General features: G+C 43.2%; 109 protein-coding genes, 3 tRNA genes and 1 pseudogene (1 of these 113 running past the window's edge). 69 read left to right on the top strand and 44 right to left on the bottom strand.

Annotation, left to right across the window (positions count from 1 at the left end; all coding sequences use genetic code 11):
- A protein-coding gene (gene nifJ, locus ACQY3M_RS00565; protein WP_428065201.1) for a pyruvate:ferredoxin (flavodoxin) oxidoreductase crosses the window boundary here: on the bottom strand, positions 1-2,560 show its 5' portion. Its footprint begins 983 nt before the window's first position; the window shows 2,560 of its 3,543 coding nt (coding positions 1-2,560); it begins with the start codon at positions 2,558-2,560; the stop codon falls past the left edge of the window.
- A gap of 447 nt (positions 2,561-3,007) precedes the next feature.
- On the opposite strand from nifJ, the gene ACQY3M_RS00560 reads away from it, so the two are divergent.
- Positions 3,008-4,138 carry a hypothetical protein gene (locus ACQY3M_RS00560; protein ID WP_428065199.1) on the top strand — a complete coding sequence of 377 codons (1,131 nt, stop codon included), beginning with the start codon at positions 3,008-3,010 and terminating at the stop codon, positions 4,136-4,138.
- A 67-nt stretch (positions 4,139-4,205) separates the two neighbouring features.
- On the opposite strand, the gene ACQY3M_RS00555 is transcribed toward ACQY3M_RS00560, so the two are convergent.
- Positions 4,206-4,751 (bottom strand): nitroreductase family protein, encoded by a 546-nt coding sequence (locus ACQY3M_RS00555; protein ID WP_428065197.1) that lies wholly within the window; start codon positions 4,749-4,751, stop codon positions 4,206-4,208.
- Positions 4,752-4,861: 110 nt separating this feature from the next.
- On the opposite strand from ACQY3M_RS00555, the gene ACQY3M_RS00550 reads away from it, so the two are divergent.
- From ACQY3M_RS00550 to ACQY3M_RS00520, 7 genes are all read left to right on the top strand, one after another.
- On the top strand, positions 4,862-5,836 hold the full coding sequence (locus ACQY3M_RS00550; protein WP_428065195.1) for a class II fructose-bisphosphate aldolase: 975 nt from the start codon (positions 4,862-4,864) through the stop codon (positions 5,834-5,836).
- 166 nt (positions 5,837-6,002) lie between these two features.
- Complete coding sequence (locus tag ACQY3M_RS00545; protein ID WP_428065193.1) at positions 6,003-7,004, top strand: hypothetical protein; 1,002 nt, start codon at positions 6,003-6,005, stop codon at positions 7,002-7,004.
- A 221-nt stretch (positions 7,005-7,225) separates the two neighbouring features.
- Positions 7,226-8,239, top strand: coding sequence for a type I glyceraldehyde-3-phosphate dehydrogenase (gene gap / locus ACQY3M_RS00540; RefSeq protein ID WP_428065191.1), 1,014 nt, complete (start codon positions 7,226-7,228; stop codon positions 8,237-8,239).
- Between the two features lie 81 nt (positions 8,240-8,320).
- On the top strand, positions 8,321-9,523 hold the full coding sequence (locus tag ACQY3M_RS00535) for a phosphoglycerate kinase (RefSeq protein ID WP_428065189.1): 1,203 nt from the start codon (positions 8,321-8,323) through the stop codon (positions 9,521-9,523).
- A gap of 19 nt (positions 9,524-9,542) precedes the next feature.
- Complete coding sequence (gene secG, locus ACQY3M_RS00530; RefSeq protein ID WP_428065187.1) at positions 9,543-9,851, top strand: preprotein translocase subunit SecG; 309 nt, start codon at positions 9,543-9,545, stop codon at positions 9,849-9,851.
- Between the two features lie 138 nt (positions 9,852-9,989).
- Positions 9,990-10,955, top strand: a complete 966-nt coding sequence (locus ACQY3M_RS00525) for a hypothetical protein (protein ID WP_428065185.1) — start codon at positions 9,990-9,992, stop codon at positions 10,953-10,955.
- A 355-nt stretch (positions 10,956-11,310) separates the two neighbouring features.
- Positions 11,311-12,069 carry a hypothetical protein gene (locus tag ACQY3M_RS00520; protein WP_428065183.1) on the top strand — a complete coding sequence of 253 codons (759 nt, stop codon included), beginning with the start codon at positions 11,311-11,313 and terminating at the stop codon, positions 12,067-12,069.
- A gap of 98 nt (positions 12,070-12,167) precedes the next feature.
- On the opposite strand, the gene ACQY3M_RS00515 is transcribed toward ACQY3M_RS00520, so the two are convergent.
- On the bottom strand, positions 12,168-13,031 hold the full coding sequence (locus ACQY3M_RS00515; protein WP_428065181.1) for a M15 family metallopeptidase: 864 nt from the start codon (positions 13,029-13,031) through the stop codon (positions 12,168-12,170).
- 116 nt (positions 13,032-13,147) lie between these two features.
- On the opposite strand from ACQY3M_RS00515, the gene ACQY3M_RS00510 reads away from it, so the two are divergent.
- The 7 genes from ACQY3M_RS00510 to ACQY3M_RS00480 all read left to right on the top strand — a co-directional run bounded on the left by ACQY3M_RS00510 (position 13,148) and on the right by ACQY3M_RS00480 (position 18,457).
- Entirely contained in the window at positions 13,148-14,776 is a 1,629-nt protein-coding gene (locus ACQY3M_RS00510) for a class I adenylate-forming enzyme family protein (RefSeq protein WP_428065179.1), read from the top strand.
- Positions 14,773-16,278, top strand: coding sequence for a CCA tRNA nucleotidyltransferase (locus ACQY3M_RS00505; protein WP_428065177.1), 1,506 nt, complete (start codon positions 14,773-14,775; stop codon positions 16,276-16,278). The genes ACQY3M_RS00510 and ACQY3M_RS00505 overlap by 4 nt, the downstream gene beginning before the upstream one ends.
- Before the next feature lie 60 nt (positions 16,279-16,338).
- Positions 16,339-16,409: transfer RNA gene (locus ACQY3M_RS00500), tRNA-Gly, on the top strand.
- Positions 16,410-16,423: 14 nt separating this feature from the next.
- The gene (locus tag ACQY3M_RS00495) at positions 16,424-17,026 is read left to right on the top strand and encodes a hypothetical protein (RefSeq protein ID WP_428065175.1); all 603 of its coding nucleotides are present in this window, start codon (positions 16,424-16,426) and stop codon (positions 17,024-17,026) included.
- Between the two features lie 412 nt (positions 17,027-17,438).
- The gene (locus ACQY3M_RS00490) at positions 17,439-17,738 is read left to right on the top strand and encodes a histone H1-like repetitive region-containing protein (RefSeq protein ID WP_428065173.1); all 300 of its coding nucleotides are present in this window, start codon (positions 17,439-17,441) and stop codon (positions 17,736-17,738) included.
- Positions 17,739-17,858: 120 nt separating this feature from the next.
- A complete protein-coding gene (locus ACQY3M_RS00485; protein WP_428065171.1) occupies positions 17,859-18,152 on the top strand; it encodes a hypothetical protein in 294 nt (97 codons plus the stop codon).
- Positions 18,153-18,181: 29 nt separating this feature from the next.
- Positions 18,182-18,457 (top strand): hypothetical protein, encoded by a 276-nt coding sequence (locus ACQY3M_RS00480; protein WP_428065169.1) that lies wholly within the window; start codon positions 18,182-18,184, stop codon positions 18,455-18,457.
- A 285-nt stretch (positions 18,458-18,742) separates the two neighbouring features.
- Here ACQY3M_RS00480 and rplS read toward each other — a convergent pair.
- The 7 genes and pseudogenes from rplS to fmt form a co-directional block, all read right to left on the bottom strand.
- Positions 18,743-19,072, bottom strand: a pseudogene (gene rplS / locus ACQY3M_RS00475) (50S ribosomal protein L19); the annotation flags it as partial.
- A 4-nt stretch (positions 19,073-19,076) separates the two neighbouring features.
- A complete protein-coding gene (gene trmD / locus ACQY3M_RS00470) occupies positions 19,077-19,814 on the bottom strand; it encodes a tRNA (guanosine(37)-N1)-methyltransferase TrmD (protein WP_428065167.1) in 738 nt (245 codons plus the stop codon).
- On the bottom strand, positions 19,814-20,044 hold the full coding sequence (locus ACQY3M_RS00465) for a KH domain-containing protein (protein WP_428065165.1): 231 nt from the start codon (positions 20,042-20,044) through the stop codon (positions 19,814-19,816). The genes trmD and ACQY3M_RS00465 overlap by 1 nt, the downstream gene beginning before the upstream one ends.
- 29 nt (positions 20,045-20,073) lie before the next feature.
- Entirely contained in the window at positions 20,074-20,316 is a 243-nt protein-coding gene (gene rpsP, locus ACQY3M_RS00460; RefSeq protein WP_428065163.1) for a 30S ribosomal protein S16, read from the bottom strand.
- 64 nt (positions 20,317-20,380) lie between these two features.
- The gene (gene rpe, locus ACQY3M_RS00455; RefSeq protein ID WP_428065161.1) at positions 20,381-21,079 is read right to left on the bottom strand and encodes a ribulose-phosphate 3-epimerase; all 699 of its coding nucleotides are present in this window, start codon (positions 21,077-21,079) and stop codon (positions 20,381-20,383) included.
- Complete coding sequence (locus ACQY3M_RS00450) at positions 21,076-22,083, bottom strand: PASTA domain-containing protein (protein ID WP_428065159.1); 1,008 nt, start codon at positions 22,081-22,083, stop codon at positions 21,076-21,078. Before ACQY3M_RS00450 ends, rpe begins: the two co-directional genes overlap by 4 nt.
- A 3-nt stretch (positions 22,084-22,086) precedes the next feature.
- Positions 22,087-23,025 carry a methionyl-tRNA formyltransferase gene (fmt, locus tag ACQY3M_RS00445; protein WP_428065157.1) on the bottom strand — a complete coding sequence of 313 codons (939 nt, stop codon included), beginning with the start codon at positions 23,023-23,025 and terminating at the stop codon, positions 22,087-22,089.
- Between the two features lie 244 nt (positions 23,026-23,269).
- Here fmt and ACQY3M_RS00440 point away from each other — a divergent pair, with 244 nt between their 5' ends.
- Positions 23,270-24,037, top strand: a complete 768-nt coding sequence (locus ACQY3M_RS00440) for a hypothetical protein (RefSeq protein WP_428065155.1) — start codon at positions 23,270-23,272, stop codon at positions 24,035-24,037.
- A 70-nt stretch (positions 24,038-24,107) separates the two neighbouring features.
- On the opposite strand, the gene ACQY3M_RS00435 is transcribed toward ACQY3M_RS00440, so the two are convergent.
- Positions 24,108-24,596: a flavin reductase family protein gene (locus tag ACQY3M_RS00435; protein ID WP_428065153.1), complete on the bottom strand. Its 489-nt coding sequence runs from the start codon at positions 24,594-24,596 to the stop codon at positions 24,108-24,110.
- Positions 24,597-24,629: 33 nt separating this feature from the next.
- The gene (locus tag ACQY3M_RS00430; protein ID WP_428065151.1) at positions 24,630-25,532 is read right to left on the bottom strand and encodes a class I SAM-dependent methyltransferase; all 903 of its coding nucleotides are present in this window, start codon (positions 25,530-25,532) and stop codon (positions 24,630-24,632) included.
- A gap of 41 nt (positions 25,533-25,573) precedes the next feature.
- Between ACQY3M_RS00430 and ACQY3M_RS00425 the strand changes: the two genes are divergently transcribed.
- The 3 genes from ACQY3M_RS00425 (at position 25,574) to ACQY3M_RS00415 (ending at position 27,658) form a co-directional block, all read left to right on the top strand.
- Positions 25,574-26,320 carry an SDR family NAD(P)-dependent oxidoreductase gene (locus tag ACQY3M_RS00425; protein ID WP_428065149.1) on the top strand — a complete coding sequence of 249 codons (747 nt, stop codon included), beginning with the start codon at positions 25,574-25,576 and terminating at the stop codon, positions 26,318-26,320.
- Between the two features lie 96 nt (positions 26,321-26,416).
- Complete coding sequence (locus ACQY3M_RS00420) at positions 26,417-26,974, top strand: STM3941 family protein (RefSeq protein ID WP_428065147.1); 558 nt, start codon at positions 26,417-26,419, stop codon at positions 26,972-26,974.
- Positions 26,975-27,658, top strand: a complete 684-nt coding sequence (locus tag ACQY3M_RS00415; RefSeq protein WP_428065145.1) for a nucleotidyltransferase domain-containing protein — start codon at positions 26,975-26,977, stop codon at positions 27,656-27,658. It begins immediately after the preceding gene.
- Positions 27,659-27,758: 100 nt separating this feature from the next.
- Here the strand turns inward: ACQY3M_RS00415 and ACQY3M_RS00410 are convergent, their stop codons facing one another.
- A complete protein-coding gene (locus tag ACQY3M_RS00410; protein ID WP_428065143.1) occupies positions 27,759-28,364 on the bottom strand; it encodes a porin family protein in 606 nt (201 codons plus the stop codon).
- A gap of 230 nt (positions 28,365-28,594) precedes the next feature.
- Positions 28,595-28,954, bottom strand: coding sequence for a winged helix-turn-helix transcriptional regulator (locus tag ACQY3M_RS00405; RefSeq protein WP_428065141.1), 360 nt, complete (start codon positions 28,952-28,954; stop codon positions 28,595-28,597).
- Positions 28,955-29,061: 107 nt separating this feature from the next.
- Between ACQY3M_RS00405 and ACQY3M_RS00400 the strand changes: the two genes are divergently transcribed.
- Positions 29,062-29,853, top strand: a complete 792-nt coding sequence (locus tag ACQY3M_RS00400; RefSeq protein ID WP_428065139.1) for an MBL fold metallo-hydrolase — start codon at positions 29,062-29,064, stop codon at positions 29,851-29,853.
- Between the two features lie 441 nt (positions 29,854-30,294).
- Here the strand turns inward: ACQY3M_RS00400 and ACQY3M_RS00395 are convergent, their stop codons facing one another.
- The 3 genes from ACQY3M_RS00395 to ACQY3M_RS00385 all read right to left on the bottom strand — a co-directional run bounded on the left by ACQY3M_RS00395 (position 30,295) and on the right by ACQY3M_RS00385 (position 32,220).
- Positions 30,295-30,858 carry a GrpB family protein gene (locus ACQY3M_RS00395; RefSeq protein ID WP_428065137.1) on the bottom strand — a complete coding sequence of 188 codons (564 nt, stop codon included), beginning with the start codon at positions 30,856-30,858 and terminating at the stop codon, positions 30,295-30,297.
- A gap of 578 nt (positions 30,859-31,436) precedes the next feature.
- A tRNA-Ser gene (locus tag ACQY3M_RS00390) sits at positions 31,437-31,521 on the bottom strand.
- Positions 31,522-31,581: 60 nt separating this feature from the next.
- On the bottom strand, positions 31,582-32,220 hold the full coding sequence (locus ACQY3M_RS00385; RefSeq protein ID WP_428065135.1) for a pimeloyl-ACP methyl esterase BioG family protein: 639 nt from the start codon (positions 32,218-32,220) through the stop codon (positions 31,582-31,584).
- 99 nt (positions 32,221-32,319) lie between these two features.
- Between ACQY3M_RS00385 and ACQY3M_RS00380 the strand changes: the two genes are divergently transcribed.
- Positions 32,320-33,618 (top strand): MFS transporter, encoded by a 1,299-nt coding sequence (locus ACQY3M_RS00380; RefSeq protein WP_428065133.1) that lies wholly within the window; start codon positions 32,320-32,322, stop codon positions 33,616-33,618.
- Here the strand turns inward: ACQY3M_RS00380 and ACQY3M_RS00375 are convergent.
- Positions 33,612-34,337 carry a DUF5131 family protein gene (locus ACQY3M_RS00375; protein ID WP_428065756.1) on the bottom strand — a complete coding sequence of 242 codons (726 nt, stop codon included), beginning with the start codon at positions 34,335-34,337 and terminating at the stop codon, positions 33,612-33,614. The two genes, ACQY3M_RS00380 and ACQY3M_RS00375, sit on opposite strands and share 7 nt — an antisense overlap.
- A gap of 132 nt (positions 34,338-34,469) precedes the next feature.
- Between ACQY3M_RS00375 and ACQY3M_RS00370 the strand changes: the two genes are divergently transcribed.
- The 3 genes from ACQY3M_RS00370 to ACQY3M_RS00360 are packed head-to-tail and all read left to right on the top strand — an operon-like array spanning position 34,470 to position 37,571.
- A complete protein-coding gene (locus ACQY3M_RS00370) occupies positions 34,470-35,675 on the top strand; it encodes a pyridoxal phosphate-dependent aminotransferase (protein ID WP_428065131.1) in 1,206 nt (401 codons plus the stop codon).
- Positions 35,676-35,677: 2 nt separating this feature from the next.
- Entirely contained in the window at positions 35,678-37,300 is a 1,623-nt protein-coding gene (pckA, locus tag ACQY3M_RS00365; RefSeq protein WP_428065129.1) for a phosphoenolpyruvate carboxykinase (ATP), read from the top strand.
- A gap of 16 nt (positions 37,301-37,316) precedes the next feature.
- On the top strand, positions 37,317-37,571 hold the full coding sequence (locus ACQY3M_RS00360) for an SWIB/MDM2 domain-containing protein (protein ID WP_428065127.1): 255 nt from the start codon (positions 37,317-37,319) through the stop codon (positions 37,569-37,571).
- A gap of 303 nt (positions 37,572-37,874) precedes the next feature.
- On the opposite strand, the gene ACQY3M_RS00355 is transcribed toward ACQY3M_RS00360, so the two are convergent.
- Positions 37,875-38,204, bottom strand: coding sequence for a hypothetical protein (locus ACQY3M_RS00355; protein ID WP_428065125.1), 330 nt, complete (start codon positions 38,202-38,204; stop codon positions 37,875-37,877).
- Between the two features lie 180 nt (positions 38,205-38,384).
- On the opposite strand from ACQY3M_RS00355, the gene ACQY3M_RS00350 reads away from it, so the two are divergent.
- From ACQY3M_RS00350 to ACQY3M_RS00285, 14 genes are all read left to right on the top strand, one after another.
- Positions 38,385-40,139, top strand: a complete 1,755-nt coding sequence (locus ACQY3M_RS00350) for a 1-deoxy-D-xylulose-5-phosphate synthase (protein ID WP_428065123.1) — start codon at positions 38,385-38,387, stop codon at positions 40,137-40,139.
- Between the two features lie 370 nt (positions 40,140-40,509).
- Positions 40,510-41,463, top strand: coding sequence for a glycosyltransferase family 8 protein (locus ACQY3M_RS00345; protein WP_428065121.1), 954 nt, complete (start codon positions 40,510-40,512; stop codon positions 41,461-41,463).
- 13 nt (positions 41,464-41,476) lie between these two features.
- Positions 41,477-42,433 carry a glycosyltransferase family 8 protein gene (locus ACQY3M_RS00340; protein ID WP_428065119.1) on the top strand — a complete coding sequence of 319 codons (957 nt, stop codon included), beginning with the start codon at positions 41,477-41,479 and terminating at the stop codon, positions 42,431-42,433.
- A 6-nt stretch (positions 42,434-42,439) separates the two neighbouring features.
- Positions 42,440-42,886 (top strand): hypothetical protein, encoded by a 447-nt coding sequence (locus tag ACQY3M_RS00335; RefSeq protein WP_428065117.1) that lies wholly within the window; start codon positions 42,440-42,442, stop codon positions 42,884-42,886.
- 147 nt (positions 42,887-43,033) lie between these two features.
- Positions 43,034-44,161 (top strand): polysaccharide pyruvyl transferase family protein, encoded by a 1,128-nt coding sequence (locus ACQY3M_RS00330; protein ID WP_428065115.1) that lies wholly within the window; start codon positions 43,034-43,036, stop codon positions 44,159-44,161.
- Between the two features lie 111 nt (positions 44,162-44,272).
- Positions 44,273-44,974: an iron-sulfur cluster assembly scaffold protein gene (locus tag ACQY3M_RS00325; RefSeq protein ID WP_428065113.1), complete on the top strand. Its 702-nt coding sequence runs from the start codon at positions 44,273-44,275 to the stop codon at positions 44,972-44,974.
- A gap of 20 nt (positions 44,975-44,994) precedes the next feature.
- A complete protein-coding gene (locus tag ACQY3M_RS00320) occupies positions 44,995-45,993 on the top strand; it encodes a GGGtGRT protein (protein ID WP_428065111.1) in 999 nt (332 codons plus the stop codon).
- Positions 45,994-46,554: 561 nt separating this feature from the next.
- Complete coding sequence (locus ACQY3M_RS00315) at positions 46,555-52,644, top strand: hypothetical protein (protein WP_428065110.1); 6,090 nt, start codon at positions 46,555-46,557, stop codon at positions 52,642-52,644.
- Positions 52,645-52,800: 156 nt separating this feature from the next.
- On the top strand, positions 52,801-54,513 hold the full coding sequence (locus tag ACQY3M_RS00310; RefSeq protein ID WP_428065108.1) for a solute:sodium symporter family transporter: 1,713 nt from the start codon (positions 52,801-52,803) through the stop codon (positions 54,511-54,513).
- A 58-nt stretch (positions 54,514-54,571) separates the two neighbouring features.
- Positions 54,572-55,729 (top strand): galactokinase, encoded by a 1,158-nt coding sequence (locus tag ACQY3M_RS00305; protein WP_428065106.1) that lies wholly within the window; start codon positions 54,572-54,574, stop codon positions 55,727-55,729.
- Positions 55,730-55,758: 29 nt separating this feature from the next.
- Complete coding sequence (gene galE, locus ACQY3M_RS00300) at positions 55,759-56,733, top strand: UDP-glucose 4-epimerase GalE (RefSeq protein WP_428065104.1); 975 nt, start codon at positions 55,759-55,761, stop codon at positions 56,731-56,733.
- Positions 56,734-56,747: 14 nt separating this feature from the next.
- On the top strand, positions 56,748-58,259 hold the full coding sequence (locus tag ACQY3M_RS00295; RefSeq protein WP_428065102.1) for a UDP-glucose--hexose-1-phosphate uridylyltransferase: 1,512 nt from the start codon (positions 56,748-56,750) through the stop codon (positions 58,257-58,259).
- Between the two features lie 92 nt (positions 58,260-58,351).
- Positions 58,352-60,190, top strand: coding sequence for a translational GTPase TypA (gene typA, locus ACQY3M_RS00290; RefSeq protein ID WP_428065100.1), 1,839 nt, complete (start codon positions 58,352-58,354; stop codon positions 60,188-60,190).
- A gap of 29 nt (positions 60,191-60,219) precedes the next feature.
- The gene (locus ACQY3M_RS00285; RefSeq protein ID WP_428065098.1) at positions 60,220-62,070 is read left to right on the top strand and encodes an ATP-binding cassette domain-containing protein; all 1,851 of its coding nucleotides are present in this window, start codon (positions 60,220-60,222) and stop codon (positions 62,068-62,070) included.
- 207 nt (positions 62,071-62,277) lie between these two features.
- Here ACQY3M_RS00285 and ACQY3M_RS00280 read toward each other — a convergent pair whose 3' ends face one another.
- The 3 genes from ACQY3M_RS00280 to ACQY3M_RS00270 all read right to left on the bottom strand — a co-directional run bounded on the left by ACQY3M_RS00280 (position 62,278) and on the right by ACQY3M_RS00270 (position 64,915).
- A complete protein-coding gene (locus ACQY3M_RS00280; RefSeq protein WP_428065096.1) occupies positions 62,278-62,871 on the bottom strand; it encodes a nitroreductase family protein in 594 nt (197 codons plus the stop codon).
- A gap of 68 nt (positions 62,872-62,939) precedes the next feature.
- Complete coding sequence (locus tag ACQY3M_RS00275; RefSeq protein WP_428065094.1) at positions 62,940-64,484, bottom strand: M20/M25/M40 family metallo-hydrolase; 1,545 nt, start codon at positions 64,482-64,484, stop codon at positions 62,940-62,942.
- A complete protein-coding gene (locus tag ACQY3M_RS00270; protein WP_428065092.1) occupies positions 64,481-64,915 on the bottom strand; it encodes a DUF192 domain-containing protein in 435 nt (144 codons plus the stop codon). Before ACQY3M_RS00270 ends, ACQY3M_RS00275 begins: the two co-directional genes overlap by 4 nt.
- Positions 64,916-64,966: 51 nt before the next feature.
- Between ACQY3M_RS00270 and ACQY3M_RS00265 the strand changes: the two genes are divergently transcribed.
- From ACQY3M_RS00265 to ACQY3M_RS00245, 5 genes are all read left to right on the top strand, one after another.
- The gene (locus ACQY3M_RS00265) at positions 64,967-65,929 is read left to right on the top strand and encodes an ABC transporter ATP-binding protein (RefSeq protein WP_428065090.1); all 963 of its coding nucleotides are present in this window, start codon (positions 64,967-64,969) and stop codon (positions 65,927-65,929) included.
- The gene (locus tag ACQY3M_RS00260) at positions 65,922-66,695 is read left to right on the top strand and encodes an ABC transporter ATP-binding protein (protein ID WP_428065088.1); all 774 of its coding nucleotides are present in this window, start codon (positions 65,922-65,924) and stop codon (positions 66,693-66,695) included. Before ACQY3M_RS00265 ends, ACQY3M_RS00260 begins: the two co-directional genes overlap by 8 nt.
- Positions 66,696-66,713: 18 nt before the next feature.
- Positions 66,714-67,739 (top strand): ABC transporter permease, encoded by a 1,026-nt coding sequence (locus ACQY3M_RS00255; RefSeq protein ID WP_428065086.1) that lies wholly within the window; start codon positions 66,714-66,716, stop codon positions 67,737-67,739.
- Entirely contained in the window at positions 67,736-68,614 is an 879-nt protein-coding gene (locus tag ACQY3M_RS00250; protein WP_428065084.1) for an ABC transporter permease, read from the top strand. Before ACQY3M_RS00255 ends, ACQY3M_RS00250 begins: the two co-directional genes overlap by 4 nt.
- A 118-nt stretch (positions 68,615-68,732) precedes the next feature.
- A complete protein-coding gene (locus ACQY3M_RS00245; protein ID WP_428065082.1) occupies positions 68,733-69,380 on the top strand; it encodes a TraR/DksA family transcriptional regulator in 648 nt (215 codons plus the stop codon).
- A gap of 124 nt (positions 69,381-69,504) precedes the next feature.
- Here ACQY3M_RS00245 and ACQY3M_RS00240 read toward each other — a convergent pair whose 3' ends face one another.
- A complete protein-coding gene (locus ACQY3M_RS00240; protein ID WP_428065080.1) occupies positions 69,505-70,713 on the bottom strand; it encodes a hypothetical protein in 1,209 nt (402 codons plus the stop codon).
- The gene (locus ACQY3M_RS00235; RefSeq protein ID WP_428065078.1) at positions 70,706-71,659 is read right to left on the bottom strand and encodes a hypothetical protein; all 954 of its coding nucleotides are present in this window, start codon (positions 71,657-71,659) and stop codon (positions 70,706-70,708) included. The genes ACQY3M_RS00240 and ACQY3M_RS00235 overlap by 8 nt, the downstream gene beginning before the upstream one ends.
- Positions 71,660-71,802: 143 nt before the next feature.
- Between ACQY3M_RS00235 and ACQY3M_RS00230 the strand changes: the two genes are divergently transcribed.
- The 5 genes from ACQY3M_RS00230 to ACQY3M_RS00210 all read left to right on the top strand — a co-directional run bounded on the left by ACQY3M_RS00230 (position 71,803) and on the right by ACQY3M_RS00210 (position 78,162).
- Positions 71,803-72,468: a class I SAM-dependent methyltransferase gene (locus ACQY3M_RS00230; protein WP_428065076.1), complete on the top strand. Its 666-nt coding sequence runs from the start codon at positions 71,803-71,805 to the stop codon at positions 72,466-72,468.
- Positions 72,469-72,483: 15 nt separating this feature from the next.
- Positions 72,484-73,677, top strand: a complete 1,194-nt coding sequence (locus ACQY3M_RS00225) for an MFS transporter (RefSeq protein ID WP_428065074.1) — start codon at positions 72,484-72,486, stop codon at positions 73,675-73,677.
- 73 nt (positions 73,678-73,750) lie between these two features.
- A complete protein-coding gene (locus ACQY3M_RS00220; RefSeq protein ID WP_428065072.1) occupies positions 73,751-75,007 on the top strand; it encodes a TrkH family potassium uptake protein in 1,257 nt (418 codons plus the stop codon).
- A 47-nt stretch (positions 75,008-75,054) separates the two neighbouring features.
- Positions 75,055-76,380, top strand: a complete 1,326-nt coding sequence (locus ACQY3M_RS00215; RefSeq protein WP_428065070.1) for an MFS transporter — start codon at positions 75,055-75,057, stop codon at positions 76,378-76,380.
- A 126-nt stretch (positions 76,381-76,506) separates the two neighbouring features.
- Positions 76,507-78,162, top strand: a complete 1,656-nt coding sequence (locus tag ACQY3M_RS00210) for a hypothetical protein (protein ID WP_428065068.1) — start codon at positions 76,507-76,509, stop codon at positions 78,160-78,162.
- 11 nt (positions 78,163-78,173) lie between these two features.
- Here the strand turns inward: ACQY3M_RS00210 and ACQY3M_RS00205 are convergent, their stop codons facing one another.
- Both ACQY3M_RS00205 and ACQY3M_RS00200 read right to left on the bottom strand, forming a co-directional pair.
- Positions 78,174-79,181, bottom strand: coding sequence for an ankyrin repeat domain-containing protein (locus ACQY3M_RS00205; protein ID WP_428065066.1), 1,008 nt, complete (start codon positions 79,179-79,181; stop codon positions 78,174-78,176).
- 17 nt (positions 79,182-79,198) lie between these two features.
- Positions 79,199-79,654 (bottom strand): C-GCAxxG-C-C family protein, encoded by a 456-nt coding sequence (locus tag ACQY3M_RS00200; protein ID WP_428065064.1) that lies wholly within the window; start codon positions 79,652-79,654, stop codon positions 79,199-79,201.
- Positions 79,655-79,680: 26 nt separating this feature from the next.
- Between ACQY3M_RS00200 and ACQY3M_RS00195 the strand changes: the two genes are divergently transcribed.
- On the top strand, positions 79,681-80,331 hold the full coding sequence (locus tag ACQY3M_RS00195; protein ID WP_428065062.1) for an HAD family hydrolase: 651 nt from the start codon (positions 79,681-79,683) through the stop codon (positions 80,329-80,331).
- A 13-nt stretch (positions 80,332-80,344) separates the two neighbouring features.
- Entirely contained in the window at positions 80,345-80,719 is a 375-nt protein-coding gene (locus ACQY3M_RS00190) for a DUF805 domain-containing protein (protein WP_428065060.1), read from the top strand.
- Positions 80,720-80,792: 73 nt separating this feature from the next.
- Here ACQY3M_RS00190 and ACQY3M_RS00185 read toward each other — a convergent pair whose 3' ends face one another.
- Positions 80,793-81,620 (bottom strand): alpha/beta hydrolase, encoded by an 828-nt coding sequence (locus ACQY3M_RS00185; RefSeq protein ID WP_428065058.1) that lies wholly within the window; start codon positions 81,618-81,620, stop codon positions 80,793-80,795.
- A 51-nt stretch (positions 81,621-81,671) separates the two neighbouring features.
- On the opposite strand from ACQY3M_RS00185, the gene ACQY3M_RS00180 reads away from it, so the two are divergent.
- The 3 genes from ACQY3M_RS00180 (at position 81,672) to ACQY3M_RS00170 (ending at position 84,459) form a co-directional block, all read left to right on the top strand.
- A complete protein-coding gene (locus tag ACQY3M_RS00180) occupies positions 81,672-82,904 on the top strand; it encodes a CinA family nicotinamide mononucleotide deamidase-related protein (RefSeq protein ID WP_428065056.1) in 1,233 nt (410 codons plus the stop codon).
- A gap of 66 nt (positions 82,905-82,970) precedes the next feature.
- Positions 82,971-83,047, top strand: a tRNA-Val gene (locus tag ACQY3M_RS00175).
- 608 nt (positions 83,048-83,655) lie between these two features.
- Positions 83,656-84,459 carry a hypothetical protein gene (locus ACQY3M_RS00170; RefSeq protein ID WP_428065054.1) on the top strand — a complete coding sequence of 268 codons (804 nt, stop codon included), beginning with the start codon at positions 83,656-83,658 and terminating at the stop codon, positions 84,457-84,459.
- A 53-nt stretch (positions 84,460-84,512) separates the two neighbouring features.
- On the opposite strand, the gene ACQY3M_RS00165 is transcribed toward ACQY3M_RS00170, so the two are convergent.
- The gene (locus ACQY3M_RS00165) at positions 84,513-86,135 is read right to left on the bottom strand and encodes a recombinase family protein (protein ID WP_428065052.1); all 1,623 of its coding nucleotides are present in this window, start codon (positions 86,133-86,135) and stop codon (positions 84,513-84,515) included.
- A gap of 64 nt (positions 86,136-86,199) precedes the next feature.
- Here ACQY3M_RS00165 and ACQY3M_RS00160 point away from each other — a divergent pair, with 64 nt between their 5' ends.
- Positions 86,200-86,616 (top strand): DUF4160 domain-containing protein, encoded by a 417-nt coding sequence (locus tag ACQY3M_RS00160; protein WP_428065050.1) that lies wholly within the window; start codon positions 86,200-86,202, stop codon positions 86,614-86,616.
- 53 nt (positions 86,617-86,669) lie between these two features.
- Here ACQY3M_RS00160 and ACQY3M_RS00155 read toward each other — a convergent pair whose 3' ends face one another.
- On the bottom strand, positions 86,670-87,113 hold the full coding sequence (locus ACQY3M_RS00155; protein WP_428065048.1) for a DUF2924 domain-containing protein: 444 nt from the start codon (positions 87,111-87,113) through the stop codon (positions 86,670-86,672).
- Positions 87,114-87,309: 196 nt separating this feature from the next.
- Positions 87,310-87,618, bottom strand: a complete 309-nt coding sequence (locus ACQY3M_RS00150) for a DUF2924 domain-containing protein (RefSeq protein WP_428065046.1) — start codon at positions 87,616-87,618, stop codon at positions 87,310-87,312.
- 442 nt (positions 87,619-88,060) lie between these two features.
- On the opposite strand from ACQY3M_RS00150, the gene ACQY3M_RS00145 reads away from it, so the two are divergent.
- Genes ACQY3M_RS00145 through ACQY3M_RS00120 form a run of 6 tightly spaced genes read left to right on the top strand, consistent with a single transcriptional unit; the run spans position 88,061 to position 90,892 of the window.
- A complete protein-coding gene (locus tag ACQY3M_RS00145) occupies positions 88,061-88,270 on the top strand; it encodes a hypothetical protein (RefSeq protein WP_428065044.1) in 210 nt (69 codons plus the stop codon).
- Positions 88,271-88,295: 25 nt separating this feature from the next.
- Entirely contained in the window at positions 88,296-88,502 is a 207-nt protein-coding gene (locus ACQY3M_RS00140; RefSeq protein ID WP_428065042.1) for a hypothetical protein, read from the top strand.
- 14 nt (positions 88,503-88,516) lie between these two features.
- On the top strand, positions 88,517-88,753 hold the full coding sequence (locus tag ACQY3M_RS00135; protein ID WP_428065040.1) for a hypothetical protein: 237 nt from the start codon (positions 88,517-88,519) through the stop codon (positions 88,751-88,753).
- A complete protein-coding gene (locus ACQY3M_RS00130; RefSeq protein WP_428065038.1) occupies positions 88,750-89,457 on the top strand; it encodes a hypothetical protein in 708 nt (235 codons plus the stop codon). Before ACQY3M_RS00135 ends, ACQY3M_RS00130 begins: the two co-directional genes overlap by 4 nt.
- On the top strand, positions 89,454-90,431 hold the full coding sequence (locus ACQY3M_RS00125; RefSeq protein WP_428065036.1) for a hypothetical protein: 978 nt from the start codon (positions 89,454-89,456) through the stop codon (positions 90,429-90,431). Before ACQY3M_RS00130 ends, ACQY3M_RS00125 begins: the two co-directional genes overlap by 4 nt.
- A 5-nt stretch (positions 90,432-90,436) precedes the next feature.
- Positions 90,437-90,892 (top strand): thermonuclease family protein, encoded by a 456-nt coding sequence (locus tag ACQY3M_RS00120; RefSeq protein WP_428065034.1) that lies wholly within the window; start codon positions 90,437-90,439, stop codon positions 90,890-90,892.
- Positions 90,893-90,958: 66 nt separating this feature from the next.
- Here the strand turns inward: ACQY3M_RS00120 and ACQY3M_RS00115 are convergent, their stop codons facing one another.
- On the bottom strand, positions 90,959-92,017 hold the full coding sequence (locus ACQY3M_RS00115; RefSeq protein ID WP_428065032.1) for a DUF5681 domain-containing protein: 1,059 nt from the start codon (positions 92,015-92,017) through the stop codon (positions 90,959-90,961).
- A gap of 193 nt (positions 92,018-92,210) precedes the next feature.
- Here ACQY3M_RS00115 and ACQY3M_RS00110 point away from each other — a divergent pair, with 193 nt between their 5' ends.
- Positions 92,211-92,795: a LexA family protein gene (locus ACQY3M_RS00110; RefSeq protein ID WP_428065030.1), complete on the top strand. Its 585-nt coding sequence runs from the start codon at positions 92,211-92,213 to the stop codon at positions 92,793-92,795.
- A gap of 9 nt (positions 92,796-92,804) precedes the next feature.
- Positions 92,805-93,641, top strand: coding sequence for a BRO-N domain-containing protein (locus ACQY3M_RS00105; protein WP_428065028.1), 837 nt, complete (start codon positions 92,805-92,807; stop codon positions 93,639-93,641).
- A gap of 116 nt (positions 93,642-93,757) precedes the next feature.
- Here ACQY3M_RS00105 and ACQY3M_RS00100 read toward each other — a convergent pair whose 3' ends face one another.
- The 3 genes from ACQY3M_RS00100 to ACQY3M_RS00090 form a co-directional block, all read right to left on the bottom strand.
- On the bottom strand, positions 93,758-95,575 hold the full coding sequence (locus ACQY3M_RS00100) for a P-loop ATPase, Sll1717 family (RefSeq protein ID WP_428065026.1): 1,818 nt from the start codon (positions 95,573-95,575) through the stop codon (positions 93,758-93,760).
- Positions 95,576-96,074: 499 nt separating this feature from the next.
- Positions 96,075-97,310, bottom strand: coding sequence for an MBL fold metallo-hydrolase (locus tag ACQY3M_RS00095; protein WP_428065024.1), 1,236 nt, complete (start codon positions 97,308-97,310; stop codon positions 96,075-96,077).
- A gap of 1 nt (position 97,311) precedes the next feature.
- Entirely contained in the window at positions 97,312-98,016 is a 705-nt protein-coding gene (locus tag ACQY3M_RS00090) for a hypothetical protein (RefSeq protein ID WP_428065022.1), read from the bottom strand.
- 313 nt (positions 98,017-98,329) lie between these two features.
- Here ACQY3M_RS00090 and ACQY3M_RS00085 point away from each other — a divergent pair, with 313 nt between their 5' ends.
- Positions 98,330-99,694 carry an aldehyde dehydrogenase gene (locus ACQY3M_RS00085; protein WP_428065020.1) on the top strand — a complete coding sequence of 455 codons (1,365 nt, stop codon included), beginning with the start codon at positions 98,330-98,332 and terminating at the stop codon, positions 99,692-99,694.
- Between the two features lie 77 nt (positions 99,695-99,771).
- Here the strand turns inward: ACQY3M_RS00085 and ACQY3M_RS00080 are convergent, their stop codons facing one another.
- From ACQY3M_RS00080 to ACQY3M_RS00070, 3 genes are all read right to left on the bottom strand, one after another.
- Complete coding sequence (locus tag ACQY3M_RS00080; protein ID WP_428065018.1) at positions 99,772-100,698, bottom strand: helix-turn-helix transcriptional regulator; 927 nt, start codon at positions 100,696-100,698, stop codon at positions 99,772-99,774.
- Positions 100,699-100,727: 29 nt separating this feature from the next.
- On the bottom strand, positions 100,728-101,912 hold the full coding sequence (locus tag ACQY3M_RS00075) for an RtcB family protein (RefSeq protein ID WP_428065016.1): 1,185 nt from the start codon (positions 101,910-101,912) through the stop codon (positions 100,728-100,730).
- Between the two features lie 257 nt (positions 101,913-102,169).
- On the bottom strand, positions 102,170-102,502 hold the full coding sequence (locus tag ACQY3M_RS00070) for a hypothetical protein (RefSeq protein ID WP_428065014.1): 333 nt from the start codon (positions 102,500-102,502) through the stop codon (positions 102,170-102,172).
- A gap of 278 nt (positions 102,503-102,780) precedes the next feature.
- On the opposite strand from ACQY3M_RS00070, the gene ACQY3M_RS00065 reads away from it, so the two are divergent.
- From ACQY3M_RS00065 to ACQY3M_RS00055, 3 genes are all read left to right on the top strand, one after another.
- Positions 102,781-103,545 carry a nucleotidyltransferase domain-containing protein gene (locus tag ACQY3M_RS00065; RefSeq protein ID WP_428065012.1) on the top strand — a complete coding sequence of 255 codons (765 nt, stop codon included), beginning with the start codon at positions 102,781-102,783 and terminating at the stop codon, positions 103,543-103,545.
- A gap of 15 nt (positions 103,546-103,560) precedes the next feature.
- Positions 103,561-104,415, top strand: coding sequence for a hypothetical protein (locus tag ACQY3M_RS00060; protein WP_428065010.1), 855 nt, complete (start codon positions 103,561-103,563; stop codon positions 104,413-104,415).
- Between the two features lie 122 nt (positions 104,416-104,537).
- Entirely contained in the window at positions 104,538-105,125 is a 588-nt protein-coding gene (locus ACQY3M_RS00055; RefSeq protein ID WP_428065008.1) for a hydrolase, read from the top strand.
- A 198-nt stretch (positions 105,126-105,323) separates the two neighbouring features.
- Here ACQY3M_RS00055 and ACQY3M_RS00050 read toward each other — a convergent pair whose 3' ends face one another.
- Positions 105,324-106,502: a dicarboxylate/amino acid:cation symporter gene (locus ACQY3M_RS00050; RefSeq protein ID WP_428065006.1), complete on the bottom strand. Its 1,179-nt coding sequence runs from the start codon at positions 106,500-106,502 to the stop codon at positions 105,324-105,326.
- A gap of 91 nt (positions 106,503-106,593) precedes the next feature.
- Between ACQY3M_RS00050 and ACQY3M_RS00045 the strand changes: the two genes are divergently transcribed.
- Positions 106,594-107,442 (top strand): RDD family protein, encoded by an 849-nt coding sequence (locus ACQY3M_RS00045; protein WP_428065004.1) that lies wholly within the window; start codon positions 106,594-106,596, stop codon positions 107,440-107,442.
- Between the two features lie 63 nt (positions 107,443-107,505).
- On the opposite strand, the gene ACQY3M_RS00040 is transcribed toward ACQY3M_RS00045, so the two are convergent.
- Positions 107,506-107,982 carry a PaaI family thioesterase gene (locus ACQY3M_RS00040; protein WP_428065002.1) on the bottom strand — a complete coding sequence of 159 codons (477 nt, stop codon included), beginning with the start codon at positions 107,980-107,982 and terminating at the stop codon, positions 107,506-107,508.
- Between the two features lie 49 nt (positions 107,983-108,031).
- Between ACQY3M_RS00040 and ACQY3M_RS00035 the strand changes: the two genes are divergently transcribed.
- Together ACQY3M_RS00035 and ACQY3M_RS00030 are read left to right on the top strand one after the other, a co-directional pair.
- Entirely contained in the window at positions 108,032-108,664 is a 633-nt protein-coding gene (locus tag ACQY3M_RS00035) for a CYTH domain-containing protein (protein WP_428065000.1), read from the top strand.
- A 62-nt stretch (positions 108,665-108,726) separates the two neighbouring features.
- A complete protein-coding gene (locus ACQY3M_RS00030; protein ID WP_428064998.1) occupies positions 108,727-108,900 on the top strand; it encodes an indolepyruvate ferredoxin oxidoreductase subunit alpha in 174 nt (57 codons plus the stop codon).
- An 81-nt stretch (positions 108,901-108,981) separates the two neighbouring features.
- Here the strand turns inward: ACQY3M_RS00030 and ACQY3M_RS00025 are convergent, their stop codons facing one another.
- The 5 genes from ACQY3M_RS00025 to ACQY3M_RS00005 all read right to left on the bottom strand — a co-directional run.
- Positions 108,982-109,131 carry a hypothetical protein gene (locus ACQY3M_RS00025; protein WP_428064996.1) on the bottom strand — a complete coding sequence of 50 codons (150 nt, stop codon included), beginning with the start codon at positions 109,129-109,131 and terminating at the stop codon, positions 108,982-108,984.
- 17 nt (positions 109,132-109,148) lie between these two features.
- Positions 109,149-110,591 carry an FGGY family carbohydrate kinase gene (locus ACQY3M_RS00020; RefSeq protein WP_428064994.1) on the bottom strand — a complete coding sequence of 481 codons (1,443 nt, stop codon included), beginning with the start codon at positions 110,589-110,591 and terminating at the stop codon, positions 109,149-109,151.
- Positions 110,592-110,603: 12 nt separating this feature from the next.
- The gene (locus ACQY3M_RS00015; RefSeq protein ID WP_428064992.1) at positions 110,604-112,565 is read right to left on the bottom strand and encodes an LTA synthase family protein; all 1,962 of its coding nucleotides are present in this window, start codon (positions 112,563-112,565) and stop codon (positions 110,604-110,606) included.
- Position 112,566: 1 nt separating this feature from the next.
- The gene (locus ACQY3M_RS00010; RefSeq protein WP_428064990.1) at positions 112,567-113,757 is read right to left on the bottom strand and encodes a RecB family exonuclease; all 1,191 of its coding nucleotides are present in this window, start codon (positions 113,755-113,757) and stop codon (positions 112,567-112,569) included.
- Positions 113,758-113,875: 118 nt separating this feature from the next.
- A partial coding sequence (locus ACQY3M_RS00005) for an anion permease (protein WP_428064988.1) occupies positions 113,876-114,668 on the bottom strand: 793 nt, incomplete at its 5' end.

Raw genomic sequence — 114,668 nt, 5'->3', positions numbered from 1 at the left:
CGTAAATTGAGGAGCAGCCCGTAGCGTTGGCTATCGCCAAGTGATCGCCGTGGAGCTGGGTCAACAATTTAACGTAAGGCGTTTCGCCGCAGCCCGCGCACGCACCGGAGAACTCAAACAAAGGCTTCTGCATTTGGGAACCTTTTACGCTCTCTTTCTTCGTCTTGACGTCGGCCTGTTTCAAAGCGAGGAAATATTTAAAGTTCTCGCTTTCCGTCGCTCTCAAAGGAAGCTGTTCAACCATATTGATGGCTTTCTTGTTGGCGTCGGTCTTATTCTTGGCGGGGCAGTTTACCACGCAGGCTCCGCAGCCGGTGCAGTCTTCCACGGCCACCTGTACGGTGAATTTAAGGCCGGCCAAATCGGCTTTGCCGTCGGCAGACTTAAAGGTCGCGGGTGCGTCTTTCATATCCTCGGCTTTATAGGCCTTTATGCGGATAGCGGCGTGTGGGCAGACCAAGGAGCAGATACCGCACTGTATGCAGGTATCGGGGTCCCACGCCGGGCACATAATAGCGATATTGCGTTTTTCGTACTGGGTGGTGCCGGTAGGGAATATGCCGCCTACGGGCATCTTGGAGGTCGGCAATTCGTCGCCGTTGTTGGAAATTATCTTGCCCAATACGTCTTTTACGAATTCGGGCGCGTGGGCCGGTACCGGCGGTTTCATTTCCAATGTGGAAGTAACGTGATCGGGATATTTAATCTCGTGTAAACCGTCAAGGGCGGCGTCCACCGCGGCGTAGTTCTTGTTGACTACTTCCTCGCCTTTCTTGGAGTAGGTCTTCTTGATGGCCTGTTTGATGGCGTCAATGGCGGCGTCTTTTTCTATTACGCCCGCTATGCCGAAGAACGCCGTCTGCATTATCGTGTTGGTTCTGGAGCCCATGCCCGTCTTTAAAGCGATGTGGGAAGCGTCAATAGAATAGAATTTAAGTTTCTTGTCTATTATCTGCTTCTGCACTTCTTTGGGGAGTTTATCCCAAACTTCTTCTTTGGAATACGGAGCGTTCAAGAGGAAGGTGGAGCCTTCTTTGGCTTTGCCCAAAATGTCGTATCTTTCCAAGAATGAGAACATATGGCAGGCGATAAAATCGGCGTGCTCGATAAGGTAAGGCGCGCGGATATATTTCTTGCCGAAGCGGATATGGGAAGTCGTCATAGAGCCCGATTTCTTGGAGTCATAGACGAAGTAACCCTGCGCGAAGTTATCCGTTTTTTCGCTGATGATCTTCATCGTGTTTTTGTTGGCGCCTACGGTACCGTCGGAACCCAAGCCGTAGAACAAGGCATTGAAAGTTGCGGTTTCGGAGGAATCTCTCTTCAAAACCGGGGTCTTGAGGGATTTGCCGCCCAAGTCGTCTTCTATGCCTACGATGAAACCGGTTACCGGTTCTTTGGCGTCTAGGTTGTCAAACGCGGCCTTTACCATGGCGGGGGTAAACTCTTTGGAGCCGATACCATATCTTCCGCCGATGATGAGGGGGGTAGTTTCAAATTTGGCTTTCGCTTCGTTGGTTAAGAAAGCGGAGCAAACGTCCTGGAACAAAGGCTCGCCGAGTGAACCGGGTTCTTTGGTTCTGTCAAAAACAGCGATTTTCTTTACGGTCTTGGGGAACGCGTTGATGAAATCCGCCGCGCTGAAGGGCCTAAAGAGTTTCACTTTAAGTACGCCCACTTTTTCGCCTTTCATGCGTTCTACCGCGGTCTGGGCGACGTCCGCGCCGGAGGCCATAATAACGACGACTTTCTCCGCATCTTCCGCGCCGACATATTCAAAAAGGTCGTATTTTCTGCCGGTAAGCTGGGCGAATTTGTCCATATATTTCTTTACTATGGCGGGTGTGTTCAAATAGAATTTGTTTACGGCTTCCCTTCCCTGGAAATAAACGTCGGGGTTTTGGGCGGTGCCGCGAATGGTGGGTGATTCGGGGTTCATGGCGTTCTCGCGGTGTTTGGCTACGAGTTTATCGTCAATCATTTCCTTCATCGTTTCTTTGGAGATTACGTCCACCATATTAAGTTCGTGAGAAGTTCTAAAACCGTCAAAGAAATGCAGGAACGGCACTCTGGCTTCCAAAGTGGCCGCTTGGGATATTAAAGCGAAGTCCATCGCTTCCTGCGCGTTGGCGCTGGCGAGCATAGCCCAGCCGGTCTGGCGTACGGCCATAACGTCGCTGTGGTCGCCGAAAATGGATAAAGCGTGGGTAGCCAAAGCTCTGGCCGACACGTGAAATACCGTCGGGGTGAGCTCGCCCGCTATTTTGAACATATTGGGGATCATCAGCAAGAGCCCCTGCGAAGCGGTGAAGGTCGTCGTAAGAGCGCCGGCCGCCAAAGCGCCGTGCACCGCGCCAGAGGCGCCGCCTTCGGACTGCATTTCGCTTACTACGGGTACATTACCCCAGATATTTGTTTCGCCTTTGGCGGATTTTGCGTCGCAAATCTCGCCCATAGTGGAAGAAGGCGTAATAGGATAAATTGCTATTACTTCGTTGGTTGCGTGGGCGACATGCGATACCGCGGTATTGCCGTCCATCGCCGTTAATTTCTTGGACATTTACATTCTCCTCAGTTAAGTAAAGCGCGCGTATGCCTGCGCATATCCGCGCTGACTTGTACATTGTATAACTTTATTGAGGCCAGGGCAACAATTATAATGTTTATACATTTTACCCCTTTTATGTCCAGTTTATATGCAGCCGTTTTGCGGCTGCTGTAACCTTTTGGGGGGTATTGTCAATCTTGAGATTATTGCCTTACAATGCCATGTCATATAATTTCTTGTGGAAAATAAGAGCATTAGCCTTTAATCGTCTTTTTCTGCGGCTAATAAGCCTGGCTTTTTTGTCCTTTTGGCGGTTTTTACTCGTTTTTTATTTGCACTTTCGGTTTTTTTTATTAAAATATATCCATGACAATCAACCGTAAACTATGGAAGTATCGTCCCCTTTGTGTCGCTCAGGAGATGTTGAGATATTGCTGGCATAAAACTTTAGGCAGTTTTATGCATAGCCCTTACTGTGTGTGGTATTCCTTTGATAAGCCTTGCCCCAACTGCAAGAAAGAATATCTGCCTATCGATAAAGATTGGCACAAACTGCCCCGCCCTTTGTATCTGCACGAGCATGTTTTTTACAATATAGACAATGCTTTGTCCGCAAATAAAAACGTAAAAGGGCTCGCTTTGATATTTTTTATGGGTATAGGCGACTATTTATATACAACGCCTATGCTTGCGGCTTTGAAAGAAAAATATCCTCAGCTTAAATTTTACGGTTACGTATCCAAAAATATCGATAGGAACAATTCCCCGATAGTGGGAACAATGCTGCAAACCAATCCCGCGTTTGAAAAGGTTTTCTATTTCGACGGATACCGCAATCCCTTTATTTGGAAAAATTACAATTACGAAGACGCTTTTAAAGATATTCCGGAAGATTTCCTGGTCTTGCCCGTTTATTACGAATATGACGTAAAAGTGGCGCATAGGGTAAACAGTCTGTTTAAGACTTTCCAGCTTGCTATGCCTTCTAAAAAAGAAACGCCCCGCCCTGTATTTTACTTTTCCGCGGAGCCTTCAGAAGAAGTCCGTAAAACTTTTGAGGAAATTTCTAAACTGGCCAAAAAGAGAAAGGGGATAGTTTTTCTCCAGCTCGATTCGCGCGGATCAGCCTATACCTATCCGTATCAGGACGATCTTATCCGCCGTCTGCTTAGGGACGAGTATTTGGTGCTTTCCGTAACTAAATCGGCCGTTGTGGACGAATATTTTAAGATAATTGACATTAAAAAGTTTTCCTTCAACGAGTCCTGCCACCTGCTTTCTTTGCTCTCCAAGGAATATAAGACGTATATAATAGCGCTCAACTCTGTTTTCTGGGCGGCGTCCGCAGGGTTGGATATCCCCAATTTGGGTTTGCAGCATTGGGTGGACAAGAAGGTGCATAATTTATGGTATCCGAATATAACGGTGGTAACCGATTATATATATAAGAAACTTCCGAAGAACAAAATGATAATGGCCTGCGAAGGCGATTATTTGCGCCACAATAAAAAAATAATCGATTACAAGTCCGAGTTTGTTTATAAATGTTTCAATAAAATGCTGGAGAAACTTGAAGGCAAACACGCTTAGAGTCCCCACAAATTTAACGGCCGCCCTCAAAACAGGGCGGCCGCTCGTTTTTGTCGGCTTGAAGAAATCAATATTTGTTATAGGATAAAATATCTTCCAGCGGTTTTCTCGGCCTTGGTGCGGGTGCTTCGTCTGGGTAGCCGATTAGGAGGAGTATTTCGCATTTGACGTCGAAGGGCAGTTTAAGGAACTTCTTTGCCTTTTTCGGATTAAACCAACCCACCCAGCAGGAACCGAGGCCCAAATCCTGCGCCTTTAAAACAAAATGCTCCGCCGCTATGCCTTGGTCTACCAGATAATATTTCGTGCCGCTTACCATTTGCCCCATTCTGGTTGTTATGCTTCCGCCCGCTTTGGCGCATACCGCCACAATGGCGGGTGCTTTAAGGGCCATATCTCGGCAGGTGGCATATACCCCGGTAAATACGGTATTGCAGAAATCTTCCTTAAGTTTCTTATCGTCTATGACGACATATTTGCACGGCTGGCTGTTGCAGGCGCTCGGCGCGAGCCTGGCGGCTTGGGCGCATTGTTGTAAAAGTTCTCTAGGTACGGGCGAATTTTTAAATTTGCGTATGCTTCTTCTGTTAAGTATTATTTCGTCTAAAGTCATAAAACCTCTGTATTATCGGGCGTAAATTCGCGGCATAGAACGCCGTGTTTACTTTATTTTAACAAAATTAGTACAATAAAATTGAAATAAAACTTATGGAGGCATTTTTTATGACGGTTTCTTATAAAGAACTGGGCTTCGTGAACACGAAAGACATGTTCGCCAAAGCCATGAAAGAAGGTTATGCCGTACCCGCTTACAACTTTAACAATATGGAGCAGCTTCAGGCGATAATCACGGCCTGCACGGAATCGCGCTCGCCGGTAATTTTACAGGTATCCAAAGGCGCCAGAAACTATGCCGACGCCACCTTGCTCCGCTGGATGGGCCGCGGCGCCATCGAAATGATGAAGAAGATGGGCCAGCCGGTACCTGTCGCCCTCCATTTGGACCACGGCGATACTTTTGAACTGTGCAAAGATTGTATCGACTCCGGTTTCTCGTCCGTAATGATAGACGGTTCCCATCTCCCTTACGAAGAAAATGTCGCTTTAACCAAAAAAGTGGTGGATTATGCCCATCAGTTTGACGTAACGGTGGAAGGCGAACTGGGCGTATTGGCCGGTATAGAAGATGAGGTCTCCGCGGAGAAACACACTTATACCGATCCCGCTCAGGTAGAGGACTTCGTAAAGAGAACGGGCGTGGATTCCTTGGCTATATCAATCGGTACGAGCCACGGCGCTTACAAATTTAAAGTGAAACCCGGCGAAAGCGTACCGCCTTTGAGATTTGATATTTTGGCGGAAGTAGAAAAACGCTTACCCGGTTTCCCTATCGTACTGCACGGTGCTTCCAGCGTAGACCAGAAAGCCGTTGAAACGATAAACAAATACGGCGGCAAACTTGAAAACGCCGTAGGCGTACCTGAAGAGCAGCTTAGAAAAGCGGCCAAGAGCGCGGTATGCAAGATTAACGTTGATTCCGACGGCAGATTGGTAATGACCGCGGCTATCAGGAAAGTCTTTGCCGAAAAACCGGCCGAGTTTGATCCTCGCAAATACTTGGGCCCCGCCAGAACCGACCTTATCGCTATGTATAAAGAGAAGAACGAGAAGGTTTTAGGTTCCGCCGGCAGGTATTAATCCTTTAATTGACAAAGAGCCGCCCTTCGGGGCGGCTTTTTTTCTGCTTTTATCCTGGGTGAAGCGGAGATGGGTCTAAGGTCCTAATTGGGGAAGGGACCTTTTTCTCTTGTAATGAGGGGGGGAGAATAACTATAATTTAGATATATTAGCAAGGAGATATATAATGTCAATAAAAAAATTACTAGTCTTTACGTTTTTATTAGGGATCGGCAGCGCGGCTTATTGTGCCGACTTCTCGTCGTTTATGGCGAATGAGGAGCTGAACAAAGAAATAGAAAGCCGTATAAACGCTGCAGCGGAACAGGGGAGTTATAAGTATAACTATTCTCCGATGGTTTTTAAGGTTACCACTACATATAAAAGAGATTTGTTTATAGAAGACTATGATGCCGATGGCGCCCCTTATAGAATAAGTTTAAATTATAAGCAAGACGGTCTTTGGGGCGAAGGTGCGGGCTTCTATGAGGCGCATTGTTATGGCACTCTTATGAATAAAGATTACTTGCTTACTCATGAGAAATGTTTGAGAGTTGACAGAATGGAATATATAGGGGACGACGCCCCCGGCGCTTTGGTGGAATTTACCCCGCTTAGCGTGGAACTGGAGCTTAACGGGAGATCGCTGGAATTCGACGCGCGTGAAATATCCAAAGTATTTATTGATTACAAAAGCGGTGCCGCTTTGATAAAAATAAGCAATTTGTGTTTGCAGGAAAAAGGCACTACGGCCGATAATGTTTGTGTCAGATTGTGGGAGTGGGCCGTAAGCTCAGATAAAGTTACTTTTGGAGTGAAGGATAATTACGGAACGGTAATACTTTCCAATATCGATCCGAAAGACAATGTCGAGGAATCGTTTTTAAAGAGAGTATTTTTCTCGCCGGTAGGCGGAGAGCAAACCATAAGTTCGGTAAAAGACGGGTTCATAACGGTAAACGGCAAAGCCAGGAGAAGTTACTTTGGCGAGCCTTTGTTTCACCGTGCGTCTTCAGACAAGAATATTCTTGTGGGAATAAAAACGGTAAGCGACGATCAAATAATCACCTATACCAAGACTAATAAGTATGCTTTATTCTCTTCCGAATTTACCAAGCTGATGCAAGAAAATGTGGAAACAAAAGGGATAAAACTTACCAAAGACTTGAACGGCAATACCTCTTTATAATTTAAGAATCCAAATAAAAACCCCGGCGAAACAGGCCGGGGTTTTTTTATCGCTTGCTTTTAATATTTGGCGGATAAAAGCATTTTTTAAGTTCCGCAAATAAAAGGGGGGATATTAGTAAAGTTCTAAAAAGGCAAGGGTATGGGGTTGTATTTCAAAAGGTGTAAAAAAATAGTATCATATATGTGAAATAAAAAATCCAATTGGAGGAAAGTTATAATATGTCAATAAAAGTTGGTATCAACGGCTTTGGCCGCATTGGCCGCTTTGTTTTTAGAGCAGCCGTAAAACGCAATGATATTGAAATCGTAGCTATTAACGACCTTGCTCCCGTCGACTATTTGGCTTATATGCTCAAATACGACACTATGCACGGCAGATTTGACGGAACGATTGAAGCTGACGTAGAAAACAGCACTTTGATCGTAAACGGGAAGAAAATCCGCGTAACCGCGGAGAAAGATCCCGCCAATCTTAAATGGAACGAAGTCGGCGCGGAATATATCGTAGAATCTACGGGCCTTTTCTTGACGGAAGAGAAAGCCTCCGCCCACATTAAAGCCGGCGCCAAATATGTAGTAATGTCCGCTCCTTCCAAGGACGCTACCCCGATGTTCGTAGTCGGCGTAAACGAAAAGACTTATGTCCCGGGCACGAAATTCGTATCCAACGCTTCCTGCACGACCAACTGCTTGGCCCCTATCGCCAAAGTATTGCATGACAAATGGGGTATCACCGACGGTTTAATGACCACTGTACACTCCACCACCGCCACCCAGAAAACGGTTGACGGTCCTTCGATGAAGGACTGGAGAGGCGGCAGAGCCGCTTCCGGCAACATCATACCGTCCTCCACCGGCGCCGCTAAAGCCGTGGGTAAGGTAATTCCCTCGTTAAACGGCAAATTGACCGGTATGTCAATGAGAGTTCCGACCTTGGATGTATCCGTGGTAGACCTTACGGTAAACTTGGCCAAGCCGGCCAGCTATGCGGAAATCTGCAAAGCGATGAAAGACGCTTCCGAAGGCGAACTTAAAGGCGTATTGGGCTATACCGAAGACGCCGTAGTATCCTCCGACTTCTTGGGCTGCCCGCTTACGTCTATCTTCGACGCTAAAGCCGGCATCGCGTTGACCGATACTTTCGTTAAAGTAATTTCTTGGTACGACAACGAAATCGGTTATTCCCACAAAGTGTTGGACTTGATTGCCTATATGGCTTCCGTAAACAAATAAGTTTGCAAAAAGGGCGAGGCAGAGAGCTGTCCCGCCCGTCAGATTTGAAATAATATTTAAATAGATCCGGGGAAACAAAAAATGAACCTTAATGATATCGTAAAAATACAGGACGTAAATTTAGACAATAAGACCGTTGTCGTCAGAGTGGATTACAATGTCCCTTTAAAAGACGGAAAAGTAGATAATCCCAAACGCATTACGGCTACGGAAAAAACGATAAAATATCTTTTAGGGAAAGGCTGCAAATTGGTGTTGATAGCCCACTTAGGCAGACCGAAGGGAAAAGTAGTGCCGGAATTTTCTTTGGCGCCGGTAGCCCCGGAAGTTGAAAAAATTATGGGCGTGAAAGTTCATTTCGCGTCCGATTGCGTCGGCGAAGTCGCCGAAGAAGCGGTAAAGAACGCCAAGAACGGCGAGATCGTATTGCTTGAGAACCTCCGCTTCCACCCCGAAGAGGAAAAGAACGATAAAGAATTTGCCAAGAAACTCGCTAAACTCGGCGATTTCTTCGTGCAGGAGGCCTTCGGCACGGTACACCGCGCGCACGCCTCCACCAGCGCCATAACCGAGTTCCTGCCCAGTGCGGCCGGCTTCTTGATTCAGAAAGAAGTTGAATTTTTAGGCGGCGCCTTAGAAAATCCCGCCCGCCCGTTTGCTGCAATAATTGGCGGAGCGAAAGTATCAGATAAAATAATGGTGCTTAACAATTTGCTCGATAAAGTAGACGTTTTGATAGTCGGCGGCGGTATGGCTTATACTTTCAATACCGCTTTGGGATATAATGTATCCAACTCCCTGTTGGAAGCCGACAAGATAGAAGAAGCCAAGAGCATTATGGCTAAAGCGAAAGAAAAAGGCGTAAAACTTTTGCTGCCCGTGGATAATATTGCTGCCAAGGAATTTGCCGAGGGCGTAGAAACTGTGGTAACCGACAGCCCGAATATACCTGAAGGTTTTATGGGTTTGGATATCGGCCCCAAGAGTATTAAACTTTTTGAAGATGCTTTGAGCGAATGCAAGACGATATTCTGGAACGGCCCCGTAGGCGTATTTGAAATGCCGACATACGCCAAAGGAAGTTTCGCGATAGCGGAAACCTTGGTCAAATTGACGGAAAAAGGCGCCATAACGATAATCGGCGGCGGCGACAGCTTGAACGTATTAAAGAAAGCGAAGATATCCTCTTCCAAGGTATCTCATGCTTCTACGGGCGGCGGCGCGAGCATGGAATTTGTGGAAGGCAAGGAATTGCCGGGCCTTACGGCATTGCTGAAAAAATAATTAGGAGAGAATATATAACATGTACACGATAGCTTTAGTATTGCAATGGGTAGCGTGCATATTGCTTATAATGCTGATATTGATGCAAAGCGGGAAGGGTTCCGCGGCCGGGATATTCGGCAGCTCAAACAGCGACAGCGTATTCGCGGGACCTACTGCCACGACGTTTATAACGAAACTTACCGCAGCGGTTGCATTGGTGATAATGATAACCTCGATATTTTTAACGGTGAATGTATCCAAACGCGGTATGAGTTCGGTAGTAGACAATGTGCAGATACCGGCAAGCGCGCCTGCGGCGCCGGCCGATACGACGCAGAGCAATTAAATTTAAGCCCCGTCTAAAGACGGGGCTTTTTAGTATAGGACTAAAGACCCATTTGCCGTTGGGGCCAAAGTCTCTTGCAGGTAAAAGAATAGTTTTTTAGAATTTATGTAAGGAAGTTTAAATTTAACGGAGGAAACAATGTTGAAAAAGCTTTTAGTCGCAATAATTTCAATGAATATATGCTTTTCCGGCTTGGCATACGCCCAGTATCAACCGGAAGAGGAATTGACCGCTGAAGAAGTGGAAATCTATATGAAGAGTATAGAAAAGAGAGAAGAGGGGTTGCCAAAAGGGGTTGTTATAGGCGGCGGTGCGGCGGCTTTGCTTACTTTGGCTTATTCTATTAGAAAGATAGTTAAAAATCCCGAATTAAGTATGTTTTATGTAGCTTCGCAAGATCCTAAGGCTTACCAGACTCTTATGAATGCGGCGGAAAAAAGAGCGGTAACTGCTACTCAGAAACAAGCTATTAAATCAATGGCGGCCAAAGAAACTGCGGAAATGGCTAAGTGGAATGCGGCGATGCGTCATAGCGGAAGGATAAAAGCCATTAGCAGAGCTAATTATTGGAAAGCAGTGAGTGCTACGATGGCCGGCAATTGGACTGCTGCCAACAAAGCGATTGGCCAAATGAACAGAGCCAAAAGACTTTTGGCAATGCCGGCCTCGGCTCAAAGCTCTAATGTCTTATCCAGAATGAGAAATAATAAAGTTTTGGTAAGAGCGAAAAAGGCCGGGAAATGGGGTATAGTATTGGCTGTTATAGGATATACCTTTTTACATGATAATACCAAAGAGGAAACCGCGATAAGCAATAATCGTGCGGTTTTGGAGCGCGAAATCAGGAAAATGATGGAAAGCGATATTGACGCACTTGCTTTGTATGTCTATGGCTTACCTGAAGATCAGCAGAGAATAGCTTACGGCATTTTGGCCGAGAACCCTGAAATTTTCGCAATTGTAAAACAACAGGTGGAAGAGGCTTTCTCAACGGAGAATGTTGATGCTTTCATCGAAACCGATAATGCCATGAGAGAAGCCGAATATAAAGACAGTTTAAGAGCGGTAGAAGATTTTACTCCTTCTTGGACTTGGGGCGAGTAAGAAATCGTTTAAAATAGTATTTGATAAAAAGCGGGCGCAAAATAAGGCGCCCGCTTTTTTATTGTTGAAGATAGAGAGGGATTTATTTCCCTATGTTTTTATTGGGGGAGAAAAATAACTTTTTAGCCAATTGCGTAAGATTGTGGATATAGGTCTAAAGACCTAGAATAGTCTGGGGCTGAGGACTCTTGCCGTTAGGGGGAGCCTTTCATAAAATAAGATAAAGGATATTGCAGAGAGTCGAGGTGCCGATATGTTGAAGAGATTATTGTCATTATTTATTGCGTTAAATATATTTTGTATCTCTTTTCCCGCGGAGTTATTTGCGCGAGAACGGACAATAAGCGAAACTGACGTGGAAGTTTTACTTGCTCAGCTGCCCGATGATTTGCAGCCAGAAGAAGGCTACCCGCTGGGGGCTACGGCTGTTAGTCTGCTGATAGGCGGATATGTATATCTTGTGGTTGACGATTATATCTTTGAAAGACGTATGCTCAAGAAGGAAGAGGCTATCGTAAAATGGCTGAGGCACAAAATGCCAAGCAAAGAGCGGCGGCGTTTCGTTAACAGCCATTTTTCGGATATTAAGAAATATATAATTTATAAAAGCCAACCCAAAGAGGTGCGGCGCGCTTTTGTAGATAAAATAAGAAGCGCGCGCTACGCCAAAAAAGGAATGGGTGCATTATTATTTGTAGCCGCGGCAATAGGGATAGAATATCTTGTTGCTTCTAATAACGAGCCTCCATATCAAACGCCGGTATCGGCCGACAGGGTGGAAATAAAACGTATTTTGACCAATACCGCTCATGAACATCCGGAGGCTTTCGCTTTGTCGGCATATTTGATGCCGTACAGGAAACTTGTCTGCTCAATAATATCTGAGGACGAGAATTTATACAAACTTCTTAAAGAACAGGTGGAATTTGCAATTTCCAAAGAAAATAGGGAATTTACCGGTTATCTTTTAAAAGCGGCGCAGGAAGAGGAACGAGAAGAAAAAGAAAAATCTTTAAAGCAGGATTTGAAAATCGGAGACGAATGGTTTAAAAATAATTGGGAGAGTAAATACAATTTTTCCAATTTCCAAACAAAGCCGGTGTACGAACAATAATCTGGCGAAAATTTTAACAATAAAAAGCGGCCGTTTTAAATGGCCGCTTTTTTGTTTGTGTTTTAAATCGCAATAAAATACTTACCGGAACTTTTTGATTAAAAGTCCAAATCTACTATCGGGTAATTTTTTGCGTTTTTGTAATTGAAGTGCCACCATTCTTTGCGTATAGTTGTAAAGCCGGCTTTTCTCATAACTTTCTGAAGGGCGGAACGGTTTCTTATGGCTTCTTGGGGAATACCCTCTTTGGCATAGGCGTAGGCATTTTCTGAGAAGTCGTCAAAAGGTGTAGGTGTTTGCAGGGGGTATCCTTGATAATCGCAAGGGCCTAAGTCCACGGCGGTACCCCTGTTATGGTTGGATCCGGTTTTCGGGTTCGCGACTTGTCCGGGTACGGGGTGAATATCCCACAAAGCCTGCTGTGCGGAAAGGGGCCTATAACAGTCATATAAACACAAATAAAAGGGGCGTTCTTCCTGCGCGGCGTATTGCGCGGCTTTAACTAAAGCATCTGCGGTGTCTTTTTGGAGATAGCATTTGTCCGAAGAGTAAAGCTTCTTGCCGGAAAAATTATTTTCCGTAGCGTAACGAATATCCAAAAATAGTTTTACCGGTAAAGTTTCTATATTTATTAAGCCCTTTTCTTTAAAGATTTGATCTCTTCTTTCTTGGGCCAATCTTATTTGTTCAGCTTTTGCGCGAGCCTGCTCTTGGGCTAAGCGTTCTTGCTCCTGTTTTATTCTCAGTTCTTCTTCCTGCTGCGGCGTCATACGTTTTGTCGCGATTGGAGTAAGCCGATTTAAATCTTTTGTATATTTTTTCGGCTTTAGGTTTGCAAAGAAATCCGACAACCTGGCCGGGGCCGAACCCGCCGGTTTAAGAGTTGTATATTCTTGAGTCAGATACATCGCGACGATATACGCCGCTATAAAAAGCAGAAGGGAGAGGATATACTTTTTCATAATTACATAAATGATAATATTTTTATTATTTTAAGACAAGGTTTTTGCTTCCCGTCGTTAAAGTTAAAGGGCAGTGTCAATTTGTAAGAATTAAGCGTAAATAGTAAAATATAAATATGGAAATCAATTCAACAGATCTGTATACCGCGCTTACTTCAAGCGCATACAAAAGACCTGAGGCTACCGCTATAGTATATAACGGCAAGCATTGGTCTTACCACGAGCTCCTTATGAAGGTAGACCGTACTGCCGATATGTTTTGGGAACACGGCATAAGAAAGAACGATAAAGTAGCCGTAGCGATGCGCAACTCCGTGGAAGTCGTAATTACCAATTATGCGCTTTTCAAAATAGGCGCGGTAAGCGTACCGATAAACTTTATGGTTTCCAAGGCGGAGGAGCTGAAGTTCATTTTATCTGATTCACGCGCCAAAGCGGTGGTTACGCAGGCGGAGTTCCTGCGCCATTATGCCCCGATAAAAAAGGATATTCCGGAACTTAAATATATATTTTCTGTTGATGAGATTCAATCAAGCGTAGCCAAACTTGAAGATAAGGATATAAAATTGTTTTGGCCGGCGGTGGAAAGCAGTCGCTTTAACCCGCAGACATTAAGCGTGCGGCCCTTTTATGAAGATTTGGCGATGATTTTATATACCTCCGGCACGACGGGCCTTCCCAAAGGCGTTATGCTGACGCATAAGAATATAATGTCGGACGTATATTCAACGGTGCTTTCCTTTAAAATAACGGAAGACGATGTATTCTTGTGTATTTTGCCGCTTTTCCATACTTTGGCTTGGACGGCCAATATAGTGCTGCCGCTGACCTTGGGGCTTAAAGTGGTGGTGATGGCCAATATTACGCCCGCTTCCGCTTGGCTGCATCTTATGGGCAAAGAACGCGTGACTTTAATGATAGCCGTTCCGCAGCTTTACAGCGTTTTGGCCAAGGAAGCTAAAGGCTTGAAAAAACTCTATCTGCAATATTGGGCCTTTAGAAAAGTACGTTTTTGCATATCGGGGGCGGCGCCTCTTAATAAAGAAACGCAGGCCCATTTTGAAAAGCAACTTGATCTTCCGATATTGGAAGGCTACGGCTTGACGGAAACCAGCCCGATAGTCAGTGTAAACACTGAGCATAACAGAAAGGCGGGCTCCATAGGTATAAATCTTCCTTACGTGAAGATCAGAATAACCGATGACGACGGCAACGAATTGCCCAGAAATACGGAAGGCGAGATATGCGTAAAGGGCGACAATGTTTTCCACGGATATTATAATAACCCGCAGGCCTCCGCTGACGCTTTTGATAAAGACGGTTGGTTTAAGACCGGCGACATCGGCGTGATAGACAATGAAGGTTTCCTGTTTATACGTGACAGGAAGAAAGATATGATAATTATCAAAGGCCTGAAGGTATTTTCCGCGCAGGTAGAACATGTAATAAATGAATATCCCGGCATAGAGGAATGCGCGGTTGTCGGCGTACCCGATGGACACGGCGGGGAATTTATCAAACTGTACGCGGTCAAGAAAAAGGGCCTTGAATTTAACGAAGCGGACTTTAGGAAGTTCTTAAGGAACAGCTTGGACAACTATAAGCGCCCCAGGGACGTCGAATTTATGGAAGAACTGCCTAAAAACTCGCTTAGGAAAATATTGAAGAAAGACCTCCGCCGCATGGCAGTAGAGAAGTTAAAACAACAGGAAGAGACATCTCGTTCCTCCGCAGGCATAGAATGAGTAATTTAGATAAAATTATAAAAGAAAGCGTCCCCGACGGTTATTATGTCGGGGGCGCTCTTCGTGACGCTTTAATGCGCAGATATTCCGGCGACATAGATTTGGCTATGCCAAGGGAAAAAGTAAAACCATGTGCCTTGAAATTAGCCTCCAAATTAAAAGCTACGGCTTTTGAAATGGATAAAGAATTTGGCGTTTGGCGCGTAAGCGCTAAAAACGGCCTTCAGATAGATTTATGCGCGTTTGTCGGTCAAGAGATTAAAACGGATTTAAAACGGCGCGATTTTACCGTAAACGCGCTCGCTTATCCGGTAAACTCTCCCATAAAAATATCTCTGAAGAAAGAAGGAAAAAAGATTTTTATTAAACTTTCTTCTCTCAAAAAAGACGGTATTATAGATTTAAACGGCGGTATCGCCGATATTAAGAATAAAGTTGTCCGTGCCAACGGGCCTAAGATATTTCAAGAAGATCCTTTAAGATTACTAAGAGCTTTCAGAACGGCCTGTGAATTGAATTTTAAAATAGAGGATAAAACTTTTTCTTTGATAAAAAAGTATTCGGCTTTGGCGTTTAAGCCCGCGGGTGAGCGTATACAAGAAGAACTGCGCCGCATATTTATCGCGCCTAATACCGCCGCTGTTTTGCGGAAAATGGACGAAAGCGGTGTTTTATGTTCTCTGATACCGGAACTCGCGAAGCAAAAAAGTTGCGCTTTGTGCTATTACGGGGATGGGGGAGTATTTACCCATACGATGAAGGTGGTGGAACGCATTGAGTTTCTGCTTAACAATTTAAAAAGAGCTTTCCCTAAATACCACACTAAGCTGAAAGCCTACGCGCGGGATATTTCCCTTTATAAAATGGCTGCCTTGCTGCACGATATAGCCAAGCCCGCCACCGCCAAGGAGATAAACGGACGTCTGAGATTTTTCCACCACGAAGAGCGTGGCAGCGAAATGGCGGAGAAGCTGCTAAAGAAATTAAAATTTTCTTCCGACAATCAAAAGCTTATATGCAAGATGATATATTATCATCTTCGCCCCAGCAATCTCGCCAGCAACGAAATCGTAACAGATAAAGGGATATATAAATTCTTTAAGGAATTGGGCCAAGCCGGTATTCCGATGTTGCTTCTGTGCTGGGCAGATTACACAAGCTACGTAAATCCGCGACAGATACCCACCCTGATGAAGAAATCCGTCTTGCCTGTTATGACTATGGAGGAAGCCAAGAAAAAAGAGAACGTCGGCAAAACTCTGCGGCATATGCAAATGCTCAATTTCCTGTTTGGCAAGTATTTTAACGAAGAAAAGCGCTTTACCGCACCCGTACGTCTTATAGACGGCCGCGATATAATGAAAACGCTTAAAATCGCGCCTGGCCCTAAAGTGGGCGAAATAATGGAACAGGTGATATTGGAGCAGGTTGAAGGCAAAATAAAGACTAAAGAAGACGCTCTGCGATTTATTCTCGAAAATAAAAGCAGGCTTCTCGGATAGCGATGCAATAAAGTTGCCGAAAGGCATTTTATTTTAGTAAAATAAAAGTGTTGAGTTTGTGCGGGCGTGGTTCAATGGTAGAACGGAAGCTTCCCAAGCTTTAGACGAGGGTTCGATTCCCTTCGCCCGCTTTTAAGAGGTCCTTATGTCCGAAGAAATTCAAGACAACAGCAAAAAAACTTCAAAAGAGATTTGGTTATTTTTAATATTTGTAGATATCGTAGCATTGTGCGTTTTCGGATTTTTTATATATAGAGCTTTCTTTAATGGTTTTGATTTTGCATCTTTAATGCCGCAAAGTGCGGTACAGGAAGAAGAATTTGCGGAGTTCTCCGCGGAGGATAATTTGTCGGTGGAAGATATAAACCTTCCGCAGGAGGGGGAAACTCCCTCGGTGAAAGAGGAAGAACCGAAAGCCGATGATAAGGCCAATGAACCGACCGCGAAAGAAGAAAAACCTGTCGCCGAAGTAAAACCCGAGCCCAAAAGGCAGAGTGTATTTATATCCGGTACGGGCAAAACGAGAAAGGTAACATTCAAATATTACGGCGATGCCAATAAAGTTTCTATAATATCAGGTTTTACGATGCGCAAACCTATCGCTCTTAAAAAGAGCGGTGGCGTGTGGTCGACTACATTGATAATATATCCCGGTGAATACAGATATTTATATATAGTCGACGGTAAAGAAATGCCAGATCCTAACGCGGAGCAGGAAGACGGACGTTCCGTATTGATAGTTAAATAATATTTTAATTGCCAAAAAGCGGCACACCCGAAAGTGCGCCGCTTTTTTTTATGTTAAATGTAAATCCGCATTTTGGTATGCATAAAGATGAAAATGGGCGTATAAAAATATTTTTAAAAGACGATTGTTTATGTAAAGATTAAATAAAATGTTTTCGCAAAAATGAAAAAAGATGATCCTTCTTAAATTAAAAAAATTATTTTAAATAAAAGAAAAATAAAATATTTGGAAATATGGAAAAAATTTAAAAAAAAGTTAAATTCTCAGACGAGAAAAATAAAAAATGTATAGGCGGTTAAGGACTTGATTTTTTTTAAAAAATTTTATCCATTTTTTACAAAAAAGTTGAAAATATTTTTGTTTTGTAGTATTATTTCATTGAAGTTATATCCTTATATTCAGGAGAAATAAAATGCCTGTAAAGAAGAAAGTAGCAGCCAAAAAACCGGCGGCTAAAAAAGTGGCCGTAAAGAAAGCGACGGTAAAGAAAGCTGCGGTAAAGAAGCCGGCGGCTAAGAAAGCCGCTGTGAAGAAAGTCGCGGTAAAGAAACCTGCGGCTAAGAAAGCTTGTGCAAAGAAGTCTTGCTGCGGCAAGAAGGCTTGCGCCAAGAAACCGGCGGCCAAAAAAGTTGCCGTAAAGAAAGCGGCGGTAAAGAAACCAGCCGCCAAGAAATGTGTAAAGAAAGCGGTTAAAAAGGCTTCAAAAAAATAACTTTTTAACAACTTGAAGGGCGTACTCTTAACGAGTGCGCCCTTTTTAATTGGTGTAGAAAAATATAAAATAATAGGGATATTTCTATCGGATTTGACTATGCATCGAACAATATTATTTATGCTTTTTTTAATATGCGGCAACTTTATATGTGCCCAGGCCACGCTGGAGGGGGCGAAAGCGCGAAACAGAGCGGAGCTCCAGCGCGTAGTGCAACGTCAAAACGAAAGAGCGTTAAAAGAAGAATTGCGTAAAGCCTACCTTAAAAATAAAAATGTCTCAAAATCAAAAGCGCCCGTTTGGGATTTTAAAGCTACATACGAGCGCAGTTTAAATTATGAATATTCTCTCCTCTTGCCTGTTAAATCATCTAAAGTGGAGTTAAATATACCCGCCATAAGAATGGGCGGATAAAAATATCCAGGCCAGAATACAAGCTGCTATTGAAAGAGAGAAATATCGCTTATGATTTTGAGTTTTCTCTGTCGCAGTCTTCTATCCTTATTATGGAAACGGAAAACAAAAAGCTCCCTGAAGATGACTCCGACAAGAATAAGAAGAATGTCGAGATAGCCCTCCTGCAAATAACGAAAGCGGCCTCAAACGGGAAGTATTATCTGATTGTTAGAATAAAACAAATCCCCGAAGATATTTCCCCCGATGAATACGACAGCTATCCTTTCATTCACACTTTTACCGTGGGACAGGTTGGCAAATAATCTGTTATATTCTGCGCTGTGCTTTATAAATCTTTTTACTCCGATTGCTTTCTGAAATCGAAAAATTTATTTTTGTAATAGTATAAACCTTGAAAAGGGGCTGTTGTTTAGTTTGATATTATTCTGTGAAGCAAAAAAGAACCCCGGCAATTTATTTTGCCGGGGTTGTTTGTGTAAATGCTTTTATTTCGTTTCGGCCGCTACTTCTTCGGTTTTGGCGGGGGCAACGTTTTCCTCAGTTACGGTCTCTTTTACCGTTTGGGAACCCGGCACCACTTTGGCCTTTTCCTGCAGTCTGGCCGCTTTACCGGAAAGTTTCTTCAAGTAGTTGAGTTTAGCTCTTCTTACTTTGCCGACTTTCAATACTTCTATTTTTTCAATTCTCGGGGAATGCAAGGGGAAAATGCGCTCCACCCCTACGCCGAAGGATACTTTCCTTACGGTGAAGCTTTCGCTTATCCCTTTGCCTCTTCTGGCTATTACTACGCCGTCAAAAAGCTGAATCCTTTCATTATCGCCTTCTACTACTTTTACCGATACTCTTACCGTATCGCCCGCTTTGAAGGAAGGCAGGTCTTTTTTTAATTGCGCTGCGGCAATTTCGTTCATATTCATACTTCTATTTTCTCCTCTTGAGTCTTTTTTTCTTTTCTTCGCTTGTTTTGAGAGGTCTATTATCAAGCAAGTCGGGCCTTAATTTCTTCGTGATTTTTAAAGCCTCGTTTAACTTCCACTCTTCAATCTCTTTATGGTTCCCGCTTAACAACACGGCGGGCACTTTTCTTCTGCGCCATACTTCCGGCCTGGTATACTGCGGCGCTTCCAAGAGGTTATCCTCAAAGCTCTCCTTCGCCGTTACGTCCTGCTTGGCGAAAGTGCCGGGCTGAAGTCTGGTCAAAGCGTCTATCATCACGCATGCGGCCAATTCGCCGCCGGTAAGGATAAAATCGCCCAAAGAGATTTCCAAGTCTATTTCGGGGTAGATCCTCGCGTCTACGCCCTCGTAATGCCCGCATAAGAATATTAGGTGCTTTTCTTTCGCCAGCTCTTTTGCCAGCTTTTGGTTAAACACTTTACCGCGCGGGCTTGTCATAACAACTAAAGGCTTTTTCCCTTTCAAGGGTGATTGCTTCTTTAATTGTTTTATGGCCTGATAGAGCGGTTCGGCTTTCATTAACATTCCGGCCCCGCCGCCGTATGGCCTGTCATCAACAGTTTTATGTTTATCTTTTGTGAAGACCCTCGGGTTCAAATACCCTATTTCAATTATCCCCTTGTTCCTTGTTCTGCCCATTATACTGCTTGAGAGATAAGGTTCCATAACTTCGGGAAACAAGGTTATAATATCAATTTTCATCAGTCTTCCAGTTTTAGGGATACCTTCTTGTTGGCTTTGGCCGCCGCGGCGCTTAGTACAGTCCTCACCGCTTTGATTATACACCCGTCTTTCCCTATCACTTTGCCTTTGTCGCAAGGATCGACTTTTGCCGTAAGATAAACATTATTTTGTTCTTCTTTGGCTTCCACCACGACGCTCTCTTTCTTCGTCGCCAGTGAAGTCAGCAGGAATATTGCCATTTCTTTCATAAGAACACCTTTTTGTTAAAGGCAGGCAATTATTTGCTTGCTTTTTTGATTAAAGAGGCCACAGTCTTAGACGGTATCGCGCCGACTTTTACCCAATGGTTTACTCTTTCAAGGTCAAGCTTAATCTGCTCTGTTTCTTTTACGCAGGGATTATAAGTCCCGAGTACTTCTTTAGCCTGGGAACCTACCGCGCTTCTCTTTTCCGCAGCTACAATCCTGTATTGCGGCTGAGTGCGTTTGCCGGTTCTCTGGAGTCTGATTACTACTGCCATTTTCTTCTCCTTTTATTTGCCGTTTCCATGAAGGACTCGGCAAATTTAGTTTTGTTTAAAATCTTTATCTAAGCTCTGTCGCTTGGCGTATCTGCGCGATAGCTTGTTTTATGTCGCTCTGCCCAAATACAGCGTTACCCGCTACCAAAGCGTCCGCGCCGGCTTCTACCGCTTTAGCGGCGGTATCTTTATTTATGCCGCCGTCAACTTCCAGCCAGATTCCGCGTCCGCTTGTTTTTATTATTTCCCGTATATCCGATATTTGCTTAGGGCTTGAGGCCAAAAAAGCCTGCCCGCCAAAACCGGGATATACGCTCATTACCAATATCAAATCTATCAAATCGACATAAGGGGCTATATCGCAAGGCTTGGTATCGGGTTTTATCGATATGCCGCAGGATAAACCTTTGTCTTTTATTCCTTCAAGCAATTTCCTTATATCGCCTTTGCTTTCTATATGCAAAGTCAAAGAGCTGGCGCCAGCTTTTATAAACGGCTCTATGAAATCCGCTGGCTTTTCCACCATCAGGTGTACGTCTTGCGCTAAAGTTGTAAAGCCGTCTATCGCTTTTACCGTCGCGGGCCCGAAACTTAAATTCGGCACAAAGTGCCCGTCCATTATGTCTATATGGAGCCAATCCGCTCCGCCCAGCTGCGCCTGTTTTACCTGCTCGCCCAAAATAAGCTGATTTGCCGATAATATCGAAGGCGCTATAACAGTGTTATCTTGGGGCCAATCGGCGCGCGCGGGCAGTTTTATCATTTCATTTCCTTTTCGCGTACTAATACGCCGTCAACATATATCCTGAACTTGGCGTCGCCGCCGTAAGGAACCGTCAGGTCTATCTTGGAGCCGGGCTGCCTATATTCGTTCAACACTTCCCGCTCGCCGATTGAGTCTATCAAAACTATCTTAACCCTGTTCTGGTTTTTGCCTTGCGGCAATTCGTAATAGATACGGTGCGTTTTTTCGTCGTCGGATACGGGGCGTGTGCTTACCGTTATTTCTATCGACGATTTAGGCGTAATTTCCGTATCGGGCGAAGGGTACTGCCTTATTATAGTGCTGTTGGGGAACATGGAGTTCTTGTCCTCGGTAAGTTGTATTTCTATATTGTTTTCCGAGGCCCAGCGATTTGCTTCCTGCAGTTTTTTCTGTCTGAAGTCAGGCATTAAAATTTGTGAGGATAAAGGTTTGCCGCTTGATATTACCAAATCTATCGGTTGGCCTTTGCTTACCAGTTCGCCCGCCGCAGGCGTTTGGCTGACTACGTAGCCCTTCTCCACCGTTAGGGAAGAGGCTGTCTGCTTAAGACCTACGGTAAGATGGCTTTGCCTTAACATAAGTTCGGCGTTCCTTTGCAATACGCCAGTAACATCGGGTACTTCGATATTCTCGCTGCCTTGGCTGAGCCATACTCTTACGACTTTGCCTTCCCTTACTATCGTTCCCGCGGGGGGGAGTTGCCTTATTACCGAACCGGAGGGTATTTCCGGCTGGAACTCTTCACCCGCCTTAAATATTGCCAAATTGGCGTTGGCTAAAATGTCTATGGCCGTATCTACTGGTTTTTTTGATAAATCGGGAACGGTGGTTTCTTCCCTGCTGTGTACTATGGCCGAAAAAGCCCAGTCAAACGAGAAAAATCCTACAATCGCCAAAAATACGCCTATTATGCACAGTACCGCCAAAGCCTTGAAAACGGATGCGAATACTATCGGTTTATCGTCTAGAAAATCATCTCTTAATTCTTTGTCTTTTTTCATAGTTTACTCAAAAAAGAATTCCCCGGCAGTCATCTTCCTGCCGTTTATGTAAGCTCCTGCCGTCATTATGTTTTTGCCGGCCGGACGCAGCGTTTTTATCATTATAACGCCCTCTCTACATTTTACAAAAAAGCCTTTGTTCCTTTCAATTAAAGTTATCTGCCCGCCGGCCATATCCGATTTCTGCTCGGAAAGTTCAGTTTCTATCAGTTGGATAATTTGGCCGTCTTTAGTTAAGGCTTTTGCGTAGGCAGGCATAGCCGCGGCCAAACCGCGGACGATATTATGTATTTCCTCGGCCGTCATATCCTTAAACGAAACTACGGTCTTGCTTTTATCTATTGAGGGAGCCAAAGAAATATCACCTTGCTGAGGAATTTTTTTTATCTCGCCCTTCTCTATATCCGCGATGACTTGCTTCAAAGCCGTTTTACCCAGATCTATCAGCTTCGGGAACAGAGTTTTAGCGTCGTCCGTTGGAAGTATTTCGCAAGGTAAAGCCGCGGCCATAGGGCCGCTATCCAAACCTTCTTCTATCCAAAAGGCGCTTACGCCCGTTTTCTTTTCGCCATTGAATAAGGCGTATTGCACCGGCGCGGCTCCTCGATAGGCGGGCAAAAGCGAAAAATGGATATTTAAGAGCCCCAATTTTGTCGACTCCAAAGCGGGCTTCCTAAAAATTTTGCCATAGGCTACTACTATGCCGATATCCGCGCCCATTGACTTTATATAGTCGACATTGTCTTTGAGTTTCTCCGGCGATATTACGTTAAGCCCTAAGGAAAGAGCCTTTTCTTTTACCGGGCAAGGTTTTAATTTTAATCCTCTGCCGAAAGGCTTATCGGGCTGAGTTACGACCAAGACGACTTCCGTCTTTTCGTTTAATAATTCCAAAAAAGGTACGGCGACGTCCGGCGTGCCGAAGAATATTGTCTTTAACATATATATATTTTAACATTTTGCAAGTATAAAGGTCGATAGACTTAAAAAATAATTTATCCTCTTATAAAATGGAACTGCTATGTATGTAATTTCTATCCAAAAAATCATATATTTTTGTGGAATTAGGCCAAAAGACCTATAAAAAAGATGGGACTAAAGTCCCTTGTGGGCCAAGAACACTCGTGGTACAATTAAAAATATAGTTGTTCGTTTTTATATTATACTGTTGTAAGGAGTCGTAAATATGAAATATTGTATCTCGTTTGCTATTTTATGTTTATTGTTTTCACCGTTGAGCGCTCAGAACAATAAGGTTGATCCGATGGGTAAATTTTCTTTCAGCGGGGGGGAATTCCAGATAGAAGATTTTTCCTCTTCCGAAAAAGGCGTTGAATTGCTAAAAATTTTGGAAACTAAATTTTTAGATTCTCAATACCAGTCGCAAAACCGAGATATGACGCCAGAAAGCGCCAGCAGAGTTGCCGTTTTTTTAAAACGTTATGACGCCAAAGTTAAAGCTGCTGCGGAAAATAGCGAATATCAACGAAAACTTGCCAAACTTAAAAAAGCGCCTATGAAGTATAACAAATTGGAGCTGGACAGCGGTTACGGTACCAGTACCCAAGTGGAAGAATTCCATAAACATTTAGTGGCTTTACGCAATAAATATTCGGAAAGGAGCAAATCTTTAAGGCTTATAGTCCCCAATGATGCTTTCCCAGAAAAGTATCAAAGTATATATTACGACGAATATCACTCCGAAATGCTGTTGCGGGAGTATTATCGCTATTCCTCTCAGTGCCTTTACAATACGCTGGATTTGAATACTTGTTCTTATATAGCTTCCGCCCGCGCAGATAATATGTTGAATATAGCGCAAGCATCTCTAGAGGTGGAAGATATGCCCGTGTTTTACGCGGCTATGGACGAATTATCCACAATTCTAAGTGAAACTGTTAAGAAAAACACTTTGCGCTTTTTATTCGGCAATGCGGTAAAGTTGGGAATTTAATATTTTTGCCAAACGATAGAAACGGGCCGTCTTTAAAGGCGGCCCGTATTTTTTTGCGGATATCTCTAATTTACTTTTCCGTAGTATTTACTATTTCGGCAAAGTATACGGTATGGAAGTCATTGTCGCCGTACCAGCGTTCTTTTGTAATTTCGTCCAACTCCGAAGGTTTCATATCGGTTTTATATAGCACCATACATTCGTAATGCGTACCTTTGCAGTCGAGAGTGGGGGTATTGATTTCCTTGCTGGGTACGGTTTTTAACCCCAAAAATTCCATTTTATCCATTTCCCGCCCGGACTTGGTGCCGCATAGCGCCAAAGCTTCTGACATATCCTCATGCGGGATAGCTACTGTAAACTCGTTGGAATTGTTTATTAGTTCATGGGTGAAACGGGTTTTCCTTACAAGAGCTATAAATACGGGTTTGCCCCAAATATTGCCTATTGCGCCCCAGGCGATGGTCATAATGTTTGTCTGCCCCGCGTCTTGAGATATTAAAAACGCGCCTTTGGACAAGGCTGTTAGGTCGTTTTTTGCATTATCATTATATTTCATAAAAAGCCCCCCTTGTTGGTAACTATAATTATACTATTTGTTCTTTACGGCGGCGCAAAGAACCTCTTTTTCGCCTTTTATCGCCGCGCCGGCTTTTTGGATAGGGTGCAGCAGTATTCCAATGAATTGAAAAAACGGATTTAATTTCCTTTTGCATATTGACGCCGCAGCATTAGAGGATAGTGGCATGCTCTGCTGCCAAATTTTAAAATCCATATTAGTTTTTGACAATAGAAGGCTCAAGGCGGATTTATCATAGTGGGTAAGGTGATATGGAGGATTATATCCGCTGTAATGATTGCGCAGAAGGGGAATGGAATACAAGGCGTTTATATTCGGGACTTCTATGTATATAAATCCTTTTTCCGTAAGTTTTCCTGATAAGCCGATTAGGAAATCCAGCGGCTTAAAAATGTGCTCTATTACGTGTCTTAAGAGTATTAAGTCGTATTTTTCCCCGCTATTAAGAAGCTGGGGGGTGGTAATATATTTTATGTGTCTAAAAGGTGGTTCTTCCAATCTTGATGGTTTATCCGCCATAAAGTCGCAGGCGGTTATTTCGGCTTGGGGGAAAAGAATTGAGGACATTGCCGCATATCTGCCGTTGACCGTACCGAAGTCCAAAATCGAGCGGGGGCGCAGATTTGTCTTTTTGATAAAATTTTTCAAAGTCTTTTTCGCGGAAATATCCTTTAATAAATCTATAAAATAATTGGATTTTAAATCAAAATTCTGATTGTTTTCCCGTTCAGAATATAATTCGCTTATGGTTTGAGGTGCCGGATAAGGAGATGTATAGTAAGAACCGCAATCTTTGCATTTAAGCAGATTAAATTGGCCGTGTAAACCCTCCAAGTTCCTTATTTTGAAAAGATTTTCCAGCTTTCGCCCGGAACATATATCGCATTGTTCTTTATTTTCGTATTGAACTGTCATGATTACCCCGTTAGAAGATATAATAAATTATAATAAATACTATGGAGAAAAAGAACATTTTTATAATAGGCGGGACTTCCGGCATAGGCAGAGCTTTGGCCGAGTATTATTTGGATTTGGGTTGTGTTGTCGGGGTAAGCGGGCGGCGTCAAGCTCTTTTGGATGAACTCAAACGGGTAAATCCCACAAGGGTTTTTACCTATGCTTCCGATATCAAGGCGCTTGCCTGCGCGGATTTGATAAAAAGCGTACACGAAGATATGGGTAAAATAGACATAATAATAATTTGCAGCGGAATAGGGGAGATAAACGCTTCTTTAAATGCCGGGCCAGAACTTGATACCGTAAAGACAAATGTTTTGGGCTTTACCGACGCGGCCATCGCGGCGTATAATTATTTTGAAAGAAATTTGCCCAAGTACGGCGGGCAAGGCGCGCTTGCCGGGATATCCAGCATCGCCTCTTTCAGGGGGTCGGATTTGGCACCATCTTATTATGCCAGCAAGGCTTATGTAAGTAACTATCTTGAGGGGCTTAGGAAGAAAGCCCTTAAGAACAAACTTAATTTGAAAGTCTGCACAATAATACCGGGTTTTGTCGATACGGCCATGGCCAAAGGCGTCGGCGGCAAGGAGGGGTTGTTTTGGGTTGCCCCTGCTGATAAGGCAGCGCGGCAAATAGCCCGCGCCATAGCCAAGAACAATGCTGTAACCTATATAACAAAGCGTTGGCGGCTGATAGCGTGGATTTTAAAAGTGCTTCCCGACTTTGTTTACAATAAAATATAACTAAACGACAGTGCTGATATTTCCTCGCTTTAGCGCATATGGCGTATGGCAATATAATATCAACGGAAGTTATAAATATCGGGATACGAGGGTAAAATGGATAAAATCGGAGCGGTTAAAGAATTTAAAATACACTATACGAAAAAGACTTTAATTCTTATCTTTTTTGCCATTCTTTTTTTTACTTGTGCTGGTCTGTTTTTTATTTTTAACGCGGAGATTTTAGCCTCGGATCCCAATCCGGGCCGACACCATTATGACAGCCCGATTTTGTATAAAATTTTGGGTTGGGTTTCTCTGCTTTTTTTTACGGTGTTCGGTTCTTTCGCTTTTTTGAAATTTTTTAGGAATCCTTTAATATTGACGATAAATGAAAAAGGCGCAATACTCCCCGAAGGATTTGTCAAATGGGTGGATATGGAAAATATTTATTTGGATAAAATTAAGGGGAAGGTGTTTTTAAGGCTGGAATTAAAAGAGGAACGCGCCAAGGTTATAATAGAGGGCTATAATATATTTCAAAAGATTTTGGCTTCTTTGCAGAAAAGAAACACTTTGTCTTATCCATTGTCCGGGACTAATGCAAATATTGACGAATTGTATAACTTTATAAAGCGGTGTAGAACAGAGAAATCCTCGGCGAAGGAGAAATAAATGACTAGCGGGTGCATAATAGATATAAAAGAATGGAGCGTAGTGTTGCTCTCAAAGCTAAAGGCTGCGTTTGGGGATAGGCTTTTATTCCTCGGCTATCAAGGCAGCTACGGAAGGGGGGAAGCCGATGAAAACAGCGATATTGACATCGTGGCGGTATTGGAAGAAGTGTCTTTATCCGATTTGGGAAAATATAAAGAATTGATAAAGACAATGCCCCATTCCGATAAGGCCTGCGGTTTTATAAGCGGACGCGCCGAGCTCGCCAATTGGAGCAAGCGAGAAGTGTTCCAACTGTATTTTGACACTAAGCCTTTATACGGCGATTTGAAGGATATTGTTCCCGTTCCGCGTAAGGAAGACGCCAAAGACGCCGTCAAAACCGGCTGCGAGGCATTGTATCACGCTTGCGCGCATTCTTTTTTGTATGACTCGGATTTTGCGTCTTCCTTGAGCGGGATTTACAAAGGCATTTTCTTTATTTTACAGGCGGAGTATTATTGTAATACGGGGGAATATCCGCGCAGTAAAAGGGAGCTTTTTGGGAAGCTGAACGGGGAGTCTAAAGATTTGATGCAGTATTGTTTGGACAGAAAAAATTTTTCTTTCTATTCGGGCGATAAATTAAATCGCGCGGCCTCTTTATTATTGTCTTTTTGTTCCGACAGAATAAAAGCTGTTTGATTGTTACAAACTTTGGCAATGGGGAAGATATTAAAATATAGATAAAGGACAATAAAAAACCCTCGGTTTTGGCCGAGGGTTTTCGTTTTTTGTTTTTTTATTAGAAGTAAAAACGGGCAGCCAAAGCACCGCTGATACCGCTTCTGTCGGTTTTATAGTCGATAGCTTCTATATGCTTTTCAAGTTTGGCGTTGAAATTGTATTTTACGTCAATACCCAAAGCAAATAGTTCGGTAAATCTATATTCCGCGCCGCCGGTAATGTGGGGGAATATTTTAGATTCGTTGTAGCTGTCGGTGTCATTATCCATTTCGGCCTTCATATAGGTGGCACCCGCACCCGCGAAGAAGCTCCAATTCTTTACGCCATTGTCCCATTTATAATAAACGGTAAGAGGGATGGCATAAGTTTCCTCGGTTATCTTGGATATAAAATTATTTTCATATTCGTTGTTGCCGTAGAAGTCAAGACCGAGCTTTACACCCACTTTATGTTGATTTTCGACATTCATTTCATATAGAGCTTCCAAACCGAAAAGGCCGTATCCTTTAGTTAAATCTCCACCAACGGCATCAAATACTTTTTGTAAAGTTTGGGGATCGGTTTCGGCTGCACCAAATTTTACAGCGGCACCCCAATTGCCTTGCGCGAAGGCCAGGGGCGCGATGAATACCGCCAATAATGCGATAGTAAGTTTCTTTTTCATTAGTTCTCCTAATATCTCAAATGTTAATTATCCTACCTTTCGGTAAGAGCTTATATTGTATCTGTTTTGATTACTAGTCGTCAATGTAAAAGAACACATGGTTTGATTATTTGTTACAGATGGTTTGATTATTTTGGGCAACATAAACTTAAAATTTTAAATAAATGAACAAATTGAAATTTCAAAACGTTCACCCATTGTCAAGTGGTCTTTTTATGGTTGATTACGTATTAATCCATATCACCTTTGTAGGCACAGGGGATATTTTCTTCTTTTAAATAGTTCATACCCCACTTGTTCAACTCAATAATTGCCGGAATAAGTGTTTCACCTCTTTTTGTTAGCGAATATTCAGTCTTTGGCGGCACTATCGGATAAAGTTTCCGTTTAATTATTCCGTCTGCTTCAAGTTCTTTTAACTGCTGAATAAGCATTTTGGGTGTAGCGTGAGAAATTAGTTTTTGCAGTTCGTTATATCTCAATGTTTTATTTATAAGGTGTCCGATTATAACTCCTTTGTATTTCCCGCCGATTATCTCCATTGTTGCTTCAAGCGGACATTTATATTCATCTTTTTTATGCTTTGTCATAATTAAAATACCTAATTTACTTTTTAGTAAGTATTATACAAAAAAGTGCATTCTTGTCAAAATGATAATAAATGTATAAAATTGCTTTATTAAAGGAGGAAACCTAAATGAAAATTACACAAGTAAGAAATGCAACAATTATAGTTGAATATAATAATACAAAATTTTTAATAGACCCTTGGCTTATGTCCAAAGATTATATGCCCGGGTTTGATATGGCAATAAATTCTGAAATTCGTCAGCCAAGAGTAGAGTTGCCTTTTGAAATTGAAAAAATTGTCGATGTTGATGCAGTTATTATTACCCATATTCACCCTGACCACTGGGATGAATTCGCAGAAAAAGCTCTGGATAAAAATATAAAAGTTTTTGTACAATCTTCTGTTGATAAAGATTACGTCATTTTAAGAGGATTTACAAATGTTGAGATTATACAAGATGCAGGAACGGAATACAACGGCATAACCCTATTCAAAACCTGTACCCAACATGGCAAAAGAGAGATAATAAAACCGTTATGCGATTCTGTTGGCTTGCCTTATGATGCAATGGGTGTTGTTTTTAAATCAAATAATGAAAAAACATTGTATATTGCAGGCGATACAATTTGGTGTGAGGAAGTAAAAGATGTCTTAGGCAAATACAAGCCTGAAGTTATAGTAGTAAATGCCTGTGCTGCAACTCTTTTGAACGGAGAACGCATAATTATGAATATTGAAGATGTAAAAAATGTTTTGGATGCTGCGCCTGACGCAAAAGTAATTGCAAGTCATTTAGATACAGTCAGCCATCTTTCTGTTACAAGAGAAGATTTAAAAGAATTTAAAACTAAAAATAATATTGGTAATCTGTTAATCCCTGATGATGGAGAAACGCTTGATTTTATAGGCAATAATTAAAATTTTATACTAATGAAGTTGCTCAACCCAAGGTCGGAAAAATTTTCCCGACCTTGTTTCAAATTCTCAAACCTTATGATATTTTTGTAAAAATTTGCGGAACTGGACTATTCCGAAATAATCAAATTATCCGTACAGTTCAAATTTGGTGCGTATCTCACTGATAATATACAAATCTCAATCTATCCGTACAGTCCAGAAAAAGTCCAGTTTTCCAGTTTGATTTTTTTGGAACACTTAATTTTTCCGACCCAAAAACGCCCACACAAAGCCTACTTTACCAAAATAATCTATCTAGCCGTACAAATCAACCTGGATGTAAAAGAACACATAGTTTGATTTCTTGTCACAGATGGTTTGATTATTTTTGGACACTTTGTGTTGGGACAAGAACCCCTAACCTACAAACTTTTTAGTTAAAATATAACAAATTTAGAAAAGTTATTTATTGTTTTGCTCTTTAATATGTTCCAAAATTTCACCAACTATTGTTGACTTTGCATCAGCATAGTTTTGAAGATATTTCCAAGTCTTTTTTGCAAGCATTCTTTTTACATTAGCATATCTTTCTCTATCATCTTTATTATGTATTAACCAGTCTCGAAACTGTATCATTTTTTGCAATTCTTCACAGTCTAATGAAAACACATGAAGATTAACTTCAGGATTAAATCCTTTTAGCATTCTATGTTCATACCAATCCGGTTCTCTTATTTTTAGGGTATAGCCAATACTTTCTAAAGCTGGAATATAAGAAGATTCATCAGCTGAATTTTGAACCCCAAGCAAAATATCTAAAATAGGCTTTGCACATAAATTTGGCACAGAAGTAGAGCCGACATGCTCTATTAAAACATTTTTCATGTTAATAATATTCAAAATTCTTTTTCGTTCTTCTTCAAACATATCAGCCCAATCAGGGTTATATTCTTGGAGATTAATTTTGTCATTGAGTATTTTTACTTCTCCAAGCGTTACTTGTTTTAAATATTTATCTGAAGGCATTATTTCCTCTCTAATATAATTTTTAAATAAATACATAATTATTATAAGGTAAAAAACTATTTAGAATAACTGAACTCTAAGGTTTCATAAGCCTGGGTTAGTTGGTTAGGCATACTTGCCCAACAATACAAATTTTATGTCGGTTTCGTATCAATTGAAAAATACTTGTTTCAAATTTGTTTCGTTTATTCTCAAATTTGATGTAAAAATTTTCCAACCTTAAGAAAAAACTTCCGACCTTGTTTCAAATTCTCAAACCTTATGATATTTTTGTAAAATTTTGTGGAACTGGACTATTCCGAAATAATCAAATTATCCGTACAGTTCAAATTTGGTGCGTATCTCACTGATAATATACAAATCTCAATCTATCCGTACAGTCCAGAAAAAGTCCAGTTTTCCAGTTTGATTTTTTTGGAACACTTAATTTTTCCGACCCAAAAACGCCCACACAAAGCCTACTTTACCAAAATAATCTATCTAACCGTACCAATCAACCTGGACAAAAAACTACAGTCAAATAGAGAAAATAAGTCTTGGGAAAAAGGCTGTTATATTGGTAATAAGGCAATAAAAAACGGAGAGGGAGGGATTCGAACCCTCGATACCTTGCGGTACACAGGTTTTCGAGACCTGCTGTTTCAACCACTCACACACCTCTCCAATTCCAATATATTATATAAAATTAGCGCGCTGTTAAGAAGGAAATATTTGTCTTTCCCGTCAGAAACTTAAAATTTCGTCAAAATTCTTAAAGCGATAAAATACATTATGCGCGCAATCATTTAAAGTTTTATACTTTCCGCGGAAATATTCTTTTTGTCTGTCGGGGGAGAATATTTTATCCTTCTCGGCGATTATTGCTTTGTCAAATTCCATTACGGGATAATTGCTTGCGGCAAGTTTTTGCAGATTATCAAGTTCCTCAAAACAGCTTTCGAAAGTCCTCATAGAAGAGTTTTTGTTGAAATTTTCCAATTCCTCCTCGCTCGCCACAAGATAATCGCGTCTGAAGGCCATATAATTTGAAAGATTAAGCCCCTTGAAAACTTTTATAACGTCTTTGGGTATGCCGTAATAATCGTCAAACATCAGTGGATTGCCGTTGACGGCTATTTTTTGTTTCAGCCGGGGCAGTTTGTCTTTTATGAGCCCTGCGGCGAAGACCCCCGCCGAATAAGCCAGAAGATGAACATTCTTGTAGCTGGAAGCGTCAAAATCAAAGCTGATGTCGGAATAGTCCCAGCAGAGAAAAACATTTTTTTCGCTGTGCATATTTTTGAATTGGTTATCGTCGCAGCCCCAGCCGCTTAAGAAAATTATTAAATCGTCGCTTGGTTTTTTTATAAGTTTTGATTTCATTGTTAATCCTATAAATAAAATTTCTCCAGTAGAGATTATACATATAAAATACATTTTTTGTATACTTAAACAAATAAATGACGGTATTTTGGAGCGTTTATGAATTTTAAGAATATTTCCCCTTGGGCGTATATACCGACGGCCTATTTTATGGAGGGTGTTCCCTATGCCGTAATAAACATACTTTCCGCGGTTATATATTCCAAGCTGGGTGTTCCCAACGACGTATTTATCTTTTGGACTAGCTGGCTGTACCTGCCATGGGCTTTAAAGATGTTCTGGTCGCCTTTGGTTGAGGGCAACGCGACGAAGCGTTTTTGGATACTTGCCACGCAGTACGCTTTGGCTTTGGTATTTTTGTTTTTGGCGCTTTGTTTGAAGTGGGATAATTTCTTTACTTTTTCGATAATAGGTTTTTTCGCGGGCGCGGCGATATCGGCGACGCACGACATCGCGCTTGACGGCTACTATATGATAGCGCTTGACGGCAAACGCCAGAGCGAATTTGTCGGCTGGCGTACGGTGTTTTACAGGTTCGCGATGATATTTATCAGCGGACCATTGGTGGTATTGGCGGGCAAGGCTCGGGCCTTGGGCGACAGTGAGGCCGCGGCGTGGAGTATGGTGTTATGCGCCTTGGCCGCTTTTACTTTTTTGGTGACGACTTATCATAAATTTATATTGCCTCGTCCTCAGGCCGATAAGGCGGCGGTGCTGGAAAGGGGATATCTCTTCGCGGACGTATTCAAGAGCTATTTCAAACAGGAAAATATAATTTATATTCTTCTTTTCATACTGCTATATCGTTTCGGCGACGCGTGTTTGGAAAAGGTGGTGGTGCCGTTTCTTCTAAAGCCGGAGGCGGAAGGGGCTTTGGCCTTGAGCACCGAGGCTTTTGGTTACATCAAAGGCACCTTGGGCTTATTGGCGGTGATAGCTGGCAATATATTGGGCGGATACATATTATCCAAGTTCGGATTTAGAAAATGTATATGGTATTTCGCGCTGATACTCGTCTTGCCCAATTTCTTTTACGCCTATATGGCGTATTTTCGGCCGGGTCTGTGGGTTATAGGGACATTGCTTGTTTTGGAAAATTTCGGCAACGGCCTTGCGATGATGGCTTTTACGGTATTTGTGATGTTTGTTTCGCAGGGGAAATACAAAACTTCTTTTTATGCCATATCTACGGGCATAATGGCTTTTGGTATGATGATCCCCAATATGATAAGCGGCAAATTACAGGTGGTTTTGGGATATAAGGAATTTTTCCTGCTTGTCAGCGTGATGAGCCTTATCTCTTTTGCGGTGATACCGCTTTGCTATAAAATCAGGCAGCTTCGGGAGGCCGATTCCTACATAGCCGCGGCCGATAAGTCTGAATTTTTGGATCAATAAAAATCTATATTTGCTTTTTGAGCTTGTATATGCTGAAGATTGCGGGGGATTTTATATAGTTTTCCGTCTTTGATAAAGTTCGCACCCGTCTGCTTGAATTTGAAGGGCACTTTCGCTTTTTTGCATTGGGCGGATAGTTTAAGGAACCATTCAAAACGTGCGGGTCTGGCGTTGGAGCCGGATTCACCGCCCGCGACGACTTCAAGTATCTGCGGTGTTAGGTAAGGCGCCAAATCAAGTTCCGTAAGGAGCGGTTCGCAAATAAGAATTTTATTTTTTATCGGCAATTCCAGATAAACGGGCAGGCGTTCATCGGCCCGCTTTTGATTTTCCACGGTGCAGGCGATGGTTACGTTAGGGTACCCGTCCTGCCAATCCGGGGGGAACATATCTGGCAGGCGCAGTATTCGTTTTGTGGTCATAAAGAAATGCAGGTCCGATCTAAATTTAATCATACGCCAAGCCTCGTCGCGCCATTGGTCGGCCTCTTGGAGAAAGAAGTCGGAACTGAAGCAGGTGTAAACGGTTTCGCCGGAAGGTATTTTAAAATTGCCGCTGCGGCTCTTTTTGAGGGGCAAATCAAAGTCTTTGTTCTTGAGGATTAAAGAGCTGTCTTTTCCGTGTCTGGAATCGATACGGTATACATAACAATTAAGGCAGCCTTCGGAATATTTGCGGCAGCCGTGCCAGGGGTTCCATTTCATAAGACAATTATATATATTTGTCGGCCTGAAGCGCCGCGTATAGAGGAAAAAAGGGATTTTAATCGGTAAAACGGATATTTTTGTCTAAGCGGGCTTAGGGGTTTAAAAAGGACGGGCAATAAAGGTATAATGTACTAAGAGGGAGATATGGAACTTAGCAATTTATCTTCAACGATAGGCGATTCGCCTACTCTTAAATTAAACGCGAAAACGGCCGCATTAAAGAAGGAAGGCTTACCCGTTATCCATTTGGGCGGGGGCGAGCCTGAGATACCCGCGCCGTTAAGCGCGGTTGACGCGATAATAAAGAAAGCGCAAAGCCGCAAGATAAAATATTCTCCGACCACGGGCGGCGCGGAACTGAAAGAAGCCGTCGCGCGCTATACCAAAGAGCACTACGGTATAGAAGTGGATAATAAAAATATTATTATATCTTCTGGCGCGAAGCAGGCGATATATAACTTTCTTTTGAGTACGATCAACAAAGGCGACGAAGTGGTTTTCCCCGTGCCGTATTGGGTCAGCTATCCCGATATGATAAAACTTGTCGGTGGTGTTCCCGTAGCGGTAAAGCCCAAAGAGGGTATAGAAATCACCTTTGAGGAACTCGCGAACGCGGTAACGGAAAAGACTAAGGCGATAATGTTAAACAGCCCGAGCAATCCGGCGGGCGTTTTGTTTAGCGCGGATTTTATAAGGAAAACGGTTGAACTTTGCCGCAGCAGGAACATATGGCTGATGACGGACGATATTTATCATCAGCTGGTTTTTGACGGCGTGAAGGCGCCCAGCCCTTTTGAGTATACCGACAATGCCGATAATATAGTCGCCATAAACGGCGTATCGAAGTTATACGGCCTTACGGGGCTTAGGATAGGGTGGGCGGTATCGACCAACAAGGAAGTTATCGCTGCTATGGGGCGCATGCAGGCGCAGACGACATCGTGCAACAGCGCGCTGTCGGAAGCGGGTGCCTTGGGCGCATTGCAGGGAAGCCAAGAAGTTGTGGACGAACTGCGCAAAATTTTGGAAAATAATAGAAACACGCTTTTGAGCGAACTTTCAAAGATAGAAGGGGTGAAAGTTCTGGCTCCCAAAGGCACGTTCTATTGTTTTGCGGATTTCAGCCGCTATAATAAAGACTCTTTGGCGTTATCGGCGTTTCTGCTTGATAAGGTAATGGTGGCGACGGTACCCGGCGTATCGTTCGGACTGGACGGATACTTAAGAATAAGCTACTGTGCGGCCGAGGAGAATATTATAGAAGGTTTAAGAAGGATAAGGTGGGCTTTGGACAAGGCCGCGCCTGCCGAGATAAAAATCGGCGATAAAATTGTAAGAAAGGATTGGTAAAAATGAAAAAGATAAACCCTACAGCTTATCAGAGCGAATACGGTCTTGATAAATTGGGAATAAAGACAAACAAAACCGTATATTGGAACCTCACGGTTGAAGAGCTTTACGAAAAGGCTCTTGAGAAGGGAGAAGGCAATATAACCGACGGCGGCGCCTTAACGGTAACGACTGGCAAACTTACGGGCCGCGCTCCCAACGACAGATTTTTCGTGGAAACCGAAGACGTAAAAAATACGCTTTGGTGGCATAAAGGCAACAAAGGCATAAGCGAAGAACATTTTAACAGCCTTTTTGACAAAGCCCTTAAGTATATGGAAGGCATAGATTTGTTCGTACGCGACGCTTATGTAGGCAGTGCGGAAGCCTCCAGAATGCCTATCAGAGTAATCAACGAATATGCTTGGCACAACATTTTCGCCAAGAATATGTTTATCGAGCCTAAAGCCGAAGAAAGGACGAAGATTGTACCTCAATTCACGGTAGTATTTTTGCCGGGTCTTAAAGCCGATCCCGCCACTGACGGTACGGCTTCCGAGACGGCGATACTCATCAACTTTAAAAAGAGAGTGGTATTGATAGCTGGTTCTGCCTATGCGGGCGAATCTAAGAAATCCGTATTTACGGTAATGAACTATATGCTGCCGCTCAAGAATATTATGACGATGCACTGCTCCGCGAACGTCGGGCCTAACGGCGACAGCGCTTTGTTCTTCGGTCTTTCCGGTACGGGCAAAACGACGCTTTCGGCCGATCCTAAACGCGGGCTTATCGGCGATGACGAGCACGGCTGGGACAATGACGGCGTATTCAACTTTGAAGGCGGCTGCTATGCGAAGGTAATAAAACTCTCCAAAGAAGCCGAACCTCAGATATTCTCCACGACGCATCGCTTCGGCACGATTTTGGAGAATGTCGTATTTGACGACAATACCAGAAAACTGGATTTGGACAGCGCCGAAATAACGGAAAACACCCGCGCTTCCTATCCTTTAACCTTCATTGACAATGCCGTACCCAGCGAACGCGGACCCCACCCGAAGAACATCATCTTCCTTACTTATGATGCTTTCGGTGTATTGCCGCCGATTTCAAGGCTTTCCAAAGAACAGGCGATGTATCAGTTTATGAGCGGATATACCGCCAAAGTCGCTGGAACCGAAAAAGGCGTGAAGGAACCTCAGCCGACGTTCAGCACCTGCTTCGGCGGGCCGTTTATGGCTTTGCATCCTTCCAAATATGCCGAACTCTTGAAAGAGAAGATGGAAAAACACAATGCCAAATGCTGGTTGGTGAACACCGGTTTGGTCGGCGGGCCTTACGGCGTCGGCAGCAGAATCAGCATCAAGCATACCAGGGCTTTGCTTAATGCGGCTTTGGACGGCAAACTTAATGACGTCAAATTCGTAAAAGACGACGTATTCGGCTTTGAAATTCCGACCGAGTGCGAAGGCGTACCTTCTGAGATATTACAGCCTTCGGCCGCTTGGTCAGATAAGAACGAGTACTATAAGAAGTACAGAGAACTCGCAGCCGCTTTCGTAAAGAACTTCGAAAAGTTCAAAGAAGGCTGCAGCGAAGAAATTTTAAACGCAGCTCCCAAAGTGGAAGAGCTTGTAAAATAATATAGGAGAAATAACAATGGCAAAAGCAAACGCTAAATTTATGGCGCCTTTAACCCCGAGCGCAGATCTTGCTAAGGTAACTGGAGCGGCTCCGCTTCCCAGGACCGAAGTAGTCAAGAAACTTTGGGACTATATTAAGAAGAATAACCTTCAGGACAAGGCCAACAAGAGAATGATAAATGCCGATGACGTATTGAAGCCGATATTCGGCGGCAAAACGCAGATCAGCATGTTCGAGATGGCCGGTTTGGTAGGCAAACATCTTAAATAGACAAAGAGCGTTAAAGTATTTAAGCCCCGCGTTAAAATGCGGGGCTTTTTTTGCAGAACACCTTTTAGGTTTAAAAGGGATTGGGGGATATTTTTTGAAACGTTTTTTATACTTATGGGCATATGGGCAGAGCGCGAAGTTAAAGCAAGGAATTTGCATCGGAGCATTGATTTTTACAGTATCGTTTCATCAATAGGAGTTTGCCGGCAGATGATTATTAAGCTGTTTGGTAAATAATTGCGGCTATATGGAGAATAAAAAACGGCTCTCAGAGGAGAGCCGTTCTCATTGCGCTAAAAAGAGTTAATTGGAGAGGGTTTCCTTCCAAGCTTTCTTTTCGTCTTCAATCTGTTGTTTTACGGAGTCTATTTTCTCCTGTGCGGCCGCTTTGGCGGCGTCTAAAGCAGAAGCTGAGGCGTTTGTCGCCTTATCGGCTTCTTTTGCGGTATTGTAAGCCTCTTTAATATCATTGATTTTCTGTCTGGTTTCAGCTGATTTTTGTAAGGCCTCGTCCAAAGTCATAGTATTTGTTTTGGCCGCAGTCGTTTGCGAGGCGGCACAACCGGCAAATGCGAAAGCGCAAATTACCGCTGACAGCGTGAGTATAAACAGGAACGGTGTTGTCTTTTTCATATTTTTTGCTCCTTTATAATTTAACCTTTTTTATATTCTATAAAAAAATTGGGTTGATAATACATTTAATTGCTTCTTTATCTTGACTTAGAGCGAACTCCAATTGCTACAATAATATTATAAAGCTTTTGGCGTTTAAGGGACGCTATTGTTTATAGCTTGATAAAAGGAGAAATATAAATGTATATAGAGCAAATAAACGGACCTCAAGACGTAAAGAAACTGGATAAAAATGCTTTAACGGTATTAGCGGGCGAGATCAGGGAGGCTTTAATTAAGAAATTAAGCAAAAGGGGCGGGCATTTTGGGCCTAATTTGGGAATGGTGGAAGCGACGATAGCTTTGCATTATGTTTTTGATTCCCCAAAAGACAAAATTGTTTTTGACGTATCGCATCAAAGTTACGCGCATAAAATGCTTACGGGCCGCAAAGACGCTTTTTTGTACGAGGAGCACTACGGCGACGTATCTGGTTATTCCAACCCTAAGGAAAGCGAACATGATTTTTTTACAATAGGGCATACTTCGACGTCCGTCAGCCTGGCCTGCGGTTTGGCCAAAGCCAGGGATTTAAAGGGGGAAGGCGGCAATGTGATAGCGGTAATAGGGGACGGCTCTTTAAGCGGAGGCGAGGCTTTGGAAGGGCTTGACTACGCACCCGAACTTAAGAGCAATCTTATAATAGTGGTAAACGACAATGATATGTCGATAGCGGAAAACCACGGCGGCCTGTATGAAAATCTTAAACTTCTAAGGGAAAGCGACGGCAAAGCCGAGAGAAATATATTCAAGGCTTTCGGGCTTGAGTATGTATTTGTAAAAGACGGCAATGACATAAACTCTTTAATAGAAGCGTTTAAGAGCGTAAAGGACGTAAACAAAGCCGTAGTCGTACACATTTGCACGGAGAAGGGCAAAGGCTATACCCCGGCAGAGCAAAGCAAAGAGGCCTGGCATTACTGCGCGCCTTTCAATATGGAGAACGGCAAGAGTTTGGCGGAGGCCAGTGGCGCGGATTATGCCTCAATGACGGCGGATTATCTGCTTGGAAAAATGAAAGAAGATAAAACTCTTGTTGCCGTGACTTCCGGTACGCCTGCCGTCTTCGGCTTTAACGCAGAAAAACGAAAAGAGGCGGGTGTGCAGTTTGTGGACGTCGGCATAGCGGAAGAAACGGCCGTCGCGCTTTCTTCAGGCGTGGCGTGCGGCGGCGGCAAGGCGGTATGGGGCGTATACAGCACGTTTGTCCAAAGGACGTTTGACCAACTTTCCCAAGATTTGTGCATCAATAAAAACCCCGCGGTTATTTTGAACTTTTGGGCTTCCATATACGCGATGAACGACGTTACGCACCTGGGTATATATGATATACCTTTACTGTCCAATATTCCCAATCTGGTATATTTGGCGCCTGTCACCAAGGAGGAATATTTTTCCATGCTGGATTGGTCGCTTAAACAGCGAGAACACCCGGTAGCGATAAGAGTACCCGTAGAAGTGATAAACGGCGCCAAGCCCGTAGAAAGGGACTGGAGTGTTTTAAACCGCTACGGCGTGGAGCAAAGGGGGCAAGACGTCGCGGTGCTGGCTTTGGGGAGTTTTTACGGCTTAGGCGAGCGAGCGTGCACAGCGATAGAGGCCATAACGGGCGTAAAGCCTACCTTGATAAAACCGTATTATATCAGCGGTTTGGACGAATCGTTGCTTGAGGAGCTAAAATCCGATCATAAAATCGTGGTGACCTTAGAAGACGGCATTCTTGACGGCGGTTTTGGAGAGAAAGTCGCCAGGTTTTACGGAAGTTCTTCGGTAAAAGTGTTAAATTACGGTTTTAGGAAGGAATTTTTGGACCGTTTCAACGCTGAGGACGTCTTAAACGAGAGTGGCATAACGCCGGAAGCCATTGCGGGCGACATATCCGAATTGCTTAAATAAATTACGCGTCTGTTTTATAAAACGGGGGAGAGCGGGAATCGTTTTTCCCCGTATTTATTTGCTTAAATAAGGCTGATATTTCTAAGGAAATATTTGGCTAAGGCGGTGTAATAACATATAATATTTTAAGAAGTACAATTTAAGATTATTTTGTGGGAGCATACCAAACGGGTATGCTGAGCCGGAATTAAATCCGGCACACTCGAAACCAGAAAATAATCGTTTGCTTTTACCTGTTTTCTTATGAGGACAGGAGGGCGACGGTTATGCAGGTTATTCGAGTGGCTTGCTGACTGCTCGCCTTTTTTATTGTGTTAAGCAAGCCGCTCGATAACTTGCAAGTGTTTCGTTGCTCCCGATAGGAGAAACGATGAGCGCAGATACTATAAATATATGTTTGGCCGCTGACGATAACTATGCGGTTTGTATGGGAATTACCATACTATCTGTCCTTAAAAACGCTTCAAAAGAGGATGAACTCGCTTTTTATATTTTGGAAAATCAAATCAGCGCTAAGCGCAAAGCCGAAATAGAAAGCCTTAAAAAGTTTAGGGAATTTAATATTTTTTGGATTCCTTTAAATCCTTCCGATTTTAAACAATGCAAGGTTACCCGGAGGGGACTTACCCTTACCACCTATGCCCGTTTTCTGATACCTGATACAATCCCCTGTTCAAAGGTTTTGTATTTGGACTGCGATATTTTGGCGCGCGGCTCTCTTTCCCCATTATTCAATACCGATTTGGGCGACAAACTGGTCGGCGGGGTTATAGATATAGGTATCGGTCCCAAATATTACAAAAAGCATTTGGGGGAAAGGGTGAATCATTATCTTAACGCGGGCGTCCTGCTGATCAACAATGATTTATGGCGGAAATATTCCATAAGGGAATGGCTTTTTGACTATTCCGGAGATAATTCCTCCCGTCTGAAATATAATGATCAAGACGCCATAAACTATGTTTGCGCGGGGCGCAAACACATACTTCCTTATGAGTGGAATGTTATGGATGCTTTTTATTACCCGGATTTGATAGAGAGAGGATCTTCGCGGGAAGATATTATCCGCGCCGCTTTGGCCCCCAAAATTAGGCATTGTAAACCTTTCAAGAAAAACTATTTCGGCCCCGATAAGGAAGAATATCGCCTGCTTATGGCGGAAAGCCCCTGGAAAGATCTTATCCCCCAAGACGACAGCGGGATAAAGCTGTATATCCTTTGCCTTTGGAATTATTTTAAGGTGCATAATTTTTTCTTTCTTAAGAAAAAATTTTGGCAAAGGGTAAAAGCGTTGGGCCTTTTGGCGATTATAGGTAATAAATGAAAGGAGAAAGATTATGTCTAAAATAAATATTTGTTTCGCCAGTGATGATAATTACGCTGTTTGTATGGGAATTACCATACTATCTGTCCTAAAAAGCGCTTCCAAAGAGGATAAACTCGCTTTTTATATTTTGGAAAATCAAATCAGCGCCAAGCGCAAAGCCGAAATAGATAGCCTTAAAAAGTTTAGAGAATTTGATATTTTTTGGATTTCCATAAAGCCTTGCGATCTCAAAGAGCTTGTAGTTAATCAAAAGGGACTAACCTCTACCGCCTATGCCCGTTTGCTTATAGGGGAAAAAATACCTTGCGATAAAATCATTTATCTTGATTGTGATATTTTGGTAAGAGATTCTCTTTCGCCTTTGTTCAATGTCGATTTGGGCAATAAATGGGTAGGAGGGGTAATAGACATAAATATAGCCTCCGGATATTATAAAAAAAATTTGGGGGAGAGGGTAAAGCATTATATCAATTCGGGCGTTTTGCTGATAAATTGCGGATTATGGCGCAAATATAGCGTAACGCAATGGCTTTTGGATTACGCTAGAGAAAATTCTTTTCGCCTTAAATATAACGATCAAGACGTTATAAATTATGTTTGTGCGGGGCGCAAGTATATTCTTTCTTACGAATGGAATGTAATGGATACTTTTTATTATCCCGATTTGCGCGGAAGAATCGGTGTGCGAACACAAGCGGGCGATATTGAGCGTGCTTGCATTTCGCCTAAAATAAGGCATTACAAGGCTTTTAGGAAGAACTATTTCGGGCCCAATAAGGAAGAATATCGCTTTCTTATGGAGGGAAGCCCCTGGAAGGATTTTACTCCTCAAGACGACAGCGGGATAAAGCTGTATATGCTATGCCTTTGGAATTATTTTAAAGTGCATAATTTTTTCTTTTTTAAGAGAAAATTTTGGCAAAGGGCTAAGACTTTTGGTTTTTTGCCTCTAATAAGCAACAGGTAGGTTTTTATGATAAAAACGAATATCGCTTTTGAAATAAGCGCCGATAACTGCTCGTATGTTTTTGATAAGCTCTCCGATCTTAACTACGAACTATATGGAAAAATATATTTATTGACTTATTTTATGCCTGCTGGGATAGAAAAAACACTTTTCCCAGGAAAAGACGGTCCGTCTATATCGCGCATAAATGTCGGCGAAGTTATGGCATACGATTTGTTGCGGGAGAATTCTTTTCTTTCACCTTCGGATATGACTTATATTTTGCTTGAGGATTATTTGCCCGAGGACGCTACTCTTTATTGGCGAGGCTTTCGGAGCGGTACGGATAAAGATTTTGAGTTCATAAATTTGAAGCGTCGGCGGGATATTGATTTTTCCGGGCGGTGTTTGGAATATATAAAGCGTAATCCTAGGGCTTCTTTAAAAGATGTCCTGGCGGATATAAAACGGTAAAATTATCCGTATTAAAAAAGGATGGTAATATTATGAGTTTGATTGAAATATGTTTTTCTGCCGATGCCAATTATGCTCCTTATATGGGTGTTGGGATATATTCCATATTAAGGAATTCCGCCAGCAATAGATAATATGGGAGGACTTATGAAGAAAATCTTTAATATTAAAAATGAAGAAAACTTTAAAATAATTACGCTGTTAGGCAAAAAAATCTATTTTTTAAGAGATAGGGTTTACTTAAAATTTATTGACAGACAAAATGATGTTTTATTTGCTCTTTTTAATATGGGCATAGCCAAGCCATCAGAACTAAAAGAATATTTTGAAGAATATCTGTTGTTTGATTATAAATATCTGGATCTGACTAAAAAAGATTTAAATATAAATCTTGGCGATTATGTCCAAACTTTGGCAACCCAAAGGGTATTAAAGCAAATTCTGCCTCAAAAGGCTTATTCTTTTACGGACCGGGATAATCTTTCAAATTATAGCGGTCAGTCAGCTTTTTGTATTATGCAAGGATTTTTTGCTCATGGGGCAACTTTTTTGCCTAATAATAGAATATATCCCATATGGGTCGGTACACATTTTGCTAAAAGCAGTCAAGAGGATATTTTAAGGTTTTTGAAATTTAATCCTGATTATTTTTCTAATCAAGAAATCGGCTGCCGAGATACTTTCACTAAGGATTTCTTAAGCAAAATAGGGGTGAAAGCCTATTTAAGCCGCTGTTTAACTTTAACCTTTCCTCTGCGTGAAAAGCAAGAAACACAAACAAAGGTTTTTATTGTTGATGTTCCTAAAAAGTATTTAAAGTATATTCCTAAGGATATTTTAAAGAAGGCCGTTTTTGTTAATCAACGATATATCCCCATAAATAATAGACTTGATTGCTATAATAGGGATTTTTATCTTTCCCAAACGGAAAAATTACTAAATAAATATAAGAAAGAATCTAAATTGATTATAACTACGGCTTTACATTGTGCCAGCCCTTGTACCGCCATGGGCATACCTGTTGTACTAATTAATGATGAACCCCAAAATACCAGATTTGATTTTCTAAAAGGTATTTTAAAGATTTATAACTATGCTGATTTCAAAGGGAAAAAGGTAAATTTTAATCCTAAAGCCCCCAATATAGAAAAGTTGAAAGAATATATGATAAAAAATTTAGAAATATCTATTAAACTGGCGCAAAAGGAGGATATAAATATGGAAGAACTAAAGGCAGTCAGAGAAAAAATAGAAGGATTTACCGTTAAAATTTAGTTTTTAATTTTTGCGGCAGCTTAAAGAGATAAATTAGTTTCAAAATAGATAAAGCGAGTTCAATTATTGTAAAATATATATGCAATAGAAATTTTTTATACGGAGATAACAATGAGCTGCGAAAAATGCACCCCTCACGTTGAAAATATGTGCAGCGTATGCAAAGGCGCTAAACATAATCCGGCCCCTATCCCTGAAGAAGGAAAATGGGTCAATTCCAAACAGATAACGGATATCAGCGGTCTTACGCACGGTGTGGGTTGGTGCGCACCCCAGCAGGGCGCGTGCAAACTTACGTTAAACGTAAAGAACGGCATAATAAAGGAAGCCTTGGTGGAAACTTTGGGCTGCTCCGGTATGACGCACTCTGCGGCGATGGCTGCGGAAATTTTGCCGGGCAAAACCATTCTTGAAGCTTTAAATTCCGATTTGGTCTGCGACGCCATCAACACGGCGATGAGAGAATTATTCCTCCAGATAGTATACGGCAGGACGCAGAGCGCGTTCTCCGACGACGGTTTGCCGATAGGCGCCGGTATGGAAGATTTGGGCAAAGGATTGCGCTCACAAGTTGGCACGATGTACAGCACCGAAGCCAAAGGCCCCCGCTACCTGGAAATGGCGGAAGGCTATGTCCTTGAGATCGGCCTTGACAAAAATAATGAAGTCATCGGATACAAATTCGTCAATTTGGGCAAAATGATGGACGCCATAAAGAAAGGCGAAGATCCGAAAACCGCCTATGAGAAAAACATCAATTCTTACGGGCGCTTCAACGAAGCCGTCAAGAAGATAGATCCGCGCAAAGAGTAACCGGGGAGGAATATAACACTATGATTACATTTGAAGGTTATGAAAGAAGAATAGATAAAATAAACGCCGCCTTGAAAGAGAACGGCATTGCCTCCTTGGAAGACGCAAAAAAGATCTGCGACGATAAAGGCATAGACGTAGAAAAGATAGTAAAAGGCATACAGCCCATCGCTTTTGAAAACGCCGTCTGGGCCTATACGGTAGGCGCGGCGATAGCGATAAAGAGCGGGGTAAAAACCGCGGCTGAAGCGGCCGAAAAAATCGGCGTAGGCTTGCAGAGCTTCTGCGTACCCGGCTCCGTAGCCGATCAGCGCGAAGTAGGCCTTGGCCACGGCAATTTGGCTGCCATGCTGTTGCGCGAAAACACGAAATGCTTCTGCTTCTTGGCGGGGCATGAATCTTTCGCTGCGGCGGAAGGCGCAATCGGTATTGCCAGAACGGCCAATAAAGTAAGAAAAGAGCCTCTTAAAGTTATTTTGAACGGTCTTGGCAAAGACGCGGCTTATATTATATCCCGCATCAACGGGTTCACGTATGTAGAAACCTCTTACGATTACTATACGGGCAAACTTAATATAGTAAGCGAGAAGGCTTTCTCCGACGGCGATAAAGCCAAAGTCAAATGCTATGGCGCCGACGACGTAAACGAAGGCGTCGCCATAATGAGGCACGAGGACGTGGACGTTTCCATTACCGGCAACTCCACCAACCCGACACGCTTCCAGCACCCGGTAGCCGGCACCTATAAGAAATGGGCGACCGAACACGGCAAGAAATATTTCTCCGTGGCTTCCGGCGGCGGTACCGGCAGAACGTTGCACCCCGACAATATGGCCGCGGGTCCCGCTTCTTACGGTATGACCGACACCATGGGCCGCATGCACGGTGATGCACAGTTCGCTGGTTCTTCTTCGGTTCCCGCACACGTAGAGATGATGGGCCTGATCGGTATGGGCAACAACCCGATGGTAGGCGCAAGCGTCGCGGTAGCGGTAGCGATAGAAGAAGCCTCAAAATAAAGAAGCAAATTTAAAGCCCCGGGTAACCGGGGCTTTTTAATGGGCTGTATTTTTATAAACATAGAATTTTGATTTTCACGATTATTGTTAAATGCAAAAAAATCGCGCCGGTTTAAAAGAACTTTTGTATAGGCAAAATATAGGCGTGAAAACTTTCCTTAGGACTTAAGACCCAGCTAAGAATGGGCCTAAAATTTGCTTGAGGGATAACTCGAAAAAAGAATAAAATTTATATATAAGAAGTTTGACTGTTTTTGTAATTTATATATTTTAGCGAAAGGATACCAAAGATGTTTATGAATTATTTAATGAACATAAGCGAAGGAGGCGCCCGGGCTTGCAAAAGCAGGGCCCGCTTTAAGCGTTTGGTATTCGCAGGGCAGCTCCCTTGTGGGAGTGCTGCAGGCCGCGGCAGGGAAGCGTGTCGCTGCATAAAAATAAAATCGGATTTCGGAAAAGGTGCCTAAAAATATTTAGACGCCTTTTTTTTTGGTCTTAAGGCAATAAAATAAAAAGGAAAGGTTTCTCTAAGACCAACGGGAATTAAACGGTAGATAATAAATGAAAAAGATTCTTTCTTCTTTGGGCGTAAAAATTATTTCGATAGTTTTGTCTTTTACTATTCTTTTTGAATGTAATACGGCGGCTTTCGCTGGAGTTGATTTTTCCCAATGGGATGAATCTTTGCCTTATGTCGGCTTCGACGCGGCCGCTTTGTCGGATTTTGATGCCAAATTGGAAGATTTATTCTTGAAAGGAGAAGAAGGCAACATTTATGAAGCCTCCCTTAACAGGGAAACCGATTTAATTTTAAAGTCTTTGGATTCCAATAAAAGCCGCGCCAAACTCGCCGCGCTGATAAAGACGGGGAAAACTAAATACGGATCAATGAGCCCTATGTACGTAAAAAGGGCGGGATCAAAGGATATAAAAAACCTTGAAAACGATTTGATGGCCTATTTGGCGGCTTATTTTATTACTCCCAGGGTAATGCCTTTAAAGGAATATGAAAAATTTTACAATACAATAATAGATGAAGCGGCGCGGGAATATTTAAAAAAGAATCCTTCGCTAAGCGCAATACCGTATAAAAGCCCTCTGGATGCCGCCTCGGCCAAATTGAAAGAGGGATATCCCCTTAAAGATTATTATGCCCAATATCAAAAAGAGGCAAAAGAAGAGATAGCTTGGCGAAAGGCAAATAAAACTAAAGTTGACGCTTCTGCTTATAAAGTTCTGCGCAAGTATATAGAAGCCGTCGGCGCGGAAAATTTATCCTCAAACGTTTTGCGCTACCTTATCCATCTTAAAATAGGCGGCAAAGCGGTTATGACCGCCGCCGAAAAAGAGAATATATACAATTATGCGGTTTCCCGTTTGGAAAAGCAAAATCTAAACTCGCTTAAACTTGGCATAACCAGCGGGAAAAAAGAAAAAAAGATTGCCGCGGTACTGCTGGGCGATATTATAGACACGATAATTATCGGCTCTTATGTTTCCGCCAAAGACGGAGGCCGTTACGCAAAGGCCGTCAAACGCGTGATATATGCCTCGGAGAACGGAGCTGGCTTTGGGCAAATACTTAGCAACGGATTTTCCGCCCTGTTGGCGGCGGAAGAATATTCTTCTTTAAGAGAAATGCTCTCCCGCTATACATTAAAGGAAAAGGAAGGGGCAAGTTTCGGAGAATATCTGAATTTAACTTTATACTCTTCAAAAGCGCGCACGGCGGGCGGACAATTTTTGGGCAAAGCCTCTTACCAAACCCAGTACAGTGGCGATTATCTTTACGGCAACTCCTTTACCGACATCGCTCTTTTACTTGCCGAGGACGGCGGTAAGGAGGCTTTGGCGATACTTAAGGAATACGGCGCGGATAAAGGGCTGGAAGGCGGCATAAAACCGTTTTTGGCAGGGGCTTTGATAAGCGGCAAATCGGGGCTGAGCGCGGAAGCTGCCGGGAATATGGCGGCGGCTTTTGCCAATTTGACTTTAGGCGACATAACCGCTTTGCAGGAATACGATATAGACAAAGATTTGCTGGCCAAGTATCCCGCGATAAAAGGGAAACTTAATTCCGGCGCCGTAATAACCCCTAATCAGCTTGCGGCAAGGAAAGCGCGCAACAAGAGGTTTGACTATTTAGACAACGCCGCCTTCGCGGGAGATATATTACTCCTTATCTGGGGAACGGTTGCGCTTGCAAAACTGGGCGGGAAGGCTTTTGCTTTGAGTAAATCCACATATACCGCGGTAAAAGCGGGGCGCATAGCCGATAGCGCGAAGAGGATATCTTATATCAGGGCCAATTACGCGAAGATGGGCAAATACATATCCGCGCGCAACAATATGCTGCGTTTGAGCGGGAGAATAAAAGGCTCTTCTTTACAGGTTAAAGGTGCGGCCGCGGCTGCAGGTGTGGGGACTAACGAGAGCCGTCAGGCGATAAAGTTGGAAAATTATTTTAACAATAAGCAACTGGCATCTTTATATGACAGCCGCAAAAAAGCTGTTATGGCGGTGAGAAACAGCGCCAATCCCACTCAAAGGCAAGTGACAAAAGCGAAATTGGCTACGGCGGAATATAAGGCTAAGCAGGCTCAGATAAATTTAGTTAAAAAAGCCAGAGCATACGGTTCTTCGGTGGAAAGCAAAAACGCGGCTTATCTTCAAAAAGTTAAGGACTATAATTCAAACGTAAATATATATAATTCAAAACTATCCAAGCTAGCCTCGCTTAAAGCCGAGGGCGGGGCGGCCTCGGAAATTGAGGTTTTAGGCAAGGAAATAAAATCTTTGGCTTCGGATTTAAAGACGGTGCCTTCCGCTCCGCTCTACACTGCCGGCGAATTGGGATATTTAAATGCGGGCGAAACGTTTTCTTCAGCCCTTAAGAGTTTAAATTCCGCCAGAGCGGATTATAAAGCCGCGGGCTGGTGGAATAAGAATATACTCAAGCCGTGGCAGAACTTTTGGGCCCCTTCAGGAGACGGAACCTTGGGCATCGCCGCGTTGGAAACCGAAAGAGGCATAACGATAGCCGAGGCTTTGGGAATTACCACTCCGTACAATCCCAATTATACGAAAGGCTTTAAACTATTTGGCGGTGCTTCCGATAAAACGCCCGTGAACAAATTTTACAATTTCCTTTCCGCGCATAAGATGAAGCCTGCGGCGGATTTCCTTAAATTCATAAACAACAGGGCGACGGTATTAGGTACGGCTCTTATATTCAATTATAATGTAGCGACGACGGTGCCGGAAATCGGCGCTTTTGGCAGGAATTTGACGGCCGGTACCGAATGGGTGCTGAATACGGAGAAGGGTTTGAATTTGGGCAAAACGCTGAGTTTTGGCGCTGCAAGAGCGAGTGCACCCCTTATGCCCGTTATGCCGAAGGTCCAGCCGGTAAACGTAATAGACCCCAAGATATTTGAATTTTTCCGCGGGGTGCCGCTGCCCGGCGGTAATCTTATAAACGATTTCAGCATAAAGGGGCTGTTGGGCAATGTTTCCAAAGCCGGTTATTCCTTAGCGGGCGCGGCGGGAATGGGATTGATGTTTGCAAAAGATTTGTATGGTTATTTTGACAGGCGCCTGCTGAATATAAATATAAGCCCGGCAAAATCTTTTGGAGTTAAACTTTTTGATTCTCCCGCCTCAAGCGAATTTAAAGTTTACGGCGATAATAATTTTTCGTGGGAATTAAGCAGGGAAGCCGCCGCGCTTGGCGGGTGGGATTTTGTCTGGCCCGGTGGATACGACGATGTCTCCCGCGTTTTCGGAACGGATAAATACGTCTACGAGATACCCGCCATACCGCATTTAACATCTTCGACATCATCTTATAGGACGCGTCCCTATTATGTGGACGAACGGGCAAGGAGAGCGGCCTCCCAGCAGAAAATAGGGGAGGAAAAAGCCCTCTCCGCGGCGTGGGACGAAGTCAAAGCCAATCCGAAGGGCAAAGCCTCCAAGCTGATGGCGGAGATAAAAGTAGATAACTTTACTTTTAAGATATTGCACGGCCATGCGGCTACTAACAGAAAAGGGGATCTTGTAGTACAGGGCCCTGAGCTTAAAAGGCTTAGAGGGACATTCTCCAATTTCGGCTTGACCAAGATAATTTTTAAACATTCCAATGACAGGCTTAAAGACGGGCGGAAATATAATGGCGAAAAGTATATAAGCAAAGGCGATTTGCTTAAGCTGCCCTCCATACTGCGGAAATATGCGCCAGTTTCCCAGGAAGCCGGCTTCCCTGAAAAACTTACATACAGAATAAAAGGCGATGACGGAGAGGAATTGGTAATCGTATTCAGCGCTTTGAGAAAAGCCGGCGAATATTCCCTTGTATCTATGTTTTACCGCAAGATAGACGGCAAAGGGGGGAATTTCTCCGAGAAGCTGACTTCCGACTTAAATGACTATATGTCATTTAATAAAGGGCTGAATTTTCTGGAAGCGGACAATATCGCTTTTTCTAGCGAGGCTCAAGCCGCGGCGGGGCGGCGCAATTTTGATGTTTCTCTTGAAGGAAAGAGCTATACCGTAAGCGTTATAAACGGCGCTGGGCGCGATATGGTCTTGCCGGTGTCGCTTTCCTTCCACGAGGATTTCGATACAAACGGATATACAAATATAGTTTTCAACAATAATACCGCGGAGCTTAGGGAGTTTGGCAAGAAACCCAGGACGATGTCCAACTTCTATTTGAGGCTTAAGACGGAAAATAAGAGCCTTATAAAGTTCGCTCAAGCTCTTAAAGACGCAAAAGAAAATATAACTATAAAATTGTGGCAGTACGGTATAGAGCCCTCCAAAACCGTTACCGTTCCGCTCTACAATGCCGATGGCAAGGAAGAGTTGCCCATAAAAGTGATAACGGATGCCAACTTCCTTAAACAAGGCGACAAATTGGTTTTGATGCCTTCGGGCAATGTCGGGGTGATGTCGAACAAGTCGGCAATGCCGAGTTCTTTGGGGTCTACCGTCGTGGTAAGAATACCAAAAAATCAACGCGGCACATTACTGAAAGTATTGGAACAGTCAAAGAATGTTCTGCCTATTGAAGTAATGCAAAATCACAATAAGGCCGATGTCATCACAAAGGAAGGTTTTTACATTAACCCCAGCTTGGGCAAAACTTTGGGCCCCGTATTGCCGGAATCTTTGGGAGTAAGCGAGGCCTTCGCCACTAATTTGATGTACGTGGTAAACTATCTGCCGGGGCTGCTCTCGCCGATGTTAAATCCTTTGGTAAAGAAATTCGGCGAAGTGGCGATGTTTAAAGTATCGATAGTAATATCCATGCTTGCGGCAGTTATACCGGCGATATTCGGCTTTTATGGCTATTCTTACGCAATGGAGCCGACATTGCTTAGGAATATATCGCTCGGTTTGGCATTGTTCGCTTTGGGATTTTCGATAAATATAAGAAACGTCTTGGGCAACTCCCTGATAAATATGAACAGAGGCGCGATGCCGATTGCCAAGGATAAGAAAAAAGAGGAACAGAACTTTTCCGAGGCGCTTAAAGTTACGACCGATATTTTAATTGAAAAATTCAAAAAACTGTTTTCAGGCGGGAGTGATTTCTCGATGGAAGATATTTTGTTCTATAACCGCAGTTTTATAAACAAGAATATCGGTACGATGGCGTTTTTGGTTGCGCCTTCGGCGTTAAACTATGCGGGACGGGCTTTTGGGATGGACTTTAATTTCGGCTGGGACGTATCCTTGCCGTTATATGCGGCGTACAGCGCATACGCTGGATATAGAGTGCACCGTACTAATTTAAGGGACAATATTATAATAGACCACATTAAGAACGATGTATACCAAATGGCCTCAGCGGGAGACGAAACTGAAGCCGCCGCGATAGCCGCGGAAAGCGCCAAGCAGGAAAACAAAAAGAGCTATTGGCAGGACATAAAAGAAGTGTTTGACATTATGCTCCATAAAGAAGGTGTTATGAGTGTAGTGGTGGGAATGTCTTTGGCGACGGCGCATGAACTTTCGATATCCAGTGCGTTTTCCTCGACTTTGTATCAGATAATACCCGACGGCGATATGGCTACGGTAATGGTGATAGGGGTTCTGTATGGTTCGTTAATGTTCGGCAGATTGCTCGGAAATATAACGACTACCAGGATATCTTCCGGTACGTCATATTTGGCGTATTCTTCGCTTTCCGGTCTTGGTACGGCGGGGATATTGGCTGGTATAATGGCGGATATTCCTTCGCTGATAGTATCGAGCGGCGTGATAGCCAGTATAGGCATGGGTAATTACTTTTCGCAGATGTTCGCTTATATCATAAGGAAACACCCCGAACTGCAAAGCCAAATATCGCAAGGAATGAGTTTTACCATGCCCATAGCGGTTGGGTTATCCATGCCGATAACCTATCTGAACGATTGGCTAAATGTTCCCTATGCTAGGGTAATGGCCTCGCTGGCAATGTTGGTTGCCAGTATGATAGCGACCAATAAAATGTTGGATAATTCAACCTTGTACAAATTTATCAAGCAGGAGTTTAAGGAGGCTTCGGACTATGTGGTGGGCTTGTATAAGGATAAGATAAAGGGCGGTAAGGATAAAGGGGAGGAACCTCCCACTACCGATTTGAACAATCCTCTTCCCAACTAGGAGTAAAGAAAGGCTATATAAGCGGCGGGCGCCAATAAGTGGGCCCGCCGTTTTTTTGTGTATTTTTATCAATGCAAAAGATTCTTTACAAGGTAGAACATAAATGTTACATTTGAAATGTAGGTGTAGTCATTTCATCTTTAAACGGAGGTTTTGATGTTACTTACGGTCTTATCTTTTTTGGCATTTACATTGTTGGTCTACGGCATTTCTTATTACAAAACTAGGAATGTGAACACCCATACCGAAACGGGCTATTTTTTGGCGGGCAGAGGCCTGACGGGCTGGGTAATAGCGGCGTCGTTGATGCTTACCAATTTATCTACGGAGCAAATGGTAGGTTTAAACGGGCAAGGCTATACGGACAATATGTCGGTAATGGGTTGGGAAGTAGGGGCGTCGCTGGCTTTGATAATAGTGGCGTTTTTCTTTTTGCCGAGATATTTAAAAAAGGGGTATGCGACTATACCCGATTTTATCGGCGAAAGATACGATAATGTTACCAAGCAGGTGGTAAACTGGTTTTTCCTTTTCGGATACGTACTGATATTCGTGCCGATAGTTTTGTATTCGGGGGCGATAGGATTAAGCGGTATTTTCGATTTGGAAGGCACATTCGGGATAACCAAGATGCAGGGTATTTATATCGTGGTATGGTCTATCGGCATACTGGGTATAATTTACTCATTAAGCGGCGGCTTGAGGATTATGGCGATAGCCGATACTATAAACGGCATAGGCTTGTTGATAGGCGGGTTTATGATACCGCTTTTCGGTTTGATGTATATCGGCGGGGGCAACCCGATTGAAGGGTTAAATGTATTGGTAACATCGGTGCCTGAAAAATTTAACTCCATAGGCAGCAGCAGTGATCCCGTACCGTTTGCGACGATGTTTACCGGAATGTTTTTGGTGAACTTGTTTTATTGGGGTACAAACCAAACGATAATACAGCGCGCTTTGGCGGCGAAAGACTTGAAGGAAGGCCAAAAAGGCATATTATACGCGGCTATACTTAAATTATTCGGGCCGTTATTTTTGATATTGCCCGGCATAATAGCGTTTAAGATATTCGGGCCGGGTTTGGAGATGAGCGATTTTGCTTATCCGATGTTGGTAAAAGAAGTGTTGCCGTGGTTCTTGGTGGGCTTTTTCGCGGCGGTGTTGTTTGGGGCTATATTAAGCTCTTTCAATGCGGGTTTAAATTCCACATCCACATTGTTTACGCTTAATATTTATAAGGAATATATCAACCCGAAGGCAAGCGAGAAGGAACTTGTCAGCAAGGGCAAGATAGCGGCGGCGATATTGGCGATATTTTCAATGATAGTAGCGCCGATGATAGCCAATGCGCCAAACGGCCTGTTCGACTATCTGCAGACGGTAAACGGTTTTTACAATGTGCCGATACTAACCTTAATGCTTATCGGCATGCTTAACAAGAAGGCGCCTGCGATATCGGCCAAGATAACATTGGCAATATTCATATTGGTATACGGCACGACGCAGCTTACGGCGATGTCGGGCGGATTTAAAGCGTTTATGGCCGGCGGCATGGCTGATCCGACGGTACTTAAAGGCGTAGCGGGCGCGATATACAACGCTATGCCTATGTGGTTTGTAAAGCCTCTGTTTGAGTTTTCAAGCATACATTATCTTCACATTTTGGCGATACTGTTTGTGATATGTTCTTTGTTTATGGTGGTAATGGGGCATTATTATCCTTCCAAACATGAATATGAGGATAGTCTTGACAGGCATATCGTCGATACGACGCCTTGGAAGAAAGCCGTACCCGTCAGCATAGCTATAGTGTGCTGTGTGGTAGGGCTGTATATATTATTTTCCAAACTTGGAATAGCGGCGTAATAAACAGCTTATTGGGGCCTTGCTTATGGCGGGGCCCCTTTTTTAAAGGGGTAGAAATATGGAAATAAACGAATTGAGGGCAAAATTCAAAAAAATATTTGGGCGTGAAGGGGCGGCGGTTTTCTTTGCGCCGGGCAGAGCTAATTTGATTGGTGAGCATACGGACTATAACGGCGGGCACGTATTTCCGTGCGCTTTGACATTCGGGACGTATTTGGCGGCGTCAAAGCGGCAAGACGGCAAGATAAATTTTTACTCCTTAAATTTTGAAGACGACGGCATAATATCTGCCGATATAAGCGAAATAAAAAAAGGCGGCAACTGGGCCGATTACCCCAAAGGCGTAGTAGCGATGTTTAAAGAGGACGGCCACATTCTAAACTGTGGGTTTGACGCTTTATATTACGGCGACGTGCCCAACGGCGCGGGGTTATCCTCTTCGGCCTCGATAGAAGTGGTTACCGCCGCTATGATAAACGATTTTTATAATTTAGGTTACAATCTTATAGAGCTTGCAAAAATATCTCAGCGTGCGGAGAACGGCTTTGTCGGAATGAATTGCGGGATAATGGATCAATTCGCTTCGGCTATGGGCAAGAAAGACAATGCGATGTTGCTCGACTGCAACACCTTGGAATATTCCTATTGTCCGATAGCGCTGCAAGGCGTATCCATATTGATAGCCAACACAAACAATAATCACAAGCTTACGGGCAGCGAGTACAATACCAGGCGCAGCCAATGCGAGGAAGCTTTGAAACTTCTTCAAAGCAAGTACAAGGTAAACTATTTATGCGAGCTGAAGCCTGCTGATTTGGAAAAGGGCAAAGATCTTATATCGGACGAAGTTCTTTACCGCCGCGCGCGCCACGCCGTGGAGGAAAACGCCCGCACGCTGGAGGCAGTCGCCCTTCTTAAGAAAGGAGATATAGCGGCCTTTGGCAAACTTATGGACGCTTCCCACGAGTCTTTAAAGAACAATTATGAGGTAACCGGCAAGGCTTTAGATACAATGGCCGACGCCCTGCATAAGTGCGAAGGCGTAATCGGCGCTAGAATGATGGGCGGCGGATTTGGCGGGTGCTGTATAGCTTTGGTCAAGAACGAGTTTTTGGAAGAAGTCCAAAACAAAGCGGGTGCGGAATACGAAGCGGAAATGGGGATAAAACCTTCCTTTTACGTCGCACAGATAGGATCTGGCGCGAAGAAAATATAGAAATTTAACGGCTGAAAACGAGGATAGAGATGAAGAATATTTTAGTTGTCGGCGGTGCGGGCTATATCGGCAGCCACTGCGTAAAAATGCTTAAAGAAAGGGGATACAATCCCGTAGTCTACGATAATCTCTCAAAGGGGCACAGAGCGGCGGTGCGGGGCGTCAAGTTTGAGAAAGGCGACTTGGGCGACAAGAAGAAACTTGCCCGCGTATTTAAGAAGCACGATATAGAAGCGGTAATGCATTTCGCCGCATTTATAGAGGTCGGCGAAAGCGTAAAAGAGCCGGCAAGATATTATAACAACAATATAGTTAAGGTTATCTCGCTTTTGGACGCGATGGTGGAAAACAAAATAAAATATTTCGTTTTTTCCTCTACTGCGGCGACATTCGGCGAACCCGTAGAGCCGAAAATATCTGAGGCTCACCCCCAAAATCCGATAAACCCTTACGGCCAAAGCAAACTTATGGTGGAAAAGGTTTTAAAGGATTACGATAAAGCCTATGGCCTTAAGAGCAGCGTGCTGAGATATTTTAACGCGGCGGGCGCGGACGACGGCGGGAAGATAGGGGAATCGCATACGCCCGAAACTCACCTCCTGCCGATAATATTACAGGCGGCTTGCGGCAAGCGCGAAAGCATAAAGATATTCGGTACGGATTATCCGACCAAAGACGGCAGCTGCGTAAGGGATTTTGTGCACGTTAATGATTTGTCGTCTGCGCATATATTGGCGCTTGAGAAGATGGAAAGGACCGGCGAAAGCGACGATTTTAATTTGGGCAGCGGGGAAGGCTTTACGGTGAAAGAGGTAATAGAAAGCGCCAAACGTATAACGGGGCGCGACTTCAAGGTGGAAACGGCCGCTCGGCGCGCGGGCGACCCGGCTGTATTGGTTGCCGACAGCGCTAAAGCCAGACGGGTTTTAGGTTGGGAAACTTTGTATAATTTAGATAAAATCATACAGACCGCTTGGCGCTGGGAGCAAAAGCGGAGATACTGAGCCGAGGATTTAAGATGATATACTCCAACGTTGAAGAACTTATAGCTTACGGGTTAAAGAACAAACTTATCGAGAAGGAAGACGAGATTTGGGCGCGCAACAGCATATTGGCATTGCTCAATCTGCCCGATAACAACAATGCCGCCCCGTATAAGGGGCCTTTGCCGGATAATCCTGGGGAAATACTTTCCGATATATCTTTTTACGCGGCGGAAAACGGGCTTTTGGAGGCGGCTACTTCTACATACCGCGAGATATTTGAAACTTCCGTAATGGCGGTATTTACCAAGCGTCCGAGCGAAGTCTCAAAAATATTCTACGATACTTGGCACGAGAAAGGAATAAAGAAAGCCACTTCGGAATTTTATAAATATTGCCGCAAGATTTATTATATCAAGACGGACAGGGTCGCCAAGAATATTACTTGGAAAGCCGATACGGAATACGGCAAGATAGATATGACGATAAATCTGTCCAAGCCGGAAAAGGATCCCAAGGAAATAGCCTTGCAGGGCAAGATAAAAGTCAGCCCCAATGCCTATCCCAAATGTCTGCTTTGCAGGGAAAACGAGGGCTATGCGGGGCGTTTGAACCACCCCGCTCGGCAGAACTTGCGCATAATACCTTTGAAGTTAAACGGGAAGAGGTGGTATTTCCAATATTCGCCGTATGTGTATTATAACGAGCACAGCATAGTTTTTGCGGAAGATCACCGCCCTATGCGCATAAGCGCCGATACCTTCAAGAATTTGCTTGATTTCGTGGAGCAGTTCCCGCACTATTTTATAGGGTCCAATGCGGATTTGCCGATAGTGGGCGGTTCGATACTGACGCACGACCATTATCAGGCAGGGCGCTACGTATTCCCTATGGAGCGGGCGCAGTCCGTAAAGCGGTTTAAAATAAAGAAGTTCCCGAAAGTTACTTTTGATATAGTCTGCTGGCCGCTTTCAGTATTGAGGCTGAGAGGCCCCAAAGCGCAGGTGGCGAAGGCTTCGGCGCGGGTATTGGAAGTATGGCGCAAATACGATGATAAGAAAGTCGGGATAATCCACGCTACGGGCAAGACTCCGCACAACACTATAACGCCGATAGCGCGCTATAAGGACGGCGCCTACGAGATGGATTTGGTGCTTAGAAACAACAGGACGAGCAAGGAGTATCCTTGGGGGATATTTCACTCTAGGCCGGAATATCACAATATCAAGCGGGAAAACATTGGTCTTATAGAGGCTCTCGGTATGGCGATACTGCCGGGCAGACTAAAAAATGAGATGGCGCAAATCGGCGCTTTGATAGCGGCGGGCAAGATGGAGAAGATGAAGGATTTATCCTCTTTGGCGCAGCATTATAATTGGGTGATGAGTTTTATCGGCGATTATAAAGGCTTTAAGGCTGAAGACGTGCCCGATATCCTGCTTGAGGAAATCGGCTGCACCTTCATTAAGGTTTTGGGGTCTTGCGGGGTGTTCAAGCACGACGCCGAGGGGAAAGAGGCTTTCCTGCGGTTTATATATAAGATATAATATAGTTAAAGGCGTAGAAGAGATGCTGCCCGCGGCTAAGCCTGCGGGCAGTGTTTTTTGGAGAATTTTACAAATATACACGGAAGGAAAATATGAACACGAGAAAGGACATCAGGAACGTAGCGATAATCGCGCACGTAGACCATGGCAAGACTACGGTGGTTGACTCATTGCTTAAATACGCGGGCCAATTTAAAGTAAAGCAAGACGAAGCGCAGGAGGCGGTACTGGACAGCAATCCTATCGAAAGGGAACGCGGTATAACTATTTTGGCCAAATGCACTTCGGTAAAATATAAAGACTATACGGTAAACATAGTAGACACACCGGGCCACGCGGACTTTGGCAGCGAGGTAGAACGCGTGCTAAAGATGGTAGACGGCGCCATACTGATGGTGGACGCGGTGGAAGGCCCTATGCCGCAGACTCGTTTCGTACTTAGAAAGGCCTTGGCTTTGGGTTTGCGCCCGATAGTGGTGGTAAACAAGATGGACAGGGAAAACGCGCGCCCTTCGGCCGTAGTCGACGAAGTCTTTGAACTCTTTATGGAGCTTGGCGCGGACGATAAACAATTGGATTTCCCTATACTGTACGCCTCAGGCCGCGAGGGCTGGGCCAGCGACAAAATGGAAGAGCGCGGCACGGATATAAAACCGCTTTTCGACGCCATAATAAAATACGTACCCGAGCCCGAAGCGGATGAAACTAAGCCGCTTCAAATGCAGGTGACTATGCTAGATTACAATAACTTTTTGGGGCATATCGGCATAGGGCGCATACTTAACGGCAGCGTCAGCAAAGGCGACAGCGTGGTATTATTAAAGAACCGCGGCGGCAGCGTGCCCGCCAAAGCGGTAAAAATAGAGAAGTTTTTGGGTCTTGGCAAGACGGAAACGGAAAGCGCGAAAGCGGGCGATATAGTGGCTATAAGTGGGCTTGAGGGGGTAGACGTCGGCGATACTGTATGCCACCCAGATAATCCTGTACCTTTGCCGCCGCTTTCTATCGACGAGCCGACGATATCTATGGACTTTTTCGTTAACGATTCTCCTTTTGCGGGGCGAGAGGGTAAATTCCTTACCAGCCGCCACCTAAAGGCGCGCCTTGAGAAAGAAGCTCAGACGAATGTCGGCCTGAAGGTGGAGCAGCTGGAAGGCGAGGGCCGTTTTAAAGTATCGGGCAGGGGCGAGCTGCACCTGACGATTTTAATCGAAAATATGCGCCGCGAAGGTTTTGAACTTGCGGTATCCTCGCCCGAGGTTATTTACAAAGAGGAAAACGGCAAAATACTTGAGCCTATGGAATATCTTATTTTGGATATTACCTCAGATATGCAAGGCGCGGTTTTTGAACTTGTCGGCACGCGCGGCGCCAAGTTGGAGAATATGGTAAGCGAGGGCGAAAACAGGTTAAGACTGGAATATGTAATTCCCTCCCGCGCTTTGATAGGCTTTAAGAACGAGTTTTTAACTTCCACCCGCGGCAAAGGCATTATGCACCACAGTTTTTACGGCTATTATCCCAAGGTGGACGTACCGCCTTTAAGGAGCAACGGCGTATTTATCGCCAAGGAAGCGGGGGAAACGACGGCCTACGCCATTAACAGCTTGCAGGATGGCGGCCAATTATTTGTAGGCCCGGGCGTAAAAGTCTATGAGGGAATGATAGTCGGGCAGAACTCGCGCGACAATGACTTGGTGGTCAACCCGAACAAGACAAAACGCCTTTCCAATATGCGCTCGAAAGCGGCCGACGACGCTCTGCTTTTGACGCCGCCCAGGATAATGAGCCTTGAGCAGGCCATAGAATACATCGCACCCGATGAACTTGTGGAAATTACGCCTACTTCGATACGTTTAAGGAAGAAAATACTTAATATCCACGAGCGCAGACGCGCCAACCGCAAGGAAGAGGGGGAAGGCGAGGAATAAGCAGTTTTTTCGTCCGCCCGAGATAGAATATGATAGAAATATCAGAGTTAAGCTACCATATCGGCAAGAGAACCATTTTTGAGGACGCTTCCGCTTTCATAGGGAAGGGGCAGAAGGTGGGGCTTGTCGGGCTTAACGGCTGCGGCAAGACGACCTTATTCAAGCTGATATTGGGTAAGCTGTATCCCGACGGCGGCAGGATAAGCGTATCAAGCGGGACGGTTTTGGCGACCGTAGAGCAGGAAATAAGCGATATAAACCAAAGCGTATTAAACCACGTTTTATATTCGGATAAGCGTCTTAAGAAACTCTATGATGAGCTGGAAACCAATCCCTCGGGCGTTCGTCTTGCGGAAATATACGATAAATTGGATAGTTTGGGCGCTCACAGCGCGGCGGCCAGGGCCGGCGCGATACTTGGGGGGCTTGGGTTTAGCAATGAGGAACTTAGCCGGCCTTTAAAGGAATTTTCCGGAGGCTGGCGTGTTCGGGCGGCCTTGGGCGCGGCATTGTTTGCGCCGAGCGACTGCCTTTTGCTGGACGAACCTACCAACCACCTGGATTTGGAAACGGTAATCTGGCTTGAAAATTGCCTTGCCAAATTGGATAAAACCCTCTTGATAGTCAGCCACGACAGGAATATTTTAAACAAAGTCTGCGACAAAATAATACTAGTAGACGAGTGTAAACTTAAAACCTATACGGGCGATTACGATACTTACGAGCGTACCCGACACCTTCAAACCGAGCAGCTTATCAAAGACGCCAAACGCTATGAGGAAACCAAAAAGCATTTGCAGTCTTTCGTAGACAGGTTCCGCTACAAGGCCTCCAAGGCCAAGCAGGCGCAAAGCCGCTTAAAGATGATAGAGCGTATGGGCGACGCCCCTAAAATACCTTTGGAAAAGAGCATAAGGTTTACTTTCCCGCAGCCTCAGCATTTGGACGCTTATCTGTACACTTTGGAGAACGTCAGCTGCGGCTATGATGAGAAAGTAGTGCTTAAAGATTTGAATTTGACTGTAACTCAAGACGACAAAATAGCGCTTTTGGGCGCTAACGGCAACGGCAAATCGACCTTGGCGAAACTTTTGGCGGGCAGAATACACTCGATGAGCGGCAAACTGACATACGCGCGCAAGCTGAAGGCGGGTTATTTCGCCCAGCACCAGACGGAAGAATTTGACCTGGAATCCACCCCTTACGAAACGGCCAAAGCCGCCATGCCCGAAGCCAAAGAAACGGAAGTATACACCCATTTGGCGTGTTTCGGTTTGGAAAAGAATAAAGCCGATACGCAGATAGGGAAACTTTCGGGTGGGGAAAAGAGCCGCCTTTTACTCTCTTTAATCACGATAGAAAAGCCCAATATTTTGATTTTGGACGAGCCGACAAACCATCTGGATATAACCAGCCGCCGCGCTTTGATAGAGGCTTTAAACGATTATGACGGCGCGGTAATATTGGTGACGCACGATTTTCACATATTGGAATCGGTCTGCGACCGCCTGCTTTTGGTGGAAGGCGGAACGGTTAAATCTTACGACGGCGATTTGGAAGATTATAAAAATTATGTTCTTCACTCTTCGCGTTCTTCCGCCGATGAAGGCTCTCAAGAGGGGGAGGACAACCGCAAAGAAAAACGCAAAAACGCCGCCAAACTGCGCGCGCAGACCGCTCCTTTAAGGAACAAAATAAAAGCCATAGAGCGCAAGCTGGAGGTTTTGTCCTCCCAAAAAGAGAATTTGGAAAACCGCTTGATACGCGGCTATGATTCCTCCGTAAGTATAGAGCTGGCGTTCGTCAATAAGGAAATTTCCGACGCGGAAAAGGAATGGGAACAGCTTTCGGAAGAATTGGAAAGCATAATGAACTCTTAACTTAAAATATCCTGCCCGATTTTAAGCGTAAAGCCCGTATATAATCCGAAATATTTTTAACGACAAATCCCCTTAGCTTTGGGCGGGGATTTCCATATACACAAAAATAAAAAGCCCCCCAGCCTAGGCGGGGATTTCCATAATATACACAAAAAACCGGGCTTTAACCCGGTTTTTTTGATAAAGGTTTTTATCTTGGGATATGCCTCATCGGTAAACTTTTAATCTCTGTGCGGGCGGGATAATTTCTTTGGCGGGCGCCTGCTCGGGCGATATTCCAAAGGGCATTTGCGCCACAAGTTTCCAAGAGGGCGGTATTTTAAAAGTTTTGGCGATTTCCCCGTCTATAAGCGGGTTGTAATGCTGAAGGTTGGCCGCCATGCCCAAAGCGGCAAAGCCTGTCCATACGATATATTGGAGCATACCGTTGGCTTGCTGCGACCATAGGGGAAAATTATCTTTATAGGCAGGGAATTTGCTTTGCAGTTCCGCTACCGTTTTTGTTTCTTCAAAAAACAATACGGTGCCGAAAGCGTCGGCGAAAGATTTTATTTTAGCTTCGGTCGGGGGGAATTTTTCCGAAGGAATAATTTCTTTAAGCGCTTTCCTGGCTATATCCCATATTTTTTTATGGCTTTCCCCGAATGCGGCCAAGAGCCTTGCGCTTTGGCTGTTGAAAGCCGAGGGCGAATTAGCGAGCGCCAATTCCAAAAAGTCGGTTATTTCTTTTTCTTCCAAAGTAGATTTAGTGGTTAAAGTGTAGATGCTGCGTCTTTTCCGTACGGCTTGAAAAAAGTCCATTGGGTCCTCCTTTCTTTATATATTTGTTATAGCAGGTCAAGACTCAAAAATCAATGTCTCAAAAAGGCTTATTCCGCCGTTTGGGGAAGAACTTCATTCTCAATTACCGGCAGGAACTCGTCTTGCGGGGTTTGACCCTCTTGAGATTGAGTTTCGCCCTCTTGCGCAACGGCGGGCTCTTCTTCGGGGAGATCTGGCGTATCTGTTACCAAATTCATAACGATATTAAAAGTAAGTTTCAATTGGTCAAATAAGTCCTTTTCCGTTATGCTTTCATCCGGTTCGTGGGGGCCGTTGCCGTTCTTTTGGATAAGCGGGCCGATGCCGTAGGTTATTACGCCGTGCCTTCTTAAAAATTCGCTCTCGCTTGATGCGGGCGTGAGGCCGGGCAATACCAAAATCTTGCCGAAAGTTTGACGGGCGGCTTTTTCTATCGCTTTAAAGAGCTGGTCGTTCAAATCTGTCGGCGGCTGGGGAAAGGGCGTTTCCGGTCTTTCTATTACGGTAAGGGTTACGTTTTCGTCGTTGGCAAAAAGCGCGCTGAGTTCGTCTACAAAAAGCATAGGATCGCTTTGCGGAAGAAGCCTGCAGTTTAAATTGGCCGAGGCTTCATTCTGAACGGTATTGGCTTCCGTACCCGAAGACAGAATAGTGGGGGTTATGGTATCAGTTATCTGCGTCTTGAAAAACTCGTCTTCGCTGATTATTTTTGCCGCCTGCTGGGATTGGGCGGGATCGTCTGATTCCAAGAGTTTCAAAGTGGTTTGTGCGTCGGCGTCCTGGAAGGGGAAAATCCTTTCGAAGAAAATCCTCGTCAACGGGGAAAATTTATACAGCGGCTGATAACTTTCTATTATAGAAAGCGCCTGCGAAAGTTTATATATGGCATTGTTCTGCCCCACCGCGGAAGAATTCCCGCCGTCGCCTTTCGCGCTTAAAAGAATGTCCATATACATCTTGGTACCCGCTTCTATAAACAGAATATCGCTGGGCATTTTGGCGTCATCGCCTTTCATTATGCCGCCGCCCTCGTTTAGGGCATAGGCGGCCTGGAGTTTATCGCCATGTTGGTCGTAAAGATATTTTATTCCCTTTTCGCTGCCGCTTTCCTCGTCGGCCGTAAAGAGGAATATTATATCCCGTTTAAGTTTTATGTCGCCTTTGGCAAGCCTTGTCAGAATGGTAAGGTTTATGGCGGCGTAATTTTTGGCGTCGGTGGAGCCCAGCCCGTATATCCTGCCGTCCTTTAAAGTTGCTTTGGCGGGGGGTAAGGTCCAGCCTTCCTGTATGGCGGCGGTGTCCAAATGTGCTATAAGCAGAAGCGGCTTGTTTTGCGGATCGGCCAATTCTTTATCCGCTTTCAGCACCGCTATAAGATTGCCGCGCGGCTTTTCTATCCTGTAAATATCCCAGTCTATTTTGTATTTGTTCAATACTTTGTATATATAGCGTATGGCTTTTATTTCCTCGGGCTCGGGTTGGGAGGTGTCAATCTCTATCAAGTTTATAAGATGGTCTTTGGCCGTTTGGTTCAACGCGTCGAAATCCAGCTGCTGGGCGTTTAGCGAGCAGGCTAAAACAAAAGCCGCAAAAAGATATAAAACCTGTTTCATTGTAAATCAAACTCCAAAAACGAGCCTTCTTCTATTTTGTGTTTCTTTACGCTGCCCGCGGGCAGTTCCAAAACATACTGGCCGAACCCCACCGCCGTAGCCACTTGGCTGTCAGGCGTGTAAAGATATGAATGGGGAACGTGTTCCTCGTAAGAAAATACTTTTAAATCGGACGTGATAAAGATAATATCCAAATCTATAAGGGTGTTTTTCATCCAAAAGTAGCGCGGAGCATTGTCTTCAAAAACAAAAAGCATTCCGCTTCCTTCCGGCAATTCGGTGCGGTACATTAGGCCCTTTTCCGTTTCTTCGGGCGTTATGGCCAATTCGGCTTTAACGGTGAAGCCGTCGGGCAGAGTAATGTCCGTAGTCTTCGGCCCGCAGGCGCAGAATACTAACATAGCGGCGAATAGGAGGATAAGTCTTTTCATCAGTATCATTTTAGCAATTTAAGAGATTTTTATCATTTGATATAATTTATTGTGCTTAACATAAATAATCTTTCCGTTTGTTTCGATACGCCGCAGGGGCGGATAAAAGTTCTTGATAATCTCAGCTACCGCCTGGAAAAGGGCGAGGTTTTGGCCGTAGTGGGGGAATCGGGCTGCGGAAAGACCATTCACAGCTTGGCTATTACCCGCCTTTTGCCGCCCGGGGCGAAAATAACTTCCGGCTCAATTATTTATAAGGATAAGGACATCGTCAAAATGAACGAGCCCCAATTGCGTGATGTGCGCGGCGCGGGGATAGGTATGATATTTCAAGACCCGATGATGTCTTTAAACCCCGTTTTTAAGGTGGCTTTCCATTTGACGGAGACTTTGCGTGCACACTCTAAAATAAGCAAAAAGGAAGCTCTTGAGAAGGCTGCGTCGCTTTTAAAGAAAGTGGGTATAGACGAAAAATTTTTAAATTCTTATCCGCATCAGCTTTCGGGGGGAATGCGCCAGCGGGTTATGACGGCGCTGGCTTTGTGCCTTAACCCCGATATTCTTATAGCTGACGAGCCTACCACCGCCTTGGACGTAACCGTACAAAGGCAGATTTTGGAGCTTATAAAGAAACTGCAAAAAGAGTTTTCCGCTTCCGTCATTTTTATTACGCACAATTTGGCGATAGTCAATAATATAGCCGATAGAGTTTTGGTGCTTTACGCGGGCGAAAAGGTGGAAGAATGTTCCAAAGAGGATTTATTTAAAAAACCTTTGCACCCGTATAGCGAGGGCTTGCTAAATTCCGTCGTGCGGCTTTCGCAAAGCAAAGCCAGGCTTAAAACGATAGAAGGCACGCCGCCTACGGCGGGCAGGGAGTTTAAGGGCTGTAAATTCGCCGAGCGCTGCCCTTACGCTCAAGAAAAGTGTAGAAATGAAAGGCCGCCGATATTCAATTTGGCGGGTAATCGTTTGGTAAAATGCTGGCGCTACGAGGACTGTTCAAATGGCTGAGTTATTGAGGGCGGAAAATATCGCAAAGAGTTATGTTTCCGGCGGCGCGTTCGGGGGAGGGGAGAAAATCGCCGTACTAAAGAATATAAATTTTTCCTTTGACGCCGGCGAGAGTTTCGGCCTCTTGGGGCCTTCTGGCTGCGGCAAAAGCACCCTCGCGCGCCTTATGTTGGCTTTGGAAAGGCCCGACAGCGGCAAAATCTTTATAGAGGGGGAGGACATCTTTTCCCTAAAAGGCAAAGAACTTAAAGCGCTTAGAAGGAAAGTTCAGCCCGTATTCCAAGATCCGTACAGCTCCCTTAACCCGAGAATGACCGTAGCCGATATTTTGGCCGAGCCTTTTATCGTACACGGCGAAAAATACCGCCAAAGCGATTTGAAGAAACTTTTAAGCCAAGTCGGCCTTGGGGAAAATTCTCTAAGGAAATATCCGAGCGAATTTTCCGGCGGGCAGCGCCAGCGCATAGCGATAGCGCGCGCTTTGGCCCTCAAGCCCAAGCTGATTATCGCAGACGAGCCGCTTTCTTCGCTTGATGTGTCTGTTCAGGCGCAGATATTAAATTTATTGGCGGATATTAAGGAAGAATACGGCCTGAGTTTGGTGTTCATCTCGCACGATTTGGCGCTGTGCAAGTTTTTATGTTCCAAAGCGGCCGTAATGCATAAAGGCGAAATAGCGGAGCTGGGCAAAACCGAAGAAGTATTGCTTTCGCCAAAAAGCGCGGCGGCCCAAACGCTTTTGGAGGCGGTTTTGCCTCTTAACTGAATATAGGACGATAAAAAAATGTTTAGGTATATACTAAGAAGACTTTTAATGCTGCCGCTGGTTATGCTGGGGGTAACGTTTTTCCTGTTCTTTCTGACGCAGAGGCTCTCGCCCGAGATGCGTGCTTCTTTATATATACAGGACCCGCGCCAGATGGATTCTTTGGAAGAGGTAATAGAAAAATACGGCCTTAACGATCCTATGCCCGTACAGTATTTCCGCTGGCTTAAAGGGGCTGTAAAAGGGGATTTGGGGTACAGCGAAAGCGCGAATATGCCCGTAACTTCCGCCATAAAAGCCTATTTGCCAGCTACTATCCAACTGGCGGTCGCGGCGATAATATTGGTGGTATTGTTCGGGGTGTGGCTGGGTATAATATCGGCAAAGTATAAAGACGGTTTTACGGATAATCTGATAAGATTTTTTGTATTGTCGGGGTTTTCCCTGCCGATTTTCGTGCTGGGGCTTATTCTGCTGATGATATTTTACGGCAAGCTGGGCTGGTTCGCGCCGGGGGAATATTCCTTTACCGCCGATATGATAATACATAGCCCGAATTTTAAGACCTATACCGGCTTTTTGTTGATAGACAGTTTGCTTAATCTTAATTTTTACGTGTTTTTCGATGTGTTGAAACATCTGGTATTGCCGGCGGTTACTTTATGTATAGGGTCCTTCGCGCTGATGGTGAGGGTTATGCGATCCTCAATGTTGGAGGAACTTAACAAAGATTATGTACGCAGCGCTCGTGCTCGCGGTCTAAGTGAATTTAAAGTGATTTACGAACACGCGGGCTTTAACGCGATGATACCCGTAGTTACGCTTGCCAGCATACAGTTTATCCGCCTTTTGGGCGGTACGGTAATAGTGGAAACGGTGTTTGATTACCCCGGGATAGGGCGCTGGGGAGTGGAATGCGCCCAACAGCTTGATATAGCGGGGGTTATGGGCTTTTCGCTTATGGTGGCCGTACTGTTTGTTTTGGGCAATTTGGCGGCGGACATATTGTATACGGCGATAGACCCCAGGATAAGACTAAAATGAACATAAAAGACATAATATCCAAAGCATTGGGCAGCAAGAATGCGGTGGCGGGCTTGATAATAGTTGTTTTGTTCGGGCTTGTGGCCTTGTTCGCGCCGATATTGGCGCCCTCAAGCGGGCGCGACGCTTATCAAATGCCGCAGGGCGGATACAGCATAGAGCCGCAGGCTCCCAATGCCCAGCACTATTTCGGAACTACGGAAAATCAATACGATCTATATTACGGCATAGTATGGGGTAGCCGTATGGCGTTTAAAGTGGGGATAACGGTGGTGTTTTTCGCCCTGCTTATAGGGATAATAATAGGCGGCGCGGCGGGCTTTGCTGGCGGCTGGACGGACGAAATACTTATGCGCCTGACAGATATTATCTTTGCGGTGCCCAGTATGGTGCTGGCTATGGTGATAGCGGCTATGCTGGGGCGGGATTTGGATAATATGATGATAGCCTTGACGGTGGTATCCTGGCCTTCTTACGCGCGTTTGGTGCGCGGCGGAGTGCTTAGCGTTAAGGAGCGGGAATTTGTTTTGGCCGCGCGCGCTTTGGGCGCAAGTCCTTTGAGGATTTTTGCCAAACACATAATGCCTAACGCCATTTATCCCGTAGTGATTATGGCAAGCCTCGATATAGGTTATATAGTTCTGACGGCGGCTTCTTTAAGTTTCTTGGGGTTGGGTTCTCCGGTGGGAACGGCGGATTGGGGGCAGTTGGTGGCCTTATCGCGCAATTGGATACTTGGCGGGCACGGCAATCCTTTCGCCTATTGGTACACGATAGCGGTGCCTGGCGGCGCTTTGCTCTTGTTTGTCCTGGCCTGGAATTTGCTGGGCGACGCCTTTAGGGATATATTGGATACTTCGTCGAGGAAAGCATAAAACGAACAGTTTTTTTGCCATATTGAAGTAAAAGATAAAATATGCTAGATTAAATCAATGGAGAGAAACGGGACGACCGTTTCTTTCTTCTTATATCATCAAGTTACGGAAGGAATTTATGAAAACCAAACAAGCTGTAAAGAGCAAAGTAAAAGCAGTAAAGAAAGTAGAAAAGAAAATTGTAAAAGCGGCGGCGCAAAAAGCTAAAGCCGTAAAGAAAGCGGAAAAGAAAATAATCTCATCGGCCAAAAAGGCGGCCAAGAAAGTCGAAAAGAAAATCGTCTCTGCGGGCAAGAAAACCGTTAAGAAGGCGGCAGCCTCAGCGGAAAAAGCGGTAAAAGAAATAAGCAAAAAGTCTGCGCCTGTTAAGAGCGTATCTGTGGCAAAAGTTCCCGCTAAAGAACAAAATTCAGACAAATTGACGCCTCAGGAAATTAAAGATATAGAAAAGCACCTTCTTGAGATGCGTGAGGAAGTGCAAAACAGGATAAAATCCAAAAAAGAACACGAAATGCCGGAAACGGAAGTAGGCGACGAGGCCGATATCGCCTCGCAGAGTTTGGATAAGGAAGTTTTGTTTGAGCTAAACGGAAACGCCCAAGCGCTTTTGGACCAAATAGAATCGGCTTTAAGAAGAATAAGCAAAGGCATTTACGGCACTTGCGAATATTGCCGTTGCCAGATCCCCAAAAAGAGGATTTTGGCATTGCCGTTTGCAAGATATTGCATAAGATGTCAAAGTTCCAACGAAGGCATTAAGCGATAAACAAAAAGGTTTTCATAAATCGGCCCGCTTCTTTAAAAGCGGGCCTTTTGTTTACAAAAGTTTTGTTGTTTCGTCTGGTGATTTTTACTAGCGAGATGCGGATAACTTTCCTTATTAAAGCATATTACGCAAATACTGTCTTTTTGAATTTGCTCCTTAATTCTTTAACGTCTTTTTCGTTTTCGGCCATAAAGCAAAAGCCCGCCCGCCCGTCTTTAATGGAGGACGTTAATATTATCCCGCCATTATACTTGAGAGATTTATTTATCTTCTCTATCTGGGAGATAAGTTTCTTTGTGGTGAGTTTTGCCGGCAGAGGGATATTTGTATCCAGATAAAAGTGAAGCTTTTCCTTGGGGATCCCCAACGCCGAGGCCAACCTTAGGCAGAGGCCAAAACCGTTATATCGGCTGTTGCACTCCAAGGCGCGTACGAGCAGTTTGCCGTTTTTTATGCGTATGGCCCAATCAAAATTGATTTGCCCTCTTACTCCTTTAGAATAGTAATAACTGGCCAGCTGCATTGTTTTGTCTTCCACTTCTTGCAGAATGTCTTTATCAAGCTTTTTGAAGGGGAAAAAACAGCCTTCCCACGCTTCTTTATGTACTATCTGGCAATCAATACCCGCAAAGTGTACGCCGTCGTCCTTAAGCATGCAAAGGGTACCTAAGGTTTTGTATATTTCCTTAAAAGGCTCTATGTAAAAATCGCCTTCTTTATGGTATTGGCGCATTTTTTTAAGAAGGTCAAAGAGCTTGCCTTTAGTATTGCCGTATCCGCCGGCGGAAAACGGCCTTCTGAGCAAATAAGTTTCGTTAAAGTTAAGGAATCTTAATATTCTCGTCTTTCTGTTCTTTTCGCTCTGCACTGCGGGCTGAATTGTCTGTATGTCGAACTTCTTGCAAAGTTTTTTGAACAGCAGTTTGTCGTTGGCCTTAGATACCGCTATGGCGTTGTTAAGAAGGTTGTTTGATGCTTTTTTGCTCAGCTTGGCAAAACCGTCGCTGTAAATCAAGGGTATCATAACGTAATCGTTTTTGCATAGCTTTTTTATTTTTTGAAGTAGTTCTTTATCCTGCGCTATCGATTCTACAAGTGTTTTTCCTTCTTCCTGCTTGGCAGGGCTTAGCAGCCATTCTTTATTGGTAAACTTTTTTATCCTGGCGGTATAATCGATAAAATCCTTGTCTTTTTCCACCAGGGGCGATACTATGGCTATATCGTTGGGTTTTAAAATTTGGATATATTTAAGGGAGTGCTTTTTAAGGGCATAAAAAGCCTTATCCTTAAACATAAAGTCGTCCATATTTAAAACCCAGATCTTATTAGGCATAGAATTTACCGTCGCAGACATTGCACCCGCACGCCTTTATGGATAAAATGTCGTCCTTTTCCGAAGATTTCAAACCGCATATCACAAATTGCATATCGTATTTTTTCAATATGGCGGTGATATTCTTTACGCTTTCAAGTTTTACTTCGTGCTTTAGGGCGTAGTAGGTGGTTTCCGACTGCTTGGGCAGAATTTGCCGGTTATCGTCCAAATATTTTTCCTTAAGAGTAAGGAAAAACTGCTCCCCAAACTGCTCGGTAATATTCTTTGCTATGGTGTAATCGTAAAGCAGGTAGGAAAACATAACCCTGTCCAGGCCGATCTGCTTAAGATGAGCGATAAAAGGTTCCACGACTTCGGGCTTGTCCTCAACTCCGGGGATAAGCGGGTCCATATGTATGGTTGTAAGAGCGCCGGCTTCTTTGGCTTTCAGTGCCCAGTTTAGGCGTTCTTCGCGCGGGGGGACATTGTTTTCCATACATATTTCCGCCTCCGGCTTTACGGCCGCGTTATAGGAGAATTTTTGAGGATACTTCCTTATAAGCCCCATAATTTCTTCATTCGGGACGCCTTTTGTCGTTATTATTATTCTTTTTATCTGCGGATGTTCCGCCAGCAGTTTAAGCACTGCGTAGGAGTATCCGTTATCGACAAATTTTTTGCTGAAAATATCGGTATATCTGGAAAGTTTTATCGTATGGATATTTGCATCGGCGTCGATTTCGGCCTTGATTTGACGCAGAGCTTCCTGCTGCGAACAACCGATTTCGGGTTTATCAAAGTCGTTTTTAAGTTCTTTTAATATATTCAAGACGTCGCTTCTTCCCTTGCCGTAGCAGTATGTGCAATTATGCTCGCAGCCCGTAAAAGGTTCGAGGTAATGATATTTGCCGTACCAGCATGTTCCCAGGCAACCCGGAACGAAAAAAGTTCTTTTGTTTTCCATATAATTATCCTTATGCTTCTTAACCTAAATATAAATTATAGTAAAACATTGGGCAATATGTTAATAGTTTGGCGTTTATTAACAGGCGGGAAAGATAGTATAATATAAAAATCCCCGATATTTGACGATTACAGAGGTTTATTATGAATGACGGAACAATCACCAACTGGCAAAACTCGGCTTTGCCGGAGTGGTACAACAAGAATATGAAGAACTCCGCCGATTTGTACGAATACGCCAAATTGTTCGCTTTCAATAAGGAAGACAGTTTGCTGGATTTGGGCTGCGGCGACGCCACATTGTTAAAGATAGCCGCGCCGCTTTGCGGCAAAGTTTGCGGCGTTGACATATCTGATGAACAGCTCGCCAGGGCCAAAGCGGCTTTGGCGGATTTCCCCAATGCCGAACTTGTGCGCGCGACTTTGCAGGAGATAGATTTCCCCGCGGAGAGTTTTACCAAAGTATCCATGCGCAAGGCGATACACCATCTTACCAATCACGAAAAGAGCATAATGATAGACAAAGTGTTTAAATGGCTAAAGCCCGGAGGCCTTTTTATAGTGGAAGATATGATAACTTCCTTCGAGTTTAGGCTTAAAGACGAGTTCCGCCCTCTTATAGAGGCCGAAGCCGCCGAATATTACGGGGAAAGGTGGGAAAGCTTTAAAGACGCTTTCTTTACCACTATGTATGCGGAACTGCCTTGCGATTTATCAAAGATGATAAACCGCCTTTTACACGGTCGGTTCCACATAAAGAGGGTTAACACGATAACTTGCTTTATGTGTACTATAATATCCCAGAAATAGCGGAAAGATATTGATATGCGAGCTGTAAAAGGGTGGACATTGGTAATAGCGGCGTTCGTGATAGTGTTTGCGTTCAGCACGGTCGACCACGCCATATCGCCGATGGTGGAGGTATTGAAAAGCGCTTTCGGCGTAGATCAGGAAAAAGCGCTTTGGTTTATTACCGCCTGTACGGCGGGGATATTGGCTGGCCTGTTTACGGGGCCTTTTTTTATAAGGACCTATAAGGCTTGGCCCGTTAGTGCGGCTTCTGCGGCTATGATGGCGGCGGGTTTGGGCGGCTTTATAGGGACGGGCGATTTCTGCGCCGGTTTGGTATTCCGCTTTATATTCGGGCTGGGGGCGGGCTTTGTCAGCACGGTTTTATGGTGGCTGGCTTACGAGAGTATAGACAAAAAATTCTATACCCCTATGATAACCGTACTAACCGCAAGCCGCCCTATGGCGGTAGCGGCGGGCGTGCCGCTGGTATTGTACGGATCGTCTTTCTGCGGGTGGCAGACGGCGTTCGGTGCGGCGGGGATATTGATAGTATTGGCGATGATATTTTTCATTTGGGCTTCGCCTAAATACGAAAAGCAAACTGTCGCTCTCAATTTTTCTTCTGCCGCGGGGGTGTATGCCGATATGCTGCGCACTCCGTTTTTAAAGACTTTTTTTACCGCGATGTTTATCAACCGTTTGTGCTACTTCGGTTTTTACAGTATGCTGGGGATATGGTTTATAGACCGTTACGGCTTCAGTACCGAAGGCCTTGCCAAGCCGCTTATGATTATCGGTATATGTGAAACGGCTATAAATTTTATAGTCCCTTTTTTGATGAAAGCGGGCCCCAAAAAGCTGTTTTATGTTTCAGTCGCGGGCAACAGTTTGTTCTTCGTATTGTTTATATGGGGGATATTGCCGGTATGGTGGGCGGTGTTTATGATAGGGCTTTTCGCGATGACCGACAGAATATACAATATGCTCCTGCTGATATTTATACCCGACATCTTTAAAAACGCGCAGGACCGTACGGTAATAGGCAGTACGGTAACTTTGGTATCGTGGGGATCTTTGGCTGTAATATCGTGGCTTGAGGGTGCGCTATTGTCCAAAACGGGGATAAGCGCTTTTTCTTTTATGCTAACGGCGGCTTTGATAATTGGTATAATTTTGTATATAAAGGTCTTAAAGAGAACTATTTTTACGGAAAAATATGCTGATTGAAAAAATATTGCGGCACTATAGGATATTGTTACCCCAGCAGAAGCTGGTAATAATATTTTTGCTATATATGTTGATGGGGGTAGTTTTTTTAAGCCTTCCGTTATGTCAAAAAACGCCGATAAGCTTCATAGACAATTTATTTACGTCGGCTTCCGCCGCTTCCACCACGGGTTTGGTGACGGTCCCGACAGGGGCCTCCTATACTTTTTTAGGCCAGTTTATTATAGTTTTGTTAATGCAGTTTAGCGGTTTTGGCTACATGAGCTTCAGCTCTTTTCTATTTTTACAGGGGCACTCTACTCTGCCTCGCGCTAGACAGGAAGTAATGAGGGCGGAGTTTTCCGTCCCGCAGGGGTTTGATTTAAGTCTTTTCATAAAATCCATTATCTTTTTTACCATTTTTGCCGAAGGTTTCGGCGCATTATTCCTGTTTTTGGCGTTTTACTTCAGCGGGGGCGGTTTTTTTGAGTCGTTATGGAGCGGTATTTTCCATTCGGTATCGGCTTTTTGTACGGCCGGCTTTGCCTTGTATCCGGACAGTATGTCAAGCTTTCTTAAAGTCCCCTTTGTTACGGAATTGACTTCCATACTTTCGCTTTTGGGCGCTTTCGGGTTTATCCCCATAACGGAAATAGCGGAAAATATGATGGGCAAAGCCAAAAAGATATCATATACTTCGCGTTCAATATTCTTCTCATTTTTAGCTTTGATAATGTTTGGCGGGATAATGTTGGTAATTTTTGAACCCTCGTTAAAGAATTATGACTTTTCTACCAGGGTATACGGCGCGTTTGCCCAGGCGATAAACGCCATGACGACCACGGGCTATAACAATATAGATTTATCGGTATCTTCGATGACGGCATTATCCGCGCTGATGCTGCTTATGTTTATAGGCGGTGCGCCGGCTGGTACGGCGGGCGGTATCAAAACGACTACGGCCGTAATTTTGTTTGCGGTATTGGTAAGCCGTCTTAAAGGGCGTAAAAATGTACGTCTGGACAATAAAGACATATCTATGGATAAAGTCTTCATCGCCTCTTCCACACTGATATTTTATATGATAGTCCTGTATTTGGTTGTGATTTTGCTTACGATAAGCGAGAATGCACCAATGTCGGAAATACTTTTTGACAGTTTGGCCGCATTAAGTACGACGGGGCTTAGCGTGGGTCTTACGGAACATTTGACCTCATTTGGGAAACTGGTGCTGATATTCGCGATGTTTGTTGGCAGGATAGGGGTAATCACCTTCGGATTGGCCTTCTTCCTGCAGAATGAGGAACCTAAAAAAGAGGAACCCTCTAAAAAGGTTGATATAGCTTTGTAATTATTTTAAGATAAAACTTAAGACGGACGATAATTTAGGGAGGAACAATGGCAGCTGAGAACGCTAGGAAAAGTCTTACCCAGATTATGTATATGTGTTTGGGTTTTTTCGGCATACAATTCGCGTGGGCTTTACAGATGAGCAATATGAGTACCATATACGCACGTTTGGGCGCGAAGGAAGATCAAATACCGCTTTTATGGCTGGCGGCGCCGGTTACGGGGTTATTGGTACAGCCTTTGGTGGGATATTTCAGCGACAGGACATGGTGTCGCTTGGGTCGGCGGCGTCCATATTTTTTGGGCGGGGCGATATTTTCGGTTTTAGCCTTGATATTTATGCCGCAGGCTTCGGCGGTATGGATGGCGGTAATATCTCTGTGGGTATTGGATACTTCGGTAAACGTCAGTATGGAGCCGTTTAGAGCTTTTGTTGGCGATATTCTGCCCGAAAGCCAACGCAAGACGGGGTATGCCATGCAGAGCGTAATGATAGGCGCAGGTGCGGTAATAGCGTCATCTTTGCCTTATATTTTGACGCAGTTTGGCGTCAGCACTCAAGCCGCCCCCGGTACGATACCGCCAAGCGTAAGGTATTCTTTTTATATCGGTTCGGCGGTGTTATTGATTGCTATTTTAACGACCATCAAGACCACGCCCGAATATCCGCCCGCGGATATGGAAGCGTTTAAAGCGATGAAGAAAGAGCCTTTCAATCCCTTAAAATCCATTAAAGAAATGGGCAGCGCTTTTATTACCATGCCCGTTACGATGAGGCGCCTTGCCGTAGTGCAGTTCTTTACCTGGGCGGCTTTTATGATTATGTGGGTGTATTTCAGTGTCGGCATAGCGTCGGAAGTGTTCCACGCCGTACCCGGCACGCCGGAATACGAAACCGCTTCCAACTGGGCGGGTACTTGCTTCAGCGTATATAACGGGGTGGCTTTTGCAGTCGCTTTTCTGCTGATTTGGCTTACCACCAAATATTCCGCCAAATATATACATATAGTATCGCTTATGATAGGGGCTTTGGGGCTGGGTTCGCTGGGGCTGACCTTGTTCGGGGTAACTTTCAGCAAATATATGCTGTTTTTGCCGATGGTATGCGTCGGCGTGGCCTGGAGCAGTATTTTGGCTATGCCTTACGCTTTGCTTTCCAATTCGATACCGGCGGAGAAAATGGGCTTTTATATGGGGGTATTTAACTTCTTTATCGTCATACCGCAGATATGCGTAAACTTATTCTTCGGCCCGATAATGAAGCACCTTTTGGGCTCAAGCGCGGTCGCTGCGGTCGGTGTGGGCGGATTGTTCCTGTTTATAGCGGCTCTGTTTATGTTCCGAGTTGAGGATAAAACAATAAAAGCCAAGTAAAAGTTTAAAGTTATTTAGTTATGAGCAAAAAGTCCTATTTAAAAACGGGACTTTTTGCTCTTTTAATATCTCTGTGCGGTTGATAAAATATATTTAATACGTCTTAATCTCCAGGGGCTAAGAATAATGAAATACATTTATATTCTAATATTACTGTTCATAGGGAGTACGGCATTTGCCGCACCCTTTGCCCCGCTCAACGACCGCTCCGCGCAAGATACTTTGTATTCCGCAATTATTCAACGAGGGGAAGTGAATTACGCCGTACGCTTTGAAGCGGATTACAATCTTCCCGATTCGGAAAAGGCCGCCTATTTGTCAATGATAGAAAACTGCTTAAAGAACTGGGGCGATATATGGCGTTTTATCCCGCAAACCCGCCAAAGCGAATTTGAAGATTTAAAGCCTTATTTGGAATTTGACAATTTTATACTTGTGGGGGCCGATAAAAGCCCCGACGTTACTTTTGTATTGTTGAGCAAAGAGGAAATAGAACGCCGCTGCGGGCAAGGCAGTATTGCTTGTTCTCCTAAAGGTTATATATTATTGCCCGTTCCTTTCGAACAGAGAACCGTTCTGCACGAACTCGGCCACGCTTTTGGTTTGGCCGACCAATACAAACAGGGCCTTTGGAACGCGCGTGGGGATTTGTCGGAAAGTTCTATAAAAGAAAATTCCCTTATGGCTTTGGGGGCGGACTCTATTACCTGCGACGAAGCCGACGGCGCCATATATCTGCTTGACTGTGTATTGAATGCTGGCAAATCAAGAAGCAGGTGGCAAGGCTGGCAAAGCCTGTGCGCCAGAAACGTTGAAATAGAAAACTGCAAGATTAAAAGGACCGAAAACTTTTTTGAAGGCGGCTCCGATAAAATATTACTGCCGATATACGACGGAGGCGGCCGCAAGAAGAAAATCCTCAAAGCGTCAAAGGCGGCAAACGGAGTCGGAAAAGGTTTTGACGTTTATGCGGATTATAAAGCCACACCCTACGGATTTACGAAGAACGAAGATGGTGTTGTAGAGGTTTCAAGCGGGATATCGGACGGGGTGAGGATATACTCCTTTAAAGGAGGCGAGGAACATTCCGCCGATTATTTCCCCAAGAGCTGGAACTCCGCCCTCGAAACTTTCCGCACTGTTATAGCCGTAGACGCTTTTAACGAGGAAAACCTTTTAAGTTATACTTTGCAGAAAAGCGACGGTGTTTGCGTGCAGCTCGCTACCGATTATGCCAAAGACGGCAAATCTTTGTATCAAGAGATTGACGTCACCGAAGTATACGAAAACGAGCGCGAAGGCGACAGCGTAAAAGTTACGCGCATTATCTTTAGAGATACAGATATTTTGCTTGCTCAAGCCGATAATAAAGGCGGAGCTTTAAGCGTGATTTATTACAAATACGGTTCTTATGAGCCTTTTAGAGCGGAATATTATAACGAAGGCGAAGCTGTATCCAGGGAAATATCGAAGAAAAAAGGCCTCTATAAAACGGGTACACGCCGGCCTTCAAACTCTAAGAAAGTTCTTAATGTCGATTTTTTGACGCAAACCCGCAACAAATACGGTTCTTTTCAGCTTAACAGGTATAACTCCAAAGAAGAAGGGGAAATACTTTCTTTAATAGAGAAGCGTTTGCTTAAAGGCTCCGCTTTGGCAGAGCGGGCGCTGGCTTTGTATAAAGAGTTTAACGGGTACTATCCTCAGGGTGTCTATCGGAATACTTTGGCCAAGGAAATACGGGAAGCAACCTCTGAGAGGAATTCTCTTCCTTCACGATAAAAGTTTTGCTTTTAAGCCTTATTTTGACTATTTAATGTAGGCCCGTTATTTGGGCGGAAGTTTTCTATATCTTTCGCCAAATCCTCGTGCCCGTTTGATCGGGCATAGTCCGCGGCGGTAAGATCGTCTTCGGACTTGAGGTTTTTATCCGCGCCGTTCTCAAGCAACATCTTCGCACTGTAATCCCATCCGCCTTGAGCCGCGGCCATAAGCGGCGTGATACCCTGCGGATTTTGATAGTTTACGTCGGCTTTATTTTTTATCAGCGCGGTTATAAGACGGAAATATCCTCTTTTGGCAGATTCCAACAACACCGCCGAAGCCGCTCTTTTATCCTGGAAATAGAGGTCTTCTTCATTACTTGCGATAAGGTTGGCGATTTCGGGCCTGCCGTTATCCATGGCGATGTTCATGGCGGTAAAGGCTTCTATTAAAGAAATTTTATGATCGCCCAAACTTGAAAGAATAACGTTTATTGTATTTATATCCCCGTTTTGCGCGGCCGTCTGTATGGTTTTGCCCAGGTGCAGGCTTATTACATATTCGGATGCGCCCCTGTAATCGCGTATGGCGTTAAGCAATAATTTAAGGGCTGGCGCATTATTGTTTTTTGCGGCCAAGGTAAAGGCGGTATCTCCGCCTTCCAAAATAGATTTGAATTTGGGCCCATATTTAAGAAGAAGTTTTAAAGTTGAAATATTATTGCTTTGCACGGCCTGCATTACGGCGTCATAGCCGTCGTAATTGCGTTTGTTTATATCGGCGCCTTTATTTATCAATTTTACTATAAAGTTGTTGTAGCCTTTTTTTGCGGCGATTATTAAGGGCGTGCTTCCGTCTACGGCAGTTATATCGGGATCGTTTATTTTATTTAGCAGCTTTTCGGCTTTGGCCGTATTGCCGTTTTCAAGCGCTTGAAGGAGCATATTTTCGTTATAATCTTCAGGCTTTACATTAAATAATGCCAGCAGTACGAGAATAAGGAAAAGAAAGATTATAAAAAATACGCTTTTTTTCATAAGTTCGCCTCTTTGGGTTAGTTTTCTTTAAAGAGTCTTTTTTGCAAAATTTCCGCCGCCAAGGCTACCATATCGGCGCACGGGCGTTTTTTGTAATATTGCGGTGTTCTGGGTTGGGGAGCGGGCTCTGAGGGGAGTTTATTTGATATTCCCAACAATTCTCTGCAAATTAAAGAACCCGTTTCCTTTTTAAAATCTTCTGCCAAAAGCTGTATCAAACGGTAATGTTCCTCTTTGGCTTTAAGGTCTTTGTGGTCCAAAGGCCCGCATTTAAGGCCGGCAACCATAAACATACCGCTGGCACAGCCGCAGACTTCTCTCATTCTGCCCATTCCGCCGCCGAAGGAAGAGGCTATAAGCTGGGCAGTTTCTTTGTTTATGTTAAGCTCCTCGCGGAAAGCGAGCAAAACCGCCTGAGCACAGCCATAGCCGTCTAAGAACAGCTCTTTTGCATATTTGGATTTATCAGTCATAAAAATATTATACAATTTAAGCGGATATGAGAAAAACTACGGTTTTTGATATGGATGGCACCATTTTGGATACTTTGTCGGATTTGGCGGCCTCGGTAAATTACGCTTTGAGTGTTTGCGGTTATCCCGCAAGAACGCAGAGCGAGATAAAAAAGGCTTTAGGCAACGGGGTGGAAGCTTTGATAAGAGAAACCGCTCCCCAAGACATAAGCGAGAGCGAAAGACGGAAATGTCTTGAAATGTTTAAAGCGTACTATTCCGAGCATATGTACGTAAAAACGGCGCCTTATCCCGGCATAATAAAATTATGTTCCGATTTGAAGAAAGCGGGATACCGTTTGGCGGTGGTATCAAATAAATTTGACAGTGCGGTAAGCAAATTGTGCGACATATATTTTAAAGGCCTCTTTGACGTGGCGATAGGGGAGGGCCCATCCGTCCGCAAAAAGCCTGCGCCAGACGGAGTATTAAAAGCGCTGGCGGAGCTGGGTGCAAGCAAAGAGGACGCCGTATATATAGGCGACAGTGAAGTCGATTACAATACGGCGCTTAATTCGGGTTTGCCTTGCATCTGCGTAACGTGGGGTTTTAGGGAGCGGGCGGAGCTGGAAAAGCTGGGCGCTACAATCTTTGCCGATACGCCCGCCGAAATATTGGATTTGATAAAGAAAATATAGAGAGGACAGTTAAATGAAAAAATATTTTTGGGATATCATAAGACATAAATATGCCGTTTTCAGCGGGCGTGCTTCAAGGAAAGAATTTTGGTTTTTCCATTTATGGTACGCTTTGACGATATTTGTTTTAGCCATGGTATTTTTCGGCCTATATTTTGCGGCCATGGACGGGGATCGCTTTTTTGGGTTACTATCCACATTGGTCGGGATTGTGATAGGGCTTATCAATTTGGGGGTGTTTATACCCGTAATCGCGCTTACGGTGCGCCGTTTGCATGACGCGGGTTTAACGGGGTGGCTTATAATGGTAAGCGTCATATTTGCCCCGATGAACATCATATTTGGGCTTCTTCCGCCGACTCCGGGCAAAAATCAATACGATATATAGGGCTTTATCCAATAAAAATCCGCCGTTCCGCATAAAACGGGACGGCGGTTTGTTTTTTATAAGAGATTGTTTATTACAGCGATTTGATATAGTCGTTTACTGCGTCCACGCCCCATTCGAAATCATTGTGCCCGCCGTAGGGTGATATAAAGTTTTTGCTTCCTTGCGGAGCCTTTTGGAATAACGCGTCCGACATCTGCCAAGGTATAAGCATATCCTGGCGGCTGTAAAGCATAAATACGGGGTGTTTAAGTTCGCTTATTTTGGAGATATTGTCAAACAGTTTATTTGCCAAGAGCGGGCGGAATACGGCCGATAAAACCTTTCTGTAAAAGGAATCGTGGTTATACGGCTTCCCCATAAAGAAAGATGCCGCCATATCTGGCGTATTGGTAAAAGGGCTTTGCATAATCACGGCTTTGAAGGGAAGATCGTTATAAGCGAGGGCGGCCTCTATAAGGGCGGCATTGCCAAGAGAATGGGCGAAAAGGATAATATCGTTTGGCGGAATATTCTCCTTTGTTATAAGGAAATCCAAAGCGGAGCGGGCGTCCTCAAAGAAATTTGCCTGATTTAACTTCCCTTCGCTTTTGCCAAATCCTTGGTAATCAAACATAAAAACACCATAACCATAATAGGCGTAGAGCCTGGCAAAGGTATTATAATAACTTATATTGCCGCTGTTGCCGTGGAACAGGAGAATTGTCGGCCTGCCTTGCGGGGCGGGTTTATAGGCCGCGCATAGCTTTTGATTGACGGCATTGTCAAAGCATATTTCTTCAAAGCCCGAGGGCAGAGGGGCGACTTCTTTTATCGGGTGATATATCGCCCTGTCTGAAAAATGATTGATAAAAAGGGCAACAACCAAAAGGACGGCTATTAAAAAAGTAAATTTTTTCATAGATAATATTATAGGTTATATAAAGAGAAATTAAAATTGTAAAATAGACTTATGAAAGCCTGCATAATAACTATCGGCGACGAAATATTGCTCGGCCAAATTTTGGATACCAATTCCCGCTATATGGCGGGGGCATTGGCCTCGCTGGGGATAGCGACGGCGAAAATGCTGTCCGTCACGGACAATAAAGAAGAAATAAAAAAAGCCGTAAAAGAAGGTTTCGAAGCCGCCGATCTGATTTTGGTTAGCGGCGGACTCGGCCCGACGAAAGACGATATAACAAAAAACGCCCTGGCGGAATATTTCGGCGTGGGGTTAGTCTATGACGAACAGGTCTATAATTGGGTAAAACGGTATTTTAAGGGCAAAGAAGAAAAACTTAAAGGCTGCAATATGGGGCAAGCCTATATACCCGCAGGCTGCACCGCGATAGAAAACAAAAAAGGCACTGCCTGCGCGATGTGGTTCGAGAAAGACGGCAAAGTATTGGTTTCAATGCCGGGAGTCCCTTTTGAATTGGAAGATTTAATCTCAAGGGATATCCTTGCGCGGATAAAAGGTAAATTTAACTGCGGGGAAATATCCTATAAAATGCTTGGGGTATACGATATCGCGGAATCGGATTTGGCCAACCGCTTGGCGGATTATGAAGATAATTTGCCCGCAGGCCTTTCCTTGGCCTATTTGCCTTCGCCCGCTTATGTAAGATTAAGGCTTACGGGCAAAGGCGTAGAGCCTGATGACCTGGAAAAGTATTTCGACAAATTAAAACAAGAGCTTTCTGGCTTAAAATATTCCGTTATCTGCGCCAGCAATGCCTTGGACGATTTGTTGGAGAAAATAGCTCAGATAGGTACGCTTTCGGCGGCTGAAAGCTGTACGGGGGGGAATATTTCGGCGATGATAACTTCCCGCGCGGGAGCTTCAAAGTATTATCTGGGTTCCGTTACGGCGTATTCCAACGACGTTAAGGAGAAACTATTAGGAGTCAAACGAGAGAGTTTGGAGCGTTACGGCGCCGTCAGCGAAGCCGTCGCCCTGGAAATGGCGCAAGGCATTAGGGCTTTGACGGGTTCGAAGTGGGGGGTTGCCACTACGGGTATAGCGGGCCCGTCGGGAGGAAGCGCAGAAAAACCGGTCGGGACGGTCTGGATTGCGGTAAGCGGCCCAAAAGGGAGCAAAGCGGAACGCTTTGTATTTTCCGCTGTGAGAGAGCGCAATATCGGCAAAGCGTCGATAAAGGCTTTGGAAATGCTTCTTGCTTTTGCCTGCGAGTCGAAATAGAAATATAATAGACAAAGAATAAATTTTTTGATAGAATATTTATGAAGTAAAAAATAACCCATTTAGGGGCTGATAGCTCAACTGGTTAGAGCGTCCGCCTTACACGCGGAAGGTTGTAGGTTCGAGTCCTATTCGGCCCACCATTTATTAAGGCACTCTTGGTAGAGTGCCTTTTTTGTTGGGTAATTTTTCCCACTCCCGTCGGTAAAATTGCGCGGTTTTTATCTATCCAGGTCATAGAGTACTTTTAGGTGAGCACAAAAAAGGCCCATTTCGGGCCTTTTTCTCTAACCGCCAAATTCGCAGGATCCACTTCTGATATTTGATTTAAATTACATAGCAAGCGGTACCCATTTCCTCGGTTTACCAAAGCATATGGTTCAATCCGTTTTCCTCATCAGCATGGGTTAAATTTACCACAATCTGATTTAATGTCATCATCCATAAAGGTTCCAAACTCTATGCACAAACCTACAATATAAACTATGCCGAGTGCATACATCATAATATCCTTAAAATTCATATAACCGACCCTCTATTGTTACTACTTCATCCCATGAGCCCATTTTAAAAATTTCCAACATATTTTCAATAAAAATAACACAAAAATTGCAAATAATATACCACCGATGATCCCTGGAATCAAAAACATTAATATGTCCATAGCTGCTCCTATACAACAATTAGTTTCCACTTCTACATTTTATAGTAGCATATAATATGATACTATGTTCCTATATAGGAATCATATATGAATCATTCTATCAACAATACTCAAACTCAAAAATATTCAATTGAAGAAATCATATTTAACTCTCCTCTTTTATCGCAAGATGACAAAGAGATTTTTAAAAAAGTTAAAAACATGTTAATAAGCTTAGATAATGATTTGTACTTATTGCTATTCCATGTTGAGTTTGCTAGCAGAATTTCTTGGCGTTGGGATAACTCCCGACATACAACAACTGGCATATCCTTACTTTCGTGCATAAGCGCCCCTATTATATCAGAAATTACATCTACACTATTTAGATTATGGGATAATGGCAACAATACTAATAGTTTATTTCAAATAAGCAGACTTATCAACAAAAGCAAAAATCTAAAAAATTTTATAACCCAAGAATTATATCCATCTTCAACAACATCTTCGTATATGGTCTGCAAAATTCTGAATAGTATTCCGCACACTAAAAAACATATTTTAATGCAAACATTACAAAAATATCGGAATCACAAAATTGGACATAATTTAAACACAAAATTTGATACCCCGGATCCTATACATGATGTATATTTGGGCAACTTAATGATATTATCTGATTTTACCTTACAACTTGCAACTCGTCTGAATACTGTATTACTCGGATATACTCATAATTTTTTAGAATTTCCCCAAAATCATATGTGCAGTTTAGCCTTGCAAGAGTTAGAGTCTATTTTAATAAGTAAAGGATTTGAGAAAAATTCTTCATTCCGAAGATCTCCTTTTAAATATAATAATGAAACTGGATTAGAACAACAACTCATATCCTCATTAGTAGATTGTGAATAATCCAAACTTAAAAATTTATTGCTATATCCAAATCCTAATGTGGAACTTTAAAACTAAATTGAGTACCATACTTCTTCTTGCTTTTCAAAATCTACCTGTCCTTCCGCCAAATTCATGAGTTCCCGCAACGTTAAACTTGCCGGATTCTTGTATTCCAAAATATCGGTCACTATGCGTGGGGATAAATAGCACAAATTGATATACCGCATAATGGTACGCTTTGTCATGTGTTGTTCTTGCTCCAATTCCCTAATATTAAGCCCTTGTTCCATACGTTTGTTCAGTTCCCAGCCGCGCGCAAGGCCACGCACTAAACTTTCATTAAGTTGCCGTACCGTTAAAATATTACGTGCGGTACCGTTTCGCAATTTTACCGAGGAAACATTTGCCACCATAAAACTATCTCGCAGATAAATTGTATCTTCAATACGCTCTATCTTTAGAGGCTTGGTATCAACTTGCCCCGACATTTTCGGGCAACTGCCTAAATCGGCTTTTATTTGTTTTTCGTCTAAAAATAATGTCAAATAATGCTTTTTATCCACGGTTTGACATATGGCCTTAGTAATCCATGCGCTTAATTGCGCGTCCGTAATAGCACTCATGTTCGCCAACGGCTCAATATCATCAAAATCTGCCTTTTTGAGCATGTTTAGCACAAACCTTTCCAACTGCTCCACGGGTAAATAATGACCGCCGACACCGTTGTAATAATACAAAAACTTCTTACCCTGCTTTTTTGATGAGGTAAAGCGGAAGTTCTGCCCCTTATCATCGTATAATTTGCCCGCCAATACCGTTTTATGGCATTTATAGTGCAGAAATGCGTTCGGGTCGTTAATTCTTCGGCGTATAAGCGTTTGAACTTGATCCCATAAATCCGGTGGTACAATTCCCGGATGCTTACCTTCATACACTTTGTTTTGGGCGTAGTGCGCGATTTTTCCGATATAAAGCGGATTTGTCAAAATGCGCTGCACATTACTTTTGTGAAACTGCCCACCGCCATGTTCCCGTTTGCTACGCCTAGCCACCCATTTCTTGGTACGAATGCCCTGCGCATTAAGATGCTCCACCACAGCAAACATATTCTCGGTTTCTATATATTTTTGAAAAATCAGCCGGACTAACTGCGCCTCTTCTTCATTTACACTAAGTTGCCGCTCATTGGCATCATATCCAAGCGGCGGCGTTCCTCCCATCCATAACCCTTTGGCCTTGCTGGCGGCGATTTTATCGCGTACACGCTCGGCTGATACCTCGCGCTCAAATTGCGCAAAAGATAAGAGCATATTGAGTGTCAGTTTGCCCATAGAATTGCTCGTATCGAACGACTGGGTAATAGACACAAAGTTACACTCGTACTTGGCAAACTCTTGCATCATTTTATGGAAATCAAAAATAGAGCGCGAAAGGCGGTCCACTTTATAGACAACAACTACCTGCACATTGCGCTCGCGGATTTCTTCCAAAAGTGCTTGCAAGCCGGGGCGCTCCATCGTGCCACCGCTAATCCCGCCGTCCTCAAAGGTTTTATAATACTCCCACCCATTAAACGCTTGCGAGAGGATATAGGCCTTACACGCCTCTTCTTGGTTTTGGAGTGAGTTAAACTCCATTTCTAGCCCGCGCTCCGTAGATTTGCGAGTATATATCGCACAATTAATTTTTGGCATTTAGTATAATTCTCCTATACACATTACCGCTTACTATGGGGAGATAAGTCAAGGAGAATTATTTATGGAAGACAAAGAAATTCAAGAAATAAATAAAGAAACTGCGTATAAAATATTATCTGAAAGATTAGAGCAACACCTTCTTGCTCCTGATGAATTTCCTCGCAAAGGTTTTCGTATTACTGCGGAACTCATCTTTGATAAACATGGAATTGCTGTCTCTATGCACTGCGAAAACAAGGAACGGCATCACATGCCACACCTACACATCAAGAATGGAAAAGGGCAAGAAGTATCTGTTGCATTAACTGGAGAAATTTTAGCTGGACATTGCGATAGTAAAACTCTTAAAAAAATTAGAACTTTTATAGACTTAAATAACAATCTACTTACAGAAATGTGGAAACTAATAAACGAAGGAAAAAGTCTTAAACCACTCAAGCAACAAATTCAAGATATTAAATATCAAAAAAGGAGTTAAGTAAAAGACAACTTCTATCAGGTCCATAGATTTCATGGCACCATTGTTAGAACTTAACTTCGTTTTGTACGAGTTAATCCGAAAAATTTGGGCCCGCTGACGTGGGCCCGTACGATTCTTTCCGCCACAGCGGTTAAATTGGGATAGATTTCCCCCTCGTATTCATATTCATTCTCGTTTTTGACAGTTACCTGATAGGTCCGTCCTTTGTAGATTTTCGTGAGTATCGTTCCTATGGCCAGAGCATAACGCTTTTTATGTGCGTGCTCAATATACTTATCCGGATTGCTCGCATACCGGTCAAGCCGCGTGATGTATTTTTCTTGTAATTTACAACGCCCTAATTCACATTGAATGGCATACCACAAAGGGCGCAACTTGGCCTTAACACCTCTCAAAGGGCAGGTATAAAAAGCGTTCCAATAAAACCGCAGCTCTTTGGGGGATAGGCCTTTTAATTCTTCATAACTTTTAGGCAAATAGCACTTTCTTCTCATGATAAGATGTCCTTAATTTGACGAATTTTCTCAATAGCGCGGCTTTGATTACAATAGGCCTTGGCTAAAGTTTCAAAGAACCTAGCGACTAACAAGACAATATCCCTCTCGCAAAAATTTCGGGGAGGCCTCCCTAGAGGATTACCCGAGCGGCCCTTTACAAATCGCCCCGAAGCGGGTGGCAAACGGCGCGGGGTCATTTGGTAAGCCCAAAAAACACATAACCGCTAATCGGGCGCTTTACAATCGTCATGGCCACGCGCGAGATGCTCTTGAATACTTTACCTTCGTATTCAAAGCCATTTTCTAGCACTTTTACTTCTATTGTTTTACCGCGGTAGGTTTTAGTGATGATACTACCCGGCATAGGCAAGCGGTTATCGTGTGGCCGGACAGGCAAATTTTCAAGCGGTGTTTCTTCGGTAGTGATAGGACTCACGACCCGCAAAACAGCGGGGCGCGTAGGTTTGTTTTTGGGTGCTGATTTTTTGGTGTTTTTCTTCATAACTTATCTCCTTAAGTAAGCGATTTTTACTTCGTACTACATTCACGCTTACTATTGGGAGATAAGTCAAGTTATTTATTAAGAAATGCTAGAAAATAACAACTTACATGCCAAAATGTTTTATAATGAAAGTATATCAAGATTTTAGGAGAGTAAAAGTTTTATGTAAGCCTTAAATGTGGCTTATTTACAACTGTCTTAGGACTGTTTTTAGTAGGGCATTAAGCCCGTTCTTTTGCGTAAAGCAAATGGGATTCTGAACTAGAAACAGTCGCAATCTTGCCAATGAAAACGGCCTTATAACCCGTTTCTGTTGGCGGATAATCCTGTATTTGATTTGAAATCAGACAGGTAGGCGACTGTTATATTTGAGAACTCAGAATCCCTCAAATGGCAGTCGTCTTTTTTGTTGTATTAAAAAATTGTTAAGGAGGAAGAACAAATGGGAAATAAGGCAATCAGATGTATCTATTTCAAGCAAGGAGAACCTGCCGGAGGTAAATTAATTGATAAAGGGGTTTTTGAAGATTTTTTAAAAAAACACGGGATGACCGATATCACAAGAGAAGTGAATCAGCAGTTTAAAAAATCCGCCCATGCCTATTTAGGTGGAAATGCAAGCTTTTTTATGTTTGTTGAAGAAGAAAAATAAAATCAAATTGTAAAGGAGATAATATATGGGATTTGTATTGTTTGTATTTTATGTAGCGTGGATTGTCGTAAATATTATGATTGCAAGTGAAAAACACCGCGATATAGCAGGAGTAGTGATTGGAAGTATTTTTCTTAGTCCACTTACTATCTACCTGTATCTATTAGCTGTACCTGTAAAAACTATAGATACTACTAAAACTGATGAAAATAATGATTGGACGGATGATTGAAACGAGGAAATCTTATGTCAAATACTAAAAAATGTATCAATATGGAAATTAAAATTACTACATCTTACGGAATAGGCGAGGAACCCACTTCCACTAGAGAATGTTTTTGCAAAAAGAAAGATGAAAATTTATACAGCAAATTGCAAGAAATGGGATATGATAGTTCCTTTTTTACTTTCATTTGCCCGTTTTATTCTCTGTATCCAAATCATATTACCGAATGCCCCTACTACAAGGAGGGAACAAAATGAAAAAACTTTTGATTTTATTAGTGTGCTGTCTGACATTTAGTGCTTGTACGCACGAAAAAGAGGCACAAGAATTATATTCTAAGGCAACTGGTATGAAATTAAATGCACAGTATTCTGAAGCCATACCACTATACAAAGAAGTGATTAGCAAATATCCTAGGAGTTCCGTTATTAATTCGGCTACTTCCGATTTGACCTTTTGTGAAAAAAGAGTAGTAGAACAAAAAATTGAACATAATACACCAATTATTCTAAAGGCAGTTGATGAATTCCCAGCACGAAAATTACCTGCAACCCAGAAAGGAACTATGCCATTAGGAAAATCGATATTTACTTTTAAAGAACTTCAATGTAACCTATCTAAAAAACAACTTAATAAAGCTTACGGTTTTTATGAGATACTTGCGGCACGTTTAATGACTGAGTCTGCTTGCAGTTATCGTGTTGGGAAATGGCAGGTTCAAAGTTCAGATAATATCTCTTATGTGGTTTCTAAAACTTCTCGTGGGAAAACATTAGATGGAGATGATAATGAAATGCATTATACTTATATTATTGACATAGGAAAAGAAACAATTACAGCTACAGATATGAGTAGTTGTTATTTTTTTGGTTCTGAAGCATTAGAAAAAGCAAATGAAGGGGATAAAGAGGATTATAGTAAATGTTCATTCCCTATTAAATTGAAGGGGGTGTTAAAATGAAAAAAATTATTAGTATCTGCTTAAGCATAAGCTTTTTATGTGCCTGTGGTGGAATGAGGGGTTTGCAACGCCAAAGTACACAAAATATACATAAAACTATTAACGAAAACAATGAAATGTACTGGAATGATAAGGAAGGACATACGAGTGATGTGAAAATGGTACTACAAGATGAAAACCATTCACAGATTAAAATACCTGTCAGTTATACTGTGGAAGTCAAAAATCTTGATAGTATTCTTGCAGTACCAAGTTTAAAAAATGAAAATATAGCAGAGTTACAAAAAACAGTTGGAAAATGTACCAATTGTACATTAGATAAAGAATATTTAACTATAGATTTGGTCTATCAAAAAGGAACAGGAAGCGTGGGAGCATGCTTTATTAATGTTGTTTGGCTACCTTCAGCACTCATAACGGCTTTTGCCGATGATTTAAGCCTAGGAGAGGTGTATAAAAGGGAGTGTGCTATAAAAGGAGAACTGCAAATCCCAGAGAAAATTAATATATCGGAGACATCTAATGTATTAGCACTTAAGGATATAGGGGTAATTAAGAGCACATTTACTGTTTCTCCTAAATCCATGAGTGTATCTTGTAATCAAAAATCTTGTTCGGTTATTGATGAAAATGGAAAATTTGTGAATAAAATATTTATTCACAAATACATAGAGGCAAATCAAAAAAGAATTGAGGAGTTAACAGCTGAAGAAAAAAAAGCTGAAGCTAAACGCAAGGCAGAGGAGGCTAAACAAAAGGCCGAAGAAGCCAAGCGCAAAGCAGAAGAGAACCGAAAATGGAGGCAAAAGCAGAGACAACAAAAAAAAGAATGCCCCCATTTGTATCGGATTCTTTATTCGGCACAGCAGGGGTATTATGTTGACCCTGTAATGGGCATAACAGTTGCCAAACGTTTTGATGAATTAGATTGTGGTTTTTGGTTAAATCAACAAATGAATCAAGCAATGTATTGATATTTATGCGTTATTTGGTGGCCTCAGTAATACTTTTGGGCTTGGCTATGTTGTGTCAAGCCCAAGAGAATGATTTAAGCCAAAACTTTAATAAGGTTTCATTGGCTTCTGTATATGACGGGGACACTTTCCGTGTGCATTTGGCCTGTAAATATGGGGTATTTTGCAAAACTATTCCCATCCGTGTGCGTGGCGTGGACTGCCCTGAAATTAAAGGTGGTTCTGCTGAAACTAAAGCCCTAGCCAAGCAAGCCAAAGCATTCACTAAAAACTTCCTTAAAAGTGGTAAGATTCTATTGCGTAACTGTGGGCGTGATAAATATTTCCGTTTATTGTGTGATGTAAAAGTAAATGGGCAGAATTTAGGGGAAGAACTACTTAAGGCAGGGCACGCTATCCCCTATGATGGCGGCACAAAAGAAAACATTGCTATCTCCCCCCAAAGTGATACAAAACATTAGAGGATTTACCTATTCTTCAATAACCCGACAGTAATATTTGTTATTACTGCCGGGTTATTAATTTTATTAGATGACGCAACTTTTTGATAACACCGGTATCAGTAATTCTTTGATTGTTTTAATGGCCTCATCTTCGCTAATATTGAGTTCTTTAATGTATTTTTCGCATTGTGTGGCATTTGGCAGAGTCTGCGCCGATTGATATACTCCCTTGAAATGCTCGTAACTGTCGTTTAGTTCTTTCATTTCCCATTGAAAATGTGTCTTTTTTAGGGCTTGGGTTAGCATATCGCCGCGCTTAAACTCCCATTCCACCGTGGCATACTCGCTTCTTTCCGTCATAAAGTCCATATACTCTTTGAATTGCCGCATAAACCCAATACGCACCAGTTCTATCACTTTTTGGATGCGTTCGTATTGCTCATCAGTAATGCGTTGTAATGGTTGTTCCCCAGCTAGTGTTTTATAAAGCGTATCCTTTTGTTCTTCAGCAAGATTGGCAGTCGCATCATCTACCCCTTGCCAATAGGCATATTCCTGGGATATTTCTTCCCAAAGGTTTTCCAAGATAAACAGGCACGCATAGGTACATAGCAAATCCGACAGGATAAGCGCGGTGCCAAATGCTTTCCTGCCTCCTATCTGCTTAAACATAGCATTTAAATTGAGAGCACATTTCATCGGGTCGCACGGCTTGGCAGAGGATATAATCTTATTATGATAGAGGAAATTATCTATCATCTCTTCGGTCACATACCCCTCTTTAATCAGTCGGCCCATAAAGAGTTCGGCCTTATCCTTGCGTTGACCCTTTTGGTGTATGTTAAAAAGTAGCTTTTGGCTTTGGATATCGCCACGTAGCGCTTTGTTGGTTAGCTGGCGGGCAAAACCCTGTTCTTTGGTAATTTTAGAGCCGTCCGTAAGCGTAATGGATGAGTTTAATTCGCGCTGAATGTAAGTATAGATACCGTTTCTACTGCCCTTGGTGCGGCCTTTGGGATTACCGCTTTGGCCGGGCTTGAATTGTGTGCTTTTAGGTGGTTTACCATACCCCACTTCGTATTGTTTGGGTGTGGTAATGGATTCCGCTTGCGCGGTTACTTCTTTTACTTCAGTTTCGTTCATATACAGCTCCTTATGTTATGTTTTATTTGTTTCCATAGTTATCCCTCTCGAACTTATAATTTTCCCTTGCCGATAACGGCAAAACCCACGCTACATTAAAACATATTTTCTATTTTATGTCAATTTTTTCTATTTTTTATAGAAATTGACTAAACGCGTGAAAAGAGTTATACTGTTTGTATTGGAGAACACTATGCTTTCGGCAAAACAAAAACAAATTTTAGAACTCGTCCAACAAAACCCGCAAATCACTTTGGCAGAACTAGCTAAAGCGGTTGGCTTAAAATCGGTCAGCACGGTACACGTGCATATCCGCAAACTGATTAAAGAGAACTTTTTAGAGCGTAATGGGCACGCATTGATTGCCACGCACCGCCCTGTGGATGAGTTTACCCCTATCCCCTTTTATGGGTTTGCCCAATGCGGGGATACGGACATTTTTGCCGAGGAAAACATTGTGGACTATGTGAACATGCCCACCAAGTTTTTGCCCACTCCTACGCAAGATTTATTTTTTATCAAGGCCAAGGGTGATTCCATGGAACCGACTATTAGTGACGGGGATATGCTGATGTTCCGCAAAACGAGTGAATTGCCTCCGGTTGGCAGCGTGGTATTATGCCGCCGCGAGGACGGACTTAAAATCAAGCGTTTAGGCCAATATAACACCGAAAATGGGCCCGCCTACCGATTAGTATCGGATAATAAGGCCAAATACGAGCCATTCCCGGCGGACGCATCCGTCGAAATCTTAGCCAAACTGGTACGCATGAATTAAGGAGACTATATGACTAAATCAGCACTTACTATTTTTGAAGATTTTAAAATCCGCCGTCAGTATGACGAAAAGACCGAAACGTGGTATTTTTCTATTGTGGATGTAATTTATGCATTAACTGAAAGTAAGGACCCACGCAACTATTGGAAGGTGCTCAAACACCGTCTTTTGAAGGAAGGAAACCAGTCGGTTACAAATTGTAACCAACTGAAATTACAGGCGGCAGATGGCAAGTTTTATAAGACGGATGTAGCCACTCCAGAACAGCTTTTACGCCTTATCCAATCCATTCCCAGCCCCAAAGCCGAACCATTTAAATTGTGGCTAGCCAAAGTGGGTTATGAACGCATCCAAGAAACTGCAGATCCATCCAAGGCACTAGACCGCGCACGTTCCCATTGGAAAGCCCAAGGGCGCAGCCAAAAATGGATACAACAGCGTATGATGGGCCAAGAAACCCGCAATAAACTGACTGATTACTGGCAAGCTCACGGAGTAACCAAATCGGACGATTTTGCCATGCTCACAAATGTCATCCACCAAGAATGGAGTGATTTATCGGTTGCCCAACATAAAAAACTAAAAGGGCTTGAGCATGAAAACTTACGCGAACACATGAGTGAGGCCGAACTGCTTTTTACGGCGTTGGCAGAGTTATCCACCCGTCAAATTGCGGAAAAGGACAAGGCCGAAGGCGTACAAGAGAATAAAGTGGCCGGACGAAAAGGCGGCAAGCTCGCCAAACAAGCACGTTTACAATTTGAAGAAGCCACGGGAACCAAGGTAGTTACTTCCAAGAGTTCCCTGCCGGACTTTATGCCGAAGAGACAGATTAGGAAGAAATAAGAGAAGTTGTCATGTAACAAATATCAAATATTCTTGATAATTTAAAAATATTTATGGAGGGAAACACATTCTTATTGTTCCCTTTATAAACTAAAAGCGCGTTGAATTATATAATTTTATATCTTTAGTGATACATCATAAGAATCATACTGAGAATTATATCGTAAAATACGCCCCTGCCTAATCTCCCCTTCCGATACCACCTCATTCAAAAACCCTTTGCGGACCATGGAATTAGAAATTTCTGTGATTGGGACGCACCCTTTATAAACATGCCCTTGATAATCGATTGATGCAAGTACCCTGCTATGAAAAATTTTCGTAATTTTAACTTTCACGATTGCGCCATTACTAGGTTTCAGTGATCTCTGATAATCTCTTTTTGAAGTTAATGATAAAGCAGAATGAAGAGCGTTGTGTACATAAATATTCCAATCGTCCGTAATTTGCAAATCAATATCTCCTCGGTGGTACCAGCGATGTTCATGAGACATTGTAGAAATATTCCCAATCACCCCTATCCTAAATAAATTTCTTAAAACGGACAACAGATCTCGGAATATTGGAGAATTAGGACATAACATTTGTGTACGATCTTGAAATTCTTTAAATGAAAAAGAAATTTTAAATCCATTAAAGCAAGAAACAATATCTGCGATTTCTTGATTAGAATATAAGGCCGCTAATTCTTCTTTAATTTCATTTAAACTTTCTGTTGAATATGCCTTTCTAAAAGAGTCAAATACGCTCTGAGAAAAACAAGAAGCGTTTTTTTGAATAGAATTCTGAGCAGAAATCAGCATCCGAACAATATCTCTAGGTTTATTCCAACAATTAGTTAAGACATACATGGCAGGTTCTTTATCATGTATTCTATTTGGGAACCATTCCGCATATATTTCTCGATCCGTTTTGCATGAAAGCCCCTTATCATTACAAGTTGTCATTATTCTTTTCAGTAAAATTTGAATAATTGGATGTCGAAAAGAATTCGTATTGTTATATTCCCAATTCAAAGGCTGAGAAAATCCCGTTATAATTTTATTTAATTCCCTAGGATCAATTCTTTGACTTATAGCATTAATTATTTCTTGTCTTACCGCTCCAATAATTTTAGTATGTGATTGTTGCTGCTGAAATATTTTATTGTATTTATGAATACTAAATAATAAATCTCTAATAAGGTGTAGATCTCTAATAAAAATCTGTTCATCGGCGAAGTACGCTTCCAATTCATCTACAAAAATATAATAAGGTGTTTTTGTTCTAATAAGTTTAGAAAATATGGCATCAGCTTCTTCAATCAATTCAATAATCTTATGATATTTCTTCTCATTTTCCTGCAAGACTGTTTCGCTAGAAATACCAAATGTAGCGGGAATGCTAGTTGAAGGAAAAAATAGTGAAAATTTAAAAGTAGAAAACCACTTTAATTTTACTTCGTTTAATGAAGCAATTTCACTCATCTTCTTTTTAAATAATGTTAAATTTTCATCCTTATCAAATAGACCGCCATTACTCATTTCATTATCATTTAAGAATTTACTTAAAAAGAAAAAACGCCAAATGAACTGAAAATCTCCCCCTTCTGCTTGTAATTCTTTATCAATGCTCACAGAATTAAACATGCGTTGAGAATTTTCCGCTAATTCACGTCTTTTAATTTCAGGAAAATCCTCTTTAAATAAAATGAATGAGCAACAAGAATACGGATATTTTCTTTTGATTGCATCTTCAATATATCTCAACAGTGCAGTTTTCCCTGTTCCTTTATATCCTGTAACAAAGAAACAAGAAGATGAAAGCATCCTATTAATTTCCCAATTAGGTGGCAAAATAAAACTATCAACAAAATTTTTTATATTTCCTGTTTCAATTTCATCTTTTGCATCAGGTTTTCCGGCATACAAATCCTTAATTTGAATAGAACACATATTCCATCTCCTCTTTGGAGTGTTTTGGAACCTAGCAAGAAGCAAAATACGTAGAATGAAGGGTTATTGACGTGATGAAAAGCAGTAGAGAAGCAAAAACAGTATCGTCAAATCCAAAACGAACTTATTTATATCTTAATACAGAACCAATACATTTGTATTGTATAAAATATATACGAAGATTTTTATTTACTTTAAATACATTTCCCTGTCTTTTGTCTACTTTCCCCTGTTTTTTCCCTGTTATCTCTAGTAGGGAATTTGGCGCCATTTAGTAGCTATTTCTCTGAAGAGAAAGTATATAGATACGAATCCCGAAAATGGGCAAAAGCAACCTAATTTTCCCTAGTTTTGCCTGTTAATTGCCTGTTAAACAGGGAATTGCACGTCACCACCCGGCGTTCTAAGAACCCGCACCCCATCAAAATTTTCTGCCCCACCATTTTAGAAGGCACTCTTAACGAGTGCCTTTTTTGTTATACTTCCTAAACGATTTTTATTAAATGTCTAAAATTTCACCGTTTTTAAGCGGTAGCGCAGGCACTTTAAAGAGAGATTGATACTCTTGAGCGCGGCAAGTATGTATAGGGATAAGGAAACGGGGGGAAACTTCTCTTATCAGATGTGAAAGGGTATCAAAATCGGCATGGCCGGAGGTATGTAATATATCAATTGGCAATTTAAAGATTTCGGAATTTTCTTTAAAAAGACAGTCTTTTTCTAAATATCCAGGCCAAGCACTGTGTATTAAAGATACTTCTTTGGTCAGACGCAATAGTTTTAGCCTAATATTAGAATTGTCTTTTATGACATATTTTGACGGTTCGCTTAAAATTTCTTTAAGGAATATTTTCTTGGTTTTATAACGATATTTTATCTCTTTCAATTTTTTTGTTATTGTATTATTGGCAAAATAAACTCGTATATTGGGCCAATACCACTGCGGAATATTTTTCCCCAATTGAGAAAATTGTTCCAATACAAAACAAGTATAAGGGTCTATTACGATAGTTTTGTGCAAGGTGCGGGCGGCATTATAAACCGATATGAAACGGTCCAAATTCTGCGCGGAAAAGTATATAATGGCCAATTTATTCCGGCGCAATAATTCTTCCGTTTTGCTTTGTAAAGACTTTTCGCTTAGTGCTATTTGTGGAGGACGATTTAAAGTTGTGCCTTCCAAAATCAAATAATCTGGTTTTTTGCAAAGAGTAAGGTTCTTTGTCAAATAACTGCATTTGCCATGGCTGCGGAAATCGCCGGTATATAGTATTTTCTTCCCGCCAGTTTCTATTTGATATGCATAGGATTGGGGAATACTGTGGTCCAAAGGGATAGATTTTATCTTTAATTCGTCAAAAGAGACGGTTTCGTTAGGATTTAAGGGAATAAAATGCAAGTGCCCGAAATTATTGCCAAATAAAGGAGCGATATTTTTCAATAACAGGATAGCGCTCGGCGCTGCATATACGGGAATTTTGGAATTAAGCTCCGCAAGCAAGCCGCAGTGGTCTGGGTGGGCATGGGTAATAAATACGGCTTTTACCCGGGGAATATCATCTTTATAAACGCCGGATATTTTCAAGCGGTATTTTCGGGCGGGTTCATTTTCTCCTATTGAATAAAGGGGCAACCCGAAATCAAACAAAACTCTGGTTTCTCCCGATGTTATTTCTATACAGTTGCCGCCTATTTCATTGGCAGCACGGTGAATAATTAGATGATGCTCGCTCATATTATAGATTCTTAAGGAAATATTCTTCAAAAGATTTTAAATTATCACTTGCTATGGTCCCGCCGATTATTTTTCGCCTTAATTTTCTTGTGTTCTCTTCAAATTCCTCGCGCCTGGAAGAAAACGGAAGGGGGAGAAAAGAGATAAGCGCTTTTTCATAATAAGGGTTATCACTCAAATTTTTTTGTATTTCGTCCATAAAACGATAATGGCTTTTATTTTTACAATAATAATTAGGGGCAACTATCGTTAAGGTAACTGGCTTGGCCAATTCCGCGGGGAGCAGCTCTTCCCGCCTTGCGCGGAGCATTAGGGCGTAATAGAAGATTATCTCGTATGCCGCATGAGCCAATTCGTTGCTGCCCGTTTTTAATTCAAACAGGCGGCATATGGCGCCGTTTGCGTCGGTTTGTACTAAATCTATATTGTTAGTGCGATTAAACGAAAATTGATTGTAAAAACAGGCCTTAGGCATACACATCGTTATGATCCTTTCCCAAAGATGTTCTTTTTTTATTGTGGGGTGAAGATCTGTATTGCGGCGCAGTTTAAAGGAGTTTGCTTCTTCGTCGGCAAAGAAGAACTCTGTTGCTTTTTTATACAATTCTTCCAAAGTGTTGGCTATATCTAATTTTTTTAAATTGCCGTAAAGTTTCCGTTTGTCTATCGCCCATCGAGAAAAAGAGGCGCTATCTTTTATACTCATTACCCAATCCCCCGTTGACTGAATTATCTTATATTTCCCCAAATCTAATTTTATATTACATAAATCTATTTTAACAGAGAAAGCGAAAAGCGTATCTAACGCTATTGGAAAAGCGAATCTGATGGCGAAATCTCCGTCGCTTGTGTTTTAAAGTTTTCGTTATACGCCCCTCGGTAGAAATAATATGAGAAATTAAATAGATAACCTTAAAATATCAGATATGGTACTTATGCATAAAACGGCCGGTGCGGTAACTTGATATTTTTATGTCATAATATATTTGAATAATAAAATCCTGTTGATGGGGGTAGGAATGAAAGAAATATTGCGAAAACAGCGGGAGTTCTTTAAACGCGGCGCAACATTGCCGCCGGCTTTTAGGCTTGAATCTTTGAGAAAATTGAAGTCCGCCATAAAAAACTATGAAAGTCGCATTTGCTCCGCACTTCATAAAGATTTGGGCAAAAGCGAAACAGAATCGTATATGTGCGAAATATCCTTGTGTTTGGGGGAAATAGATTACTTCCTAAAGAATTTGAAAAAACTTTCCAAAGATAAAACCGTCCCTACGCCGCTTTCCAATTTTTATTCTAAGAGTGTTATAAAAACCGTTCCAATGGGCAATGTGCTGATACTAAGCCCGTGGAACTATCCTTTTTTGCTTTCCGTAGAGCCTTTAATAGAAGCTCTTGCCGCGGGCAATACCGTCGTTTTAAAACCGAGCGCGTATTCCCCAAATACAAGCAGTTTAATTAAAAATATGTTGGGCGAAATATTCGCGCAGGAATATGTCAGCGTAATTACGGGTGGAAGGGAAGAAAACAAAAATCTGCTTTCTGAAAAATTCGACTATATATTCTTTACCGGCAGCACCGCCGTAGGCAAAGAAGTTTTGCGTCGCGCGGCCGAAAATCTAACGCCTGTATCTTTAGAGCTTGGCGACAAAAGCCCTTGTATCGTAGACGAAAGTGCCGATATAAAGCTATCGGCCAGGAGGATTGTTTTCGGCAAATTCCTGAACTGCGGGCAAACATGCGTCGCGCCCGATTATATATTGTGCCAAGAAAGTATTCTGCCCGCTTTAACCGCGGCCCTGAAAGCGGAAACGGAAAAACAATTTGGCAAAGAGCCGCTTCTCAATCCCGATTACGGCAAAATAGTTAATGATAAACATTTTAAACGCTTATTGGCTTTAATCGATGCCAATAAAGTAATACTTGGGGGGAAAAGCGACGAAAATTCCTTAAAAATAGAACCTACTTTGATGACGGACGTTTCTTGGAGCGACGCCGTTATGAAAGAAGAAATTTTCGGCCCTATTTTGCCTATTTTGTCTTATAAGAATTTAAATGAAGTTATACAAAGCATTGAGAAAAACCCTCACCCTTTGGCGCTTTATATATTTTCCAAAAACAAAGCCAATATAAAAAACATAACCGAACATTGCCGCTACGGCGGGGGCTGCGTAAACGACGTTATTTTACATCTCGCCACGCCTTATCTTCCCTTTGGCGGAGTGGGGGAAAGCGGTATGGGGTGCTATCACGGAAAATTCGGTTTTGAAACATTTTCCCGCAAAAAAAGCATTTTGGACAAGAGCACCCTGATAGATATCGCTTTAAGATATCAGCCTTATACCGGGCTAAAGAAATATTTGCTGAAATTCTTCTTAAAATAAGATAGGGGCAACAAATATACAAGAGGCTCTGTTTGAGAGTTTATGTTAATGGCCGCATTCGGTATAGAAATTAAATCTTAGGATTTGTTTATTTTTTCCTCGTAAGCGGATAAAACTTCTTTTATCTTATTCTTAAATTCTTCCGGCGTTATCGCCACGATATGGGGCAGCCATCTTAGCACTACGGGCAAGATTTCCTCGTATTTGCCGGTAAAACATTCGAGGCGGAGTTCTCCGTTATTTGTCTTGCGGATAATTTTCTGACGCGGGAAATATTCCCTCTTTTCAAAGTAGGGCGCCGCTTGCGGCGATATTTTAAGTTCTACCCTTTTGTCGCGTTTATCTTCAAACCAGATGGAGGCGCTTTCCTCAAGTATTTTATCCATACTTTTCGGCATTTTGAAAGTATTGCCCGTTTTTTTCAATTCCTTGATTTTGTCTAAGCGCAGTTTTAGTATAAGATTATTATCGCCCAAAGCCAACATATACCAAAATCCGTCGTACCAAGCTATTTTTAAAGGAGAAATTTCCCGGCCCGATATCCTGGAGTTCTGATATTCTATTTTGAGTTTTTCTCTTTTCTTTACGGCCTGCTCTATGGTCTTGATGTTTGCATTGTTGAAAAATGCTTGTCCTTTGGGCAATTTGATGTAGAAGGGGTTGTTGGAATCTTTTTCCAATATGCGGTCGCGCAGGCTCAGGTACGTTTCTTTAAAACTTCCGCCCAAACTTCCTGCTATAGAGCCCAAAAAAGCCAAGAGGGCGGCTTCTTTAGCGCTCAAATGAAGTTTATCCAAGGTATAGCCTTCCACAAAACAATACTCACCCCTGGATATATTGGCTATGGGGAAGCCTGCGCTTTCCAATATTCTTATATCGCGCTGAACGGTGCGGGTCGTAACCCCCAAGACCCGCGCGGTAGCGGATAGATTGACGGAACCTTTGTCAAATTCGCCCAGTATAAACATTAGGCGGGTTATTTTGTTTAAGGTATCGTTTAGCATATTTTTGTATTTTCCATATTAACACATTATTACCGTACTTTAGCATATTTTTTATCGTTTAACGCTTTTACTACTCCCAAAGGCTGAAGTTTGACCAAAATACTCACCAAATCCTTCTGCGCGGCCATTACTTCGTCAATGTTCTTATAGGCCCCGGGCGCTTCGTCGAGCAAGGCCTGTTCGTTCATACGGTGTATAATGCCTTGCTTATCAAGAATTTGCCGCTGGGCCGCCAAATCCAGCTCTTTTATCGCTTTCGCGCGCGACATACACCGCCCCGCGCCGTGCGAACACGACTGCAAAGATTCCTCATTCCCTAGCCCTTGCACTATATAGGAGCTGCTTCCTTGAGAGCCGGGGATAATCCCGATAGTTTCTATCCCGGCCAAAGTCGCCCCTTTGCGGTGCACCCACAACTTGCGGCCATAATGCTCTTCAATGGTGGCATAATTGTGGTGAATGTTTATTTCCTTGAGGAATTTCGTTTGGGGAACTTCCTCCAATAGTATTTCCTTAATTTCTTTGGCGATCGCTTTGCGGTTCTCGTAGGCGAAATCTAGACAGAGCTTCATCTCCTTTATGTATGCGGCGGCTTCTTTAGTGCCTATGGGCAGGAAAGCCAAATCGTCTTTTACGATTTTATCCTGTTTGAACATAAGGCACAATTTGACCGCTTGTTTATTGTAATATTCCGCCACTTTCTTGCCCAAATTGCGGCTGCCGCTGTGTATCATAAACCAAATATGTCCGTCGCTGCCGTGTTGTATTTCTATAAAGTGGTTGCCGCCGCCCAAAGTGCCTATCTGCTTGCGGGCGGAAACCATTTCCCGTTTGCATATTTCGGTATCTTCCCAACGTTGGACGTCGGTAAATATGGGATTTTCCCTGGGCTCTTGATGATGATCAAAGCCAAGAGGCACGCGGGCATATATTTTATCTACGGCGGCGCGGATTTTTTCTCTGGACATTTGTTCAAGCGAGGTTTGGACAGCCAACATCCCGCAGCCGATGTCCACGCCAACCATATTGGGCGATATCGCATTATCCAATGCCGCGACACCGCCGATAGGCATTCCGTATCCGCTGTGCGCGTCCGGCATTAAGCAGACATTTCCGTACAGACAGGGGTGTACGGATAAATTTTCCGCCTGCATTCTGGCGGCGGGCTCCATATTGGAGCACCAAGATAAAATATTTTCTTTCAATTTTTCCATTTGTTTTTCCTTATATAACGAGAGAACGAAAAGTATATACGCCAATAGTTCCAAATAAGTTTTATACCGTTTAAGTTTTATATTCTGTCCAAGACTGTTTGGCAGTTTTCTTGTTTATAACTTTTTTAATTTTGCCAACAACTCGTGACATAGGGGCAGATATCCTCATAGAGACATATCATGCCTATTTGGCAGAACTTATCGAACATATATTAAAGAACAGAGTTCACCTTTTCGCTCTCTCCAGGGGAGTATCGCTACTCCGCAAAAACTTGGGTTTCGAAGTTGAGTTTTTGTATTTTCTCTTCCAAATTTTCAATTTTTTCGCTTAATTGGGCGATTAGGGCCAATATCTCTTCCTGTTTGAAATTGAGTTCGTAATATACGGTTTTGTTCGTTTCACTATAATAATATTTTCTTGGGCTTTTGGCTATATAATCGTTCAATCCCGACAAAAATGATTTTTGAGCTTTATAAACATTTAGCTCGCTCAAGAGAGGCTTTATCTCGGCATTGGCCTTATCTATACCTATTAACAGTTTAACAGTCTGGAAAGTTCTTCGTATTTCCCGTTGATGAAAGCCAGCCACTCTTTGGCGCTGAAACCGTTTAAAAGCAATCGATTTTCTTCTTCGCCTTTTTCCCTGATGACGATTTTAGACTACATCATTGCGCGCAGTTCGTTGATTTCTTCCTGCAGTTTGTTTCTTTTTTTAAATGCTTTGTTTAAATTCATTTGTACTTCTCCTTATAAATATCCTATTGCTTATATTCTAAAAAGTAAAAGCGACAGCCTGCGGTCGTTTTAAAAAAATAAAAATATTTTTTACGACAATATGCTGTCGCCGAGATTTTCTATAATAAAACTATGAAAACAAAGATAATCAGCGCTTTGCGAAATATAGAAAGAGAAAAGGAGATAAAAATCTTTTACGCGGCGGAATCGGGCAGCCGAGCGTGGGGCTTCGCTTCGCCCGACAGCGACTACGACGTGCGTTTTCTCTATTTTCATCGGCCGCAGTGGTATTTTTCCCTGGGGAAGCGGCAGGACTTCTTTAATCTAATGTCGCAAGACGCCGTTTTCGACTTTGGCGGCTGGGACTTGGGTAAAACGCTTGCCCTCTTGTTAAAGGGAAATATATCCTTATACGAATGGCTCCACAGTCCCATAAAGTATATAGAGGGAGATGTCTGTACTGAATTTTCGGAATTGGCTGTGGCATATTATAATCCCAAATCTTTGATATATTCTTATCTGTCTTACAGCAAGAATAATTACAAAGAACAGATAAACGCGGATATGGTTAAGATAAAGAAGTATCTTTATATATTCCGCACTTTGGCAGCATGCAGATGGATAGAACGGGAAAGCACGCCTCCGCCAATTGAAATGTCAAAACTGAAAGAAATGTATAAACCGGAAAAGGGGATTTTGGCTTTTATAGACGAATTGATAGAACTGAAACAAAACGGCAAAGAGCGCAATGCTATCGCGCGAAACGACGGAATCAATACTTGGATAGAGAATACCTACGAGTATTATAAAGAATATGCCGACAGCTTGCCAGAACCGGCCTTGAAAGAGGCCCCGCTGGAGGAGTTTTTTTATCGCAGCGTTATGAGGTCAAATTGAATATGGGGCGTTATTATGACGAAAAGTAAAAGAGAAGAAAACGGCTTTCTGGGTAAACATTCCGAGGTTATGGGCGACGTATGGGCGGCGCTGTTTGGCGACGTCGAACAGTTTTTGCACATTCTGCCGGAAGAGCTTAAAAACGGTAAAATAATATCGCAAGGAACTATAAAAAATAGGAAGGGTTATATTCTTGCAGATAGCAGGTCTTCTTTGCCCCTTCTTCACTTGATAAGGGAGATGAATAGCAAAAAAAATGTATATGTTTCTTCGGCTCCGCTTTTGCCTGGGATTGAAAGGAATGTAAAATTGACGGATATTCACACTTGGAAAAACGGCGGAGAAGGAGAGTTCGCCGGTTCTATTAAAAAAGTTCCTTATCATCTTTATTTTTATGATCCTTTCTTTTTGACGGATAAAGAAAAGTATGTTAAAAACGAAGAGTATAAAATTTCTTTGGCGGCTTTAGCCTATAATATAAAACTTTTTAAGGATTATACGTTCAACGTATCCAAGGGCCCTTTTTATGAAATGCAGCTGGAAAATTTCCTTAAAGAAAACCCGTCAAAAACGAAAGAAGATTTTGAGAGCCCCGTCGTAAGAGTGTCTGGGGAAGTGTTTCGTATGTTTTTCCCTTCCGAGATAGTATCTTCTTTTAACGGAGTGGGGGAAGTGGAAGATATTTTCTCTTGCCACTTGTTTGATATCCCCGTCTATGTGCTTAAGGTAAATTTCGGACATAAGGGCAATGATGAGTTCTTGGTCAATCTGTATGTATCTTCCAAAATATGCAAAGGATATATTCCAAAGAAAGGCGACGTAATAGAAACCGTTTGTTGGCTGACGGGTTATTTCTCAGGTTTAAAATAGCGGAACTAGTATTTGTGCTGGATTTTATCCTCCTAAGTATGAGAGCGTTTCTTACTTCTTTGTTCTCTACGGGGAAGAAACGCTCTCTTTAATTTTTTATAATATACTTAGAGGGATAAACTATGCAAAGCAAAATAGACAGAGCCGCAGCTTTGGATTTATTAAAAAAATATAATAAAGAGCCTTTTCACATATATCACGCGCTTACGCTTGAAGGCGTTATGCGTTACTTTGCCGTCAGCTTGGGCTATGCTCAAGAAGCGGATTATTGGGCGATAACGGGCCTTCTGCACGACATAGATTTTGAGATGTACCCTAACGAACATTGTAAAAAAGCGCCCGAGCTTTTATCCGCCGCAGGAGTGGGGGAGGATATGATAAACTCCATTTGTTCCCACGCTTATGGCCTGTGCAGCGATATCAAGCCTAAACATCAAATGGAAAAGGTGCTTTTTGCCGTAGACGAACTTACCGGTCTTATAGGCGCGGCCGCGAGAATGAGGCCTTCCAAAAGCGTCAAGGATATGGAAGTTTCCAGCCTTAAAAAGAAGTTTAAAGACAAAAAATTTGCCGCGGGTTGCTCCAGGGAAGTGATAGAGCAAGGTGCGCAGATGCTCGGCTGGGATTTGCCGAAACTTATGGAAGAAACTATAAAAGCCATGCGGGAATGCGAGGACGCCGTAAATGCGGAAATGAAAAACCTTGATTAATTGAAATTAAAAGACTATTATTAAAATCCCTCTTAAACGGAGGGATTTTTGTTCTAAATTTTTGTGGGAAAAGTTTCTAAACAAGATAAGCCCCAACCGAGGCTTTTTGCTTGGGCAAAGCCGCTATCTTTTAGTTATATATCAGTCTAAACAAAAAGCCCCGCATAAAACGGGGCTTTTTTGTTCGCGAAAAATGTCTTAGGGTTTATATATCTTATTTATTATCAAAGCTATGGCGCCGTCGCCGGTTACATTACAGGCGGTGCCGAAGCTGTCCATAGCGATATATAAAGCTATCATTAAGGCCAGGGCTTTATCGTCAAAGCCGAGCATACTGGACAAAATTCCCAAGGCTGCCATAATTGCGCCGCCCGGCACTCCCGGCGCAGCGACCATGGTTATACCAAGCATCATAATAAAGCCCGAATAGGTGTATAGATCAAACGGCATGGCGGAAATCATCATTATGGCCAAGGAGCAGGCGACGATCTTCATCGTGCTGCCCGATAAGTGTATCGTCGCGCATAAAGGAACCACGAAAGAAGCCACATTTTCCGATACGCCGTTCCCGATAGTTTGTTTTAAGGTTACGGGTATGGTGGCGGCGGAAGACTGAGTGCCCAGCGCCGTGGCGTAGGCTGGAAGCATATTTTTAAGCGCGACGAAAGGATTTTTGCCCGATACCAATCCCGCTATAACAAATTGTATCATCAGCATTACTATCGTTATCAGGAATATCAGCGCGACCAATTTTATAAATACGCTCAATACGCCCGCCACTTGCCCTGATACCGTTATATCCATAAATATACCGAAGATATAAATCGGCAAAAGGGGGATAATTATTTTATAAATCGTCTTATAGATAATATCTTTAAACTCTTCCATTACTTTCTTGAGGCTTTTCGCGTCGCAGGCCGCTATCCCCAAGCCAAGCATAAAAGCCAATATGAGCGCGGACGTAACGCCCATAATCGGCGACATATCTATGGTAAAGAAAGGTTTTAAAGAGGAAGCCGCCGCCGTATCAAGCAAATCGGCGTTGCCCGCTATCGAGCCCAATAGATAGGGGAACGAATATTTGCATACGAAATAGGTAAAAAAGCCCGAAAACAACGTAAATCCGTAAGCCAGAATTAGCGTGATTAACAGCAATTTACCCGCTTTGGCGCCCAAATCCGCAATTCCGGGGGCGATTAGCCCCAAAATGAGCAAAGGCACTACAAAACCCAAAAAAGAACTAAACAAAGAATTAAAAGTGAGAAATATTCTTATAATTCCGTCAGGCAGGACAATCCCTCCGAGAATACCGGCAATAATAGCCGCTATTACGGCCGCCAATAGCGGCACTTTAAACTGCTTTTTAGCTTTTTCCATATACTTTTCCTTTAACTTTTACTTGAGAATATTTTATAAAAAATATATATAATAATAAACGGAAAGATTTATTTCTAGGGAGGATATCCTTATGTTCAATCAACCCCAGTATTATGCTCAGCCGGAAAGCGAAGCTACTCAGCAAGAGCAGCAGTCCTATCCGCTGGCTAGCATTTTTGAGAGGGCGGTGGCTTTCGCGCTAGATATATTAGGTCTTTTTATCGTCATATACATAGCCGGATATATATTTATCACTAAAATGGGGCTTTTTTCTTCCGAAAACTATTGGATACTTCTTGTCATTTTCTATCTGCTTTTTATCCTTTACTGCGGAATATTCCAAAGCGGCGGACGGCAGACTTTGGGCAAATTTTTAGTCGGGCTAAAAGTAGTAGACCGCCAAACAGGCGAAGGGCTGAGCTTCAAAAAAGCTTTGCTTAGAGGTTTGGGCTATTTTATTAATATCTTCACGATGTTTATCGGTTTTGGATTGGCTTTCCTTAACAAAAGGCGCTTGACTTTAGAAGATTATATAGCCGGCAGTGAAGTAATTTCCGTCAGGGAAAAGACGCCAAACGAATATATCGCCATTTCCGCATTGGGCACCATGATAATAGGCGGAATAATTTTCTATGTATATTACATATTTTTTATGGCGCCGAGCGTATATCAAAAAGAACTGGTGGAAAACGCACGAGAGCAGCTTAACAAGCTGGCCTATTTGGAAGAAGTTCATAAACAGCACTTCGGGCGTTATACTTCCGATTTGCTGCGTTTGGCCTTGATAAGCGGCGATCCCGTGCAGCTGCAAAGGGACATACAAAAGAATTTAAGGCGCCGCGGGTTCAGCATAGGGATAAACTCCGACGGCTTTCAGATAAGCGCCATAGCCAAAGACAGGGAAGAAACCATCGTTACTGTCAATAATAAAGAGGAATGATTTAATTCCGAATACAAATAAAAAACCCCGCTTTTCATAGCGGGGTTTTTTATGGGGAAAATATTAAAGATGTTTTGTTCTTTCCCATTCCTCTGCTTCTTCCGCCCAGTTGTTTTTTACTTCTTCGGGCATTTTGTAAAGCAGGGCCGTACCTTTGGCGCTTATATCGCCGTTGGGCAGGATTATTTCCGCCTCAACCATTGCTTTTGATGTCCCGCCCCTGATTACCCTTCCGACAAGTTTCAGCGGTGTATTGGTGGGGGTAACTTTTTTATATACTACTTCAAGCTTTAAAGTTACCATAAGATTGTCAAAATCGCCGTTAGTCATTATGGCGCGGCCAGAAGTTTCGTCTAAAAGCGCGGCAACTATTCCGCCGTGCACCACACCGGGATAGGAACGGTAATTTTCAGATACGGTTACCTCCGCTTCCGCGGTGTTATTGTCATTATTGTTAAACCAAACTATTTTCAAGCCCAATGGATTATCCTTCCCGCATAAAAAACAGCCGCAGGAAGTGGGCTGGCGTTTCTTATTCATATTTGCTCTCCTTTATCTAAGTATATTATATTTTGCTATCATTTAATAAATGAGCGATAAAGAAACAGAATACAAATGGCAAATAGCGAGCCAAGCCGATTTCGAAGGGATTAAAGAGGCTTTGTCTTCTTTTGATTGTTCCTGCGCGCTGAGCGCGCCAAATTTGCTTGATACCTATTTTGATACGCCCGATTCGGCTTTGAGCGCGGAGAAGTCCGCCCTAAGATTAAGGAGAATAAAACTTGCCGGGCGAACCCGATACGAACTTACTTTTAAAAGCGCTTCTTCAATAGTGGACGGCTTAGCCCAAAGGCGGGAGATATCACTCCCTCTAAATTGCGCCGATCGCAAAGAGGCTTTAAAAAAGTTTCGCGCCGAAGCGGCCGCATTGAACCCTAAAGCCGTAAACTTAAAGCCGATATTTTCAATAGAGAACAAGCGCAGGGTTTGGTATATCAGAGCGAAAGATTTTGAGGCGGAACTTTCATTTGACGATTGCCTGATTAAGGCGCGACGCCGCCAAAGAATGTTGGAGGCGGAATTTGAGTTTAAAAATGGGAAAATGTCCTCTTTTAAAGCGTTCGCCGCGCGCCTTGCCGAACGAGCCGGCCTTAAAGCCGCGGTAAAATCAAAAGTGGCTACGGCGCGGGGATTGCTTGCGGAAGATAAAATTAACGTCTGAATTTAGTTTGAAAATAGTATAATAATAACTGAGGAAAATATTCATTTATAAGGAGAAGTAATATGGCTTACAAAATCAATCCTGACGTTTGCGTAAACTGCGGCGCTTGCGAATCCGCTTGCCCCGTCGGCGCTATATCCGAGCAGAACGATAAGAGAGCTATCGACGCCGCCAAATGCATCGATTGCGGTTCCTGCGCCGGAACTTGCCCGGTAAGCGCGATCGCCCAGAACTAATAATTACAGGCGAAAACTTTAAACCCCGCTTTTATAAGCGGGGTTTTTTATCGGTTAAAAGCATTCGCCAATCAAGATCGGCTACTGCGCCAAAGCGTCGGCGTCGGCAGCATTGTATTCGATGGCGGGATTGTCTTGCAGCTCCTCCCTGTTTTGGAGCGCGAAGAACCCTACCAATGCCGCCGCGCAGATTAACACTAATACCGTTATTATTATGTGATGCCTTTTCATATTACCCCCAAAATAAATCAAATATCGGGCGATTTTATCGCCCAATCAAAGAAAGCGCGCCAACGTGCGTAAAGCGCCAAAGACTCTTCTTTGGAGAACTTTGGGCTGAAGTCCTTATATTCCGCTCCGCGCCAAGTTGTAGTATCAATGCCTTCTCGGCGGGCGGCCAGCATGGCGGATCCTATCATAGTCGTGTTAAGCATACGGCTTTGACGTAAAGGCATGGCCAAAATATCGCTCTGCGTTTGCGGAAGTATGTCGTTTAGGCTTAGCCCTCCGCCAGATTCTATCCCTTTAATCTCAAAGCCCGCTTTGCCTATATAGAATATAATATCCGCCATAAGGAAGCACAAACAGCGCAATGCGCCGTATATTATGTCTTCCGTTTTTGTTTCTATCTTAAAACCCGCCATTACGGGCTTGGCGTTAAAATCCCAATACGGTGCGCCTAGTCCGCCCAAAGCGGGCAATATCCAAAGCGGATTTTTTGACTTCTTGCCGTATTCGTCAAGCAAAGGCAAATCAAAATTGATATCCATCGCTTTTAGCCAAGTAAAAAAAGATCCGGCCGCGTTTATCTGTCCTTCCAGCAGAAAAGACGGTTTTTGATTTGCGCCCGCGGCGGAAACGGAAGTTAAAATCCCTTTAAGTTCTTTTGGCTCCGCGCCTATATTAAGCAAAAAGAAAGCGCCCGTCCCGTAATTTATGCAGCCTTGGCCCTGCTTGTCCAAGCCGCAGGCCAGCGCGGCCGCCTGCTGATCGCCAGTACACACCGTTATTTTTATGCCTTTATACTCCCCGAAGTCCCCGCTTGAGGCCGTAACCTCGGGCAGAATAGCCGAAGGTATATCGAAAGATTTTAAAATGTCGTCGTCCCATTTAAGAGTATGGATATTAAAAAGCAAAGTTCTTTGGGCGCAGGCATAATCGCAGACGAATTTTTTGCCGCCCGTCAAATGCCATATTATGTAGCTGCCCACGGGTCCCGCCAATAAGCGGCCTTCCTTTAAAGCTTGCGCGGCAGCGGGGTAATTTTGCAGGCACCAGGCTATTTTGGGAGCGGAGAAAAACGGCGTATTGTAAAGCCCCGTCTTGGCGTGGAAAACATCTTGGCTTAGCGGATTGGCGAAAGATATCGCGCCCGCCCTGCCATCGGCCCAGCTTAAAGCGGGGCATAAAGCCGAACCCGTTTCTTTATCCCAAAGGACTATCGTGGATCGCTGGCAGGACAGCGCTATGGACAAAATTTTATCGCTCGCCCTTAGAGACGACAAAATATCGTCCAAAACCTTTATTTGCGTGTTAAGCAAATCTTCGGCCTTATATTCGAAAATATTGCCTTGCGCTTTGAAGGGGACAGGAATCCGTAGTTCCTTCAAAATCTTGCCGCCGACGGTAACCGCCGCCGCTTTTGAAGATGAACTGCCCTGGTCCAAAGATATTATTATGCCGTTTTCCATATTATTAGCCGTTTAGTTTTCCGCCTCGGTCCCGCCGTTTTGCTCTTCTTCGGAGGGGTGCCAGCGGTTTTCCTTTATCAAAGTAAAAAACGCCTTATCTAAAGAAAGCAAAGTTTGTTCCGCCGACTCCTTATCGAAGGAAGCGGAATATTTCTCTTGTTCCAAGGCTTTTTCCCGCGTATGTCTAAGGGCGCCGTCAGGCTGTATTATCCCGATTGTATAGCCGTCGGCAAAAATAGCGTTCCTCTTTTCGGAATCGGAAACAAGACTTTTACCCGCCGCAGAGTAAGGCTCCTGGAGGCGAAGAAGATCAAAAACCGTCGGCAATATGTCCAGCTGAGAGCCCAGCGTTTCGCTTCTTTGCGCTTTGACGTATCTGGGCGCGTAAATCAAAAACGGAATATTGTACTTTTCTTTTATGCTGCCGTTTCTGTTAAAAGTATGGTCAGCGACAAATATGAAAACAGTATCATAGAACCAGGGTTCCTTTCTAAGTTCGTCCATAAAATAGCCTAGGGAGTAATCGGCGAACATCAAAGAATTGAGGTATTTGTTTTCTTCCGTAGTATTGGGATATTTATCAAAACCTTCCAGATACCCTAAATAGGGGGTATGGGTTATCCCGGTAAAAGCGAAAAGGAAGAAAGGTTTTGTTTCGCCTTTCAGTTTTTCATTTAGCAGGCTGAACATATCGTAGTCGTAGCCGTAGCCCTCGGCTTTGACGTAGTTGAACTGTTTTGGCATATCTTCCATGCCGTAGATTTCCTCAAAACCGAGCATAGCTGCGGTCTTATCCAAATTGAAAGAAGAGCGTTGGGAAGTCTGCGCGAATATCGTTCTGTAACCCTTGTCTTTCAAGATTTGGGGGAGTTTTGTCATATTAATTTTCTCCAGCCCGTAGCCGAGTTTCGGCAGTTTGGGCAAAGCTGGGATACCCGTAAGCACCGCCGTAATGCCGGGCAAACTTCTTAGTTCAAAGGCGTAGAAATTGTTAAAATAATCGCCGTATCTTACCAATTTGTCAAAATTGGGGGTTACTCCATATTCCGTCCCTGCGACGGAATCTATATAATTAGGCACCCAAGATTCCATTACCACTATCACTAAATTGAGAGGTTTTTTATATGGCCTTATGTCCTTTAGGCCGCGCAGAAGCGGATATTGATAAGGCATAGGCGCGTCTTCCCGCTCCATCAGGACGTTTTCCACCGTTTCTTCTATCGATAAAAGCACATCTTTCTCGTTTTCGGCCATATAGTCGCCTTGGCTTATTACCCGGTAGGAAGTAAATATCCCGTTTAGGGCCAAATCGGCGGCCATACCGCTGTCGGCGGCCCTGTAAGCATCGGGTATGTTCAAGGGGGTACGGCTGGCTTTACCGTATATTCCCAATAATATCAAAGCGATAAAAACAATATAATAGACGATTTCCTTCCCGCCGCGGAAAGTAGGCTCTTGATAAAAGATTTTTATTATCAAATTTACCAGCCATAACAAAAACAACAGCCCCAAAATGAGCAGTATCAAAATCCAAAGGCCCGGCCCGAAAGCATAACCGACGATAAAGGAAAAATCGTTGCCCAGGCTTAAAAGTTCCTCGCCCATATGCCGTTTGACGTATCCGAAGTATATCAGATCCGCGCTGAGCAAAGCCCCGAACAATACAAATTCCGCCGATAAGAGGAAACTCCAAAACTTTAACCACTTGATTGACCGTACCGGCAGACTGAGCATAAACACCAAAGGCAATACGAATATCGCTATCGCCGCGAAGTCAAACCTGAGCCCGCTTAGAAAAGCAAAAGCCGTCTGCCCGAAAGCAAGTTTGTCGAAAAATGAATAGTTAAAGCATAAAAGCAATAACCTCGCGAAACTGAACAAAGCAAAAAACATGAAAATAAAAAATATCGCGCTCTTAAATCTTAACTGCATTGAGGCGCTCCTGCGCGCCAATTTTATCGGCCTGTATATCATATCACTCTTCCGTTTTTGAACAATTTAGTTTGTACTGCGTCGAATACCGCGCCAATTTTAACAGCGCATCGCGCTGCTCGGGCTTGATAAAATCGCTTTCAAGCAGCGCCTTTATCTTCCCCAGAGTAGGTACCAAAGTCTTGCCCAACAAATTAAATTCCTTTAAAATTTCCACAACCTTTTGTCTGTCTGTGAAATCCAGATTTTCTTCTTTAGACAAAGAAACTTCAAATTCCTTGCCGAAATGACGGTTTATATCCTCTTTTTGCATAGCGGCTATAATTTCCCGCTCGAGGTTTTTTACTTCCCGCAAAGCTTTGCCGTAAGCATCAACTTTATCGGAAAGAATATCCATCGGGTTTTTTGCGCTTTCTTTTTCCGCGGGCTGAGCCTGAAGTTCTTGCATTTCGGAGGGGGAAAGCTTCCATACCGGGCACATATCCTTATAGTCGCAGAAACGGCACTTGGTTTCGCCCGGGTCCGGCGCGAAATTGCCTGCTTTTATATCGGCCGCAACGGCCAGCACGCGCGACCAAAATTCTTTTATCTCCTCTTCCGAGGCAGGCTCAAAAGTCTGCGAGTCTAAAGACGGTAAATGATAAAAAAGCATATTGGATACTTCTATCCCGTCAGCCTGAGGATAGCGGGTTTTGACGACATTTTCCAACTCTTTATTGCCTTTCATCAGCTTTTGATACATCATCAGCTGGTCGGGTTCGCGGTTGATTTTTTTGCCCGTTTTGTAATCCACTATCGACACTTTCCCTTCGCCAAGATAATCTATGCGGTCTACAATGCCGATGACAGACAGTCCGTCTATATCAACCGTAGTTCTAAACTCCGTAGCCAGGGGTGAAAGTTCGTCTTTAAGATGTTTTTTGTAATAGGCCTCTATTATTTTTACGCCTTCCAAATAGCCTTCCTGTTCCTTAAGTTTGGAGGGATATCCCTTTTCCTCGTAGGTGGAAGATTCCCAATCAGTCTTGAAAAACGCCAAAACCGTTTCCAAGGGGGGGAAGGGCGGCTTAAGGGAGGAATATAAATATTCCATAACTTTGTGCAGAGCCGTCCCGAAAGCGAAATAATATTTCGGCTTTTCCGGTATTTTTAGAATATATCGAAATTTGTATTTTTGAGGACACTCTTTGTAGAGCGTCATTTTGGAATAAGAAAAACTTAATTTGCCAGCCATAAAATCTCCCGGGTAATCCTTTTATATTCTAACATTTTATATTTAAATATTAGCTACTTTAGGCAAAATAAAACCGCCGTTTTTTTATAACGGCGGTTTTGTTGTACCAAACAGACTTTTAAAACAAGGTGCTTGCCCAGTAGGAAACGGCCGAAATTAAGGCCGCGGCGGGTATGGTCACCACCCAAGCCCAAACTATTTTTCTTGCTACGCCCCAGCGTACTGCGGAGAATCTTCTGAAAGAACCTATCCCCACTATTCCGCCGGTTATCGTATGCGTCGTGCTTACCGGTATACCCAGCCAAGACGATATGAACAAAGAAGCCGCCGCACCAGATTCCGCACAGAAGCCGTCTAAAGGTTTAAGACGCGTAACTTTTTGTCCCATGGTTTTTACTATGCGCCAGCCGCCGCTAAGCGTGCCTAAAGCTATGGCCAAGTGGCATAATACCACTATTGATATGGGAATGAAGAATGTATCACCCGCGGCGAAACGGGCCACTTCGTGATTGGTCATAAAGAAATCCCTTATAACCGATATGTCGCCCGTACCGGCTGAAACTCCGCCAAAGAGCAACATTGTTATAATACCCATAGTCTTTTGGGCATCGTTTCCGCCGTGTCCCAAGCTATAAGCCGCCGCCGAAAGCAACTGCCCCTTTCTAAAAATATGGTCTACTTTAAAGGGATTGCTGTGGGCAAATAATCTGAACACTATACTGGCTATGAATATGCTGAAGAATACACCCATTATCGGCGCTATTACTATAAAAGCCACGGTCTTGATTATACCCGCGCTTACCAAGCTGGAAGGCCCCGCCTTTACCAAAGCCGCACCGATAAGACCGCCTATCAAAGCGTGTGAGGAGCTTGAAGGCAATCCCCACCACCAGGTAAGCAAATTCCATACG

The organism is Candidatus Proelusimicrobium volucris, assembly GCF_959605025.1.
Lineage (GTDB): Bacteria > Elusimicrobiota > Elusimicrobia > Elusimicrobiales > Elusimicrobiaceae > Proelusimicrobium > Proelusimicrobium volucris.
This window is presented reverse-complemented; position numbering and strand designations above follow the sequence as displayed.

Coding starts and splice junctions, on each gene's coding strand:
- ACQY3M_RS00560 (WP_428065199.1), top strand. CDS start 3,008: ATGCATAGCCCTTACTGTGTGTGGTATTCCTTTGATAAGCCTTGCCCC.
- ACQY3M_RS00555 (WP_428065197.1), bottom strand. CDS start 4,751: ATGACTTTAGACGAAATAATACTTAACAGAAGAAGCATACGCAAATTT.
- ACQY3M_RS00550 (WP_428065195.1), top strand. CDS start 4,862: ATGACGGTTTCTTATAAAGAACTGGGCTTCGTGAACACGAAAGACATG.
- ACQY3M_RS00545 (WP_428065193.1), top strand. CDS start 6,003: ATGTCAATAAAAAAATTACTAGTCTTTACGTTTTTATTAGGGATCGGC.
- gap (WP_428065191.1), top strand. CDS start 7,226: ATGTCAATAAAAGTTGGTATCAACGGCTTTGGCCGCATTGGCCGCTTT.
- ACQY3M_RS00535 (WP_428065189.1), top strand. CDS start 8,321: ATGAACCTTAATGATATCGTAAAAATACAGGACGTAAATTTAGACAAT.
- secG (WP_428065187.1), top strand. CDS start 9,543: ATGTACACGATAGCTTTAGTATTGCAATGGGTAGCGTGCATATTGCTT.
- ACQY3M_RS00525 (WP_428065185.1), top strand. CDS start 9,990: ATGTTGAAAAAGCTTTTAGTCGCAATAATTTCAATGAATATATGCTTT.
- ACQY3M_RS00515 (WP_428065181.1), bottom strand. CDS start 13,031: ATGAAAAAGTATATCCTCTCCCTTCTGCTTTTTATAGCGGCGTATATC.
- ACQY3M_RS00510 (WP_428065179.1), top strand. CDS start 13,148: ATGGAAATCAATTCAACAGATCTGTATACCGCGCTTACTTCAAGCGCA.
- ACQY3M_RS00505 (WP_428065177.1), top strand. CDS start 14,773: ATGAGTAATTTAGATAAAATTATAAAAGAAAGCGTCCCCGACGGTTAT.
- ACQY3M_RS00495 (WP_428065175.1), top strand. CDS start 16,424: ATGTCCGAAGAAATTCAAGACAACAGCAAAAAAACTTCAAAAGAGATT.
- ACQY3M_RS00490 (WP_428065173.1), top strand. CDS start 17,439: ATGCCTGTAAAGAAGAAAGTAGCAGCCAAAAAACCGGCGGCTAAAAAA.
- ACQY3M_RS00485 (WP_428065171.1), top strand. CDS start 17,859: ATGCTTTTTTTAATATGCGGCAACTTTATATGTGCCCAGGCCACGCTG.
- trmD (WP_428065167.1), bottom strand. CDS start 19,814: ATGAAAATTGATATTATAACCTTGTTTCCCGAAGTTATGGAACCTTAT.
- ACQY3M_RS00465 (WP_428065165.1), bottom strand. CDS start 20,044: ATGAAAGAAATGGCAATATTCCTGCTGACTTCACTGGCGACGAAGAAA.
- rpsP (WP_428065163.1), bottom strand. CDS start 20,316: ATGGCAGTAGTAATCAGACTCCAGAGAACCGGCAAACGCACTCAGCCG.
- rpe (WP_428065161.1), bottom strand. CDS start 21,079: ATGATAAAACTGCCCGCGCGCGCCGATTGGCCCCAAGATAACACTGTT.
- ACQY3M_RS00450 (WP_428065159.1), bottom strand. CDS start 22,083: ATGAAAAAAGACAAAGAATTAAGAGATGATTTTCTAGACGATAAACCG.
- fmt (WP_428065157.1), bottom strand. CDS start 23,025: ATGTTAAAGACAATATTCTTCGGCACGCCGGACGTCGCCGTACCTTTT.
- ACQY3M_RS00440 (WP_428065155.1), top strand. CDS start 23,270: ATGAAATATTGTATCTCGTTTGCTATTTTATGTTTATTGTTTTCACCG.
- ACQY3M_RS00435 (WP_428065153.1), bottom strand. CDS start 24,596: ATGAAATATAATGATAATGCAAAAAACGACCTAACAGCCTTGTCCAAA.
- ACQY3M_RS00430 (WP_428065151.1), bottom strand. CDS start 25,532: ATGACAGTTCAATACGAAAATAAAGAACAATGCGATATATGTTCCGGG.
- ACQY3M_RS00425 (WP_428065149.1), top strand. CDS start 25,574: ATGGAGAAAAAGAACATTTTTATAATAGGCGGGACTTCCGGCATAGGC.
- ACQY3M_RS00420 (WP_428065147.1), top strand. CDS start 26,417: ATGGATAAAATCGGAGCGGTTAAAGAATTTAAAATACACTATACGAAA.
- ACQY3M_RS00415 (WP_428065145.1), top strand. CDS start 26,975: ATGACTAGCGGGTGCATAATAGATATAAAAGAATGGAGCGTAGTGTTG.
- ACQY3M_RS00410 (WP_428065143.1), bottom strand. CDS start 28,364: ATGAAAAAGAAACTTACTATCGCATTATTGGCGGTATTCATCGCGCCC.
- ACQY3M_RS00405 (WP_428065141.1), bottom strand. CDS start 28,954: ATGACAAAGCATAAAAAAGATGAATATAAATGTCCGCTTGAAGCAACA.
- ACQY3M_RS00400 (WP_428065139.1), top strand. CDS start 29,062: ATGAAAATTACACAAGTAAGAAATGCAACAATTATAGTTGAATATAAT.
- ACQY3M_RS00395 (WP_428065137.1), bottom strand. CDS start 30,858: ATGCCTTCAGATAAATATTTAAAACAAGTAACGCTTGGAGAAGTAAAA.
- ACQY3M_RS00385 (WP_428065135.1), bottom strand. CDS start 32,220: ATGAAATCAAAACTTATAAAAAAACCAAGCGACGATTTAATAATTTTC.
- ACQY3M_RS00380 (WP_428065133.1), top strand. CDS start 32,320: ATGAATTTTAAGAATATTTCCCCTTGGGCGTATATACCGACGGCCTAT.
- ACQY3M_RS00370 (WP_428065131.1), top strand. CDS start 34,470: ATGGAACTTAGCAATTTATCTTCAACGATAGGCGATTCGCCTACTCTT.
- pckA (WP_428065129.1), top strand. CDS start 35,678: ATGAAAAAGATAAACCCTACAGCTTATCAGAGCGAATACGGTCTTGAT.
- ACQY3M_RS00360 (WP_428065127.1), top strand. CDS start 37,317: ATGGCAAAAGCAAACGCTAAATTTATGGCGCCTTTAACCCCGAGCGCA.
- ACQY3M_RS00355 (WP_428065125.1), bottom strand. CDS start 38,204: ATGAAAAAGACAACACCGTTCCTGTTTATACTCACGCTGTCAGCGGTA.
- ACQY3M_RS00350 (WP_428065123.1), top strand. CDS start 38,385: ATGTATATAGAGCAAATAAACGGACCTCAAGACGTAAAGAAACTGGAT.
- ACQY3M_RS00345 (WP_428065121.1), top strand. CDS start 40,510: ATGAGCGCAGATACTATAAATATATGTTTGGCCGCTGACGATAACTAT.
- ACQY3M_RS00340 (WP_428065119.1), top strand. CDS start 41,477: ATGTCTAAAATAAATATTTGTTTCGCCAGTGATGATAATTACGCTGTT.
- ACQY3M_RS00335 (WP_428065117.1), top strand. CDS start 42,440: ATGATAAAAACGAATATCGCTTTTGAAATAAGCGCCGATAACTGCTCG.
- ACQY3M_RS00330 (WP_428065115.1), top strand. CDS start 43,034: ATGAAGAAAATCTTTAATATTAAAAATGAAGAAAACTTTAAAATAATT.
- ACQY3M_RS00325 (WP_428065113.1), top strand. CDS start 44,273: ATGAGCTGCGAAAAATGCACCCCTCACGTTGAAAATATGTGCAGCGTA.
- ACQY3M_RS00320 (WP_428065111.1), top strand. CDS start 44,995: ATGATTACATTTGAAGGTTATGAAAGAAGAATAGATAAAATAAACGCC.
- ACQY3M_RS00315 (WP_428065110.1), top strand. CDS start 46,555: ATGAAAAAGATTCTTTCTTCTTTGGGCGTAAAAATTATTTCGATAGTT.
- ACQY3M_RS00310 (WP_428065108.1), top strand. CDS start 52,801: ATGTTACTTACGGTCTTATCTTTTTTGGCATTTACATTGTTGGTCTAC.
- ACQY3M_RS00305 (WP_428065106.1), top strand. CDS start 54,572: ATGGAAATAAACGAATTGAGGGCAAAATTCAAAAAAATATTTGGGCGT.
- galE (WP_428065104.1), top strand. CDS start 55,759: ATGAAGAATATTTTAGTTGTCGGCGGTGCGGGCTATATCGGCAGCCAC.
- ACQY3M_RS00295 (WP_428065102.1), top strand. CDS start 56,748: ATGATATACTCCAACGTTGAAGAACTTATAGCTTACGGGTTAAAGAAC.
- typA (WP_428065100.1), top strand. CDS start 58,352: ATGAACACGAGAAAGGACATCAGGAACGTAGCGATAATCGCGCACGTA.
- ACQY3M_RS00285 (WP_428065098.1), top strand. CDS start 60,220: ATGATAGAAATATCAGAGTTAAGCTACCATATCGGCAAGAGAACCATT.
- ACQY3M_RS00280 (WP_428065096.1), bottom strand. CDS start 62,871: ATGGACTTTTTTCAAGCCGTACGGAAAAGACGCAGCATCTACACTTTA.
- ACQY3M_RS00275 (WP_428065094.1), bottom strand. CDS start 64,484: ATGAAACAGGTTTTATATCTTTTTGCGGCTTTTGTTTTAGCCTGCTCG.
- ACQY3M_RS00270 (WP_428065092.1), bottom strand. CDS start 64,915: ATGAAAAGACTTATCCTCCTATTCGCCGCTATGTTAGTATTCTGCGCC.
- ACQY3M_RS00260 (WP_428065088.1), top strand. CDS start 65,922: ATGGCTGAGTTATTGAGGGCGGAAAATATCGCAAAGAGTTATGTTTCC.
- ACQY3M_RS00255 (WP_428065086.1), top strand. CDS start 66,714: ATGTTTAGGTATATACTAAGAAGACTTTTAATGCTGCCGCTGGTTATG.
- ACQY3M_RS00250 (WP_428065084.1), top strand. CDS start 67,736: ATGAACATAAAAGACATAATATCCAAAGCATTGGGCAGCAAGAATGCG.
- ACQY3M_RS00245 (WP_428065082.1), top strand. CDS start 68,733: ATGAAAACCAAACAAGCTGTAAAGAGCAAAGTAAAAGCAGTAAAGAAA.
- ACQY3M_RS00240 (WP_428065080.1), bottom strand. CDS start 70,713: ATGCCTAATAAGATCTGGGTTTTAAATATGGACGACTTTATGTTTAAG.
- ACQY3M_RS00235 (WP_428065078.1), bottom strand. CDS start 71,659: ATGGAAAACAAAAGAACTTTTTTCGTTCCGGGTTGCCTGGGAACATGC.
- ACQY3M_RS00230 (WP_428065076.1), top strand. CDS start 71,803: ATGAATGACGGAACAATCACCAACTGGCAAAACTCGGCTTTGCCGGAG.
- ACQY3M_RS00225 (WP_428065074.1), top strand. CDS start 72,484: ATGCGAGCTGTAAAAGGGTGGACATTGGTAATAGCGGCGTTCGTGATA.
- ACQY3M_RS00220 (WP_428065072.1), top strand. CDS start 73,751: ATGGGGGTAGTTTTTTTAAGCCTTCCGTTATGTCAAAAAACGCCGATA.
- ACQY3M_RS00215 (WP_428065070.1), top strand. CDS start 75,055: ATGGCAGCTGAGAACGCTAGGAAAAGTCTTACCCAGATTATGTATATG.
- ACQY3M_RS00210 (WP_428065068.1), top strand. CDS start 76,507: ATGAAATACATTTATATTCTAATATTACTGTTCATAGGGAGTACGGCA.
- ACQY3M_RS00205 (WP_428065066.1), bottom strand. CDS start 79,181: ATGAAAAAAAGCGTATTTTTTATAATCTTTCTTTTCCTTATTCTCGTA.
- ACQY3M_RS00200 (WP_428065064.1), bottom strand. CDS start 79,654: ATGACTGATAAATCCAAATATGCAAAAGAGCTGTTCTTAGACGGCTAT.
- ACQY3M_RS00195 (WP_428065062.1), top strand. CDS start 79,681: ATGAGAAAAACTACGGTTTTTGATATGGATGGCACCATTTTGGATACT.
- ACQY3M_RS00190 (WP_428065060.1), top strand. CDS start 80,345: ATGAAAAAATATTTTTGGGATATCATAAGACATAAATATGCCGTTTTC.
- ACQY3M_RS00185 (WP_428065058.1), bottom strand. CDS start 81,620: ATGAAAAAATTTACTTTTTTAATAGCCGTCCTTTTGGTTGTTGCCCTT.
- ACQY3M_RS00180 (WP_428065056.1), top strand. CDS start 81,672: ATGAAAGCCTGCATAATAACTATCGGCGACGAAATATTGCTCGGCCAA.
- ACQY3M_RS00170 (WP_428065054.1), top strand. CDS start 83,656: ATGAATCATTCTATCAACAATACTCAAACTCAAAAATATTCAATTGAA.
- ACQY3M_RS00165 (WP_428065052.1), bottom strand. CDS start 86,135: ATGCCAAAAATTAATTGTGCGATATATACTCGCAAATCTACGGAGCGC.
- ACQY3M_RS00160 (WP_428065050.1), top strand. CDS start 86,200: ATGGAAGACAAAGAAATTCAAGAAATAAATAAAGAAACTGCGTATAAA.
- ACQY3M_RS00155 (WP_428065048.1), bottom strand. CDS start 87,113: ATGAGAAGAAAGTGCTATTTGCCTAAAAGTTATGAAGAATTAAAAGGC.
- ACQY3M_RS00150 (WP_428065046.1), bottom strand. CDS start 87,618: ATGAAGAAAAACACCAAAAAATCAGCACCCAAAAACAAACCTACGCGC.
- ACQY3M_RS00145 (WP_428065044.1), top strand. CDS start 88,061: ATGGGAAATAAGGCAATCAGATGTATCTATTTCAAGCAAGGAGAACCT.
- ACQY3M_RS00140 (WP_428065042.1), top strand. CDS start 88,296: ATGGGATTTGTATTGTTTGTATTTTATGTAGCGTGGATTGTCGTAAAT.
- ACQY3M_RS00135 (WP_428065040.1), top strand. CDS start 88,517: ATGTCAAATACTAAAAAATGTATCAATATGGAAATTAAAATTACTACA.
- ACQY3M_RS00130 (WP_428065038.1), top strand. CDS start 88,750: ATGAAAAAACTTTTGATTTTATTAGTGTGCTGTCTGACATTTAGTGCT.
- ACQY3M_RS00125 (WP_428065036.1), top strand. CDS start 89,454: ATGAAAAAAATTATTAGTATCTGCTTAAGCATAAGCTTTTTATGTGCC.
- ACQY3M_RS00120 (WP_428065034.1), top strand. CDS start 90,437: ATGCGTTATTTGGTGGCCTCAGTAATACTTTTGGGCTTGGCTATGTTG.
- ACQY3M_RS00115 (WP_428065032.1), bottom strand. CDS start 92,017: ATGAACGAAACTGAAGTAAAAGAAGTAACCGCGCAAGCGGAATCCATT.
- ACQY3M_RS00110 (WP_428065030.1), top strand. CDS start 92,211: ATGCTTTCGGCAAAACAAAAACAAATTTTAGAACTCGTCCAACAAAAC.
- ACQY3M_RS00105 (WP_428065028.1), top strand. CDS start 92,805: ATGACTAAATCAGCACTTACTATTTTTGAAGATTTTAAAATCCGCCGT.
- ACQY3M_RS00100 (WP_428065026.1), bottom strand. CDS start 95,575: ATGTGTTCTATTCAAATTAAGGATTTGTATGCCGGAAAACCTGATGCA.
- ACQY3M_RS00095 (WP_428065024.1), bottom strand. CDS start 97,310: ATGAGCGAGCATCATCTAATTATTCACCGTGCTGCCAATGAAATAGGC.
- ACQY3M_RS00090 (WP_428065022.1), bottom strand. CDS start 98,016: ATGAGTATAAAAGATAGCGCCTCTTTTTCTCGATGGGCGATAGACAAA.
- ACQY3M_RS00085 (WP_428065020.1), top strand. CDS start 98,330: ATGAAAGAAATATTGCGAAAACAGCGGGAGTTCTTTAAACGCGGCGCA.
- ACQY3M_RS00080 (WP_428065018.1), bottom strand. CDS start 100,698: ATGCTAAACGATACCTTAAACAAAATAACCCGCCTAATGTTTATACTG.
- ACQY3M_RS00075 (WP_428065016.1), bottom strand. CDS start 101,912: ATGGAAAAATTGAAAGAAAATATTTTATCTTGGTGCTCCAATATGGAG.
- ACQY3M_RS00065 (WP_428065012.1), top strand. CDS start 102,781: ATGAAAACAAAGATAATCAGCGCTTTGCGAAATATAGAAAGAGAAAAG.
- ACQY3M_RS00060 (WP_428065010.1), top strand. CDS start 103,561: ATGACGAAAAGTAAAAGAGAAGAAAACGGCTTTCTGGGTAAACATTCC.
- ACQY3M_RS00055 (WP_428065008.1), top strand. CDS start 104,538: ATGCAAAGCAAAATAGACAGAGCCGCAGCTTTGGATTTATTAAAAAAA.
- ACQY3M_RS00050 (WP_428065006.1), bottom strand. CDS start 106,502: ATGGAAAAAGCTAAAAAGCAGTTTAAAGTGCCGCTATTGGCGGCCGTA.
- ACQY3M_RS00045 (WP_428065004.1), top strand. CDS start 106,594: ATGTTCAATCAACCCCAGTATTATGCTCAGCCGGAAAGCGAAGCTACT.
- ACQY3M_RS00040 (WP_428065002.1), bottom strand. CDS start 107,982: ATGAATAAGAAACGCCAGCCCACTTCCTGCGGCTGTTTTTTATGCGGG.
- ACQY3M_RS00035 (WP_428065000.1), top strand. CDS start 108,032: ATGAGCGATAAAGAAACAGAATACAAATGGCAAATAGCGAGCCAAGCC.
- ACQY3M_RS00030 (WP_428064998.1), top strand. CDS start 108,727: ATGGCTTACAAAATCAATCCTGACGTTTGCGTAAACTGCGGCGCTTGC.
- ACQY3M_RS00025 (WP_428064996.1), bottom strand. CDS start 109,131: ATGAAAAGGCATCACATAATAATAACGGTATTAGTGTTAATCTGCGCG.
- ACQY3M_RS00020 (WP_428064994.1), bottom strand. CDS start 110,591: ATGGAAAACGGCATAATAATATCTTTGGACCAGGGCAGTTCATCTTCA.
- ACQY3M_RS00015 (WP_428064992.1), bottom strand. CDS start 112,565: ATGATATACAGGCCGATAAAATTGGCGCGCAGGAGCGCCTCAATGCAG.
- ACQY3M_RS00010 (WP_428064990.1), bottom strand. CDS start 113,757: ATGGCTGGCAAATTAAGTTTTTCTTATTCCAAAATGACGCTCTACAAA.